We start from the raw sequence: 112,533 nt of genomic DNA on the forward strand, positions 1-112,533 counted from the left end.
TCTCGCGGACGCGCTCGGAATGCTCATCGAGAGCCGCACGGTCGACCTCGGCGTTCGTGCCGGCGATCGCCGCCACGTGGAGCCGCGTCTCGATCAGGTCGGCCCAGACCATCGCCTCGGCGGGCGCGTCGCTCTCGTAGCGGAGCCCGGAGCGGAAGTCGTCGATGCCGGGCGCCGGACCGGTCTGTGCCGGACCGTCGGGGCCGATCGTGACGTCGTCGAGCGTCGCGGCCGCGGCGCCGAGCGCCAGCGCGACGTATCTGACGTGGGAACGCACCGCACCGAGCGTCTCGAAGGACGGCGGGTGCGACTCCGCGAGGAACTCTCGGGCGTCGGCGACGCTGCCCTCGATACCGAAGAAGCGGTCGCCGTCGAGGTGGCCGGCGGCGCGGGCGCGGTCGACGATCGGCGCCGCGCGTTCGGTGAGGTCGCGGAGGTGGTCGATCGCCGAATCGCGGTGTTCGGGGCGGACGAGCGCGACGTCCTGGTGGCTGACGCCGTCGGGGTAGGGGACCGCCGCGGGACCGGCCGCGGCGACCGCGCCCGCGCCGAGGAGGCCGGTGACGCCGACGGCGCCGCCGAGTCGGAGGAGCGCGCGTCGGGAGATGGAGGGACCAGTCACAGGGACGGTCTTCGACGGTGAGCCCAATACGTCTTGCCCCGGCGGCCGCTCGGCGGGAACCTCGGTCTACGCGGTGGCGGCCTGGAGGTCCGAGAGGTACGACGCGAGATCGGTGGTCGTGACCATCCCGATGACGGCGCCGTCGTCGTCGACGACCGGAACGTGGTGGATCCCGTGGTCGATCATCGACTCGGCGATCTGGGCGATCGGCACCTGCGCCGTCGTCGTGACCGCGGTGTCGGACATATACGCGGAGACGGGCGTCTGGTCCTTCGGCTGTCGCTCGGCGACGATCTGCACGAAGTCCGTCCGCGTGAGGATGCCGACGAGCTGGCCGTCTTCGACCACGACGACGGAGCCGATCTCCTCGTCGAGCATCTTCTGTGCGGCGTCTTCGACCAGCGTATCGGGCGAGACGGTGTGGACCGGCGAGGACATCACGCGTGCGACGAAAATATCGTCCATACCTCGGATACGGCATCAACGACTATTAAGAATTCTGCAGGCGGCGACACCTTCGCCGAGCGGCCGGCGGTGACGCGAGCGTTTATCAGTGAGAGCGGGACCAGGCCCCGCGTGGTGTGAACGACGCCCCGCGCCGGGCAGCGGTTGTTCGGCACGTCGGCGCGGGAGGCGGTTCGGAGATCAGGTGCCGACTGTTCGCTCTTCCCGCTCATAGTGATTACTCTCGTCTCTTACCGCCGAACGCCGTCACCGGGGGGTGGCGTTCGGCGGTAAACAGTGAGAGCAATCACTATCAAAGCCGCTCGCGGATCGTCCGCGCGGTCTGCTCGCCGACGCCCGGGACGTCCGTCAGGTCCGCCGTCGACGCCGCGCGGACGTTCTCGACGCTCCCGAACCGACGGAGGAGCGCCCGTCTGGTCTGCTCGCCGACACCGGGGACGTCTTCGAGCACCGTGCGGACGTCGTCGCGGAGCGTCTGGTGGTACTGGACCGCGAAGCGGTGCGCCTCGTCGCGGACGCGCTGGAGCACGTGGAGCGCCGGGTGGTCGTCGTCCCAGTCGCGGACGCCGTCGGGGGTGACGACGAGCTCCCGCTCTTTCGCGAGCGCGACGGCCGGGACGTCCCAGCCGACCTCCGCGAGCGCGTCGGTCGCGGCGCCGAGTTGGCCCTCGCCGCCGTCGATCAGCAACAGGTCCGGATCGGGGCGATCGTCTCGGCCCTCGACCGCCCGCTCGGCGCGCCAGCGGACGAGCTCGCGCATCCGCGCGTAGTCGTCGTTGCCGTCGGCGAGTCGCTTTCGCCGATACGCCGACTTCTCGGCCGAGCCGTCGACGAAGCAGACGTTACTTCCGACGACGGCCTTCCCCTGGGCGTGGCTCACGTCGAAGCCCTCGATCCGCGAGACAGAACCGAGGCCGAGCGCGTCAGCGAGCGCGCCGAGTTCGTCGTCGTGATCCGGCCCGCGTCGGGCGTTCTTGAGCGCGAGGTCGACGAGCTTCGCCTCTCGGCCCGCACCCGGAACGCGGAGGTCGACGCCCTCGGCGCGGAGCCACGACGTCACGTCCGCGTCGTCGGGGCGCTCCGAGCAGAGGATTGCGTCGGGAAGCTCCCGCTCGGCGTAGTACTGGGTGAGGAACGCGGTGAGCACCGCGGCCGAGCGCTCGCCGCCCTCCAGCGCGTCGAGTCGGTGCCGCGAGCGGTCGACGAGCTGGCCGCGCTCGCTGTGGAGCCGCGCGACCGTCGCGGTGTCGCCCTCGACGGCGACGCCGAGGACGTCGACGGTCCGCTCGTCGGACTGCGCCGAGATGGCCTCCTCGCCGCCGGCGTGGAACGACTCGACCGCGTCGAGCCGATCGTGCAGATTCGCCGCCCGTTCGAACTGTTCGCCCTCGGCGGCGGATTCCATCTCCCGGCGGAGCGGATCCGCCAGCACGCCGGTCTCGCCCTCGAAGAACCGGATCACGGACTCGACATCCTCCCGATAGGCGTCGACGTCGATCTCGCCGGTGCAGGGCGCGCTACAGAGCCCCATCTCGTAGTCGAGACACGGTCGGTCGCGGTTGGCGTACTTGTGGTCCGAGCAGCCGCGGAGGCCGTAGGTCTCCCGGAGCGCCTTCACGACGGTCTCGACCCGGCCCTTGTCGGTGAACGGCCCGAAGACGGTCGCGCCGGGGTCGGGGTCGCGCGTCACCTCGATCCGCGGGATCCGGTGGTCGGTGAGCTGGACCAAGGGGTAGGACTTGTCGTCCTTCAGCCGGACGTTGTAGCGCGGCTGGTGGCGCTTGATCAGGTTCGCTTCGAGCAGCAGCGCCTGCGTCTCGGTGTCGGTGACGGCGACGTCGATCGATTCCGCGCGGTCGACCATCCGGCGGATCCGCTCGCCGCGCGGGTCGGCGTACGACCGGACCCGGTCGCGGAGGTCGACGGCCTTGCCGACGTAGAGGACGTCGTCGCCGTCGAGGAACTGGTAGACCCCGGGGTCGGTCGGCAGCTCCGCGGCGCGGGCGCGGAGGTCGCTGCGCTCCATCGGCCGGAAGTAGCGGATCGAGCGGCTTGAGCGTGACGCGACGGAGCGGAGCGGCTACGCTCGCGCCCGCCGTCGGGCCGCGAGGAGCGCGACGGAGCGGAGCGGCTACGCTCGCGCCCGCCGTCGGGCCGCGAGGAGCGCGACGCCGCCCAGATCGGTGAGGAGGAAGGCGACGGCGGCGCTCGGTGTCGGGCCGAGCCCGGCCGCCTCCGTCCCGACGAGGTAGCAGGCGACGAACGCCGTCGCCGCAACGGCGCAGGCGACGAGGATCCACGCGACCGCAGCGCCCGCCCGGTCGTAGGCGGGCCAGTACTCGTCGTAGGCGGTCGGGACGACGACGCCGAGCGTCACCAGGAGGAGGAAGCTCCCCGGACCGGAACCGAAGGCAGAGCGGAAAGCGTAGGCGGCCGGCAGCGCCGCGGCGACGCCCGCGAAGATGGTGAGCTGTCGTTGCGCGGTCGCCCATCGGTAGATCGCCGATCGGGAGTTCGTGGAGGGCATACGTCGAAGATCCGACGGCGGGAGAATAAAACCGAGGGCGCATAGCCGATGGAGACGGTAGCTACAAGCCGCGCCTCGACCACCGTGAGGTATGGACGAAGGCGAACGCGACGACGACGACGCCGAAACCGTCCGCTGCTGGCTCGTCGAACGGACCTACACGGACCGCGGACTCGTCGATATGGTGTACGCGACGCCCGACGGCGCCCGCGTCCGCCGGAAGCAGGTGTCGACGACGGTGATGCGACAGCGGGGGCAGGGAACGTCCGCGGCCGTCGAGGTCGACCGCGACGACCTCGAATCGGTGGACGACGACGAGACCCGCGAGCGCTACGCCGCGGAGGTCGAACGCGTGCGCGAGCAGTACGATCCCGACGACGAGATCTGACGCCGTGCGGCGCCGACGCCGCCGCCGGACCGATCTCAGAGCTGATTCTCTCACCAAACGCTTTATGAACGGACCAGACAACCCTCGGCTATGGCTGCTATCGAACTCGACGGGGTGACAAAGCGGTTCGAGGACGTCACCGCCGTCTCGGACCTCTCGTTGACCGTCGAGGAGGGGGAGGTCTTCGGCTTCCTCGGCCCGAACGGCGCCGGGAAGTCGACGACGATCAATCTCCTCCTCGATTTCGTTCGCCCGACGGCGGGGAAGGTGTCCGTCCTCGGACACGACGCCCGCGCCGAGAGCGTCGCCGTCCGGGAGCGGACCGGCGTCCTCCCGGAGGGCTTCGACGTGTACGACCGGCTGACCGGCCGCGCGCACGTCGAGTTCGCGATCGACTCCAAGGAGGCCGACGCCGACCCCGACGCCGTGCTGGAGCGCGTCGGCCTCGCCGACGCCGCCGACAGGCAGGCCGGCGGGTACTCGAAGGGGATGCGCCAGCGGCTCGCGCTCGCGATGGCGCTCGTCGGCGAGCCCGACCTCCTGATCCTCGACGAGCCCTCCTCGGGGCTCGACCCCGCGGGCGCCAAGGAGATGCGCGAGATCGTCCTCGAAGAGGCCGAGCGCGGCACGACCGTCTTCTTCTCCAGTCACATCCTCGAACAGGTCGAGGCGGTCTGCGACCGCGTCGGCATCCTCCGGGCGGGCGAACTCGTCGCGGTGGACTCGATCGACGGGCTGCGGGAGGCCTCCGACGCCGACGCGACGCTCCGGGTCGCCGTCGGCGAGCCCGTCGACGACGACGTCCTCGACGCGGTGCGGGCGCTCGACGGCGTCCGGCACGTCGAGCGCGACGGCGACGACGCCGTCCGCGTGGGCTGCGACAGCGACGCCAAGACCCGCGTCGTGAGCGAGATCGAAGACCACGGGGTGAGCGTGACCGACTTCACGACCGAGGAGGCGTCGCTCGAAGACCTGTTCCTCGCGTACACCGAGGGCGACAGGGAGGAGGCGGTCGAGGCGGACGTCGAGTCCGACGAAGCCTCCGATTCGACCGAAGCATCGTCGGCTGACGCCGAGGCCGACGATGCGGCCGCCGAAGGGGAAGCGGCCACCGGAGAGGAGGTCCAGCGATGAGCTGGCAGGCCGTCGCCCGCAAGGAGTTCCGCGACGCGATCCGCTCGCGGTGGCTCCACGGCTCGACGCTCTTCTTCGCGCTCTTCCTGGGCGGCGCCGCGGCGCTGTTCTTCGGCGTCCTGCTCGGTCCCGACAGCCGTCAGGTGTCGAACCTCTTCGGGTTCTTCGCCAGCCTCGGCGTCTTCAGCTTCTCGTTCCCCGGGCTGCTCGCGCTCGTGCTCGGGTTCATATCGCTGTCGACCTCGTACGGCTCGATCACCGAAGAGCGGGAGTCGGGCTCGGTGAAGCTGCTCCTCTCGCTGCCGAACTCCCGGCTCGACGTCGTCGTCGGGAAGTTCCTCGGCCGCTCGGCGGTGGTCGTCGCCGCGCTGCTCGTGGGCTTTTTCGCGGCGTTCGTCGTCCTGCTCGTGACCGGGACGCGCCTCGAACTCGGCTCGTTCGTGCCGCAGATCGCGCTCACCGCGCTCCTCGGCGCCGCGTTCGTCTCGGTCGGGCTGTGCCTCTCGGCTCTCGCGGACTCGAACCGCGAGGCGACGCTGGCGACGATGGGGCTGTACCTGGTGTTCGCGGTCCTCTGGGGCTCGATCTCGGAGGGGATCCCGAAGCTCCTGAACTACGCGGCCGAGCAGGTCGGGATGAACGTCGCCAACGTCACCCGGGCCCAGATCGGGGTCTTCCTGAAGTACCTGAATCCGCTGAAGACCTACGAGACGCTCGCGGCGCAGCTGTACTACGGTCCGGCGCAGGCGCGGCTCGTCAGTACGACCTTCGGCGAGCGCGCCGTGCTCGCGCCGATCCTTGAGGGGACGCTGCCCTTCTACTTCTCGGGGTGGTTCCTCTTTCTCGTCCTCGTCGCGTGGATCGTCCTGCCCGCGGCGGTCGGCTACTGGGCGTTCGAGCGCGCCGACCTCTGATTGCGGCTCACTCCTCTTCCGGCGGGTACTCGATCCCGCGTTCGGCCAGCAGCGTCGCGAACGCCTCCTCGTCGAGCGTCGGCACGTCGTTCGCCGCGGCGTCCTCGCGCTTCGTCTGCCCTGGGTTCTCGCCGACGACGAGGTAGTCCGTGTTGCCGGAGACGCTCCCGGTCGCGGTCGCGCCGTGGCGCTCCACGAGCGACTGGGCCGCGTCGCGCGTGACCGACAGCGACCCCGTGAAGACGAACGTCAGGCCGTCTAAGGCGTCGCTTCCTTCTTCCTCGACGGACTCGGGCTCGACGCCCAGTTCGCGGAGCTCCGCGACGGCCGCGCGGTTGCCCTCGTTCGCGAAGAACTCCGCGACGTGTTCGGCGACCGTCGGACCGACGTCGTCGACGGTCTCCAGTTCGTCCTCCGAGGCGTCCATCACCGCATCGAGGTCGCCGAACTGGCGGGCGAGGTTCCGGGCGGTGTGCTCGCCGACCTCGGGGATGCCGAGCGCGACGAGGAAGTCCGGGAGCGGCGGCGACGTCGTGGCCTCGATCGCGGAGACGAGGTTCCGGGCGCTCGTCTCGCCCCAGCCCGGCAGGTCGGCGACGTCGTCGGGATCGAGCCGGTAGAGGTCCGGAAGCGACGACAGCACGCCGGCGTCGACCAGCTGCTCGACGCGCTCCTCGCCGAGGCCGTCGATGTCGAGCGCCTGCCGACTCCCGTAGTGGACGATCGCCCGCACCAGCTGGGCGTCGCAGGTGAGCCCGCCGGTGCAGAACGCCAGCGGGCCGTCGCGCTCGACGGGGCTGTCGCAGACCGGGCAGGTCTCGGGGAAGTCGAAGGTGCCGTCGGCGCGCTTTTCGACGACCTCGGCGACTTCAGGGATGACGTCGCCCGCGCGGCGGACCCGGACCTCGTCGCCGACGTCGACGCCGAGCCGCTCGATCTCCTCGGGGTTGTGGAGCGAGGCGCGCGAGACGGTGACGCCGCCGACGTCGACCGGCTCCAGGAGGGCGACGGGCGTCAGCCGGCCGGTGCGGCCGACCTGGACGACGACGTCGGTGACGCGGGTGACCTCCGCGCGCGGCGGGAATTTGTAGGCGAAGGCCCAGCGCACCGACCGGCTCGTCGCGCCCAGTTCCTCGCGGGCGTCGCGGGCGTCGACCTTGATCACGGTGCCGTCGATCTCGTAGTCGAGGGCCTCGCGGGCGTCGAGCAGGTCGTCGCGGTAGTCGATCGCCCCCTCGATCGAGTCGACGACGTCGACGCGGTCGGTGACGTGGAGGCCCCACTCGCGGAGCCGGTCGAGCGTCTCTCGCTGGCTGTCGGGCACCCGGCTGGCGTCGAGGACGTCGTAAAAGAAGCAGTCCAGGGGCCGGTCGGCGACGACCGAGGGGTCGAGCTGGCGGAGCGTCCCCGCGGCGGCGTTCCGGGGGTTGGCGAAGGGATCCTCGCCGCGTTCGACGCGCTCGCGGTTGTGCTCGCGGAACGCCTCGCGCGGCATGAACACCTCGCCGCGCACCGCGAGCCGCTCGGGCGGGTCGCCGCCCAGTCGGAGCGGGACCGACCGGATCGTCCGGACCTGTTCGGTGACGTCGTCGCCGACTGCGCCGTCCCCGCGGGTCGCCGCGCGGACGTACTCGCCGTCCTCGTAGACGACCTCGACGGAGAGCCCGTCGAACTTCGGCTCGCAGACGTAGTCGACGTCGCCGACGTCCTCGCGGACGCGCCGGTCGAACTCACGAACCTCGTCGGCGTCGGTCGACTGCTCGATCGAGAGCATCGGCGCGACGTGTTCGACCGTGTCGAGTTCGTCGAGCGGTTCGCCGCCGACGCGCCGGGTGGGGCTCCCCTCGCGGTCGAGATCGAAGGCCTCCTCCAGGTCCTGAAGGCGCGCGAACAGGTCGTCGTAGGCGCGGTCCGAGATCAGCGGGTCGGCGCGGACGTAGTAGCGGTAGTCGTGCTCGCGGATCGCCTCGCGGAGCGTCTCGGCCTGCGCGGCGGCCTCGTCGCGGGAGAGATCCGCGACGGGCGCGAAGTCCGTGTCGGGGTCGCGGAGGTAGGGGTTGTCGGGGTCGGCGTACGCGAGGTCCGCGTCGTCTTCGGCTGTCGCTGCGGCGTCGGCCGACGCGTCGTCGCTCATTTGTCGGCCACTCGAACGGGGCGGAGTTAGGTGCTTCGTCGCGGGCCGCGGGCGAGCGCCGGCGGGCCGCCGCGGCCCGGAAACCAAACTCGGATTCGGGTGAACGAGGCGGTGAACGGCGACTGTGTCGGGGGAAACCCGTACCGCTTATCCCTGCGGACTGCAATCGCCGCGTATGGAAGAGGACTTCCTGCTCCTCAACCCCGGCCCGGTGCCCGTCACCGACGAGGTGGCGGCGGCGATGGACGAGCCGATGGTGTCCCACCGGTCCGCGGCGTTCGAGGCGGTCTACGAGCGAGCACAGGACGGTCTCGACTACATCTTCGAGGAGTCCACCCTGGAGGGAGTCTCCACCGCGACGACGGGCGGCGGGACGACGCTTCTCCTCAACGGGACGGCCACGATGGGAATGGAGGCCGCGGTCGCCAATCTGGTGGGCGACGGCGGCCACGTGGTCTCGCTCGTCAACGGGAAGTTCGGCCGCCGCTTCGCCCGCATCGCCGAGCGCTACGCCGACGTCACCCGCGTCGAGGTCCCGTGGGGCGAATCGATCCCCCTGGAGGACGTCCGCGCGGTCGTCACCGACGAGACCGACGTGGTGACGATGGTTCACAACGAGACCAGTACTGGCCTGCTGAATCCGGTCGAGGGCGTCGGCGAGATCGCCGAGGAGTACGACGCCCGCTTCGTCGTCGACGGCGTCACCTCGATCGGCGGCGACGTGTTCAAGATCGACGACTGGAACGTCGACATCGCCGTCACCGACGCGCAGAAGGCGCTCGCGGCCCCGCCGGGCATCAGCGCGATGTACGTGACAGAGGAGGTGAAAGACGATCTGGACGGCGAGGCCGCGCCGTTCTACGAGGACCTGGAGTGGCACCTTCGGAAATCCGAATCCCACCAGACGCCCTTCACGAGCGCGGTGCCGCTGTTCCGCGCGATGGCGGTCGCCGTCGAGGACATCGTCGAGGAGACGATGCCGACGCGGATCGCCCGACACCGCCGCCAGTCGGCCGCCTTCCGCGCCGGCTTCACCGCGATGGGGCTGGACCTCTTCGCGGACGCGACGGGCGCGACCGAGCTCTCGAACACCCTCACAGCGGTCTCGCTGCCCGAGGAGGTCTACGGCGACGACGCCGACGCCTTCTTCGACGGCGTCGACGCGCGAAACGTCAGCATCTCCGGCGGCCAGGCCCACCTCGGCGGGGCGATCTTCCGCGTGAGCAACATGGGCGGCCTCCCCGACGAGGCCATCCTCCGGGGCGTCCGGACCGTCGGCGAGGCGATGGCCGACGCGGGCGTGGACGTCGACGTCGACGCCGGTGTCGCGGCCGCGCGCGAGGAACTGGACCTGACCGAGGCCGCGTCCGCCGACGACTGAGCGCCGATCCGCCTCGACCCTCGACCTTCTCGTTCGACGTACTCCCGCCAGCCGTGCGACCGTCGGGTACCCCGTCGACTCGGCCGTAACCGACGGTTATAAGCCTCCGAACGAATATGCGTAATGTACATAGTATGGTCGATGGGTTCCACACCCGGAGTCTCCACGCCGGCCAAGAGCCGGACGAGACGACGGGCGCTCGCGCGCCGCCGATCTACCAGACGACCTCCTACGCCTTCGGGGACGCCGATCACGCGGCGGACCTCTACGCGCTGGAGGCCGACGGCGACGTCTACTCGCGGATCTCCAATCCCACGACTCGCATCCTCGAAGAGCGCCTCGCGGCGCTGGAGGGCGGCGTCGCCGCCGTCGCCACCGCCTCGGGGATGGCCGCGCTCGACTCCGCGACGAGCGTCCTCGCGAGCGCGGGCGACAACGTCGTCGCCTCCTCGGACATGTACGGCGGCACCGCGACCTACCTCACGAAGATGGCGACCCGCCGCGGCGTCGAGATCCGGGTCGTCGACACCCTCGACTACGACGCCTTTGCGGACCGGATCGACGAGGACACCGCCTTCGTCCACGTTGAGACGATCGCGAATCCATCGCTGAAGACGCCCGACTTCGAGCGCCTCGCCGACATCGCACACGCGAACGCGGCGCCCCTCGTCGTCGACAACACCTTCGCGACGCCGTACCTCTGTCGCCCGCTGGAACACGGCGCCGATATCGTCTGGGAGTCGACGACGAAGTGGATCCACGGGTCGGGAACCACAGTGGGGGGAATCCTCGTCGACGGCGGGACCTTCCCCTGGGAACACGCCGACTACGACGAACTCTCGGGCGAGAACCCCGCGTTCGGCATCGACTTCGTCGAGCGCTACGGCGAGGCCGCCTTCGCCAACGCGGTCCGCCAGCGTGCGCTCCGGACCCTCGGCAATCAGCAGTCGCCCTTCGACGCCTGGCAGACGATCCAGGGCCTGGAGACCCTGCCGCTCAGGATGCAGCGCCACTGCGAGAACGCCCGTGCGGTCGCGGAGTTCCTCCGGGACCACGAGGACGTCGCGTGGGTGTCGTATCCGGGCTTCGAGGAGCACCCGACCCACGCGAACGCGACGCGGTACCTCGGTTCGGACGAGGAGAGCAGAAGCGAGTACGGCGGGATGGTCACCTTCGGGCTCGCCGCGGGCTTCGAGGCGGCGAAGCGGACCTGCGAGGAGACCGACCTCGCCTCGTTCCTCGCGAACATCGGCGACGCGAAGACGCTCGTGATCCACCCCGCCTCGACGACCCACGCCCAGTTGAGCGAGGAGGAACAGCGCGCCGCAGGACTCAGCCCCGAGATGGTCCGCCTGTCGGTCGGCATCGAGGACGAGGCGGACGTCATCGCCGACCTGGACCGCGCGATCAGCGCGGCGACCCAAAGGGTTTCGGGCGGCGACGCGAAGGGGGGAGACAGCGAATGAAGACAGACAGCGGGACCGTCGACCTCGGGCGGTTCGACTTCGCCTCCGGCGACGAGATCGAGAACCTCGAAGTCGCCTACGAGACCTACGGGGAGTTCGACGGCGACAACGCGGTCCTGATCTGCCACGCCCTCACCGGCAGCCAGAACGTCGCGGGCTACGGCTCGGAGACGACCGGCCAGGCCCGCGCGTGGTGGAACGACATCGTCGGCCCCGGGAAGGCGATCGACACGAACGACTACTACGTCGTCTGCGCGAACGTCCCCGGGTCGTGTTACGGCACCACGGGGCCGGCATCCGAGGACCCCGAGGGCGAGGTCTACGGCACCGACTTCCCGCCCGTGACGGTCGCCGACTGGACGCGCTCCCAGCGCCTGCTGCTGGACGAACTCGGCGTCGGCCGCCTCCACGCGGTCGTCGGCGGCAGCGTCGGCGGGATGAACGCCCTCGACTGGGCGAAGCGCTACCCCGACGACGCCCGGTACGTCGTCTCGGTCGCGGCCGCGGCACGTCTCGACGCGCAGTGCCTCGCGCTCGACGCCATCGCGCGGCGGGCGATCACGACCGATCCGCACTGGAACGGCGGCGAGTACTACGACCGGGACGAGGCACCGACAGACGGCCTCGCGCTCGCCCGGCAGATCGGCCACGTGATGTACCTCTCGAAGGCGTCGATGGAGGGGAAGTTCGGCCGGCGCGCAGCGGGGCGAGACGCCCGCCGCGACTCCTTCCCCTCGGACCCCGCGGCGGCGTTCTTCCCGTACCGCGACGTGGAGTCGTACCTCGACTACCAGGCCGAGAAGTTCGTCGACCGCTTCGACGCCAACTCCTACCTCTATCTCACCCGCGCGATGGACGACTACGACCTCGCGGAGGGCTACGAGGACGACGCCCAGGCCGTCGCCGCCTTCGAGGGCGAGGCCCTGTTGCTCTCCTTTACGGGTGACTGGCACTTCACGACCGAGCAGTCGGAGACGCTCGCGGCGGCGTTCCGGGAGGCGGGCGCGCCGGTGGCTCACCACGTCATCGAGTCGGACCACGGCCACGACGCGTTCCTCGTCGAGCCCGAGAAGGTCGGGCCGCCGCTCCGGGACTTCCTCGATTCGGGCGTCGAGGGCCGCGCGGTCCACGACACCGACGCCGACGCCGATTCGGGGCCCGGCGGCGACTTCGCGCCCGTCCACGCGTCGCTGTTCAGTCAGTAGGCGCGGCGCAGTCGACGGGCTGTCGGAACCCGAACGCACTTTTCGGTCCGCGCCGTCCGGACGCCTGTGACTCCTGCCGAACTCCTCGCGCGGCTCGTCGGCCTCCTCGTCGCCGCCGCGGGCGCCGCCCTCGCGTACGGCGGCTTGCTCGTGCCGATCGCCGGCGCACCCGGCGTGGCCCCGCTCGCTCGCGGCGCGGTCGCGAACCTCGTCGTCGCCGGGGGACTCGCCGGCCTCGGCTTCCTCGCGGCGGGCCTCGCCGTCGTCGTCGACCGCGGGCGCCCGCTCGCGGTCTCCGTCGGCGGACTGGTCCTCGTCGCGGTCGTCGCGCTCCTCGCCGTCGGGACCGATTCGTCACAGACCGTCCTCGGCGTGGGCGTCGTCGCCGCGGCGACGCTCCTCGCGGGCGCCTCGATCGAGGGGAGCCCGGCGTGAGACCGTGACGCCGGATCCGCGGACGGCGTCGTAGATACCGGCGGAATTTGCTCACGTCACGTCGGTTAGGCCGCCGCTCCGAGAAGGGCAGCCTATGGCAGACGACGAAGAGCAGCCACTCGGGTTCGGGACGCGAAGCCTCCACGCGGGACAGGAGCCCGATCCGGCCACCGGCGCGCGGGCACAGCCGATCTACCAGACCACCTCGTACGTCTTCGACGACGCCGAGGACGCCGCGGGGCAGTTCGCCCTGGAGAAGGAGGGGTTCATCTACAGCCGGCTCATGAATCCGACGGTCGCGACGCTCCAGGAGCGCCTGGCGTCGCTCGAAGGGGGCATCGGCGCCGCGGCGACGGCCTCGGGGATGGCCTCGCTCGACCTGGCGACGTTCCTGCTCGCGAGCGCCGGCGACAACATCGTGACGGCGTCGTCGCTCTACGGGGGCACCTACACGTACTTCACCCACACCGTCGAGCGCCGCGGGATCACGACGCGCTTCGTCGACACCCTCGACTACGAGGCCTACGAGGAGGCGATAGACGAGGACACCGCCTACGTCCACCTGGAGACGATCGGCAACCCCGCGCTGGTCACGCCGGACATCGAGCGGATCGCCGACATCGCCCACGACAACGACGTCCCGCTGTTCGTCGACAACACCTTCGCGACGCCGTACCTCTGCCGGCCGATCGAGCACGGCGCCGACCTCGTGTGGAACTCCACGACGAAGTGGATCCACGGCGCCGGCACGACGATCGGCGGGGTCCTCGTCGACGGCGGGTCGTTCCCGTGGGCCGAACACGCCGAGAAGTACCCCGAGATCGGCGCCCCCAACCCCGCCTACCACGGCGTCAACTTCGCCGAGCGCTTCGGCGACGCGGCGTTCACCTACGCCGCCATCGCCCGCGGCCTGCGCGACCTCGGCAACGCCCAGTCGCCGTTCGACGCCTGGAACACCTTAGAGAAACTGGAGTCGCTGCCGATGCGGATGGAGCGCCACTGCGAGAACGCGATGGCCGTCGCGGAGTACCTGGAGGACCACGACGAGGTCTCCTGGATCAACTATCCCGGCCTGGAGAGCCACGAGACCCACGAGGAGGCCTCCGAATATCTGGAGGGCGGCTACGGCGGGATGATCACCTTCGGCCTGGAGGCCGGCTACGACGCCGCCCGCGACACCGTCGACAACGTCGAACTCGCCTCGCTCCTGGCGAACGTCGGCGACGCGAAGACGCTCGTGATCCACCCCGCCTCGACGACCCACCAGCAGCTCACAGAGGAGGAACAGCGCGCCGCGGGCGTGACGCCGGATATGGTCCGCCTGTCGGTCGGCATCGAGGACGTCGACGACATCATCGCCGACCTCGATCAGGCGATCGAGCGCGCGACGAACTGATCGGCGAGCCGGCTCGGGCGCGTGAGCGACGGGCGCGCCGGCCGTGCGATGGTGACGTTTTTCCTCCCCTGTCCTGAACGGGGAGTGTGGTCGAAGCACTCCTCATCGTCGGGCTCCTGGTCGCGATGTTCGTCGGGTTCAACATCGGCGGCTCATCGACGGGGGTCGCGTTCGGCCCCGCGGTCGGGAGCGGCCTCGTCTCGAAGCTCGGCGCGGCCGCGCTGATGACGGCGTTCGCGCTGCTCGGGGCGTGGACGGCGGGCCGCGAGGTCATCGAGACGATGGGCGGCCGGATCGTCCCCGAAAGCGAGTTCACGCTGGCCGCAAGCGTGGCCGTCCTCTTCTTCGTCGGCCTCGCGCTCTTGATCTCGAACACCTTCGGCGTCCCCGCCTCGACGTCGATGACGGCGGTCGGCGCCATCGCCGGACTCGGGGTCGCCTCGGGCACGCTCGACGAGGGCGTGATGCTCGAGATCATCTCCTGGTGGATCGTCGCGCCCGTGATCGCCTTCTGGATCTGCGCGGTGATCGGCCGGTACGTCTACCCCTACCTCGACGCCAAACTGAAGCTCGATCGCTCGCCGGGGGCGGTCCTCGAAGTCGACCGGAGCGGCGCGATCCCGCGGCCCCGGCTCGGGCCGAACACGACGCCACGCGAACTCGGCAGCGTCACTCTCGTGGTCGTGATCGCCTGCTACATGGCCTATTCGGCGGGCGCGTCGAACGCCGCCAACGCGGTCGCGCCGCTCGTCGGCAACGGCGCAGTGTCGATGAACAACGGGATCTTCCTGGCGGCGGGCGCGATCGGACTGGGCGCGTTCACCATCGCCCGGCGGACGCTCGACACCGTTGGCAACGACCTCACCGAACTGCCGATCCTCGCGGCGCTCGTCGTCGAGACGGTGTCGGCGTCGCTGATCGCGATGCTGTCGTACCTCGGCATCCCGGCGAGCCTCGCGGTGTCGGCGACGATGTGCATCGTCGGGCTCGGCTGGGGGCGGGCCACCCGCACGGTGACGCTCGGCGAGGCGCTCAGCGGCGACACGCCCGCGATGTCCGTCGACGCGCTGACGACCGAGACCGCCGACGAGGTGCCGCGGATGGGCGAGGAGTCGTCGGCGGACCTCGCCGGAACGGACCTGTTCGACCCGGGGACCACCGGCCGGGTCATCTTCTTTTGGCTCCTCACGCCGAGCCTCTCGGCCGCGGCGTCGTATGCGCTCTTTGCGACCGTGCCGCTGTAGCGTCCGGCGATCCGGTCGCTTCCCGGATCGGTTTCTCGATCGCCCAAAACCCCACGTTCGTTTCGCTGAAGCGGTAATACGGTCGAAGAGCAGTTCTGGATCGAACAGCAAAGTCTAATGGGGTGGCATACAAACCGGCTGGTGAGATGCCTACCGTAGAATACCTCAACTACGAAGTGCTGGACGATCAGGGCTGGGATATGGACGACGACGACCTCTTCGAGAAGGCGGCCGACGCCGACCTGGACGACGAGGACCACGGCACGCTCGAGGTCAATCAGGGCGAGTACATCCTGGAAGCCGCCGAGGCTCAGGGCTACGACTGGCCGTTCTCGTGCCGTGCAGGCGCCTGTGCGAACTGCGCGTCGATCCTCAAGGAGGGCGAGATCGATATGGACATGCAGCAGATCCTCTCCGACGAGGAGGTCTCCGAGAAGAACGTCCGCCTGACCTGCATCGGGTCGCCCGCGGCCGAGGAAGTCAAGATCGTCTACAACGCGAAGCACCTCGACTACCTCCAGAACCGCGTCATCTAAGCCGGATCCCGGGCGTCAGCCCGAGAGCGGACTCCGGAACCGACTCCGACCACCATTTTTCTGAGGCCGCCCCGACAGCCGCACGCCCGCGAACTGCCGGACGCCGTCGGCGGATCGAGCCCCGTGAGGGTATCGAACCAAAGGCCTAAGCCCGTCGGTGCCGAACGCGTAGGTATGAGTACGGACGCTACGGGCGGCGACGACGACCTGAAGGAGCGCGTCACGAACTTCCTGCGCCGGAACTTCCCGCAGATCCAGATGCACGGCGGTTCGGCCGCGATCCAGCACATCGACCGCGAGAAGGGCGAGGTCACGGTGATGCTCGGCGGCGCGTGTTCGGGCTGTGGCATCTCCCCGATGACGATCCAGGCGATCAAGAGCCGGATGGTCAAGGAGATCCCCGAGATCGAGACGGTCCACGCCGAGACCGGAATGGGCGGTGGCGGCCACGACGGCGGCGGGATGTCGCCGTCCTTCCCCGGCGAGACCGAGGGCGAAGAGCGCGACAGCGACGAAGGCCCGCAGGCCCCGTTCTAACGCTTCGCGTCGATTTGCGCCAGTCGGTGGTCAGCAATCAGCGATCAGATGCGGACTCGGACCGAATTCGATCGACTCCGACACCCCTGGCGACACCGGACCGGTGACTCTTTGACGCCGACGCTGTGAGAGGTGGGTATGAGTGCCGAATCGCCGGATAACGTCCTCTTCGTGGTGATGGACACGGTCCGGAAGGACCGCCTCACCCCCTACGGGTACGACCGGCCGACGACGCCGACGCTCGACGCCTTCGCCGAGGAGGCCACCGTCTTCGAGCAGGCCGTCGCGCCGGCGCCGTGGACGCTCCCGGTCCACGCGTCGCTCTTCACCGGAATGTACCCCTCCCAGCACGGCGCCGACCAGGAGAACCCCTACCTGGAGGGCGCGACCACGCTCGCGGAGACGCTCTCGGATGCGGGCTACGACACCGCCTGCTACTCCTCGAACGCCTGGATCACGCCGTACACCCACCTCACCGACGGCTTCGACGACCAGGACAACTTCTTCGAGGTGATGCCCGGCGACTTCCTCTCGGGCCCGCTCGCCCGCGCGTGGAAGACGATGAACGACAACGACGCGCTCCGGGCGATCGCGGACAAGCTCGTCAGCCTCGGCAACACCGCCCACGAGTACTTCGCCGGCGGCGAGGGCGCCGACTCGAAGACGCCCGCCCTCGTCGACCGGACGATGGAGTTCCTCGACGACAGCGACCGCGCGTTCGCGTTCATCAATCTGATGGACGCCCACCTGCCGTACCACCCGCCCGAGGAGTTCGCCCGGGAGTTCGCCCCCGGCGTCGACTCGACCGAGGTGTGTCAGAACTCCAAGGAGTACAACTCCGGCGCCCGCGACATCGGCGACGAGGAGTGGGAGGACATCCGGAGCCTCTACGACGCCGAGATCGCCCACATCGACGACCAACTGGGGCGGCTGTTCGACTGGCTGCGGTCGGAGGGCAAGTGGGACGAGACGATGGTCGTCGTCTGTGCCGACCACGGCGAACTTCACGGCGAACACGACCTCTACGGCCACGAGTTCTGCCTGTACGATCCGCTCGTGAACGTCCCGCTGCTTGTCAAACACCCCGAGCTGGAGGCGGAGCGCCGCGCCGACCAGGTCGAGCTCGTCGACCTGTACCACACCGTCCTCGACGCCCTCGACGTCGAGGGCGGAACGCCCGCCGCGGCGGGCGAGACGGCAGTCCCGCTCGACCGCACGCGTTCGCTCCTCTCCGAGTCGTATCGCGAGTTCGGCCGCGTCGACGACGACGCCCGCGACCCGGGACAGCGCGGCGACGGCGTGGACGCCTTCATCGAGTACTCTCGGCCCGTCGTCGAGCTCAAGCAGTTGGAGGAGAAGGCCGCCGACGCGGGGATCACGCTCCCCGAGGACTCCCGGTTCTACTCGCGGATGCGCGCCGCGCGCCGGACCGACGCGAAGTACGTCCGGATCGACCGGATCGACGACGAGGCCTACCGGCTCGATTCGGACCCCGGCGAGACGGACAACGTCGCGGGCGAGGGTGACCCGGAGGTCGAGGCGACCGAGGCGGCGCTCGCGGACTTCGAGTCGGCGGTCGGCGGCGCCTGGACCGACGCGCTCGACGACGACGTCACCGACGACACCGTCGAGGAGATGGACGACGAGGCCCAAGAGCGCCTGCGGGACCTCGGATACTTGGAGTGACGGTCACCGCGGCGCCGTGACGCTGTTGCGATCGCGACCGCGACCACCCCTCGGACTCAAGCGTCGGCGGTCTGGATCTCGAATCGGGCGCCGCCGCTGGCGCTCTCGCCGACGTCGAGGTCCCAGCCGTGGCCGGTGACGATCCGATCGACGATCGCGAGGCCGAACCCGCTTCCGTCCTTGCTCGTCGTGTACCCCCGATCGAAGACGTGTTCGCGGTGTTCCGGCGGGATGCCGGGACCGTCGTCTTCGATGAACACGCCGCCGCCGTCGAGCACGCCGGCGGTGATCGCCACGTCGCTGCCTCCGTGTTCGACCGCGTTCCGGACGAGGTTCTCGAACGCCTCGGTGAGGCGCGTCGGGTCGCATTCGAGCGAGACGCTGCCGGTGATTTCGAGCGAACTCCCGGTCGCCCGGACGTTGTCGTAGCTCTCTCGCATCAGCTCTTCGAACGCCGCCGGCTGTCGATCGCCGATCGTATCGCCCTCTTTCGCCAGCGCGAGGATCTCGTCGATGAGCGTGTCCATCCGAGTGATGGCGTCCAGCGCCGTGTCGAGCCGCTCGCTCTCCTGTTCCTTGGCCGCGAGTCGGATGTTCCCGTTCGCGATATTCAGGGGGTTTCGGAGGTCGTGGGCGACCGTCGACGCGAACTCTTCGAGCTGCTCGATCGTCTCCAGTAGGTCCTGTTGGTACACCTTTCGATCGGAGATATCGCGGGTCAGCCCGACGAGCGAGACGACGGTGCCGTCGTCGTCGAGGACGGGCTTACACCGGGATTCGACCCACAGCTGGACCGCCTCGGACTTGTCGACCCGGTACTCGACGAGCTGGGGCTCGCCCTCGGAGGCGCGACGCATCGCCTGTTCGACGCGCGCCCTGTCGCCGTCGTGGATGCGTTCGAGGAACGACGTGGGGTCGGCGCGGAGCTCCGAGGTCGGCTGGCCGAACAGCGGTTCGTGTCTGTCGTTGATAAACCGCAGCTCCGACCAGTCCGGCGCGAACACCCACAGCACCTGGTCTGTGACCGAGACGATCTCGCGCAGCCGATCGTTCGTCCGCTCGATCTCCTGTTGGCTCCGCCGGTGCTCGACGTACGTGACGATCTTCTGGACGAGCAGCGGCGCCTGATTCTCGACTGTCTCTTGGATCACGTAGTCGGTGACGCCCGCCTCGATGGCCCGACTCGCGACCGTCTCGTCGCCGGTGTTCGTAAACAGCAGGAAGGGGACGTCGGGGTCGACTTCTCGGACCCGCCTGAGGAACTCGACGCCGGTCTGCGCCGGCATATGATAATCGCAGAGAATGCAGTCGATGTCGGCGTCGGCGTCGCTCCGGCCGTCGGCGAAGATCTCCCACCCGCGGTCGGGGGTCGCGGCCGTCCGGACGTGCAGGCGATCGCTCTCGTCGGTCAGCTGCGTGCGCAGGAGCTCCAACTGCGGCTCGTCGTCGTTGACGTAGAGAACCTCGATATCCGGTTCGCTGGTCATTGCCGGAAACAACCCCCGATCCGGCATAATACTTCACGTCCGAGCTTCAATTCGGAGAATCACGCGTCGATCCCGTCGGATCGCAGCCTCGAATCACATAAAGTCCGCGATGCCGGACTGTTTGTTCTTGTCGTTCTCGAAGACGGACTCGAGGGACCGCTCCAGGACTTCGAGCCGCTGTTTCGTGTACTCGCGGCAGCCGAACTCCTCGGCGACGTGGATGGCGGTGTCTATGTACTTGTTGACGGACCCGCGGTGGACCGTCAGATTCACCCGGCCGCCGCACTCCCGGCACTCGCCGGTGAGCGGCATTCGCCGGTACTTCTCGCCGCAGTCGAGACACCGGGTCTCCTGGCGGGAGAAGGCGCGGAGGTTCCCGATCAGGTCCGGGAGGAAGTGGTACTCGATGACGCGCTCTGCGACGTCGGTCTCGTTGACGGCCCGCAGTTTGCGCGAGAGTTCGAGCTGGGCGTCCATCTTGTCCATCATCGACCCGAGCGTCTTGTACGCCGAGAGGTCCGGGCCGAGGGCGATGTCGGAGGTGTCGTGGGTGTGGTCGAAGCCGCGGTACTCGTCGTCGGTGCCGAGGGTGTCCTCGCCGAGTTTTATGGCGTCCTCGACGGCGCCGGGGTCGGCCATCTCGCGGGTGGCCTCGTAGAATTCGAGGGGGTACTGCCGGACGATGTCCATGTTGTGCGCCTCGTCGTCGATCTCGCTGGGGTCGATCCGCGAGGACATCACCAGGGGCGCGTCCATCTGACCGCCGCGCTTGTCGGGGAGGTAGGACTTCGAGAAGTTCAGGAGGCCGTCCATCAGCAGCATCACGCAATCTTCGTCTCCGTCGCATTGACCGGCATATAATCTATTTGTCAATAGTGTGTGCGTATCCTGGACGGTGAGACAATAGGTATGATCAATATCGCTTTCGACGTACTCAATCGTCACAATCGTATCCGAACTCCGTCCGCCGTCGGCGTGCGCTTGCTCCAGCGCGTCAGTGGCCGTGATGTCATCGATCGGTGGATCTCCCGGAACAGCGAGATTGTCACCAGCGTCCATCTCCGTCACCTCGACCTTCTCAATCCCTCTGTTCCACCGACAGAGCCGATGATCCGGAGTGACGGTGATCTCCCGCCCGCTCCGCGTCTCCACGCGTACGAGATGCTCCGGCGCGATGTGTTTCGAGACCGCTTCGACCGGTTTCAGGACCTCCTCGCCGTCTTCGGTTATCGACGGGACGTACACGTCGCCGTCGAGTTCCTGGACGAGCGTTCCGAAGTCGTCCTCGTCGGGGTCGTCGAGTCGCGGCTCTACGAGATCGCGAATCGGCTCGTGGTGCCACTCGTCGGCCTCGTCTCGGTACCACACCTTCGTCTCGGGGTGGAAACAGTTCCGACGCTTGGCGGCGTGAAAGTACGGATGCGCGTATCCGACGGCCGCGGAGGTGAAGCCGACGACGCGGCCGACAACGGCAGCAGAAGTGTGCGGCGCCATCCCGAAGACGAGTTCGCCGACGAGGTCCTCGCGCTCGTCGACCTCGTAGAACGGCGGCAGGTCGTAGAAGTTTTCCAGGAGGTCGTCGACGAAGTCGGCGGTCTTGAGCATATGCTCTGCCGCGCCGTCCGAGAGGACGATGTCCTGGACTTTGAGTTCGACCAGCTGGTCGTCGAACTCCAGAGGCTCGCCGTCGATGTCGGTCTCGTAACCGAGCTCGCGGAAGTCCTCGGCCGTGACGTCCAGTTCCGAGGGCCGGACCGCCGTGACCGGCAGGTCCGTCATATCGTAGCGGACCGTCCCGTCCTTGAACGAGGTGACGCCGTTCTTCGCCCGGAGGACGCCCTTGGCCATCGGCTCGGGCGTCTTGTCCGCCGAGGTGAGTCCCTGGACGCCCTTCAGGATGTCGTAGGCGGACTCGCGCTCGCCCACCTGTTCGAGCGCGTCGCGGTACTCCTCGCCGACGTCGACCGAGAACCACTCGGCGCTCGTGACCTCGCGCTCGCACCCGTCGCAGTAGACGCGGCCGGACTCGTCGGGCTCGACGACGCGGCCGCACTCCTCGCACTCGTAGTGGGGCTCGGTGTGGGCGTCGCACTCCGGACAGCGGGTCCGGAAGGTGTGGGCGTCGCACTCCGGGCAGAGCCGGTCGCCCACGCGGACGTCGACGACGCCGCGGCGCCCCTGGTCGTCCCTGAACCGCGCGGCCTCGCCGACATCGCGCTGGCTGCCGCCGGCGTCGCCGATCGGAAAGAGCGTGTGGACCGCCGGCGAGAGGTCGCGGGACTCGGACTTCTCGGGCCGGCCCATCCGGTTGCCGATGCGGGTCGGCGCGCGCTCCCGGACCTCGAACGGGGCGACCTCGTTGACGGCTTCGAGCGCGCTCTCGCCGTCGTCCCACTCGTGAGCGCGCGCGGAGAGGTCCTCGGGCGTCCAGTCGCGGTCGAGCGTTCCCCCCTCGACGTCGAAGCCGAGCGAGCGGACCAAGAGTCGCCACTCCGGCACCGCGATCGTCTCCTCGCGTCGGGTGTGTTCGACGAGCAGGTGCTCCAGGGCGCTCGCGACCCGCTCGGAGAGCGGGAGGACGAGCGCGTCGGCGTCGCGTCCCCGGTCGCCCTCTGCGCCGGCGCGGTCGGCCTCGGAGCCGTCACCGGGCGCGCGATCTACGACGCCGCCGTCGGCCTCGGCGGCGACGACCCGGCCGGCGTCGACTGCGTCCGCGAGCGCCGCGAAGTCGTCGACCGAGACGTCGTGCCAGAGGTAGGTGTAGTCCGGATGGAGCGGGCAGTCGTAGTCGGTCGCCCACGCGACCGCCTCCGCGGGCGTCGGGTGTTCTAAGTCGACGCCGGGGTCGTCCGCGAGCGCCTGGACCGGGGCGCCGGCGTCTTCGAACTCCTGGACCCACCACTCGTAGACGTAGGAGGCGGGCGCGAGCGGGTGATTGTTCTCGACGAACTCGCCGTAGTTGACCAGGTACTCGCCGAGGTCGATGATCTTCTCGACGCCGTTTCTGATTTCCAGCGCCTCCGCGGGGTCGTCGATCTGCCGGACGTCGCCGTTCGCCAGTCTGACGGTCGGCCCCTCGATGGAGTCGACGGGGATGACGCCCGCGGCCTTGCCCGGCCGCTCGGTCTTGATCTGCGTGCCGGTCGCGAGGAAATCGTCGACGAGGTGCATCGTCGCCGGGTGGACGCCCGCGGTCGCGAAGCCGTGGTTGCGGGCGCGGCCGTAGCGGAGGCGGAAGCCGCCCGCGGCGCTCGGGTGGCCGAAGACCGGCCGGCCGGCGATCAGGTCCCGGAGGTACTTCTCGGAGGGGTCGAGCCGCGGCGGGCCCGCGGGGCGGTCGTCCTCCGAGTCGGGGGCGTCGCCGTCGCGCTCGGATCCCTCCTCGGTCTCGTCGCCGTCGCCGTCGCTCTCTGCCGAGTCGTCGGCCTCCTCATCTCCGCCTCCGTCTTTCGCATCGGCGTCGGCGCCGCCGTCATCCTTTCCGATCGTTCCGTCGATGAGGTCCTGAAGCCACGGCCAGTCGACCTCGTCGAGGCCGCGGGTGTACCGCTGGATCTTCGGGGCCTTCAGCGCGATCCCCTCCGCGAGGACGAGACACATCCCCCCGCGCGGGGAGTTGGTGTCGACGCGTTCGAGGTCCCGGAAGCCCGAGACCTCCTCGTCGCCGGTGGCCTCGCCGTCCAGCATAATCGGCATGTGCTCGGCGATGAACTTCGTCTCCTTGTCCTTCGGCGAGTACTGGAGCCCCGTCTCCTTGTCGTAGAGGCCCACCTCCTCGGCGTAGCGCTCGATCTCCGCCGAGCGGGCCTTGTACTCGTCGATGTCGAGCAGCGAGCGGGCGTAGTCGGCGACGAGGACGGAGAGCGCCTGGGCGGTCCCGCCCGCAGAGCGGATCGGCCCGGCGTAGTAGACGTTGACGAACTCCGTGCCGTCGTCGTTCTCCAAGATCTCGACGCGGTCGATCCCCTCGATGGGCGCGGCGACGACGCCCTCGGTGAGGAGCGCCACGGCGGTCCGGACCGCGCCCTCGACCTTGCCGGCCCGGCCCTCGTAGTCGCCGACGGTGCCCTCGACGAAGTCGGTGACCAGTTCGAGGGCGGCCTCCTCGCGGGACATCTGGCCTTCGAGCTCGCGGACGCGCTCGGCGACGCCGTCGATCCCGAGGATGTTCTCCACGCGGTCGGCCATGTCCTTCGCGACCGGGATCTCGACCTCGGGCTCGGGGTCGCGGCCCTGCGCCTTCGCGCGCTCGGCGCGGTCGAACGCCTCGTCGAGGCGGGATTCGATCCGCTCGAAGTACCGCTCGTCCTCGGGCCGCATTACAGCCAGAGGTCCAGATCGGTCGGTTCGTGGTGCTCGCGGACGAGCGGTTCGTCGAACGCGCGGAGGTGGACCTCGCCGGCGAACACCGTCGCGGCGTTGAGGTGGCCCGCGAGCGCCTGGCCGCTCTCGCGGGAGAGCACGGCGTGGGTGTGCGCGAAGGTCTCGCCGTCGAGGTCGGCGACGTTGCCGACGCAGGCCGCGACTTCCAGGGGCTCGTCGAAGGTCACAGACCGGTACTCCTTGTCGTCCTGGTCGTAGAACCACACCTCGGCGTCCTGGACGGCGCCCATCGCCTGGAACCACGCGGCGTCGATGTCTTCGAGGTCGGCGAACTCCTCGATCTCCGTCCGCCAGTCGGCCCCCGTTTCGAGTCGCAGGAGGAACTCCCGAGTCGACTCGACTTCGCGATACTGCATACCCGTTCCGTGGAGAGACGCGGACAAAAATCTACGTGTCTGCGCGTCGCGGGGGGGTCCGCGACCGCGGCGCGGACCCGAAAGCGTACGTCGGTGCCGGTCCGAACGCGAACGATGAGCGACGCCGGAGAGGGTGACGATGACGACGCCGGTCTCGTCGATCGGGCGAAATCGGCCGGGATCGAAGTCGCCGGCGTCGTCGTCGACGCGGTGCTCGATGCGCTGTGAGCGGCGCTACCGTGACTCGCTCGCCTTCGCGGCCAACAGCAGGAAGGCCAGCACGCCCATAAACCAGACCACGAGGGCGAACGCGGCCGACCGGCCGCCGTAGTACGATGCGAAGGCGAGCGGGCTCACGCTCAGGCCGAACAGGCCCACGGCGCGGCCGAGGCGGTCGGCCCGGTCGTCGAACCGGAGCCACTCGCCGAGCAGGGAGGCGTCGGTGGCGAGGGCGAAGTACGCGGCCCCGGCGTAGACGGCCGCCGTCCCGACCGCGACGAACCAATCGGGCACGAGCAGGACGTAGAGCGCCGCGCCGACCGCGACGCCGACCGCGAGCCCGAGGGCGAGATGTCTGTCCACGGGGAGAGCGTGCCCGTCGGCGGTGTTCAACGTTGTGGACGGTCCCGAGCGCGGTCGCTACGCGGCGGGACGCGACCGAAGAATGCGGATCCGGATGAGCAGGACCGTCCGATCAGGCCCACTCGTCGAGCGACGGCGCCTCCGATACTCGCATCGAGAGCCACGCATCGTCGCGGGAGATGTCCGCGATAATGAACTCCGACTGAGCGGGGGTGGAGTCCACCGAGGCCATCACCTCGGCGCGCGACGCGTCGGACACGGCCGTCGCATTCGGCGTCATGTTTGTGAATGTGTCTCAGCCATACATAAACCCGTCGAATCGATGGCGCGAGTATCACACGAATATGTATATTTCGTCGCGAGTAACGACACAGATGAGCGGTAATCCATCGTACTTACCCACGAATGATTTGCTTTGCGCGGATAAATTCGTCGTTCTGATATGGAATAGTCCGTGAGATGCTATGTCGTGGCAATCGCTCCCAGACGCGGGACGGGTCGCGGGTCGGGCGGCCGGCGGCGAGGGCGACGCGACACGAGACCGCTTCGGGGCGGGCGGACGCGCCGCGAAACGGGGGCGACGGGCCGACACGCGGAGCGAACGGGGCTTCAAAGAGTACAAGAGGTGTGGCGCAGTAAGGCGCCGTATGAACGTTGCCGACGCGATGACTCCCCGCGAGGACGTGGTGGTCGTAGAACTCCCGGGGACTCGCGACGACGTGCTGGAGTATCTCCAGGAGCGCGGCTTCTCTTCGGTCCCGGTCGTCAAGCGGACCGACGAGGGCGAGGAGTACAGAGGGCTCGTCTCCCGCGAGGAACTGATCGAACGCCCCGACGAGGACCAGCTCGCGGTCCTGATGCGGGACGTCCCGACCGTCACGGCCGACGCGAGCGTCGTCGAGGCGGCGCGCCTGATGTTCGACAGCGGGACGCGGCGCGTCCCCGTCGTCGACGGCGTGCTTGAGGGCATCATCACCGTCACCGACGTCGTCCACGCGATCGCGCGCGGAGAGGTCGACCTGGACGTCACCGCCGGCGAGATCGCCACCCGCGACGTCAACACGACCTACACGGAGACGCCGCTGCCGGTCGCCGAGCGCGAGCTCTACTACGCGAACGTCCCCTACGCGGTCTGTCTCGACGACGAGGGATCGATGGCCGGCATCCTCACCGAGGTCGACATCATCGAGGTCGCCCGCGTCGTCGAGGGCGAAGACGACACCGGCGACTCCGTGGCCGGCCAGGACGACGAGTGGATGTGGGAGGGGATCAAGGCCGTCGGCAACCGCTACATCCCGACCCGGAACGTCGAGATCCCGGCCGAGCCCGTCTCGACGTTCATGTCCGGCGACCTCGTGACCGTCCCGAAGAGCAAGCCCGCCGTCGAGGTGGCCCAGGCGATGATCACAGAAGACATCGAGCAGATCCCGCTCGTGACGGGCGACCAGCTCGTCGGCATCGTCCGCGACATCGACCTGCTGGAGGCGCTGGAATGAGTCAGGAGGAAACCGAGGGCGAACGGCTCGCGGAACTGGCCAAGCGCCGCGGCTACTTCTTCGGCGCGAGCGGCGCCTACGGCGGCGCGGCGGGCTTCTACACGTTCGGGCCGCAGGGCGCGTCGCTGAAGTCGAACGTCGAGGACGCCTGGCGCGAGCGCTTCACCGTCCAGGAGGGCAACTTCGAGGTCGAGGCGCCGACGATCATGCCCGAGCCCGTCTTCGAGGCCTCGGGCCACCTCGACGGCTTCGACGACATGCTCGTGGAATGTCCCCAGTGCGGCGAGTCCCACCGCGCGGACCACCTCATCGAGGACGAGACGGGCATCGAGGAGGCCGAGACGCTGCCCATCCCCGAGGTCGAAGACCTGATCGAAGAACACGAGATCCAGTGTCCCGCCTGCGGCGCGCACCTCGCGGGCGAGCCGGTCGACGACTTCAATCTGATGTTCGAGACGAACATCGGTCCCGGGTCGTCGACGCCGGGGTACCTCCGGCCCGAGACCGCTCAGGGCATCTTCGTGGAGTTCCCGCGGATCAAGGAGTACGCGCGCAACAGCCTCCCGTTCGGCGTGACCCAGATCGGGCGGGCCTACCGGAACGAGATCTCGCCGCGGAAGAGCATCGTCCGCACCCGGGAGTTCACCCAGGCGGAGCTGGAGCAGTTCGTCGACCCCGAGCGCGACGAGCCCGATCTGGAGTCGGTGAAAGACGTCGAGGTGACGCTCTACCCCGCGACCGAGCAGGAGCAAGACGACGGCGGCTACGTCGAGACGACGGTCGGCGCGGCGGTCGAGGAGGGCATCGTCGGCGACGCGTGGGTCGGCTACTTCCTCGGCGTCGCCCAGGAGTGGTACGAGCGGATCGGCGTGGATATGGACCGCTTCCGCTTCCGCCAGCACCTCCCCGGCGAGCGCGCCCACTACGCCGCGGACTGCTGGGACGCCGAGAGCGAGGTCGACGGCGACTGGATCGAGATCGCCGGCTTCGCCTACCGGGGCGATTACGACCTCTCGAAGCACGACGAGTACGGCGACGACGAGTTCACGATCTTCCGGCAGTTCGACGAGCCGAAGGAGGTCGAAGAGGCCGTCGTCGAGCCCGACATGAGCGTCCTCGGCCCCGAGTTCGGCGGCGCCGCCGGCGACGTGAAGGCGGCGCTCGAAGACCTCGCCGAGCGCGATCCCTCGGCGTTCGAGGGCGACGTCGTCGAGGTCGAGGTCGACGGCGAGACCCACGAGGTCGACGCCGACGTGGCGAACTTCCGCATCGAAGAACGGACCGTCTCCGGCGAGCACATCACGCCGCACGTGATCGAGCCGTCGTTCGGCGTCGACCGGACGGTGTACACCCTGCTCGCGCACGCCTACGAGCGCGACGAGGTCGACGGCGAGGCGCGGAGCTTCCTGTCGCTCTCGCCGGAGGTCGCGCCGACCGACGTCGGCGTCTTCCCGCTCGTCTCGAACGTCGAGCGGCTCGTCGAGCGCGCCGAGGGGATCGTCGACGACCTTCGAACCGCGGGCTTCAGCGTCGTCTACGACGACTCCGGCAGCATCGGCCGCCGCTACCGCCGCCAGGACGAGGTCGGCACGCCGTTCTGCGTCACCGTCGACCGCGACGGGCTCGAAGGCGACGGCCCCGACACCGTCACGATCCGCGAGCGCGACACCGCGCGGCAGGTCCGCGTCCCCGTTTCGGACCTCGTCGACGAACTGCGGGCGGTCGAGAGCGGCGACCGGCCGTTCGACGACCTGGTCGACGCCTACGAGCTCGTCGCGCCGGGCGCCGACGGGTAACGATGGCGCTCGCCCGCGTCTCGACAGCCGAACTGCAGCGGCGACTCGTCCACGCGAGCGGGACGGGACTGGTGCTGCTGTACGTCTTCAGCGTCGTGACGTGGGCGCAGTTCGGCCGGCTGATGCTCTTTGCCGCCGCGGTCGCGGCCGTCCTGGAGACGCTTCGCCTCTTCGTCGGCCTCGACTGGGCGATCTACGACCGGCTCACCCGCCCGTACGAGGAGACGAACGTCGCGGGCTACGCGCTGTATATGTTCAGCATCACCGCCGTCGCGCTCGTCTTCGCGCCGCACCTGGCCGTGCCGGCGGCGCTGATGCTGACGATCGGCGACCCGATCTCGGGGCTGCTCGGCACGACGCGCGAGGCCGACGAGGCAAAGCGCGTCGAGACGCTCGGCGCGATGTTCCTGGTCTGTCTCCTCGTGTCGGCGCCGTTCCTCGTCCCCGTCGCGGGCGCCGTCGCCGGCGGCGCGGCGTCGGTCGCGGCCGCGCTCGCTGCCACTCTCGCGGACGGCTTCAAGCCCGTCATCGCGGGCTACGTCGTCGACGACAATCTCTCGATCCCGCCGGTCGCGGCCGTCGCGGGCGGGGTCGTGCTGGCGGTCGCTGGCGCGGCGCCCGTCGTCGGATGAGGGTCTCGGGCCCGGCGCCGCTCACAGGGCGATTTTTGTACCGCAGGGCCGAACCGGGGAGCGTGACCGTCTACGAGAGCGACCTCCCTGGCGTCGGAAAGAAGCACGAGATCGACCTGCCGGACGGCTCACAGCTCGTCGTCGTGACCCACAACGAGGGGCGGCGCGAGGTGTTCCAGCGGCCGACCCCCGACGCCGACTCCGAGAAGCTCTTCGAGCTCCCCGACGACCTGGCGCGCCAGGTGGGCACGATCCTCGAAGGCGCGTACTTCCAGCCCGTCGAGTCGAAGAGCGTCGAGACGCTGCTCGGCGGCGACACGCTCTTGGAGTGGGTCGAAATCGACGCCGACTCGCCGGTCGCGGGCCAGACCCTCGGCGAGGCCGACCTCCGACAGGAGACGGGCGCGTCGGTCGTCGCCATCGAGCGCGGCGACGCGGTGATGCCGTCTCCCGGCAGCGACACCACGATCGAGGCGGGCGACACGCTCGTCGTCGTCGGGAGCCGCGAGGCCTACAAGGCGTTCGAGTCGCAAGTGATAGACGGCGCCGAGAGCGACGACGGCCCGGACGGCGGATAATGGCCGCCGGACTCCTCGAACTCGGCGAACTGTTCGTCGTCCTCGCGGTCGCCGGCGCCGTCGCGCTCCGGATCGGCCTCTCTGTCATCCCGCTCTACGTCGTCGGCGGGATGGCCGCCGGGCCGTTCGTCGCCGGTCGGCTCGGGGTTCCGTACGTCCCGAACGGCGAACTGCTCACGGTCCTGGCCGAGGTCGGGATCGTCCTGCTCCTCTTCTTTCTGGGGCTGGAGTTCAGCCTCGATCGGCTGTTGGCGTCGCGCTCTGCGATCACCCGCGCGGGCGTGATCGACGTCGCGATCAATCTCCCGCTGGGGATCGCGCTGGGGCTCGCGCTCGGGTGGTCGGTCGTGGAGGCGCTGCTCCTCGGCGGCATCGTCTACATCTCCTCGTCGGCGATCGTCACGAAGACGCTCATCGACCTCGGGTGGATCGCCAACGAGGAGGCCGAGCCGATCCTCGGCACGCTGGTCTTCGAGGACCTCTTCATCGCGGTCTACCTCGCGGTCGTCACCTCGCTCGTCCTCGGTGGTGGCGGGGGCGCCGGCGGCCTGGGCGGCGTCGCCCGCTCGCTGGCGATCGCCTTCGGCTTCCTGGGGCTGCTGCTCGTCGCCGTCCAGTACGGGACGGCGTTCTTCGCCCGCGTGCTCGACGTCCCCGAGACGGAGGCGTTCGTGCTCCGGACGCTCGCGGTCGTCGTCCCCGTCGCCGGCGTCGCGCTGGCGCTGGGCGTGAGCGAGGCCGTCGCGGCCTTCTTCGTCGGGATGGGCTTCTCGACGAGCGGCCACCGCGAGCGGATCGAACAGCTCCTCACGCCGGTCCGCGACGTCTTCGCGGCGGTCTTCTTCTTCTGGATCGGCGTCGGCACCGACCCGCTGACGCTCGCGACCGTCGCCGTCCCGCTCGTCGCGGCGGTCGTCCTGACGACGCCCGCGAAGGTCCTCTCGGGCTACTTCGGGGGCCAGGCGTACGGGCTCTCCGAGCGGCGCTCGCTCCGGGTCGGCGTCGGGCTGGTCCCCCGCGGGGAGTTCTCGCTCGTCATCGCCGCCCTGGCCGCGAGCGGGTCGACGCCGGTCCTACAGGAGACGATCCCCGCGCTCGCGGTGGGCTACGTGCTCGTGATGAGCGGGCTCGGGACGGTCCTGATGCAGCGCTCGGACGTCGTCGAGACGATCGTCGGCCGGATCCGGCCGGTCGACGGGGCCTCGCGATGAGCGATGGACCCGCCGTCGGCGTCGACGCCTGCCCCGCCGGCTGGGTCGCGAGCGTCCGCGACGCCGACGGCCTCCGCGTCGAGACGCACGAGTCGTTCGCGTCGGTCGCCGAGGCCTACCCCGAGGGGCGGATCCTCGTCGACATCCCGATCGGACTGCCGGCGGGGAGTCGACGCCGCTGCGACGAGGTCGCAAGCGACCTGCTGGGGTGTCGCGGCATCTCCGTCTTCTACCCGCCGAGCGAGCGCGCGGTCGAGCGCGACGACTACGACGCCGCCAGCGACGCCCACCGCGCGGACGTGGGCTACGGACTCTCCCGGCAGGCGTTTCACATCCGGGAGGAGATCCGGGAGATCGCCGAGGTCGCGGGCGACGGCTACGACGGCCGGATCCGGGAGGCCCACCCGGAGCTCTGTTTCGCCGGGCTGAACGGGCAGCCGATCGCCTACGCGAAGTCCGGCGAGCGCGGGCGTCGGCTCCGGCGCGCGCTCCTGAGCGACGCGGTCGAGGGCGCGGAAGCGGCGTACGCGGACGCGCTGGAGCGATACCCGCGGAGCGCGGTCGGCCGCGACGACGTCCTCGACGCGATGGTGCTCGCGGTCGCCGCCGCGGCGCCGTCGCTCTCGACCGCGCCGCCGGACCCCGACGGCGACGAGCCGCGGATCTACTACCTCGGGTTCGCGGTCCGAGGCCCGTGAACGCCCGCGTCGGCGCCGACGCGTCCCGAAAACGTTTAGTGCGACGGCTGAACTGTATACCGACGATGACAGGGCGCTCTCGGACGCTCGCTCGCGTTCTCCCGAGAGCCGCCGCTACGGCCGTCTCGGCGCCCCACGCGCCGATCGCCGCCGACGTCGACGCCGGCGCGCGACGCCGACGACGACGGGCCGCCTAGGCCCACCACTCCTCTCCTTTCCACGTCCCGTCGATCCGACCCGGAAGCGACAAGCGTCTTTTCGGTCCGGTTACAGGCATTGCTGTGGTTTAATTTCTGAACTCTAAACCGTGTAATTTATACACGAGAGCGACTGATTCGGAGGTATAATGACAAGCGTGGCACTCGCGTTCTCCGGCGGGCTCGACACCACGGTGTGCGTGTCGCTCCTGCAGGAGGAGTACGGCTACGACGAGGTCGTCGGCGTCACGGTCGACGTCGGCCAGCCCGAATCGGAGTTCGAGGAGGCACAGGAGACGGCGGACGCCCACGGCCTGGACCTGCACGTCGTCGACGCGAAAGAGGAGTTCGCCGAGCTCTGCTTCGACTCGGTGCGCGCGAACGCGACCTACCAGGGCTACCCCCTCGGGACCGCGCTGGCGCGGCCAGTCATCGCGAACGCCATCCTCGAAGTCGCCGAGGAGGAGGGCTGTGACGCGCTCGCGCACGGCTGCACCGGCAAGGGCAACGACCAGCTCCGCTTCGAGGTCGTCTGGCGCGCCTCCGACCTCGACGTCGTCGCGCCCGTCCGCGAGATGGAACTCACCCGCGAGTGGGAACAGGAGTACGCCGAAGAGCACGATCTCCCCGTCCAGTCCGGCAACTCCGGTGTCTGGTCGATCGACACCAACCTCTGGAGCCGCTCGGTCGAGGGCGGCCAGCTGGAAGACCCCAGCTACGTGCCGCCGGAGGACATCTACGAGTGGACCCAGGACCCCGCGACGAACACCGAGACCGAACTAGTGGAGATCGAGTTCGAGGACGGCTACCCCGTCGCGCTCGACGGCGAGGAGCTCTCACCCGTCGAACTCATCGAGCAGCTGAACGCCCAAGCGGGCAAGCACGGCGTCGGCCGCACGGATATGATGGAAGACCGGATGCTCGGGCTGAAGGTCCGCGAGAACTACGAGCACCCGGCGGCGACGACGCTTCTCACCGCCCACGAGGCCCTAGAGCAACTGGTGCTCACGAAGGACGAGCGCGACTTCAAGCGCTCCATCGACGACGAGTGGGCCCAGAAGGGCTACGAGGGCCTCGTCGAGCACCCGCTCGTCGGCGCGCTGGAGGGCTTCATCGACGAGACCCAGTCGCGCGTGACCGGCACCGTGACCGTGAAGTTCGAGGGCGGCCAGGCCCGCGCGGTCGGCCGCGAGTCCGGCTACGCGGTCTACTCCGAGGACGCCGCCTCGTTCAACACCTCCGGCGTCGGCGACATCACCCAGCAGGACGCCACGGGCGTCGCGAAGTACCACGGCTTCCAGTCGCGCCTCGCCAACGCCGCGACCGAGGCCGCGGAAGGCGACGACGAAGGCGACTGGGAGTAAGCGACGATGACCGAGGGCGAGGGACCGGACGACGCGAGCGTGGTCCGGCGGGACCGCTTCAGCGGCGGCCCCGCCCGCGGATTTCTGTCCAGCCTCGCGGCCGACGAGCGCATCTTCCAAGCCGACCTCGCGGTCGACCGCGCGCACGTGGTGATGCTCGCCGAGCAGGGCATAATCGAATTCGACGTCGCGGGCGAGATCCTCGCCGCGTTGGAGGAAGTCGAGGCTGCGGGCCACGGCGCGCTCCCCGACGGCGAGGACGTCCACGAGGCGATCGAGACGGCCGTCGTCGACCACATCGGCCCGGACGGCGGAAAGATGCACACCGCCCGGAGCCGCAACGACGAGGTCGCCGCCTGCATCCGCCACCGCCTGCGCGAGGACCTGCTCGACGCGGCCGAGGGCACCGTCGCGCTGCGCGAGGCGCTCGTCGAGGTCGCCGAGGAGCACGTCGACACCGTGATGCCGGGCTACACACACCTCCAGCCGGCCCAGCCCACGACCCTCGCGCACTTCCTCCTCTCCTACGAGTCCGCGGTCGCCCGCGACACGGCGCGGCTGCTCGACGCCTACGACCGGACGAACCGCTCGCCGCTCGGCGCGGCGGCGTTCGCGGGGACGCCGTTCGATATCGACAGGGAGCGGACCGCGGCGCTGCTCGGCTTCGACGGGATCGTCGAGAACTCGATGGACGCCTCGGCGGGGAGGGACTTCCTCGCAGAGGCGACCAGCGCGCTCGCGACGCACGCGGTAACGCTGTCGGGGCTCGCCGAGGACCTGGTGATCTTCGCGAACAAGGGCTTCGTCGACCTCGCGGACGACTACTCCTCGACGTCGTCGATCATGCCGCAGAAGGTCAACCCCGACACGCTCGAACTCGTCCGCGCGGTCGCGGGCGACGCCGTCGGCGACCTGACCGGCCTGCTGACGACGCTGAAGGGGCTGCCGCGGGCGTACAACCGCGATCTCCAGCGCGCGACGCCGCACGCCTGGGAGACCGTCGACGCCGTCTCGGAGGCGACGGCAGTCGCCGCGGGCGCGGTCGCGACCGCCGACTGGCCCGTCGAGACGCTCGCCGCGGAGGCGGGCGCGGGCTTCTCGACGGCGACCGGCGTCGCCGACGCGCTCGCGATGGCGGGCGTGCCGTTCCGCACCGCCCACGAGGTGCTCGCCGAGGCGGCCGAGCGCGCCGGCGGCGAGACACCCGACGTCGCAACACTTGACGAGGTCGCAGCCGACGTACTCGGCGACTCCCTCTTCGAGTACGTGGACCGGGCGGATGTCGAGGCCGTGCTCGATCCCGGAGAGAGCGTGACGAGCCGGGACTCCGTCGGCGGCCCCGCCCCCGAGGCGGTGGCCCGCCAGCTCGACGCCGCCGAGGAGCGCCGCGCCGCGGACTCGGCCGCGATCGCCGAGCGCCGCGACGCGCTCGACAAAGCGGCGTCGACGCTGGAGGCGGAGGTGGCCGGCTATGTCTGACGCGCGACCCGAGCCGCGCGCCGACGGCCGCGCGTCGCGGGGGCCGCCGGACCCGCCGCGCGGGCGTCGATCGCGACGGTCCCCCTCCCGGGGACGATAACATATGAAATCAGACATAGATTTCACACGGGCGGACTGATCGACTGTTTCACGCCGTTAGTAGTATCGCCGTTCAGGTAATTTATCCGATAACTTCGATGGGTTTAAGTCGCTTCCACGCCGACCGACGGGTATGGCAGAAACCGTCACCGCAGAAGACCCGCTTACCGGAGAGGAGATCGAGATCCCCGCCGACGTCGAGGTCGGCGAGATCGTCGACAGCCCGGCGACCGGCGCCGAACTGGAAGTCGTCTCCGTCGACCCGATCACGCTCGAAGAAGCCCCGGAACTCGAAGAGGACTGGGGCGAGTGAGATGAAGGTTGGGCTGCTCTACTCCCGGATCCGGAAAGACGAGAAGCTCCTCCTGGGGGAGCTCCGCGACCGCGACCACGAGATCGAGAAGATCGACGTCCGGAAGGAGCAGTTCAACGTCTCGGAAGCGCCCGACGTCTTCGCGGACGTGGACGTCGTCGTCGACCGCTGTCTGGCGACGAGCCGGAGCGTCTACATCACGCAGTTCCTCGACGCCTACGACGTGCCCGTCATCAACTCGGCCGAGACCGCCGACGTCTGTGCCGACAAGGTGAAAAACAGCTTAGCGCTGGAGGACGCCGGCGTCCCGACGCCGAACACGGAGGTCGCGTTCACGACCGACAGCGCCCTGGAGACGATCGAGAAGTTCGGCTACCCCTGCGTGATCAAGCCCGTCGTGGGCTCGTGGGGGCGGCTGATGGCGAAGGTCGAGTCCCGCTCGGCCGCCGAGGCCATCCTCGAACACAAGGCGACGCTGGGCCACTACCAGCACAAGGTGTTCTACGTCCAGGAGTTCGTCGAGAAGCCCGGCCGTGATATCCGCGTCGTGGCCGTCGACGGCGAGCCCGTCGCCGCGATGACGCGCTCGTCGGATCACTGGCTCACCAACGCCGCCAAGGGCGGCGAGGTCGCGGCCTTCGAGGTCGACGACCGCGTCCGCGAACTCGTCGCCGACGCGTCCGACGCCGTCGGCGGCGGTCTGCTCGGCGTCGACCTGATGGAGACAGGCGAGGATTACACCGTCCACGAGGTCAATCACACAGTGGAATTCAAGGCGCTCAACGACGCCGTCGACGTCGACGTCCCCGCCGAAGTGGTCGACTGGATCGAAAACAAGGTGGCGACGGAGACCGAGGCGAGCGTATGAGCGAGCACTACACCGCCGCCGTCGTCGGCGGCTCGGGCTTCACCGGCGGCGAGCTCCTGCGGCTCCTCTATCAGCACCCCGACTTCGACGTCGTCCAGGCGACGAGCAGATCGAAGGAGCGCAAGACCGTGGGCCACGTCCACCCGAACCTCCGGGAGATGGACCTCCGCTTTACCTCTCCCGAGGACCTCGAATCCGTGGACGTGCTGTTCGCGGCGACGCCCCACGGCGTCTCGATGGAGCACATCGACCGGTTTCAGGAGGCCGCGGACACCGTCGTCGACCTCTCGGCGGACTTCCGCCTGAGTACCGAAGAACAGTACGACGAGTGGTACGACGGCCACGTCTGTCCCGAGTACTTAGAGGAGGCCGAGTACGCGCTGCCCGAGATCAATAGAGAAAATCTCCCCGGCGCGAGCCTGATCGCCTCCGGCGGCTGCAACGCCACCGCGACGATCCTGGGGCTGAAGCCATTGTTCGATGCCGGGATCCTCGAAGGCGACGAGCAGGCCGTCGTCGACGTGAAGGTCGGCTCCTCGGAGGGCGGCGCCGGCGGCGGCGACGCCTCCAGCCACCCCGAGCGCTCGGGCATCGTCCGCCCCTACGCGCCGACGGGCCACCGCCACGAGGCCGAGATCGAGGAGTTTCTTGGATTATCGGTCTCGTTCACCGTCCACGCGGTCGATATGACCCGCGGCGCGAGCGCGACCTGCCACCTCTTTCCCGATCGGCCGGTCTCGAAGGGCGACCTCTGGAGCGCCTACCGCGACGCCTACGCCGACGAGCCGTTTATGCGGACCGTCGCCGGCGGGGGCGGCGTCTACCGCTACCCCGAGCCGAAGGCCGTCGCCGGGACCAATTTTGGAGAGGTCGGCTTCGAGGTCGATCCCGGCAATCGGAGACTGGTCGTCTTCTCGGCGATCGACAACATGATGAAGGGCTCGGCCGGACAGGCCGTCCACGCCGCGAACGTCGCGCTCGGCCTCGACGAGACCGCGGGACTGGAGTTCGCCGGCCTCCACCCCGTCGGCGCGCCCTGACCGCACGCGACTCCACCTCACGATGACGTACGATACCACACCACACGACGCACGCGCCGCGCGCCAGATGCCCGAGGACGACGCGGATCCGCGAGTCCGAGCCGACGGGGGCGAGCGCGGCGACGGGAAGCCGCCGGTCGTCGTGAAGGTGGGCGGCGCCCGCGCGGTCGATCCCGCGGGCGCGGTCGAGGACGTCGCGGACCTCGTCGCCGAGGGACGGGAGGTCGTCGTCGTCCACGGCGGCTCGACCGCCGTCGACGACACGCTCGAAGAACTCGGCGAGGAGCCCACCTACGTCGAGACGCCCGGCGGCGTCGTCGGGCGCTTCACCGACGAGCGCACGATGGAGGTGTTCACGATGGTGATGCCCGGTAAACTGAACACCGACCTCACCGTCACCCTGCGGAACGCGGGCGTCGACGCCGTCGGTCTCTCGGGCGTCGACGGCGGCCTGCTTTCGGGCCCGCGGAAGTCCGCGGTGCGCGTGATCGAGGACGGCAAGAAGAAGATCAAGCGCGGCGACCACTCGGGGAAGATCACCGACGTGAACGCCGACCTGCTCGAACTCTTGTTGAAAGAGGGCCACACGCCGGTCGTCACCGTGCCGATGCTGGCAGACGACGGCGTCGCGGTCAACGCCGACGCCGACCGGGCCGCCGCGGCCGTCGCGGGCGCGCTCGGGGCCGAACTGGTCGTCCTCACCGACGTCGCCGGCGTCTACCGCGACCCCGACGACGAATCGACGCTGATCGGGTCGGTCGCGACCCCGGCGGAATTCGACGCGCTAAAGGACGCTGCGGAAGGGTTTATGACCAAGAAAGTGATGGCAGCCAAAGAGGCGCTCGACGGCGGGGCGACGACCGTGATCGTCGCGGACGCGAACGCCGACGATCCGATCCTGGCCGCACTCGGCGGGACCGGCACCCACATCGAGGCGAGCGCGGTCGCAGACGGCGAGGAGGTGGACGGATGAGCGGCGGCTTCGTCTTCTCCGAGAAGCCGATCCAGATCGAGTCCGGCGAGGGCGCGTACCTCTACAGCCCCGACGGCACCGAGTACCTCGACTTCGGCGCCTCCTACGCCGTCGCCGCGCTCGGCCACGCCCACCCCGCGGTGACAGAGGCCGTCCAGGCGCAGGCCGAGAAACTGACCTACGTGCAGGCCTCCTACCCGGTCGAAGCGCGGACCGACCTCTACGAGAAACTGGCCGCGCTGGGGCCGGGCGACGCCGACAACGTCTGGCTCTGTAACTCCGGGACCGAGGCCAACGAGGCGGCGATGAAGTTCGCCCGCTCGGCGACGGGGCGCTCGAAGATCGTCGCGACGAAGCGCGGCTTCCACGGCCGGACGCTGGGGTCGCTCGCTTTGACCTGGAAGGACAAGTACAAGGCGCCGTTCGAGCCGCTTGCCGGCGGCGTGGAGTTCGTCCCCTACGGCGACAGCGAGGCCCTCGCCGAGGCGGTCGACGAGGAGACGGCGGCGCTCTTCTTGGAGCCGATCCAGGGCGAGGGCGGGATCCATCCCGCCTCCGCGGAATATCTCGAACGCGCCCGCGAGGTGACCGAGGACGCGGGCGCGGCGCTCGTCTTCGACGAGATCCAGACGGGCGTCGGCCGGACCGGCGACCTCTGGGCCTGCGAGGGCGTCGGCGTCGGCGTCGAGCCCGACATCCTCACCTCCGCGAAGGGGATCGCCAACGGGCTCCCGCTCGGCGCGACCCTCGTGCAGGACTGGATCGCCGAGGAGCCCGGCGACCACGGCTCGACGTTCTCCGGCGGGCCGGTCGTCGCCGCCGCGGCCAACGCGACCCTGGAGACGATCGTCGACGAAGACGTGCCCGGCAACGCCGCGCGCGTCGGCGAGTACCTCCGGAGCGAGATCGAGGCTGCGGTCGACGAACACGACCTCCCCGTCAGGGAGGTCCGCGGCGTCGGCCTGATGATCGGGATCCAGGTGAAGCGGGGGGCAAACCGCGTGCTGAAGAACCTCGCGCTCTCCGAGCAGGTGCTCGCGCTGCCGGCGGGCCGGACGGTCGTCCGGCTGCTCCCGCCGCTCACGATCGACGAGAGCCACGCCGACCAGTTCGTCGACTCGCTCGTGGAGGTGCTCGGATGAGCCTCGAACTCGATCCCGACGACCTCGACGAGATGGAGTCGAAGGCCGAACCGGCCGCGGCCGAATCCGATCCGACGGACGCCGACCCGACCGAGCTCGTCGAGTTCGACCCCGACAGCGTCGACGTCGCGGGCGACGGCGGCACGGCGTTCACCGCGACCGACCACGACGTCTTCGACGTCGAGCCGGGGCTCACCGAGGGGCTGAACGAGGCCCAGACCCTGCTCGCGGATCTGGTCTCGATCCCCTCGCCGTCCGGCCAGGAGGCCGCCGCGGCCGAGCGGCTGAAGGCGTTCTTCGAGGCCCACGACCGCGAGGTGTGGATCGACGAGGTCGGCAACGTGCGCGCGCCCGCCGACGACTCGGTCCTCCTGACCTCGCACATCGACACCGTGCCGGGCGACGTGCCCGTGCGGATCGAAAACGGCGTGCTCTGGGGTCGCGGGACCGTCGACGCGACCGGGCCGCTGGCGGCGATGGCCGTCGCGGCCGTCGAGACAGGCGTCTCCTTCGTCGGCGTCGTCCAGGAGGAGACCAGTTCCACCGGCGCGTGGCACCTCGTCGAGGACCGCGAGGCGCCCGAGGCGGTGATCAACGGCGAGCCCTCGGGCTGGGACGGCATCACCCTCGGGTACCGCGGCTTCCTCGCGGGCACGTACGTCTCGACGAGCGAACTCGGCCACTCCTCGCGCCCCGAGGACAACGCCATCCAGTCGGCGGTGAACTGGTGGTCCAGCGTCGCGGACTTCTTCGACGAGGACGAGTCCGACGGCGTCTTCGACACGGTGACGACAAAGCCCGTGAGCTTCGACGGCGGCCCGACGGAGGACGGCCTCGCGGTCGAGGCGACCGTCGACGTCCAGTTCCGCGTGCCCCCGAAGTTCACCATCGACGACATCCGGGAGGTCGCGGAGGGCGAACTCACCAGGGGAAGCGTCCACTGGGAAAAGCCCATCCCGCCCGTGATGACGAGCCCGCGCACCGAGGTCGGCCGCGCGTTCCGCGTCGCGATCCGCGGGGCCGGCGGCGAGCCGAGACTGCTCAGGAAGACCGGCACCAGCGACATGAACATCTACGCCGGCGCGTGGGACTGCCCGATGGCGACCTACGGCCCGGGTGACTCCGATCTGGATCACGCCCCGAACGAACACCTCGACCTCGCGGAGTACGACAGCTCGATCGACGTCCTCGTGGACGTCTGCGAGCGCCTGCAGGAGTGAGAGAGATGCTCGAAACCGACCACTTCCTCGACATCGACGACCTCGCGACGGACGAACTGCACGCGGTGCTGGACCGCGCCGCGGCGATCAAGGCCGGCGAGGACGACACCGAACTCCCGGACCACACCCTGGGGATGCTCTTCGAGAAGCCCAGTACCCGAACCAGAATCTCCTTCGAGACCGGGATGACGCAGTTGGGCGGCCACGCCATCTTCCTCGGCCCCGACGACATCCAACTGGGCCACGGCGAGCCGCTGTCGGACACCTCGCGGGTGCTCTCGCGGTACGTCGACGCCGTGATGGCGCGGCTGTTCGACCACGAGGACCTCCTGGAGATCGCCGAGTACTCGGACGTCCCCGTCGTCAACGGCCTCACCGACGACGCCCACCCGTGCCAGACGCTCGCGGACCTCCTGACGATCCAGGAGGCCTTCGGCGGCTTCGAGGACGTCCAGGCCGCCTGGGTCGGCGACGGCAACAACGTCGGCCAGTCGTTCGTGATCGGCGCGGCGATGGTCGGCCTGGACCTGACGGTCGCGACGCCCGACGGCTACGGGATGAGCGAGGACGTGCTCGACCAGGCCGAGGCGATCGGTCATCCGCCGACGGTCGTCGACGACCCCGCCGAGGCCGTCGCCGACGCCGACGTGGTCTACACCGACGTGTGGATCTCGATGGGCCAGGAGGACCAACGCGAGGAGAAGCTCGCGGCGTTCGAGGGCTATCAGGTGAACGAGGAACTGCTCTCGGACTCCGACGCGCAGGTGATGCACTGCCTGCCCGCCCACCGCGGTGAGGAGATCACTCACGACGTCCTCGAATCCGACCGCGCGCTCGTCTGGGACCAGGCCGAGAACCGCCTGCACGCCCAGAAGGGCCTGCTCGTCGAACTGCTGGACGCCTGAGGCCCGAGAGCGACCCGCGGAATCGCCCTCAGAGGTCGACCGAGCCTTTTAATCCGAGGAGGGCGGAGGAGTCACCGTGTCCACGACCGGCGAGTACGAGCGGTTCTTCCCCTACGAGGAACCGTACCCGAATCAGCGCTCGGCGATGGAAGAGATCGCCGCGGCGCTGGACGACGAGCGCGACGTCCTCCTTGAGGGCGCCCCCGGGACGGGAAAGACCCTCTCGGCGCTCGTGCCCGCGCTCGACTACGCGCGGCGGACCGACAAGACGGTCGTGATCACGACGAACGTCCACCAGCAGATGCGGCAGTTCGTCGAGGACGCCCGCGCGATCACCCGCGAGGAGCCCCTCCGCGCCGTGGTGTTCAAGGGCAAGTCCTCGATGTGCCACATCGACGTCGAGTACCAGGAGTGTCAGACCCTCCGCGACACCACCCGGACGCTCGTCGAGAAGGAAGAAGAGCGGGCGGAGCTCTCAGAGCAGGCGGAGGCGCTCTTGGACCGCATCCGCGAGGGGGCCGACGGCGCCGGCGAGGCCAGAAGCGCCGTCACCGACGAACTCGACGAGATCGAGTCCGAGCTCGAAGACCTCCGGGACGGGAACGTCTGCGAGCACTACTACAACAACCTCACCGGGTCGAACGACGAGTTCTTCGAGTGGCTCTTCGACGACGTCCGAACGCCCGAAGAGATCTACGAGTACGCCCACGAGCGGAAGCTCTGCGGGTACGAACTCCTCAAGGAGGGGATGGAGGCGGTCGATCTGGTCGTCTGCAACTACCACCACCTCTTGGATCCGAACATCCGCGAGCAGTTCTTCCGCTGGCTCGGCCGCGAGCCCGAGGAGGTCGTGACCGTCTTCGACGAGGCCCACAACATCGAGTCGGCCGCCAGAGACCACGCGAGTCGGACGCTGACCGAGAACACCTTGGAAGAAGCGCTCGCGGAACTGGAAGACGCCGACGACTCCCGCGCGGCGCCCGCCGAGAACGTCCTCTCGGCGTTCCTGGGCGCGCTGCGGGAGACCTACGACGACGCGTTCGGCTTCGGCGAGCGCGAGCAGGTCTGCGACGACTGGTACGACCTCTCGATCGCCAACGCAGATCGGCGGGACGACCTGACGCTTTCCTTCCTGGACCGCTACGAAGGTCGCGGCATCGACGCGGAGGTCGACCTGGCGCTCCAGCTCGGCCGCGCGCTCGACCGGGAGTACGAGGAGGCCTACCGCGAGGGGGAGGCGACGACGCGCTCGGAGTGCCAGACCCTCCAGGCCGCGGAGTTCATTGCCGCGTGGATGGCCGACGGCGCGAAGCTCGGACAGCACCCGATGTGCTCGGTGCGCCGCGACGCCGGCACCGACGAGATCTACGGCCGCGCGGAGCTGTACACCTGCATCCCCCGCGAGGTGACCGAAGCGCTGTTCGAGGAGGTCCACGCGAGCATCCTGATGTCGGCGACGCTCCGACCGTTCGACGTCGCCGAGGACGTCCTGGGCCTGTCGGATCCGGCGACGATGGCCTACGGGCTCGAATACCCCGAGGAGCGCCGCCGGACGCTCGCGGTCGAGGCACCGGCGCTCTTCAGCTCCGAGCGGAACGACCCCGAGACCCAGTCGGCCGTCGCCGACGTCCTGGCGGATGCGACGCGCTTTACGCCCGGGAACGCGCTCTTCTTCTTTCCCTCCTACGCCGAGGCCGAGCGCTACCACGACCGCCTGCGGTCGCGCGAAGACGTGACGACGCGAGTCCTGCTCGACGGCTCCGACGTCGACACGGAATCGCTCCGCCGGGAGTTCGTCGGGAGCGACGACGCCGCGCTGTTCACCTCGCTGTGGGGCACCCTCGCCGAGGGCGTGAGCTTCGACGGCGACGACGCCCGGACCGTCGCGGTCGTCGGCGTGCCGTATCCACACTTATCCGAGCGGATGGAAGCGATCCAACACGCCTATAACCGCGCCTACGACGACCGCGAGTCGGCGGGCTGGCGCTACGCGGTCGAGATCCCGACGATCCGGAAGACCCGACAGGCGCTCGGGCGCGTGATCCGCTCGCCCGAGGACTTCGGCGTCCGACTGCTCGTAGACAAGCGCTACACCCAGCGGAGCGCGGACATGGGGAAGTACGGCGTCCGCGACAGCTTCCCGCCCGGAGAGCGGGCCGAACTGCTCGACGTGGCCCCCGAGAAACTGAAGTTCGCGATGCTGAACTTCTACGCCGACCTCGACGCCTACGACGGGGAGCCGCCGGCGCCCTGAGGCGAGATGGGCGTTTGCGAGGAGGAAACAGGAACGAAACCCGAGACGGTGCCCGGAAACGGCCGAACGGCTCATACCGCTGCAAGCCAACTAGGTCTCGATGCCTCCGATGCGAACCCAGCCGCCGGGACCCGCCGGCGTGCCCGTGTTCGGCAACAGCCGGCAGTACGCCCGCGACCCCTTCGCCTTCCTCACGAGCGTCACCGAGGCCTACGGCGACGTCGTCCGGTTCGACCTCGGCCCGCTTGAGACGTACCTCCTCACCAACCCCGCGGACATCGAGCGAGTGCTCGTCTCCGAGGCGTCGAAGTTCGGCAAGACCGACGTCGAGAACGACGCCATCGGCACGCTGCTCGGCGACGGCCTCCTCCTGAGCGAGGGCGAGACCTGGCAGAGACAGCGGCAGTTGGCCCAGCCGGCATTCAGCCCGCAGCGGGTCGCCAGCCTGGGCGAGGTGATCGTCCGCAACGCCCGCGAGATGCTCGACGACTGGGAGGCCGGCGAGGTCCGCGACATTCAGTTGGAAATGGCGCGGGTGACCGTCAGGGTCATCGTCGAGGCGATGTTCGGCGCCCAACTCTCCGAGGACCAGACCGAGACGATTCAGGAGCACCTCGAACCGCTCGGCCGGCGCTTCGAGCCCGATCCGATCCGCGCCGTCGTCCCCGAGTGGGCGCCGACGCGAGAGAACCGGGAGTACCACCGCTCGGTTCGGGCCCTTGAGGCGATCATCGACGACCTCGTCGCCGAGCGCCGCGGGACCGAACGCGACGCGTCAGTCGACCCAGCGGCCGAGGCGGTCGGCGACGAGGGGCAGCCGATGGACCTGCTGTCGATCCTGCTCAGGGCGCGCGATCGCGGCGAGCAGAGTGACGAACAGCTCCGCGACGAGCTGATGACGATGCTGCTCGCCGGCCACGACACCACGGCGCTGGCGCTGACCTACGCGTGGTACCTCCTGTCGGAACACCCCGAGGCGGCGGCGCGAGTCCACGACGAACTGGAGGCGGTCTGCGGCGGCGACCCGCCGACGGCGGCCGACGCGCGGGAGCTCGACTACCTCGAACGCGTGCTCCAGGAGTCGATGCGGCTGTATCCGCCCGTCTACGCGCTGTTCCGCGAACCGAAGGTCGACGTCCGGCTGGGCGGCTACCGGATCCCGAAGGGGTCGGCGCTGATGCTGTCCCAGTGGGCCGTCCACCGCTCGGGGCGGTGGTATCGGAACCCCGAGGCGTTCGACCCCGACCGCTGGCTCCCCGAGCGCCGGAACGAACGCCCGCGGTTCGCGTACTTCCCGTTCGGGGGCGGTCCGCGCCACTGCATCGGCAAGCACCTCTCGCTGTTGGAGGCGAAGCTGATCCTCGGGACCGTCGCCCAGGAGTACGAACTGGACTACGTCCGCGACGAGCCCTTCGAGCTCCGCGGGTCGCTGACGATGCACCCCGACGAGCCGATGGGGATGCGGATCCGGCCCCGGACGGAGTGAGGCGGGCCACCGAACCGCTTACGGGAAGTCACCGCAGCGGGAGCCGCGCCGCGTCCTCGCGATGCCGCGAGTCCCAGATCCGGAGTTCGTCGGCGGTCCAGGCGATCGGATCGATCTCGCGACGTCGAACGAGGTCGCGGGCGTCCTCGACGCTCCCGCCGCGCGCGAGGGTGACGTGCGGGACGTAGTCGTCGCCCTCGATTTCCTCGACGGTTCCGAAAGCCTCGCAGAGCCGACGGTGCAGCGCGTGGAGTCCGGGGCTCTCGACGGCGAGATAGACCACCGGCCCGGTGCCGCGCGGCGGGTCCGCGAAGCAGTCCAGCCCGGATATGCGGAGATCGATCGGCCCGGAGGCGGCATCCCGGAGTAGCGGGCGCAGTCGCTCGCGGAGCCGCGGGAGCGAGTGGGCGTCGGGGTCGAGGCCGGTGTCGAAGCGCTTGACGACGAGCGTGTGGCGGTCGCGGATCCGCTCGAAGCGCGTCAGCTCCGGATGGAGGTCGCCGGCGACGCGGGCGATCCGTCCGGGAACCGGGACGTTCAGACTGAACACGGATGGTATGGATCGCGGACGCGCAAGAAGCCGTCGGGTCGGTCGATCAGATCCGATCGAGGAGCCACAGGACGATCAGGACAATAACGAGTAGTCCCAGAAGGGGTTGTAGTGGTCCTAGGAGTAATCCAACGAAACTCTCGATTAGCTCCACGACGAGCAATAGGACAACAAGGACCAGCACGATCTTGAGGAGCGATTCGACCTCCAGTTCGGCGCGGTCGGCGTCGGGCAACGGAACACGCATAGGCGTCACATCGGCGGGGATAATCAAGTGTCTTCGGATGGTTGCGGTCGAATTTAGCGGAATTTAGCCGCTGCGGTCGAGCGTAACGATAGTAATCCAGATATTTTCAAAATAGGTAATTTATCGTACTATTCTTTAGTCGTTACTACGGCCGCTATTAGGCATTTTCAGCGACTAAATCGTATATGACGAGATTAGAAAACAGGCAGCTATGATATCTGTTTAGATTACTATTTTGAGCATAGAATTGGAATCGGTACCCCGACCGAGCGCGGCCACGGGGTCCGGATCGGCGTTATTCGTCCGCTTCGTCGACAGCCTGGAACCGACGGCCGTCGGGGTCGCGGAAGTTGCAGATCGTCCGGCCGGTCTTCTCGACGTAGTAGGGATCGACGACGCGCTCGACGCCCGCGTCGCGGAGTTCGTCGGCGAGCTGTTCGACGTCGTCGTGAGCGAAGGCGATGTGGTTGATGCCGGGGACCTCCTCGCCCTCGACGGTGTGGATCTCGAAGATCGGCCCGTCGCCGTCGGCGGGTTCGAGCTCGTAGGAGGTACCGTGGTGCTCCGTCTGACGCAGTTCCTCGTAGCCGAGCTTCTTCAGGAACTCCGCCATCTCGTCTGCGTCACTCGCCTCTATCTCGATGTGGTCGATTTTTCCAAGCACGCTCTTCTATTGAGGATAGTAGTATAAATAAATTCTTCAATTAGCGAATTTTTTATATACTATTTTGGAGTCGCATCGGAAACCAATCCGTCGAACGGACAGCGTGCGCGCGCCAACGGCTCACGACGTGTCCGCGTGGGCGATGTTGAGTTCGAGTTCGTTGACGAAGCTCAGGAGCGTCGCTCGGACCTCCTCGTCCAGCGGATCGCCCTTCATCCGGTGGTAGGGACCGGTGACCGAGCACGCGCCGATGACCTCGTCGTCGGGGACGAGCGGCGCCGCGATCGCCACGAGCCCCTCCACGCTCTCGCCGATGTTGTACGCGTAGCCGCGCTCTCGGACCGCCGCGAGTTCGTCGAGCAGGTCGTCGACGTCGGTGATGGTGTTGTCGGTGACGCTGGGGAGCGGCCCGCCGTCGAACAGCCGCTCGATCTCCTCGCGGGAGTGCCGCGAGAGGAGGCACTTGCCCGCGGCGGTTTCGTGGGGGTAAAGCCGTTTGCCGACTCTGGTGCGGGTCGGAACCCCCCGGCTCCCCGCCTCCCGAAAGAGCGTGATCGTGCGGTCGTTTTCGAGGACGGTGTAGATGCTCGTCTCGTTGGTCTCCAACGCGAGCTCCCGCATCTTCTGTTTGATGATCCGCGAGCCGGGGTGGTCGTATCGGATTCGCCCGCCGATGTCGAGAAAGCGCAGCCCGAGCCGATACTGCCCGTCTTCCCGTACGACGAAGCCGTTCTGCTGGAGCGTCTTCAGGTGCTTGTACGCGCCGCCCTTCGAGAGACCGGCGTGCGCCGCGATCTCGGTCACGCTCGCGAGGCCGAGGTCCTCCATCGCGGCGATGACTTCGTGGGAGGTCTCCACCGACTTGATCGTCGGCGTCCCCTTCGGCGGACCCGCATTCGGTTCCGACTGGTCCATATCCCCCGTTGTCGAGCGCATCGCTTAACTCTTTGTGAGAAACGGATTAGAAAAATCGTTTCTGAAGAAGAAACCTAATTTATTCGAGGGGAGGTCCAAGATCGGCTGGATACAGTCAGTATAGACATCGGATCGGGTTCGAGTACAGCCCTCAAACGCTAATATACACTTGGCTTTGCTGAATTGCTCTCATCGGCGGTCGCGTCTCGTCACAGAAGCACCGTAGAAATCTGCGAATATTGGTTTGCGAGAGGGAAACACGAGAAAATGAATCGATAACGCCCGAATCGGGCCACCCAAACCGGAAGGCACAGTTTCGGAGATCGTCCGACAGACGGTCGATTGACCCGATATTTGCCCGTCCGAAGGGTAACATATGTACGGATGTTATATTTTGGTGCCTTCTATCCCTATATATCAAGCGCACGCCTCCACCACCAAGAGCCGGATATACCGATTATCTGCTTCGATATGCCTAAATATAAATTTTCGTAGTTATATTTTATTCTTATAATATATTCGCTAATTAGATTCGATTCTTTCTCTTATTGCGCTTAAAGTGGGTTTATTAGGGCATTTTACTTAATATATGCTACCTATATTAGTACTGTATTTTTGTTCTTTTTCGTTTTTAGTATTTATTATGTTATTAACTGCATTCTTGTCATTCAGACGATGCGAAGCGCGGCCGCGACAACCGAAGTATCGAGACGACCGCGCGGAACACCCTTAATGTGACACGTTCCCAATGGCCGATATGGCGAGCCTCTTCCGCGAACTGGGCCGGCTGTCCGCCCGTGGTCTCCCCGACTGGATCGCGCCCGCGACCGGCGTCGCCCTCATCGCCCTCGTCGTCTTCGCCCTCTTCGGGAGCGATCCGGCCACCGTCCTCGGTCTGGTCGTCCTCGCGCTCGCGGCCGCGACGGTGTACAGCGCGGTCGAGATCGTCGACGCCTACGACAAGGAGGCGCTGACGGTCTTCGGCGAGTACCGAAAGCTGCTCGAACCGGGCCTGAACGTGATCCCGCCGTTCGTCTCGCGGACGTATCCCTTCGATATGCGGACCCAGACGATCGACGTCCCGAAGCAGGAGGCGATCACCCGCGACAACTCCCCCGTGACCGCCGACGCCGTCGTCTACATCCGCGTGATGGACGCCAAGCGGGCCTTCCTGGAGGTCGACGACTACCAGCGCGCGGTCTCGAACCTCGCACAGACCACGCTCCGGGCGGTGCTCGGCGATATGGAACTCGACGAGACCCTATCTGAAAGAGAGAAGATCAACCGCCGCATCAACGAGGAGCTCGACGAGCCCACAGACGAGTGGGGCATCCGCGTCGAGAGCGTCGAGGTCCGGGCGGTCAAGCCCAGCCGGGACGTCGAGGACGCGATGGAAGAACAAACCTCCGCCGAGCGCCGCCGCCGGGCGATGATCCTCGAAGCCCAGGGCGAGCGGCGCTCGGCGATCGAGACCGCCCAGGGCGAACAGCAGGCGAACGTCATCAGCGCCCAGGGCGAAAAGCAGGCCTCGGTCCTCCGCGCGCAGGGGGACGCGGTCGCGACCGTGTTGCGGGCGCGGGCCGCCGAGTCGATGGGCGAGCGGGCGATCGTCGACCGGGGGTTGGAGACGCTGACGTCGATCGGGACGTCGCCGTCGACGACCTACGTCCTGCCGCAGGAGCTCACCAGCCTCCTGGGTCGCTACGGCCGCCGGCTGACCGACTCCGACCTCCAGGAGTCGGCCGGCCTAGAGAGTCTCGACTTCGACGCGGAGACCCGCGAACTGCTCGGCCTCGACGAGGTGGAGGCGATCGTCGACTCCGTCGACGAGATCGAGGCCGCCGAGGGCGTCGACGACCTCCCCGAACGGGGTGCGGAGGCGTCCGACACCGACGTCGACCTGAACGTCGACGGCGCGTACGAGACGCAGTGAGAGTACTCACGATGAGACGCATGGCCGCCGCGACCGTCCGCCGTGCGTCCGAGAGACCGCCCGAATAATCGTTAACATTATCCCACGCCCGGCGCATAATTGAGATATGAGCCACGAACGCGGACCGGCCGCCCCACGCGGCGAGGCGACGCCACCGACGCCGGAGCACCGGATTCTGAACCGGGTGAAACGACACTTCCTCGAGTGGGCCGATCGGTACGTCGAGATGCGCGTCCGCGCGATCGAGAAGTAGGCTCGCTCTCACCGTCGGGACCGGCCCGACAGCGTAGCGGATTCTCTCGTCGGAGACCCTGATCCGACGACGGATTTTCTGTGCTTCCAGTCGAAGGTACGGCTACCCGTTCGGGGTCGGCGAGGCGACGTTACTCCAGTTCGCCGTCGCCGCGGACCGTGAGCACCGGCACGGGCGAGTGGCGCACGACGCGCTCCGTGACGCTGCCGACGAGGTAGCGGTCGAGACCGGAGCGCCCGTGGGTCCCCATCACGACGACGTCGGCGCCCAGTTCGTCGACTAAGTCGAGGATCTCGTCCTGCGGGATGCCGGTCGCGACCGTCCGTTCGACCGCGACGGCGTCGGGGAGCCGCGCGACCGTCTCCGCGATCGAGGCCTCGGCGCGGTCGTGTTCTGCGTCCTCCCAGACCTCGGGGGCGAGCCCGCTGCTCGGGCTCTCGAAGCGGTTCCGGCTGTCGGCGATCGAGACGACGTGGACGGTCGCCTCGGACGTCTCCGCGAGCGTTCCGGCGTGCGTCGCCGCCGCGAGCGACGCCTCGCTTCCGTCGGTCGGAAGCAGGATCGTCTCGTAGGGGCCGGCCATCTCAGGCGACCCCCGCGGCCATCAGGAAGAGCGCGACCGAGATGATCGCAAAGAGCACGCCGACGAAGCCCTTGATCGTCGACGTCTCGAGCGCGTTCGAGACGTAGGGGGCGATCTGGCCGCCGGTGACCGTCGCCGGGACCGTGAAGACGACCATATTCCACGGCGTCGACGCCAGGCTGAGCGAGTGGCCACCGACGAGCCCGCCGCCGAAGACGTGGACGAGCGACGCGAGGATCGCCGTCAGCGCGACCACGATGTGGTTCGTGCCGATGGCGACGCGGACCGGCACCTTGGTGCCGAGCATCGAGATGATGCCGAGTTCGCCGGCGCCGAACCCGGCCAGCCCCTGGAACGTCCCGCCGATGCTGTAGTTGGCGAACCGCCGGAGGTAGCCGCCGCGGGTGTAGCGGTAGTCGTCGCCCTCGCGGTCGACGCGGGTGACGTTGCCCTCCTCGTCGGTGTCGACGCCGGCGGGGCCGAGCTTGTCCGCGTCGTTCGGCAGGTCGGCCTGGCCGCCGTCGACCGCCGCGTCGGGGTCGACCTCGCCGTCGACGTCCGCGGCCGCGTCGGCGTCGTCGGACTCGCCGGCGTCGTGGTCCAGGTCGGTCTTGAACAGGAGGTACGACGCCGTGAGCAACGCGATCCCCAGCAGCGCGTGGAATACCGGCTCGGGGACGATGAACGACAGCAGCGCCCCGCCGACGACGAAGGGGACCGCGCCGCCGACGATGGTGAGCGCCAGCCGGCGGTCGACGAGGCCGTACTGGATGAACGCGATCGACGAACTCGACAGGCCGAACGCCTCGCTGATCAGCCCGACCTTGACGATCGTCTCGGGCTCCAGCGGCGCGGCGACCAGCGGGTACAGGAAGATCAGGAACGGCACGAACAGCGCCGAGCCGCTGATCCCGACGGTGTTGACGATCGTCGCGCCGGTCAGGAACACCGGGAACAGCCACCAGAACTGGAGCCAGTAGTCGGTCCCGGCGTCCGCCGGCGTCGGCGCGGCGAAGAACACGCCGACGACGAAGACGAGCGGCGCGAGGAACACGAACACGTGCTGGTACCGGAGGAACGATCGCTGGACGCGGTCGTATGAGACAGAACTCATTGGTATTTGAACTTAGTTGGCGGTCGGGCGCTCGATCGTCCGGCCGGAAGAACGAGCGCGGGGCGACCGGGCGATCGAGACGGCGGCATACTCACGAACTGTGGCGACGGCGAGGGGCGCGTCCGGTGCGGGCGACGACCGACAGGTGCGGCGGGACATCTACGTGATCCCCCCGCGGGTATCGCGACGGAAGTGCTGGCCGACACCGCGGCGCGCCGAATCCTGACTCATCGTAGCCGCCCGGTAGCAACGACCGAGGAATAAATCTTGAGGTTCGGGGACGTCCGTGCGAGTGCGTACCGCGGCGGCGTCGGGGGAATCGGCCCGGGAGGCCACGTAGTCGCGGGCGCGCTCAGTCCTCATCGGCGTCTTCACGCCCCGGCGTGACATCGACTGGCTCGTCGCCCGCGGGCACGCCGTCGACGGGGTCCTCCGCGGGGACTGGGTCCAGCGGGTCGTCGCCGGGGTCGACGCCCTCGTCCGGTTCGTCGTCGACGATTCCGAACTCCTGGCGGAGGTCGCGGATGCGGTCGCGGATGTCCGCGGCCAACTCGAATTCGAGGTTGTCGGCCGCCTCCTGCATCCGCTCTTCGAGGTAGGCGATCCGCTCGCGGGCTTCCTCTTCGTCTCCGGGATCCTCGTCCGGCGAGGCCGACCCGCTGCCGCCGCTGCCGGGGAGGTTCGCCTCGCCGATTTCCTTTTCGATCGTCTGCGGCTCGAATCCGTGTTCCTCGTTGTACTCCCGCTGGATCCGCCGGCGGCGACGCGTCTCCTCGATCGCCGACTCCATCGCGTCGGTCGTGTCGTCGGCATAGAGGACGACCTGGCCCTCGACGTTCCGCGCCGCCCGGCCCATCGTCTGGACGAGCGTCGTCTCCGAGCGGAGGAAGCCCTCCTGGTCGGCGTCGAGGATGGCGACAAGCGAGACCTCGGGGATGTCCAGCCCCTCCCGCAGGAGATTGATGCCGACGAGCACGTCGATGTTTCCGAGCCGCAGGTCCCGCACCAGCTCGTGGCGCTCCAGCGTGTCGGTCTCGTCGTGCATGTACGCGACGTCGACGCCCGACTCTTCGAGGAACTCCGTGAGGTCCTCGGCCATCCGCTTCGTGAGCGTCGTGACGAGCACGCGCTCGTCGCGCTCGATCCGTTCGTCGATGCGGTCCATCAGGTCGTCGACCTGACCGGTGGCGTCTTCGACCTCGATCTCGGGGTCGACCAAGTGGGTCGGCCGGACGATCTGCTCGACGATCTGCTCGGAGTGCTCGCGCTCGTAGTCGCCGGGCGTCGCCGAGACGTACAGCGTCCGGTCGGTCTTCTCCTCGAACTCCTCGAAGGTGAGCGGGCGGTTGTCGTAGGCGGTGGGGAGCCGGAAGCCGTTCTCGACCAGGGAGTCCTTCCGGGACTTGTCGCCCGCGAACTGCCCGCGGATCTGGGGGAGCGTCTGGTGGGACTCGTCGACGACGGTGAGGAAGTCGTCGGGGAAGTAATCGAGGAGGGTGTAGGGCGGCTCGCCGGACTCCCGGTCGGAGAGGTGGACCGAGTAGTTCTCGATGCCCGAGCAGTGGCCCGTCTCCCGGAGCATCTCGATGTCGAAGGTCGTGCGCTCCTCGATGCGCTGGGCGGCGACGAGGTCGCCCTGGCGCTCGAAGTAGCTCACGCGCTCGTGCATCAGCTCCTCGATCTCGTCGATCGCGTCCTCCAGTCGCTCGTCGGGGATCGAGTAGTGCTCGGCCGGGTGGACCAGGACGGCGGGCTCCTCGGAGACGACCTCGCCGTTCAGGGGATCGAGCTTCGTGAGGCGGTCGATCTCGTCGCCCCAGAACTCGATGCGGACGGCGTAGCGGCCGTACATCGGGTACACCTCGACGGTGTCGCCCCGGACGCGGAAGGTGCCCTGCTGGAAGTCGACGTCGTTGCGCTCGTAGTTCAGGTCCACCAGTTTGGAGAGGAGGTCGTCGCGGTCGAGCCGGTCGCCGCGCTCGATCCGGAGCGCCATCTCCGTGTAGTTCGCCGGGTCGCCGAGGCCGTAGATCGCCGAGACCGAGGCGACGACGATGACGTCGTCGCGGGTGAGGAGCGACCGCGTCGCCGAGTGGCGGAGCCGGTCGATCTCCTCGTTGATCGACATATCCTTGTCGATGTAGGTGTCGGTCTGCTCGACGTAGGCCTCCGGCTGGTAGTAGTCGTAGTAGGAGACGAAGTACTCGACCGCGTTGTCGGGGAACAGATTTCGGAACTCCTCGTACAGCTGCGCGGCGAGGGTCTTGTTGTGGGCGATCACCAGCGTGGGCTGTTGGAGCTCCTCGACGGCCCACGAGACGGTGTTGGTCTTCCCCGATCCCGTGACGCCGAGCAGGGTCTGCTTTGTCATCCCGGACTCGAAGCCCTCGACCAGCTGCTCGATGGCGTCGGGCTGGTCGCCCGCGGGATCGAACGGCGCGTCGACGCGGAACGCCCGCTCGGCTGCCGGCCTGTCGGGCGCGAGCGGACTCGATCCGGAGGTGTCGCTCATCGGGATTCGATAGGAGACACACGCACTTGAGGGGGTCGGTCCGGGCGGTTCCGACGAGCTAACTCAGGAAGAGCCGCCGGTCGGCGCGCTCGTGTTCGGCCGACAGCACGTCGACGAGCGGCGCGAACGGCGCCATCTCCGCGAGCGAGCGGCCGGCGCTGTCGTCGATGGCGGCCTCTATCGCCGGCGCGAGGTCGTCGAGGACGCCCTGGAGGTCCGTGTGGCTGATGCCGATCAGCCGCTGGGCCGCCTGGAGCAGGCCGGTGACGAACTCGTGGCAGGCGAGCAGGCACGCCTCGCGGACGGGGACGCCCTCGCGCGCCGCGACCGCGCCCAGGGCGACCGCGTAATTCCCGGGCGCGTCCGCGTCGTCCTCGCCGACGCGCGACGCGTAGGCGTCAAGCAGGTCGTCGTCGCCGACCTCGGTCTGGAGGGCGAGGAGCCGCTCGCCGGTCCGCTCGCTCGACTCGCGGAACTCCGCGGGCGTCGTCGTCGCCGTCAGCCGGCGGTCGGCCGCGACGACGCCCGCGAGGTCCCCGTCGGCGGCGGCCGCGTGGGCGTGCCGGAGCGCGACCAGGTCGCCGGGACCGATCTGTCGCCGGAGGTACGATGCGAGGAGCGCTCGGAGGTCGTCGGCGTCGTCGATCCGGTCGGCGGCCGCGAACTGCTCGACCGCGTAGGAGACGCTGTCGGTGCCGACCGGGAGCGCCGAGTCCGCGAGGCGGAACGCCGCGAGCGCAGGCTCACTCATCGGCGGCCTCCTCGATTTCGGCGTCGGTCGGCGAGTCGCGAGCGTGCGCGTGATCGTGGTCGCCGTGGCTGTGATCGTGCCCGTGAGCCCGATCGCCGTGACCGTGTTCGTGGTCGTGGCCGCGGCTCCCACCGTGACTGTGCCCGTGTCCGGCCTCGGCCCCCGAATGCGAGTGGTCCGGCGTCGCGATCGTGCCGGGCGCGTCGCCGTCGAACAGCGCGGGCGAGACGTCCTCGTAGCCGATTGAGGCCCCCGCGGGGAGGAGCGGTCGGATCTCGCCCTCCATCCGCTCGTGGTCCTCGGTGACGGGGAAGTACGCGCGCGGGCCGTCGACCGCGAGGTCCCAGTGGCGGTTGCCGGCCGCGTGGCCGAGCGCCAGCGCGTCGGTCAGGTCGGCGTCGACGGCGTCGGCGAGATCGACGACGAGCGCGGTCGTCGACGCCAGGGAGACGAGCACCGGCCGGCCCTCGTCGGTCGCGAGCACGTCGCCGTCCGCGAGCGTCTCGCCGACGACGATGCCGATGTCTTCCCCCGAATCGGTCTCGGTCCGGACGCGCGACCGGCGGCGCTCCTCGTCCGAGAGCGTCACCGAGAGCGCGGCGTCGGGGTCGGGCCGCACCTCGTCGCGGTGGCCGAGGTAGGTGTCGGCGAGCCGCATCAGTTCTTCCTCCGCGGCGGGACGTCCGCGCCGACGAGTTCGGTCCGGGCTTCGCTCCAGGCCGCCCGCAGCGACGCGACGACGGCGTCCGTGCGGTGGCCGAGCGCGCGGATCGCGACGCCGGCGTCGTTCGGGAGCGCGGTCGCGCCGGCCGCGACGTCGGTATCGGTCTCCGCGTCCGCGTCGGAATCGGCGACGGTACCGGAGGTCGAATCCGTCCCATCCGCGTCGACGGCCGCGGCGTGGAGCGCGTCGGCGAACGACGCCAGCGACGGCATCGCGTCGTCGGCAGCGAGATCCGGCGCGAGGACGAAGAGCGTGCCGTACACCGCGTACTCCCCGAGGACGCCCGGTTCGGTGGGGTCGCCCTCGGCGGGACAGAGGTGCGCGTCGTCGGCGACGAGGAGGCGACCCTCGCGGCGGGCCCGGAGCCGCGAGGCGAACCGATCGAAGGCGAAGCGCTCGCCGCGGGCGAGGCGGCCGGGGACGACGACCTCGCCGACGACGGCGCTGGCGCCGGGCGCGAGGTCGACCGAGAGCCGCTGGCAGTAGCGCGCGTCGGCGTGGAGGATCAGCGGCTCGGGGACGTACTCCAGGTGGCCGCCTTTGTCGACCTGGAGGTCGACCGCGACGCCGCCGTAGTTCGCGTCCATCGAGAGCACCTTCGTCGAGCTCCCGGTGGAGACGTGCGCGACGGCGCCCTCGCCCGCGCGGATCGACACGTCGTGGCGGTCGCCCTGGGCGATGCCGCCGGAGGGCGACTGGACGTAGACCGCCTCGCCGCGCGGATGGGGATCGTGTCCGAGGGTGCCCGAGACGTGGAACGGGACCCGCGCGTAGTCGCGGACGAGCCGCGTCGTCCCGTCGGTGACGGCGAAGGAGAGGTCCAGTTTCCCCGTTTTGCCCGGCGCGCCGACGCCGACCGAGGGGACCGTCTCGTCCGCGTAGGCCTCAAACGCCGGGTGGAGCGCCGCGTCGTCGCGGTCGGAGTCGGCGCCGGCCGGAGCGTCGCCCGTCGCGTCTTCGCGCCCCGCCGCCTCGCGGTCGTCGGCCTCGGCTGTCGTCTCGGCGGCCATCTACGCGAACAGCACTCCCTCGCGGACGTGGTCGAGGACGGCCTCGACCCCCTCGCCCGTCTTGCAGTTCGTCGTGACGAACGGCCCGTCGCGGACCGCCTCCGCGTCCGCCTTCATCGCGTCGAGGTCGGCGCCGACGTGGGGCGCGAGGTCCGTCTTGTTGATCACGAGCAGGTCGCACTCGACGACGCCGGGGCCGCGCTTGCGCGGGATGTCCTCGCCCTCGGCGACGCTGATGACGTATAGGGAGTAGTCCGCGAGTTCGGGGTTGAACGTCGCCGCGAGGTTGTCGCCGCCGCTCTCGACGAGGACGAGGTCGAGGTCCAGGTGGTCGGCGAGGAAGTCGTCGACCTGCGCGAGGTTCATCGAGGGATCCTCGCGGATGCCCGTGTGCGGGCAGGCGCCGGTCTCGACGCCCGCGACGAGGTCCTCGGGGACGATGCCCGCAAAGCGCTCGCGGAGCGCGTCGGCGTCCTCCTGGGTGAGGATGTCGTTGGCGATGACGCCGACGTCGAGGCCGCGCTCGCGGAGTTTCGGCACCAGTTCGCTCACGAGCGACGTCTTCCCCGAGCCGACGGGGCCGCCGATGCCGACGGTGGCGACGTCGCGGTGGGTGAGGCTCACGCGGCGTCACCTCCCGGGTCGGCGTCGGTAGCGTCGGTGGAGGAGTCAGTGGGGGAGTCGGCGTCGACGTCGCCGCCGCCCGCGGGTCGACCGCCGTCGGTGCTCGGATTGCGGACGGTGTCGCTCCGGATGGGGTCGTGGACCGTCACCAGCTTGGTCCCGTCGGGGAAGACCGGCTCGACCTGGATCCGGTCGATCATCGACGGCACGCCGTCCATCACGTCCTCCTGGCCCAGCAGTTGGGTCGCCTCCGCGCGGATCTCCGCGACGGTCCAGCCCTCGCGGGCGCGCTCGAACATCCAATCGGAGATGTACGCGATCGTCTCGGGGTGATTCAGCACGACGCCGCGCTCCTTGCGGCGGCGCGCGAGCTCTGCGACCATAAAGACCGTCAGCCGCTCTTCGTCCTTGGGTGTGAGATTCATTCTGTTCGACGCTCAGAGCATATACCGCTGGGTGAGTGGCAGTTCCTCGGCCGGCTCGCAGGTGACGACCTCGCCGTCGACCCGGACCTCGAAGGTCTCGGGGTCGATCTCGATCTCGTCGGGGCAGTAGTCGTTGTAGTGCATCGACGACTTCTCGACCGTCCGGGTTCCGGAGACGGGGACGACGTCGGTGGCGAGGTCGTACGCCTCGCCGACGCCCGCCTCGGCCGCGGCCGGGCTGACGAACGCCAGCGTGTTCTCCTGGACCGCCGAGCCCATCGCGCCGGCGCGGGGGCGCTGCTTGATCGGCTCGCAGGTCATCAGCGAGCCGTTCGCCTCGCCCATCTCGGAGTAGGCGGGGAAGCCGCCCTTGAACGTGATCTCGGGCTTGATGCCGAAGGAGGCGGGGTCCCAGACGACGAGATCCGCGAGCTTCCCGGGTTCGAGACTCCCGACGTAGTCGTCGATCCCCGCCGATATCGCGGGGTTGATCGTGTACTTCGCGAGGTAGCGCTTGATGCGGTGGTTGTCCGCGTCGCTGCCCTCGTCCTCGGGGAGCGGGCCGCGCTGGGACTTCATCTTCGAGGCCATCTGCCAGGTCCGACAGATCAGCTCCGCCATCCGCCCCATCGCCTGGGAGTCGGTGGTCATCATCGAGATGGCGCCCTCGTCGTGGAGGACGTCCTCGGCGGCGATGGTCTCCGCGCGGATCCGCGACTCCGCGAACGCGACGTCCTCGGGGACGTCGGGGCTCAGGTGGTGACACACCATCACCATGTCCAGGTGCTCGTCGAAGGTGTTGACCGTGTACGGGATCGAGGGGTTCGTCGAGGATGGGAGGACGTTCGAGTCGCCGATCGCGGCCATAATGTCGGGCGCGTGGCCGCCGCCGGCGCCCTCGATGTGGAAGAGGTGGATCGTCCGCCCGTCGATCGCGCCCTGGGTGTTCTCCAGGAAGCCCGCCTCGTTGAGAGTGTCTGTGTGCATACACACCTGGACGTCCTCCTCGTCGGCGACCGAGAGCGCGGTATCGATCGCCTTCGGGGTCGAGCCCCAGTCCTCGTGGAGCTTGAGCCCGCAGGCGCCGGCTTCGAGCTGCTCGCGGAGCGGCCCCGGTCGGGAGGCGTTGCCCTTCGCGTAGAAGCCGACGTTCACCGGCCACTCCTCGGCGGCGCGCAGGAATTGTTCCACGTTTCGCGGCCCGGGCGTGCAGGTGGTCGCGCCGCCGCCGTAGCCGCCGCCGAGCATCGTCGTGATCCCCGAGGCGAGCGCGTGTTCGACCAGCTGTCCGGAGTTGAAGTGGACGTGGATGTCGAGGCCGCCAGGGGTGACGATCTTCCCCTCCGCGGGGTAGGCGTCGGTGCCGGGGCCGACCACCATATCGACGCCGTCCATCGTTTCTGGGTTTCCTGCTTTCCCGATCCCGGCGATCTCGCCGTCGCGGATCCCGACGTCGGCGACGACGACGCCCTGGACCGGATCGAGGACGATCGCGTTCGTCAGCACCCAGTCGAGGGCGCCCTCCTCGTTCGTGACGCCCGGCGCCTGGCCCTGGCCGTCGCGGAGCGTCTTTCCGCCGCCGAAGACGGCCTCGTCGCCGGGCGTCCGGAGGTCGCGTTCGATCTCCAGGAACAGTTCGGTGTCGCCGAGGCGGACCTGCCCGCCCGTGGTCGGGCCGTAGAGATCGGCGTAGTCGCCGCGGTCGATCTCGCGCGTCACGACTCGTCGCCTCCCGTGTCGCCGAAGCCGGTCTCGCGAGCGCGGGCGACGGCCTCGTCTTCGCCCTCGGTCACGGTGCCGTCGACGAGGTCGTTCATCCCGACCGCGCGGCGCTTGCCGCCGATCTCGACCAACTCGACGGTCGTCCTGTCGCCCGGCTCGAAGCGCTTCGCCGTGCCCGCGGGGACGTTCAGGCGCTTGCCGAACGCCGCCCGGCGATCGAACTCCAGGGCCGCGTTGGCCTCGAAGAAGTGGAAGTGCGAGCCGACCTGGACGGGCCGGTCGCCCGTGTTCGCGACGTCGACGGTCGTCGTCTCGCGTCCCTCGTTGATCTCGACGGTGCCGTCGCCCGGCCGGACCTCGCCCGGCGTGACGCCGTCCTCAGCCACGGCGCATCACCCGCCGGGAGCGGGGCCGACGGCGCGGTTCCGTTCGTGTGTATCGCATCCAGTGGGCGTTGACCGCTATTTAATAAATACACGCGCTTAGATGAAAAATTCGCAGTTAGATAGCCCATCAGAAAATAAAATAAGCTTATTTGGTACAGAATATGGTATGTCTCATCCTTAATTCCCTATCCACGAGATAATTATGACAATCGTGTTATTTCCCGGATTGTCAGCCGCGTTTCGGTGAATATTGCGGCCCCGAAAACATATTTTGTAGTGATTCGCCGACGTGGGAGTGATGTTTTCGAACGGCGGACCTGCGGCGGAATCGACCACGCGGGAAGTGACGGACGGATGAGCGGGGCGGTCTACGGAGCGATGGCGACCGCCGCCGTCCTCGGGGCGACCCACGCGGTCGAGCCGGATCACGTGGCCGGCATCTCCTCGCTCACGAGCCGCTACGGCGACTCCCGGCTCTCGGCGCTGGCGGGCGCGTGCTTCAGCCTCGGGCACGTCGCGCTCGTCGTCTGCTGGCTCGGCGTCGGCTATCTCCTCCTGGGACGGACCTCCTTCCCCGCCGTCCTCGACGCCGTCGGCACGGTCGGCGTGGTGGCCCTGCTCGGCGCGCTCGGGATCGGGACGGCCTGGAGCGGGCTCCGCTCGCTGCGTCGCGGCCGCGACCACGACCACGGCGAGGGGGCACACGACCACGACGGCGCCCACAGCCACTTCCACGTCCACGGGCGCTGGGGACACACCCACGCCCACGCCCGGACCGACCACGACCACGGCGTCCGAACGTACCTCCGGACGGGCCTGGTCGGCGCGCTCTTTACGCTCTCGCCGCCGATGTCGATGATACTCTTCGCGTCGACCCTGTTTCCCGCGCACGGCGCCGACGTCGTCGCGCTCTCGGTCGGCGCCTACGCCGTCGCGATCGTCGGCACGATGAGCCTCGTCGGCGCCGGCGTCGGGACGCTCTTCGGACTCGTGAGCGTCGACGCCCGGACCGCAGGGATCGCGCGGACGCTCGCCGGCGTGCTGATCACCGCCGTCGCGGCGTGGGTGGGGCTCGGGCTGTTCTAAGCCCGGAGGGGCCGTGCCGACGCCCTCCGTCGATTCTCGTCGACGCCACACGGGATCGAGGCGGCGTGTGAAACACTCTTGTGAGTCGGTGCAGAATCCCCGCGTATGGCCCGAGAACTGCTCCAGGAGGCGAGCGATCGACTCCGCGAGGCCGCCGAGGCCGCGAGCGGCGACGCACAGCAGCGCATCTACGACCAGTCGGACGCGATCGCGACGCTGGCGACGCGCGACCGCGGTCCCGACCACGGGCGGCTGGCCCGCCACATGAACGCGCTCGGCGAACTGGCCGACGACACCGAGGGCGAGGTCCGCGAGGCCGTCGTCGAGGCGCGCGAGAAGCTCTCGACGTTCCGCGAGGGCGTCGAGGGCGTCTGAGTCGGATCGGCGCGGAGCGACGACTGCCGATACCCCTCTATTTCTGGTGGAGATGGCGCCTGAGACGACGAGTGACGACCGCGGCGTGAGAAATCGGCCCGGCGAGATCAGCAGACGTTCTTCGGCTTGATGCCCATCGACTGGAGCGTCTCGACGTAGTCGTCGTAGGCGGCCTCGATCACGGCGTCGGCCGCGTCCCCGGCCAGGTCCCAGTCGTCGCCGTCGCAGGCCGCATCGAGCGCCTCGGCGACGCGGTCGCGTTCGGATTCGAGGTCCGAGCGGAGCCCGCGGAAGTCGTTCGCGGCCATCGGATCGGCGTCGCCGACGAAGAAGCCGACCATCTGACCGACGTACTCCAGGGACACCAGGTAGCGACCGAGGAGGCCGCCCAGGCGCTCCGGCGTCGACTCGAAGCCGTCGAGGGCGTCGTACAGCGGCGCGGACTCGTCGAGCGAGGGGTCGTCGGCGACGGATTCGGCGTGCTCGCGGGCGGCCGCGGCGAGGTCCGCGTAGAGCGATCGGACGTCGGCGTCGCCGTCGTCGGCCCAGTCGTCGAGGACCGACGCGAGCGCGAGGGCGTCCGCGGCCGCGGCCGCGCGGACGCTGTCGCCGTCCATCTCGCCCGCGGTGAGCGCGTACATCGCCTTCGAGGAACCCAGCCGCGAGAAGGCCGTCTCGTGGTCGTCTCGGAGCGCCGCTTCGAGGTCGGAAGCGTTCATATCCGCCAGATGCGCGCCGACGCGCTTGTAGCCATCGACACCGCCCGAACACCTATGCCGCCGCGTCGAGACGTGCCGGGCGTGAAGCCCTCCACCGCCCTCCGGACCGGCTGGCGGGCGCTCGCCGAGCGCTCGGCGTCGGTCCTCCCGCTCTATCTGCTCGCGAGCGGGCTGTACGGTATCGCGCGCGTCCCGCTGCTCGTGGCCGGCTTGGTCGCCCTCTGGATCGCCGGCGCGAGCGGTCGTCTGGATCCGTTCGTCGAGGTGCTGCGCCGGAGTCAACGCGAGGCGAGCGGCGATGCGGCCGGCTCCGACCCGTTCGCCTCGGGGACCGTGAATCCCGACCAGCTCGGACCGGGGTTCGGCGACGCGGTCGGGAACCTCCTCACGCCCGAGATCGTCGCGCTCCTGGCGCTCGGCGCGCTCGGCGCAGTCGTCCTCGGCATCGTCGCCTCCGCGGTCGGGAGCGCGGTCGCGGTCGGCGGCATCGCCGGCCTCCTCCGTGGCGACGACGGCGTCCGCGCGGGGGTCGACGGCGCCGCGGCGTACTGGCGCTCGATCCTCGGCGTTCGCGTCCTCCTCCTTCTCGCCCTCGCGGTCGTGGTCGTCCCGCTGGGGAGCGTCGTCGCCGGCGTCGCGAGCGCGGTCCTCGGCGCGGCCGCGTCGGCGAGCGGGGCCGGGGCCGCGCCGTCCGTCGGGGGGTCGGTCGCCGCTGCCGGGATCGCCGTCCTGGGCGCGCTCGTCGGCGCGGTGCTCGTCCTCGTGGTCGTGCTGCTCTTCGCCTTCGCGGAGCAGGCGGTCGTCGTCGACGACGCGGGCGCCCTGGCGGCGGTCCGCCGGAGCGTCCGGTTCCCCCTCGACCGGCCGACGGCGTTCCTCGGCTACGTCGCCGTCGCGTTCGGCGCGCTCGTCGTCAGCGTGACGGTCGCGGTCGCGGGGTCGCTGACCGGCACGGCGCGACTGACGGGGCTCGTGGGCGCGATCGCGCTCCCGCCGATCGTCGACGGGTACAAGACCTCGGTGTACGCCGAGACCGCGCTCCCGGACGATCCGAATCCGACGCCGCTGGACGAGCGGGCGCGGGCGGCGTTCCTCGGCGGCCTCCGTGAGGTCGGAGCGTTCGTCCGCGACCACCCCGTCGCGAACCTCGCGGCGCTCGCCTGCATCCTCGCCGGCGGCGCGATCGGCTGGGTCGCGACCTCCTCGTTCGGCGTGACGCTGCCCGTCGGCAGCGACGTCGGCGACGTCTTCGCCGGCGGGCCGCTGGGGCCCGTCGGGACGGCCGTGAACCTCGCGGTCAACAACTGGCTCGTCGCGGCCGACCTCGCGTATAGCGGGCTGGCCGCGGGCGTGCCCGCGGTCGTGAGCCTCGGCTTCAACGGCCTGCTCGTCGGCGCCGTCGGCGGCGTGTTCGATCCGACGGCGTTCGCGGCGCTGGTGGCGCCCCACGGCGTCGTCGAAGTCCCCGCACTCGTCGTCGGCGGGGGGCTCGGCCTCCACCTCGGCGCCGTCGTCCTCGGCGCGTTCCGGGGTCGGCGCGGCGCCGACGACGTCGTCGACGCGGTGCGCTTGGCCTACCGCGTGCTCCTCGGACTGGCGCCGCTGTTCGTCGTTGCCGGACTCATCGAGGCGTTCCTCACGCCGGCGATCGCGGCGCTGGTGCTCGGCGGGTGAAAGAAACGGAAAATCGGAGTCGGCCGCGTTACTCGGCGTCGCCGGTCTCGATCGGGGCGCCGACGAGGTTGCCCCACTCGGTCCAGGAACCGTCGTAGTTGATGGTGTCCTCGTAGCCGAGCAGTTCGTGGAGCGCGAACCAGGCGACCGAGGAGCGCTCGCCGATGCGGCAGTAGGCGACGGTCGTCCCCTCGCCGTCGATGCCGTGTTCGGCGTAGAGCTCTTGGAGCTCCTCTCGGGTCTTGAACGTGCCGTCGTCGTTCGTGACGGCGGCCCACGAGATGTTCTGTGCGCCGGGGATGTGGCCGCCGCGCTGGGCCGTCTCCTGCAGTCCCGGCGGGGCGAGGATGTCGCCGCGGAACTCCTCGGGCGAGCGCACGTCGACGAGCGGAATGCCGCGCTCGACGGCGTTCTCGACGTCCTCGCGGTACGCGCGGATGGACTCGCGCGGGCCGGAGGCCGTGTACTCGACGGCGGGGAAGTCAGGGACCTCGTCCGTCGTCGGATAGTCGTTGTCGATCCAGTAGTCGCGGCCGCCGTCGAGGAGCTTGACGTCTTCGTGGCCGTAGTACTTGAACTGCCAGTAGGTGTAGGCGGCGAACCAGTTGGAGTTGTCGCCGTACAGCACAACCGTGGAGTCCTCGGAGATGCCATGGCTGCCCAGCAGCTCCTCGAAGTCGTCCTTGTCGAGGATGTCGCGGTTGGTCTGGTCCTGAAGCTGGCTCTCCCAGTTGAAGCCGATCGCGCCGGGCGCGTGACCCTCGTCGTACGCCTCGGTGTCGACGTCGACTTCCACCAGTCGATAGTCGGAGTCGTCGCTCTGGAACTCGTCGAGGTGCTCTTCTACCCACTCCGGGGAGACGAGCACGTCTTTCGCGTAGCCGTCGTCTGTCATTGCGTTTCCCCAATAGACCCCATCCCGTATAATCCTCACATCTACGGCGCGTACTGCCCATCCTCCCACTATCCAGAAAATGTTGCCGGTTCAATCGCACGTGTGGGAGACTGCGGGCGCGACGACGAGACGGGGGCCGCGTTCCGAGCACATTCCCGGCAATATAATCTTGTTTCTCTGACACCGACGTCTCGCGGCCGGATCGGCCACGTTGAAGGCCCGGCTTCCCGAACCCACGGATATGTACGAGAACGTCGTCGTGTCGGCCGCGTGGCTGGCCGAGCGGCTCGGAGACGAGGACACGAGCGTGATCGACGTCCGCGACGGCTGGGAGTTCGACGGCATCGGCCACGTTCCGGGTGCAGTGAACGTCCCGTTCGAGGAGTTCCGCAGCGAGGCCGGCGACGAGGGGATGCTCCCCGGCGCGGAGCCCTGGGAGCGACTCCTCTCGGCGGCGGGCGTCGGGCCCGAGGACCACCTCGTCGCCTACGACGACACCCACGGCGTCTTCGCGGCGCGCTTCCTCGTGACCGCCGAGCTGTACGGCCATCCGATCGAGAAACTGCACCTGCTCGACGGCGACTACAGCGCGTGGAACCGGGAGCGCGAGACCACCTCGGAGTCGCCGTCGTCCGAGCCGACGGAGTACGCCGTCCGGGAGCCCGAGCGCTCGCCGCTCGTCGACTACGAGACCGTCCGGGACGCCCTGGACGACGAGGGAATCGTGATCGTCGACACCCGCGATCCGCGGGAGTTCGCGGAGGGCCACCTCCCCGGCGCGGTCAACGTCGACTGGCGCGAGCTCGTCGACGACGAGACGCGCGGGCTGAAGCCCGAGGCCGACCTCCGGGAGATCCTCGAAGCCGCCGGGATTGTCCCCGACGCTCACATTCTTCTGTACTGCAACACCGCGCGCCGGATCAGCCACACCTACGTCGTCCTGCGGTCGCTCGGCTACGAGGACGTCGGCTTCTACGAGGGGAGCCTCACGGAGTGGACAGAGCGCGGCGGCCCCGTCGAGACGGGGAGCGAAACGGAATCGGAGTAGCGGAGGCGAGGTGCCCCGCGCCGGTCGCTCTCGGCTGTCGCGGGGCGACGGGTTTTATTCGCGCCCCGGCAGAGACTGAGGTATGCCGATGCGCCAGCTGCGATCCTGTGACTTCTGCGACGAGGAGGCGACGGGCGTCTACGAGGTCGTCCCTCCGGAGCTGTCGCCGACGGAGGGCGAACAGCGACGACTCGTGCTCTGCGGGGACTGCCGAGAGACTCTCGAAGGCGTGCTCGCGCCCCTGCTCGCGCGGCTCGGCGTCGAGGGCGAGGCCGAAGGCGACGAGAACAGAGCAACTCCGGCCGACGAGGACGTCGCGCCGACGGACTCCTTCGCCGACGACGACCCCGGTGGCACGTCGCTGTCCGAGTCCGGACAGGGCGGGATTCCGGACCTGCGGGCGGGCGGGAACGAACCGAGTGCGGGCGGAAGCGGCGGAAGCGACGAGAGCGGCGGAAGTGCCGGAAGCGTCGGAAGCGACGAAGGTGGCGGCGACGGCGAACGCGACGACGGCGACAGCAACAAAAGCGACGACGCCACCGACGGGCACGCGGACGTCGGCCTCGAGATCGACGCCGCCGACTCGGACGCCGGGCCGGATCGGGTGGTCGACGAGGAAGCGCTCCCGCCGCTCGACGGGAGCGACGCGGCGGCGCCGACAGACGAGGACTCGGAGTCGAAAGCGGAGTCGGGGCTCGGAGAAGCGGACGAAGCCTCGGCGTCAGAAACGGCGGACGACGGGCCGACCTCGACGGCCGCGCCCGGCGAGGAGCCGCCGAAGTTCCGGACCGTGATGCGCCTCCTCGGCAACCGGGAGTTCCCCGTCGCCCGCGGCGAGATCGTCGAGCTCGCGACGAGCGCGTACGACCTCGGGGAGGGAGAGGTCGACGAGATCCTGGCGTACGCCGTCGACCGCGACCTGCTCGAAGACGACGGCGAGACGCTGCGGAAGGCCTGATAGTGGTTACTATGAATTACAGCGCGCCCTTCGTGCTCGGCGTGTCGCTCCGCCGGGAGTCGATCCGCGTGGCGTCGTCGAGCGCGCGCGCGATCGCCTTGAACAGCGCCTCGACCTCGTGGTGGGCGTTCTCGCCGTCGACCCCGACGTGCAGCGTCAGCCCGGCGTTCATCGCCAGCGAGTAGGCGAAGTGGCGGGCCATATCGCTCGTGAAGTCGCCGATCCGGGACTGGGAGAAGGACCCCTCGAACTCGAAGTGCGGCCGCCCGCTGACGTCGACGACGACGTCCGCGACCGCCTCGTCGAGCGGGACCCGCCGGTCGGCGTAGCGGACGATGCCGCGCTTGTCGCCGAGCGCCTCAGCCAGGGCCTCCCCGAGGACGATCGCGACGTCCTCGACGGTGTGGTGGTCGTCGATCTCCAGGTCGCCGTCGCAGCGGACCGTGAGGTCGAAGAGGCCGTGCTTGGCGAACGACTCCAGCATATGGTCGAAGAAGCCGATCCCCGTCTCGACCGCGCTGTCGCCGTCGCCGTCGACCGCCAGCGTGAGGTCGATCGTCGTCTCGGCCGTCTCGCGGGTGACGGCGGCCTCGCGGGCCGCGGCGTCGCCCTCGTCGGCGTCGGTGTCGGTCATACCGGCGAATCGACGCGCGCGCCTATGATCGTTGTGCCTCTCCCCCGGGGCTGCACGGTGCGCCCGCCGTCCGAAAGTGGTACGTCGCGGGCGGGCGAGGCTCAGGTATGCGCATCGCCGTCCCCAACAAGGGCCGCCTGCACGACCCGAGCGTCGACCTGCTGGAACGGGCGGGGCTCCACATCGAGAGCGCCGCGGACCGGAAGCTCTACGCCGACACCGTCGACCCCGAGGTGACGGTGCTCTTCGCCCGCGCCGCCGACATCCCGGAGTACGTCGCCGACGGCGCCGCCGCGGTGGGGATCACCGGCCGCGATCAGGTCGTCGAGTCGGGCTGTGACCTCGTCGAGCTGGTCGACCTGGAGTTCGGTCGGTGTCGCCTGGTCCTCGCCGCGCCCGAGGAGGGCGACATCACGTCCCCCGAGGGCCTCGCAGGCGGGAGCGTCGCGACGGAGTTCCCGCGGATCACCCGCGAGTACCTGGAGCGGGAGGGCATCGACGCCGACGTCGTGGAGGTGACGGGCGCGACCGAACTGACGCCGCACGTCGAGATGGCCGACGCCATCGTCGACATCACCTCGACGGGGACGACCCTCCGGATGAACCGCCTGGCCGTGATCGACGAGGTGCTCGACTCCTCGGTCCGGCTGTACGCCCACCCGGACTACGCCGACGACCCCAAGGTCGAACAGCTGGTGACGGCCTTCGAGTCGGTGCTGGCGGCCGAGGACAAGCGCTACGTGATGATGAACGTCCCCCGCGAGCGCCTCGACGACGTCCGCGAGGTCATTCCGGGACTGGACGGCCCGACGGTGATGGACGTCGCCGGCGACGACACCGTCGCGGTCCACGTAGTCGTCGACGAGCGCGACGTCTTCGAGGTCATCAACGACCTCAAGGCGGTCGGCGCCTCGGGGATCCTCGTCACCGAGATCGAGCGGCTCGTGGAGTAAATCGCGGCGCGCCAGAGCGCCCCGCGTGCCAGATCAGCCGGGCGCGCTCTGGATGATCGCCAGCACGCCGAAGAGGATCGTCCCGAGGATGACGCTGACGACGAAGTGGATCAGCGTGATGTACGCCGACAGGCGGCGCGACTCGCCGTAGAGGAGGTAGATCGCGACCCCGTCGAGGGCGATCGCGATGGCGAGCGCCGCAAAGAGGGCCGGCGGGCTGTTCCGCGCGAACGCGGCCGCGAGGACGCTCACCACCGCCGGGATCGGGCCGACGACGAACGCGTTGCGGACGGGGACGTCGCCGAGGACGTTGCGGGCGGCGATGTGTGCCGTCACCGAGAGGAAGATCGCGAAGGACGCGAACGTGCCGGCGATCGCGATCGGGGTCGCGGAGGACGACTGAAGCGGGATCGAGAGCGGAGCGGGAGCTACCATCGGGCGTGAGACGAAACCGGGGCCTCAGTCGTCGAGCAGGCCGAGTTCACTGAGACGGGAGGTGATGACGTCGACGGCCTCGCGGGCGTCGTCGGGCTCCTTGCCGCCGGTGATGACGAGCTTCCCGGAGCCGAAGAGCAGCGCCACGACAGAGGGCTCGTCGAGGCGGTAGACGAGGCCGGGGAACTGCTCGGGCTCGTACTCGATGTTTTCGAGGCCGAGGCCGATGGCGATGGCGTTGAGGTTCAGATTGCGGCCCAGATCCGCAGAAGTGACGATGTTCTGGACCGTGATCTCGGGGTCGTCGTCGACGGGGATCTGGAGGTCTCGCAGCTTCTCGAAGACGATGTGGAGGCTCTCGTGGACGTCGTCTGTGGACTTCGCACCGGTGCAGACGATCTTGCCGGAGCGGAAGATGAGGGCGGCGGACTTGGGCTCTTGGGTCCGGTAGACGAGGCCGGGGAACTGCTCGGGGTCGTAGTCGGCCCCTTCGAGGTCCATCGCGACGCTCTGGAGGTCGAGCTCCTGGCCGATCCCCGTGGAGGCGACGACGTTTTCGATGTTGATGGTGTCCTTGGGATCGCTCATAGACGACTTAAATCTCGTATTTAAGGTTTAAAAAGATTGGTGCGCGGATCGACGCGCCGACGAGGGGCGTCAGCGACCGGTCGGAACCGGCAGTCGACACGCTGATTGGCGACCGGAGCGAGGTGGGAGCGTGTACTACCTGGAGCTCGCGGGCGAGGCGGGAGACGAGGCCTTCGCCGCGCTGGAAGCCGAGCGCGCCGCGGCCTCGGCCGTCGAACGGGTCGCGCCCGGCCTCGCGACCGCCCGCGGGATCCGCGCCGATCGCGTCCCGACGCTGGCGTACACCCGCCGCGTCTCCGAACTGGTCGGCCGGACCGACGCCGACGTCGCGAGCGCGGTCGCGGTGCTCGAAGCGGCGTCGTTCGACCGCTCGGGGACGGTCGCCGTCCGCGCCCGGAACGTCCGCGCGACCGCCGAGGTGAGCACGTCGGCGGCCGAGCGGGAGCTCGGCGGCGTCCTCGTCGACCGGGGGTTCGACGTCGACCTCGACGATCCCGACCACGAGCTTCGCGTCTGTTTCGCCGACGACGTCTGTCTCGTGGGCTGGGCCGTCGCCGAGCGCGACGCCGCCTTCGGGTCGCGGGCGCCGACAGATCGGCCCTTCTTCCAGCCCGGGAGCATGGCGCCGATGGACGCCCGCGCGTACGTCAACCTCGCCGCCGGCCCCGCGCTCCCGGACGCGACCGTCGTCGACCCGATGTGCGGGACCGGCGGGCTGCTCGTCGAGGCCGGGCTCGTCGGCGCGCGGGCCGTCGGCTCCGACGCGCAGGCGAAGATGGCGTCGGGGGCGGCGGAGAACCTCGCGCACTACCTCGACGACGACGCGGCGGCCGCGAGCGCGAACCCGGACTGGGCCGCCGTCCGCGGCGACGCCACGGAACTCCCGTTCGCCGACGACGCCGCCGACGGCGTCGTCTTCGACGCGCCGTACGGCCGCCAGTCGAAGATCGCCGGCCACGAACTCGAAGACCTGGTCGCGGGCGCGCTCGCGGAGGCCGCGCGGATCGCGCCGTCGTGCGTGCTCGTCGCCGACCGCTCGTGGACGGACGCGGCCGAGGCCGCCGGCTGGCGGGTCGACGAGCGGTTCGAGCGCCGCGTCCACCGGTCGCTCGACCGGCACGTCCACGTCCTGAAGCGGTCGTAGACGGGACCTGAGCGGGCGCTTTCAGGACCGCAGCAGCCACCCGAAGACGAGCGGCGCGAACAGCAGCGTCAGCGGGATCAGGATCCACACCTGGCCCGCGAGCACGTCGTACTGCGCGACAGTTTCGCTCGCGGGTGTCCCCTCTAGATGGCCGACGAGGAACTCGAAGCCGACCGTGAGGACCGTCCAGCCGGCCCCGATCGCGAGCAGTTCCGCCGGCGAGTAGTCGACGGTCGCCGTCGCGAAGAACGCCCCCGAGACGGCGAGGATCGCCGCCGCGAGGAGCGCGGTGCTGAGGACGTGACCGGAGTATTCGCCGATCCGAGGGACCAAAACGAGCTCTCGGAAGACGCCGTTCGCGACCGCGACGATCGCCATCAGGATCCAGACGGCGAGCGGGTAGACGAACGCGGGCGCAGGGACGGAGAGAGCGAGTGTGGTCATCGTCGATCACCCGTCGATAGGGCGCCCGCGAGGAAAGCCGAGTCGGTGGTCGTCACCGGGTGAGAACCGTCAGTCAGAGGTCGAACCGCCCCATCTGACCCGCTTATCGCTCCCGCGCGGCGACGATCGACTCGCCCGCGCGGACGCGGTCGCCCTCGGTGACGAGGAGATCCGCGCGGTCGTAGGCGGGCGGCAGCAACACGTCGGCCCGGGAGCCGAAGTCGATGTGGCCGATCCGCTCCGCGCGGGCGAGGTCGTCGCCCTCGGCGACGTAGGGGTGGATCCGCCGGGCGAACGCGCCCGCGATGAGGGAGATCTCGGCCGGCCCCTCGTCGGTCGCGACCGCGACGTCGACGCGCTCGTTGCGCTCGGAGTCCTTCGAGAACGCCGGGCGGTGAGCGCCCGATCGGTGGGTGACGCGCTCGATTCGGCCATCGAGGGGGGCGCGGTTCACGTGGACGTCAGTGACGTTCATAAACACGCCCACGCGGAGCTGGTCGCCCTCCTCGCGGACGACCGAGACGCGCCCGTCGGCGGGCGAGACGACGCCCGGGCCCGACGGCCGGCGTTCGGGGTCGCGGAAGAACCACGCGACGAAGCCACCGATCGCGATCGCGGCGAGCGCGAGGGGGAACGCGAGCGGGGCCAACACCGCGGCCGCCGCGAACGCCGGGACGGCGAACCGCCGGACGCCGGGGGCAAAGCGCATCGGTCAGGCGAGCGCCTCCCCGTCGAGTTCGCGCTGGCCGCCGGCCCACGCCGCGAGCAGGTGGGTGAGGTGGAGCCGCGCGTCGTTGCCCTCCGCGAGGTCGAGGTCGACCGCGCCCGCGAGGCGGTGCAGCCGGACGAGGTTCGACTCGCCGAACGCCTCGGGATAGGTGTCGGCAACGCGGAGCAGTTCCGAGAGCAGCTCCTGGCCGCCGAAGCCGCGGTCGTCGAGGAGCTCGGTGAGTTTGTCGCGGGCGTCGCCGACGTCTCCCCGAGCGGCCGAATCCAGCACGGCCTTCAGTTCGTCGTCGTGGCCGGCCTCCGAGAGCGCCGTCTGGGCCGACTCGACCGTGATCTCGCCGTCGCCCTCGACGGCGGCGTGCTGGGCCGCCAGAACGGCGTACCGGAGGTCGCCGTCGGCCTTCGAGGCGACGAGATTCAGCGCCATCGGGTCGGCGTCGACGTCCTCGCGGTCCGTAATCTCCGACAGAACGCCCTCGATCTCGTCGGTCGTCGGCGCGCGGACCGGGACCGGGAAACAGCGCGAGCGGATCGGCGGGATCAGCTTCGAGGGCTGGCGCGTCGTGATCACGAACTGGGTGTTCCGGTGGTACTGCTCCATCACGCGGCGGAGCGCCTGCTGGAAGTCCTCGCGGATGGTCTCGGCGTTGTCGAGCAGCACCGTCTTGTACGTCCCCGAGGCGGGCCGGTACGACGCGAGCTCCTGCATCACGTGGGAGATCATATCCCGCTTGGACCACTCGCGTTTGTACTTGTTCCCCTTGCCGCCGCGGCGGTACTGCTTGGAGAACTCCGTCTGCCCCTGGAGGAAGCGCGAGAAGCGCGGGTCCTCGCGGATCTCCTTTTTCGTCCGGTCGAAGAAGTCAGCGACGTTGATCTCGACGAGGTCCGCGTCGGGATCCTCGTGGGCCTCGCGAGCGAGCGCGCGAACGGCCGCGGTCTTGCCGACGCCGGGCGGGCCCTGGACCACGAGGTTCATCGGTTCGTCGACCGTGCGGGCGAGCCGCTCGCGGACCTCCGACTGCGGGAGGTCGGAGACCGAGGGCGCGTGCGTGTCCGTCCACAGGGGCGCGTCCATCGACGGCAGGTAGTCGGCGGGGGGGTAAGAAACTCTCCCTCCGCGCTCGGCACGGCCGCAGATTGGGTGTCGACGCCGGTCGCTCAGGAGCGGCGCTCGGACTCGGGTTCGCGCTCGCGGCCGAGTTCAGCGGATCCGGACTCGGGATGGGTCCCTGCTCCGCTCGCCGCTTCGGATCCGTCCCGGCCGCGGGTGACGCGTTCGCGGGCGTTCTCGGGCGTATCGGTCTCCAGGAGCACTTCCAGCTTCCGCTCGAACTGCGCTTCGGAGAGGTCGCCGCGGGCGTAGCGGTCGCGGAGGCGGTCGAGCGCGTCATCGACGCCCTCGGACTCGTCCGCGCGATCCGTCCGCTCGTCGACTCGGCGCCGGCGCTCGGCCGACTCCGAGCGGTCGTCAGCCTCGTCGCGGGCGCGGTGTCCGCGGAGGAGCGACACCAGCGGGACGACGACGGCGTACCCGATGACGAAGATGATCCAGAAGTCGACCGCCTCGAGGACCGGCACGCCGAACAGCGAGCCGAGGCCCGCCCCCAGGACCAAGAGCGCGGTGGCGCCGACGACCGGGTCGTCCGAGTCCGCCGGGTCCGGGTCGCTCCACCACCGCTCGCTCCGCGAGGCGTCGCGCCGCTCGCTCATAGTCGAGGTGTCGGGAGAGCGAGGGAAAGGTGTATCGCCGCCGCGGGCGTCGCTCGGAGGGCGTCGAGGCGGCCGATCCGACACGCGTTTACCACGCCGACGCCGAGGACGGGTATGTCGATGCGCGTGACGTTCCTCGGGACGGGCGGGGCCGTGCCGACGACGGAGCGAGCGCCGAGCGCGTTCCTCGTCGAGCGCGAGGGCGAGCGGCTGCTGTTCGACTGCGGCGAGGGCACCCAGCGGCAGATGATGCGGTTCGGCACCGGCTTTTCGGTCTCGCACGTGTTCGTCACGCACCTCCACGGCGACCACGTCCTCGGGATTCCGGGGCTGATCCAGACGCTCGACTTCAACGACCGCGAGGAGCCGATCGCGATCCACGGCCCCCCCGGGTCGAAGGGCCACCTCAAGGACCTCGTCGAAGCCGGGGGCTACCGGCCCGGGTTCCCGGTCACCGTCCACGAGGTCCGGCCGGACGGCGTCGCGCTCGACGGCGACGACTACGAGGTCCGGACCTTCCCGACCGAGCACCGGAGCAGCAGCTCGATGGGCTACGCGCTCGTCGAGGACGACCGCCGCGGTCGGTTCGACCGGGAGAAGGCCGAGGAACTCGGCGTGCCCGTCGGCCCAAAGTTCGGCAGGCTCCACGACGGCGAGGCCGTCGAACTCGACGACGGGACCGTCGTCCGGCCCGAGCAGGTCGTGGGCGAGCCCCGGCCCGGGCGCAAGTTCGTCTACACCGGCGACACGCGCCCCGTCGATGCGACTGTCGAAGTGACGGACGCGCCGGACCTGCTGATCCACGACGCCACGTTCGCCGCGGAGTGGGCCGACCGCGCGAGACAGACCGGCCACTCGACGGCCCGTGAGGCGGCCGAGATCGCCACCCGCGCGGGGGCGAAGCGACTCGCGCTCACGCACGTCTCCTCGCGGTACGCCGGGGACGCGAGTCCGGTCGAACGGGAAGCAAAGGAGGCGTTCGCGGGGGAGTCGGCCTTCGTCCCCGACGACGGACAGAAGGTCGAGGTGCCGTATCCCGACGCCGACGCGGAGTGAGCGGCGGCTCCGTGGGGAAGTAGCGAACAGCCGGCAGCGGCGGTCCCGCGCGGGCGTGCCGGACAACCGCTGACCGGCGCGGGGCGAGCGTTACGTCACGGCCGCGTTGGTCCCGTGCTCAGTCATAAACGCTCGGAGTCAGAGCCCGGTGATCTCGGCGTGGCATATATATCTACACGCGACTAATCCGGTGACGTGAACGACCGGACGAGCGCACTCGACTCCCTCGTTTTCGGTGTGGACATCCAGAGCGGCGACGTCCGCGGCGACGCGCCCTCCTACGCGCTCGTCGCCTTCGACGGCGAGAACGTCGACCGCGACGTCGTCTCCCACCGGAAGCTCCGCCGCCTGCTCGACCGCGAGGAGCCCGCGATGCTCGCGACCGACAACATGTACGAGCTGGCGGCCGACAAGGACGAACTCGTCCACTTTCTCAGGACTATCCCCGAGGCGACGAAGCTGGTCCAGGTGACCGGCGCCGAGCGGCCCGAGCCGCTCTCGCGGGTCGCCTCCCGTCACGGCGTCCCCTACGGCAAGAAGCCGATGAAGGAGGCCGAGGCGGCGGCGCGGCTCGCGGCCGCCAACGTCGGCTACGAGGTGTCGGCCTTCGGCGACACCACGACCGTGAAGGTCGCGCGCGGGCGCTCGACCGGGAAGGGCGGCTGGAGCCAGGACCGCTACACCCGACGGATCCACGGGTCGGTGAAGCGCCGCGCACGCGAGGTCACAGAGCGGCTCAAGCAGGCCGACCTCGACTTCGAGAAGGACGTGACCGAGAAGTACGGCGGCTACGCCAACGCCGTCTTCACCGTGGAGGCGCCGCCCGCTGACATCCCGCTCTCGGCGGGGCGCTCCGGCGACACCCGGATCGAGATCGAGCGCGAGCGCCGGGACGGCATCGAGTTCGAGCCGCTCGTGAAGCGCCGCGATCACGTCTTCGTCGGGATCGACCCCGGGACCACGACCGCGGCGGCGGTCGTCGGCCTCGACGGGGGCGTCCTCGACGTCTACTCGACGCGGACGGCCGACACCGCCGACGTGATCGAGTGGCTGATCGAGCGCGGCCGGCCGGTCGTCGTCGCGGCCGACGTGACGCCGATGCCCGAAACCGTCGAGAAGTTCCGCCGAAGCTTCGACGCCGCGGCGTGGACGCCCAGTTCCGACCTCCCGGTCGACGAGAAGCTCCACCGGACCCGGGAGGCGTCCTACGAGAACGACCACCAGCGGGACGCGCTCGCGGCGGCGCTCTTCGCGTTCGACGACCACGAGGACCAGCTCGATCGGATCTCCCAGAAAGTCCCCCCGGACATCGAGCGCGGCGAGGTCGTCGCCCGCGTCGTCGCCGGCGAGGAGTCCGTCGAGGCCGTCCTGCGTGACCTCCGGGACGACGAGGACGAATCGGAAGACGACTCCGAGCACCACGAGCGCGAACTCACAGAGGAAGAAGAGGAGATCCGTCGGCTCCGGACCCGCGTCGAGCGCCTGGAGTCCCACGTCGAGGACCTCAACGACACGATCGACGAGCGCGAGGCCGAGATCGACGAGTACGAGGAGAAGCTCTCGGAGGCCAAGCGCGAGGAGCGCCGCGAGGCCAGGGAGCGCCGCGAGGTGAAGCGCCTCGAACGCGAGAACGACCGCCTCGAACGGCGCGTCGACGAGCTCGAAGCGAAGAACGAAGAGCTCGACGAGAAGCTCGAACGGCTCAAGCGCCTCTGGAAGCTCGATCACTCGAACTTTTCAGATGTCGACACCGACGGCGACCTCGTCTCGGTGAAGGTGATCGAGCAGTTCACCCGCGACGCCATCCAGGCGGCAGACGAGCAGTACGGCCTCGCGGCCGGCGACGTGGTCTACCTCCGGGACGCCTCGGGCGCCGGGCGCTCGACCGCAGAGCTCTTGGCGGAGATCGATCCGCGCGTCGTCCTGCGATCCGGCGGGGGGCTCTCGGACGTCGCCGACCGGATCCTCTTCGAACACGAGATCCCGGTCGCGCCCGCCGACGACGTCGCGATCCAGGAGGTCGACGAGCTCGCGGTCGCCAGCGAGGCCGACGTCGAGGCGGCGATCGACGACTGGGAGCGCCGCGCCGAAGCGCGCCGCAAGGAGCGGAAGGCCTCGATGGTCGACCAGATCATCTCCGAGCACCGCGCCGAGACCAGAAGCGAGTCGCGGTGAGCGGGCGGCGGGCGCGCGAACGCCTACGCTCGCGGGTCGGCCTCGACTTCGTGCGGGGCGTCGGGCTGGCCGACGAAGTAGTAGATCACGAACCCGAGGAACGGCAGGAGGAACGCGAGCGCGGTCCAGCCCAGCGGGGAACCGCTCTCGCGGCCGTTGGCGTCGAGGTAGACCCAGCCGGGCAGCGCGATGTGCGCCACCAGAAAGTAGACCGCGAATCCGAAGAAGTACGCGAGCGTCCCCAGGTCGGCGATCACGAGCCACATCACGAACAGCGGGACGAACGCCACGGCGACCAACCCTCCGAGGACGACGAGCGGCGAGCGAGTCGTAGCCATCGTCCCGCCTTGGATCCGCGCGGGTATGACGCTTTCCGGTCGGTCGCGGGCGGCGCCGCGAGGACGGCGTCGGCGCCAACCCAGAAGTCATATGCCGCCGTCGCGACTCCCCTCCCGTATGGACGCCTACGACCTGATCACCCGGAACGTCTCCGAGGTGGTCACAGACGAGGAAGTGCGCGCGCTAGCCGACTCCCCGGACGGAAAGCGGGCGTACGTGGGCTACGAGCCCTCCGGCGTCCTCCACATCGGCCACATGCTGACCGCGAACAAGCTCATCGAGCTCCAGGAGGCGGGCTTCGAGGTCGTCGTCCTCCTGGCCGACGTCCACGCCTACCTCAACGACAAGGGGACCTTCGAGGAGATCCGCGAGACGGCGACGCGGATGCAAGAGCAGTTCGTCGCCTACGGGCTCGAAGAGTCACAGACGGAGTTCGTGCTCGGCTCGGAGTTCCAGCTCGACGAGGAGTACATCCTCGACCTCCACGCGCTCGAACTGGAGACGTCGCTCTCGCGGGCCGAGCGCGCGATGGCCGAGATCGCCAGCGGCGACGGCGCGACGGTCGCCCAGGCCGTCTACCCGCTGATGCAGGCGCTGGACATCGTCTACCTCGACGTCGACCTCGCGATCGGCGGGATGGAACAGCGGAAGGTCCACATGCTCGCTCGCGACGCCCTCCCGAGCATCGACGCCGACGCGCCGACCTGTCTGCACACGCCGCTGATCGCCGATCTGACCACCGGCGTCGGGAAGATGTCGAGCTCCGAGGGGCTCTCGCTCTCGATGGAGGATTCCGAATCGGACATCGAAGAGAAGGTCAACAAGGCCTACTGCCCGCCGACGGCCGATCCCGATCCGACCGACGACGGCGAGGAGCGGGAGAATCCCGTCCTCCAGATCTTCGAGTACCACGTCTTCCCGCGCTTCGGCGAGGTCGTCGTCGAGCGGCCCGAGAAGTACGGCGGCGACCTGATCTACGACGCCTACGCGGACCTCGAAGCCGACCTCGAATCCGGCGAGCTCCACCCGGCGGACGCCAAGGGCGCGCTTGCGACCTACCTGAACGATCTGATCGCGCCCGGCCGCGAGAAGATCCGGGAGCAGCGGAACTGAGACCGGTCCCCGATCAGGCGTCCATCGCGGCTTCGAGCGTGAACGTGCCCTCGTAGAGCGCGGTCCCGACGACCACGGCGGCCGCGCCGGCCTCTCGGAGCGCACGGACGTCGTCGAGCGAGGCGACGCCGCCGGAGGCGACGACGGGGATGTCGACCGCCTCGACGACGCGCCGGGTCACGCCGGCCTGGACGCCCTCGTGTCGGCCCTCGACGTCGACGTCGGTGAAGAGGATCGCGCCGGCCCCGAGGTCCTCGTAGCGGGCGGCGGCCTCGGCGGGGTCGAGGCCCGTGCTCTCGGTCCAGCCCGAGACGACGACCTCGCCGTCCTTGGCGTCGAGGCTCACCATCACGCGGCCCGGGTGGGAGTCCGAAATCGCTTCGACCAGGTCGGGCTCCTCGACGGCCGCAGTGCCGAGGATCACGCGCTCGACGCCGCGGTCGAGCAGGTCCGTCGCGTCCTCGCGGGTCCGGATGCCGCCGCCGAGCTGGACCGGGACGTCGACGGCCTCGACGACGGCCTCGACGGCGTCTGCGTTCTGCCGCTCGCCCTCGAAGGCGCCGTCGAGGTCGACGAGGTGGAGCGTCTCCGCGCCCGCCTCGACCCACCGGCGGGCCGCCGCGACGGGGTCGCCGTAGCGCTTCTCGGTGCCGCGTTCGCCCTGGACGAGCTGGACGACCTCGCCGTCCTGCATATCGACGGCGGGGACGACCTCGAAGGCGGGGAAGGGGTCGGTGTCGGACATAGCCGCCCCTCGGCGGGGCAGCGGCCTAAAGTCTCCGTCTCGGTCTCCGGAACGTCGCAGTCGCTGGAGCGAGCGGCCGCGTGGTCGCTCACTCCGTGAGCGGGAGGAGGATCCCGAACACGAACGGCGAGAGGAGCGCGAGCGCCACGCCGAGCCACTCCGCGTCGACGAGCAGGGCGTGCTCCCAGGCGGGGACCGCCATACCGGTGCTCGCGAGGGCGAACTCGCCGAGCGCGCCGAAGGCGAACAGGCCGAGACCGAAGAGGGTGCTGCGTTTCGTGAGCGTCGGGTAGTCGATGTCGCCGTAGCGTCCTGCCATAGTCGACTGATTCGGCAAGTCCGTCTTATCGGTTCCGTTCGGGCGGCGAGCGCCGTGCAACGAACCGAGCCGAACCGAAAGGCCCACAATGGCATACGGCGAGCGGCCGGTATGTCGAGTACACTCGCCGAACTCGCGCCCGAACTGCTCGAAGTCCTCGTGTTCGGACTGGGATCGGCCGGGCTGTCCGTCGTCGGCGTCGCTGTCGAGCGCTTCGCCGTGGCGACCGCACAGGGCGGCGAGGTCGGCCTCGGAGTGTGGGCCGCCGTGATGGGCGCCGTCGCGCTGTACTTCGCGTACTACGTGGCGGCGGACAAGGTCGTCCCCGCGTGGAGCGAACTCAAGCGCGCGGCGGGCGGCGCGTCCGCCCGCACCGAGTGATCACGGCGGGCGAGGCGGGTCCCCGTTCGCAATCGCTTTCACGACGGCCCGAAGATGGTCCCACGATGAAACTGTTCGGTTCGAGCGGCACCCGGGGCGTCGTCGGCGACGGCCTGACGCCCGAGTTCGTCCTCCGGGTCGCCCGGGCGGCCGGGACCGTCTGGGAGGTCGACCGCGCCGTCGTCGCGCGCGACACCCGGACGACCGGCGAGATGCTTTCGAACGCCGCCACGAGCGGGCTCCAGAGCGTCGGCGTCGACGTGGATCGGCTCGGCCCGACGCCGACGCCCGCGGCGGTCCGCTACGCCGGCACGCACGAACGGCCGGGCATCCTGATCACCGCCTCGCACAATCCGCCCGAGTACAACGGCGTGAAGCTCGTCGGCGCCGACGGCGTCGAGCTCTCAGTCGCAGAGCTCGAACGGATCGAAGAGCACGTCCTCGGCGAGGACTTCTCGACCGCGGCCTGGGACGCCGTCGGCGACGTGCGCGAGGTCGAGACGGCGAACCGCGAGTACGTCGCAGACCTGCTTTCCGCCGTCGACCGCGAGGCGATCGCCGCCGCCGACCTCACCGTCGCGCTCGATCCGGGCCACGGCGCGGGCGCACTGACGAGCCCCGAGTTCTTCCGGGAGCTGGGCTGTGAGGTCGTCACGGTCAACGCGAACCCCGACGGCCACTTCCCCGGTCGGGACTCCGAGCCGGTCGGGTCGAACCTCACGGACCTCAAGTCGCTCGTCGCGGCCGCCGACGCGGACGTGGGGATCGCCCACGACGGCGACGCCGACCGCGCGGTCTTCGTCGACGAGACGGGGGCGTTCGTCCCCGGGGAGTCCTCGCTGGCCGCGCTCGCGGCCGAGGCGCTGGAGCCGGGCGACACCGCGGTCGCCGCCGTCAACGTCTCCCAGCGCCTCGTCGACGTCTGTCAGGCGGCCGGCGCCGACCTCGAACTGACGCCGATCGGCTCGACGAACATCATCACGCGGATCCGCGAGCTCCGCGCCGCCGGCGAGCACGTCCCCATCGCCGGCGAGGGCAACGGCGGGATCTTCTTCCCGCCGTACTGGATCGTCCGCGACGGGGCCTACGTCGGCGCGAAGTTCCTCGAACTCGTCGCCGAGCGCCCCGCGAGCGAGGTCGTCGCCCCCTACACCGACTACGAGAACGTCCGCGTGAACCTCGGCTACGAGAGCGAGGCCGAACTGGAGGCGATGCTGGCGGCGGCCCGCGAGTACGCCGAGGCGGCCGACGCCGAGCCGAACACGAAGGACGGCTACCGCCTCGACTACGGCGACGCGTGGGTGCTCGTCCGCCCCTCGGGGACCGAACCGAAAGTGCGGGTCTACGCCGAGTCGACGTCGCGAGCGGAGGCACAGGAGCTCGCCGACGAGGCCGCCGACGCGCTCCGCGAGGCGCGCGAGCGGGCGTAGCGGCTCGATCGGCTCATAGTGATTACTCTCGTCTCTTACCGCCGAACGCCACCCCCGGTAACGGCGTTCGGCGGTAAACAGTGAGAGCAATCACTATCACAGCGCGAGCACGCCCAGCAGCGCACAGACCGCGCCCAGCGCGAGCAGGACGAACCCGCGCTCTATGGAGACGTCGTCGCGGCGCCGTTCGGCGGCGTCGGACTCGGGAATCCGGTCCGGATCGTCCGCCGGCCCGAGCCGGGCGAGCGCGTCCGAGCGCCCTCGGCCCGCGCGCCGGGTGAGGTGCTCGATCGCCCGACGCGTCCGGAGCGCCCGGGCGCCGAAGTAAAAAGACAGGAGCGCGGCCGCGAAGGCGACCGCCGAGACGACCACCATCAGCCCGAGCCCGTCTGTGCGGCCGCGGACTCGCTTTCGTCCAGCGCGGTCGCGAGCCGCTCGCGGGCGTCGCGGAGGCGGTCCAGCTCCGCCGCGACGGCGCCCGTCTGGACGCGCTCGCGGGTCGCGGCGTCGAGTTCCTCGTGGGCCCGGAGCGCGAATCGGAGGTCCGCGTAGTCCTCGCGGCGGGTCAGGTCCCGGACCTCTCGGAGCCGCGCGACCGTCTCCTCGCTCGCGAACCGGCCGAGGAGCGAGATCGCCTCGACCGCCCACGCCCGGAGTGTCCCCGCGGACGGCGGCGGCAGGGCGATCGAGAGCGGGTCGGCAGAGAGCCGTTCGAGGAACGTCCGGTGGACCGCGACGTTGGTCTGGAGCGCCGCCGGATCCTCGGCGTAGTGATCCAGTTTCGAGCCGGTGTACTCCGCGTACTCCAGGAGCGTCGGGACCGGCTCGTCGGCGTCGGGGCTCTCGCGGGCGAACTGCCGGAGGTCCCGCGGCGGCGAGCGGAAGTCCACCAGGGGGAACGACTCGGCGCGCTCCAGGAGGCCGATCACGGCCGCGATCGACGCCGACTCGTAGAACGTCACGAACTCCTCGCGGACGGCCTCGTTGTACGCCGCGATCGGCTCGCGGAGCTCCTCGACGGGGGCGTCGAGGTCGGCGTCGGCGAAGGCCAGCACCTCCTCGCGGGACTCGATCGCGTCGTCGAGGTCCGAGAGCCGGAGCTTCGCGTCCCGACGCGCCTTCGAGAGTGCCTCTTCCGTCTCCTCTCGCCGGTCGAGGAGGTCGACGTACTCGCCCGCCGGTTCGAGGTCCGCGCGGGCGCCGGCGAAGTCGTCGTCGCTGAGTCGGCGGCGGTCCATCCGCTCGGCGGCCGCCTCGAAGGCCTCGCTCGCGGGGACCGACTCGGGCAGGTCCTCGACAAGCCCGAGGAAGCGGTCCTGGAACTCCACGTAGGCCTGGAAGTCGCCCGTGCCCGTCGCGGAGTCCTCGTAGCGGTCGAGCAGTCGGACGGCCTTCCGGTAGGCGTCGGCGGCCTCGACGACCGAGTCCTCGCCGACGTCAGCGATGCGCTCTTCGACCGCGTCGCGCCGCTCCCGCGCCTCGCCGAGCGCGTCGAGGCAGTCCTCGACGTCGGCCAGGAGCGCTTCCATCCGCGCTTCGGGGTCGGCCTCGGCGTCGGCGTCGACCGATTCGGATCCGGACATCGGGACTCACTCGTAGACCGCGTCGGGGTCGAAGACGCGCTCGCCGACGGTCTCGCCGTCGACCGTGCGGTAGAAGCACGAGCGGTGGCCCGTGTGGCAGGCGCCGCCGGTCTGGTCGACGAGGTAGAGGAGCGTGTCGGCGTCGCAGTCGACGCGGATCTCCCGCACGTCCTGGGTGTGGCCGCTGGTGGCGCCCTTCTCCCAGAGCTCCTCGCGGCTGCGTGAGTAGTAGTGCGCCCGGCCGGTCTCGCGGGTGCGTTCGAGCGCCTCGGGCGAGACGTACGCCAGCATCAGCACCTCGCCGGAGTCGGCGTCCTGTGCGACGGCGGGGACGAGGCCGTCCTCGCCGAAGTCGACCGCGACGTCATCTGTCATTGCTCCGATGTCGGCGAGGGCGGCCGATAGGTCTTTTGCCCCCGTCGGCGGGGGCGTCCCCTACACGATGCCCAGCGCGCCGAGCACGCCGAAGACGACGTCGCCGTAGGTGAACGCGACGACCGTGCCGACGAACATCGGGACGATGAACGGGATGCCCGGCGAGATCCACACCCGGTCGCGCTCGGCGACGATCGCGAGGCCGCCGCGGAGCTTCTCGGGCGTCGTGCCGTACGCCGAGCCCTCGATGTCGTCGAGGAACGCCTCGGCGCCCCACTCGTCGTCCGGGTCGACCGCGACTGGCTCGGCGTCGCCGTCGGTCGCTTCTGGCTCCGGTGTCGCGTCGGCTTCGTCGCCTCCGTCGCCTCCGTCGCCGACGGCGCCGTCGGTGGCCGGATACGTCGCGTCGATGCTCGCCGGATCGCGGAACGCCTCGGGATCCTCGCGGAGGTCCGAGAGCGACGCGCCGCGCCAGCGGAGGTACATCCGCAGGGCGTCGAGGTCGAGGCCGGACCTCGAAAAGCCGTCGGGCGTCTCGAAGAGCCGGCCGTGCGCCGTCGAGAGGTCCGCGACGTCGACCCGGCGGCCGAGGAAGCCCACCGGGAACCGGAAGTCGCCGTCCAGCAGATTCCGCCCCGCGATGCCGAGCGGGTAGGCGATCGCGAGGACGACCGTGTTCGTGAGGACGGTCATCGAGAAGACCCCGAGCGTGGTCACGACCACCGGGAGCGTGAAGCCCGAGAAGTAGTACGTTGGGAACGTCGGGAGCAGGATGGCGATGGTGATGAGCGCCTTCGCGTCGGCGCCGCCGAAGCCGCCGACCAGCCAGAACAGGTAGGCGATCGGCGCGACGATGAAGAGGCTGATCGCGACGCGGACGAAGAACAGCAGGTCGCCCGGCGCCGCGAGCGAGAGGTGCGAGAGCGCGTCCCACGCGAGGAGCGCGACGCCCAACGCGACGAGGGGGTACCAGGTCCGGCTGGGCACCCGCCGCGTCTCGACGTCGCGCCACGCCGCCCACCCCAGGACGGGCACGACGACCAGGCGGAGGATGTCGGGTACGCTGGCGAACATACAGGGGAAGCGAACCCGGGGGAGTTGTAGTTTGCGTCTGACGGCCCCCGCGCTCGGCTATCGACCGAGGAGCCCCGAGAGCCGTTCGTACCCGCCGTGGTACGCGAAGAGATACCCCAGCGGGACGGCGACGGCGGCCGCGACGCCGACGAAGTACAGCTGCGAGAACGGGTCCGGCGGGAACAGCAGCGCCGCGGCGAGGTCGGCGGCGATGACCGCCGCGAAGAAGAAGATCCCAAAGCGCACGAGCCGTTCGTCCATCCGAACCCTCTCCTCCTCGCCTACTCGGAGTCGTCCAGCCCGAAGACGTTGCGGTGCTCCGCGCGGAGCTCCGAGAGGTACTCTTCTAAGACCGCCGAGAGCTTCTCGTCGTCGACGATGACCGCCGTCAGGCGCTCTGTGGGGTTCTCGGGGAGCTCGATCCGGAAGTCGCCGTCCTCGTAGAAGGGCTCGGACTCGTTGAGGATCTGCTGGTCGATGGCGTGGATCAGCTCGGAGTCGTACTGCTCGTTCATCGTCTCGAAGGCGTTCTTGTACGCGCGCTGGAGCTCGGCGAAGTAGTTCGCGTACTTGTCTTCGAACTTCTCGGGGTCGAAGTCGGCCATACGCACTCTTGGCTGCGGCCGGTACAAACCGGTTTTGTGTCCCCCGCGTCGGCCGCGGCGACGTCGGCACGCCCGGCCGCGAGTCCCCCACGTATTTGACGCGTCACCGACTGGTCGCGGGTATGAGCGTCGCCGGAAGTATGAACGGCCTCGAGATCACCCTCCGACTGCTCGCTGGCGTCGCGCTGATCCTCGCGAACGGCTTCTTCGTCGCCATCGAGTTCGCGCTCACGCGCGTCCGGCAGTACCCCGAATCCGAGTTCGACGAGCCGGGGCTGCGCCGGGCGTGGGAGATGACAGACGACCTCGAAATCTACCTCACGAGCTGTCAGGTCGGGATCACCGCCTCCAGCATCGCGGTCGGGATCGTCGCCGAGCCGGCGCTGGCGACGCTCTTCGATCCGTACTTCGAGTCGACGGTGCTCGCGTCGGTCGGCGCGGGCGGGATCATCGCGTTCCTGATCATCAATCTCCTGCACCTCACCCACGGCGAGCAGACGCCGACGTACCTGGGCGTCGAGCGCTCGAAGTTCGTCGCGCGCCACGGCGCGACCCCGCTGTACTGGTTCGCGAAGCTCATCGCGCCGATCATCGCCGTCGGCGACGGCGTCGCCAAGTGGACGCTCAAGCTGTTCGGCGTCGAGATGACGGGCGCGTGGCTGGAGGCCGAGACCGACGCGATCGAGTCGCGGGCGGACCTCCGACACGAACTCGGGTCGGTCCTCGAACGCGGAGACCTGCCCGAGGAGCGCCGCGAGGAGGTTCTCAACGCCCTCGACGTCGGCGAGCGGGCGATCGCGGACGCGATGACCCCGGTCGAGGAGATCGTCTTCCTCTCGACGGAGGTCCCGATCGAGGAGAACCTCGACCGGATCGGCTCGAACCCCCACACGCGCCTGCCGCTCGTCGGCGCGGACCCGAGCGACTTCCGCGGGATCGTCTACGTGCCGGCGGTCGTCGGGAACGTGGACGCACTCCGGGACGGGACGACGAGCCTAGCTGAGATCGCGGCGCCGCCGATGACGCTGGCGGCAGACACACACATCAGCGACGCGGTCGATCAGTTCCAGGTCGAGCGCCAGGAGCTCGCCCTGGTCGTCGAGGACGGCGACGTGGTCGGGCTCTTGACCGCGACCGACGCCTTCGAGGCCGTGATGGGCGACTTAGAAGACCCGCTCGACGTCGAGGCCGACCGCAGCGACGACCACCCGGTCTCGCCCGACGAGAGCGGGTGAGTGAGCGCGGGAGCGCGCCGCCGCCCGCGGTCGAGGTCGGCGCCGAAGATGCCACCGTATTTGTGGGTCGGCGTTGATGGGTCCGTATGTTCGACGACGTCCTCTTCCCGACCGACGGGAGCGGCGGTGCCGCCAGAGTCCTCGATCACGTCCTCGACCTGGCCGAGGCGCACGACGCCACGCTGCACATCCTCTCGGCCGCACAGACCGACAGCGACGCCCTCACCCGGGGGCGCGAGGACATCGCCGCGGAGATCGAATCGCGAGCGCGGGCGGCCGTGGACACGGCCGCCGACCGCGCCGCCGACCGCGGGGTCGAGACCGTCAGAGCCGTCGAGACCGCCGCGCCCGCCGACGCCATCGTCGCCTACGCCGCCTCGGGGGGCGACGACGGTGACGGCGGCGTCGACCTGATCGCGATGCCGACCCACGGCCGCACGGGTATCGAGCGACTCCTCCTGGGGAGCACGACCGAGCGCGTCGTCAGGCGCTCGCCCGCGCCGGTCCTCGCAGTCGGCCCCGACGAGGAGCGGGAGCTCGCGTACCCGTACGAGCGCGTGCTCGCGCCGACCGACGGGAGCGCCTGCGCGGACGTCGCCGTCGGCCTCGGCGCCGACCTCGCGGCCGCGACGGACGCCCGCCTCGACGTCCTCTCGGTCGTCGACGTGGCGCACCTCGGCCTCGACGCCCGCGTCGACCTCCAGATCGACCAGCTGGAAGCGAACGCCGAGCAGTTCGTCGAGAGCGGCGTCGACCTCGCAAGCGACGCGGGCGTCGCCGAAGAGGCCATCACCAGCGAGGTCGTGACGGGCACCTCGGCGCACCGCGAGATCAACAAGTACGTCTCCGAACACGACGTGGATCTGATCGTGGTCGGCACTCACGGCCGCACCGGCGTCGATCGCTACCTCCTCGGGAGCGTGACCGAGAAGCTCCTCCGGACCGCGTCGGTGCCAGTGCTGACCGTCCGGCGGCCCGCGGACGAGACCGAAGGAAACTGACGGACCGATTAGGCGTCTTCGTCTCCGCTCGCCCCGTCTCGCTCTTCGATCTCGGCCTCGACGCGCTCTTCGACCCGGCGGTCGACGCGCTCCTGGACTTCCTCGTCGATCTGTTCCTGCACCTCTTCGTCCACGCGCTCTTGGACTTCCTCGTCGATCTGTTCTTGGACCTGCTCGTCCACGCGCTCTTGGACCTCTTGGTCCAGCCGCTCGTCGACCCGCTCCTGAACTTCTTCGCCGACGGTCGCTTCGACCCGCTCTTCGACTTCCTCGCCGACCTGTTCGTCGACGGTCGCTTCCACCTGCTCTTCGACTTCCCTGCCGACCTGTTCTTCGACCTCGGCTTCGACCTGAGTCTCGGCCTCCCGGGAGACGGCCTCTTCGAGGATGCGCTCGTAGATCGACATCTTCTCCCAGATCCGGAGGAGGTACCCGACGACGAGGCCGCCCTCGAAGGCCGCCACGCGCGGATCGACGCGGAAGACGAGATAGGCGAACCCGGCGATGAAGAGCGCGCCGTAGAGCAGTTCGATGTGGAACTGCGTCTCCCGGCCGCGGAACCGTCCGGACAGCGTGCTCGGTGCCATCGTTCGAGCGATACTACACCGCTCGGCGACTAAAGCGAACCGACGGACTGCGAGGACCCCGAAGGGACCGCCGCTAGGTCAGGAGGTGGAGCCGCTCTGCGGCCTCGAACGCCGCGAAGGCGACCGCGCCGGCGACAGTCGGGGTCGCAATCCACGTGGAGACGATCCGCTTCGTGACGCGCGGATCGAACAGCTTCAGCCGGTCGGCCGCCTGCGTCTCGCGTTCGGCCGCGGTGAGGCCCTCGGGCCGCGCGATCGCTCGCAACGGGATCTGGCGGCTGGCGCGTCCCCACCCCAGGCCGATGATGCAAGCGGTGAGGACGACCGCCAGGCTCGCCGGGATCCCAGCCCAACTGAGCCCGGTGAGGATCGACGCGGCGATCGACTCCGCGATCAGCGAGGCCTCCAGCGAGAGGTCGGTGATGTCCTCGCCGACCGTCTCCATCGTCCGGTGACCGAGCGCGAACGCGCCGACGCCGATGGCGAGGCCCCCGACCGCGACGCCCGGGAGCATCCCGAGCTGGCCGGAGCCGACCAGCGGCGCGACCGCGTTGGCGACGTTCGACGCGCCGGCGGAGAAGGCCATATAACAGCCGATGCCGACGACGACGAACTCGGCCAGTCGGCTGTTCCGCGACTCCAGGTCGAGCGCGTCCACCACGGCGTCGTAGAGGTAGCGGCCGACGAACGCACAGAGCCAGAAGGCGAGGATCGTCGAGAGGAGCCACCAGAGGACGACGACGCCGACGGTCTCCCAGTTGAGCACGCCGAGCGCCGCGCCCATCCCGACGACCGCGGCCACGGCCGTCTGGCTGGTGCTCGTCGAGACCTTCAGCACGTTCCCCAGGAGGATCGCGAGCCCGATGAAAAGCAGGACGCCGATCGACGCGCCGAGGGTGAAGTACTCCGCGGGGACGAAGCCGCTACCCAGCGTCCGAACGACGTTGGTGCCGACGGTGAAGCCGCCGAGCAGCACGAACAGCGCCATCAGCGCAGAGGCCGTGCGCATCGAGACGACGCCGCTCCCGGTCGCCGGGCCGAACGCGACCCCCGTCGAGGAACCGCCGATGTTGATCCCGACGAACGCCGCCACGGCGACGCCGACGACGAACAGCGCCGAGGACATCGTTCGGAGGTGAGATGGTCGGCTCAAAGAGTCTGTCCGTTCGCGTCGATTCGGCGGACGTCGCCCGAAAAAACGCGTCCTGTCGGACGGAGAAGTCAGGGGACCCGACTCGACGTCGGGCGACCGACTACGCCGCGGTCGCGGTTCTCACCCCTCGATGGGGATGGTCTGGCCGTGGGTGTCGCCCTCCGCTTCGAGCGGGAGCGTCACTTCGAGGACGCCGTTGGTGTAGGTCGCCGTGATGGCGTCCTCGTCGACGTCCTTGGGGAAGCGGAGGCGTCGGTGGTACGTCCGCTTGCGGCCGCGCTCCTCGTTGACGTGTTCGGCCGCGATGTTCAGGACGCCGTCGTCCCACGCGAGGTCGATGTCCTCGCGCGTGAACCCCGGCATCTCGACCGCGAGGACGAACTCGTCGTCTTCCTCGTACAGTTCGTAGTCGGTACTCCCGGCGTCACCGAAGATACGGGACGGGAATTCGAGGCCCTGCATCCAGGAACTGGCGGGATCAGTCGGCAGCGCCATTGCTGATCACCTCAGTTCCACGTGGTACTTGTGCGCGGTTCGTAATAAAAATTATTGATATTTGATAGTTTGTCAAAAACTGGCGAATGCAGGGGCAGCAGTTCAGTCGATTCGATCTATTTTGTATAGCATTATATGATTTGTACGCTGTCGCGTCGGTCGGTGCACCGATCACCCGGATCAGCGACAGAGCGCCCGGAGAGGGTCGAGAGAACGCGTTCCGTAGACGAGCGGCAGACCGTTGGGCGCCGTGAGGGATCCGGTCGTCGTTGACGGGGCAGTCGGCGAGTCGTCGCCTGATCGAGACGAAATCTCTCCGGCCCCGCCGATCAAGTGCGACTCGCCGTCGCGCATCTGCGACCCCGCCTGAATCGACAGCGAGGAGCCGGATCCGAAGCGCGAGAAAAAGCTCGTGAAGAGCGATGGAGACGCGATCAGTACAGAACAGGGCTATCGGTCCTCTAGCGCTAAAATAAATCTCATAATGCTATATCGAATCCAAATACGTGGCGTCCCCCATCCCTAACTGAAACCCCTGGAGAGAGTTCGTCCCGTCAGGACAACTGCTCGCCGACGATGCGGTCGGCCTCGGCGACGAACTCGGCCTGCGTCCCGGCGGGGATCGTCGCTCCGGCCGCGACGTCGTGACCGCCGCCGTCGCCGCCGACCGCGCGGGATGCCTCGCGCATCACCCGCGAGAGATCCAGGCCCTTCCGGACGAGCACGTGCGACCCGCGCGCGCTCACCTTGATCTCCTCGGCGGACTTCTCGGCGAAGGCGATGATCGGAATGTCGCCGCGGATCCCCGAGGCGCCGACGGCCATCCCCGCGACGATCCCGACGATGGTTTCGCGGATGCGCGTGCCCGCGTCGAACCACTGGAGGTGCTCTTCGACGGTCGTCCCCTCGTTTTTGACCCACTGGAGCCCCTCCGAGAGGTTCCGGCGGTGGTTCCTGAGCAGCGTGCGCGCGCGGTCGAGCGCCGCCTCGCGGTCGCCCAGACAGACCGCGAGGCCGACGTCGGCGCGCTCGTACCGCGCGGTCGCGTTCAGGAGCGTCGAGAACTCGCTGACGTCTCTGAGCTCCGTTCCGGGGGCCTCGTCGGTGAGGGTGTAGGTCGTGCCGACCAACGCGTCGATCCGGTCGGCGGGGACACCCGAGGCGATGGCTCGCTTGAGGAGCGCGCTCACGACGGTCTGGCGTTCGGCCATCGTCAGATCGACCCAGCGGCGCCACTCGCCGTCCGCCTTCAGGTCGAGATCGAGCCCCGAGAGGAACTCGATCGCGCCGTTCTCGTCGTTCGTGATCCCGGGGATGCGGACGTCGGTAGCGTACTCCAGGAACTTCGGGAGCGGGCGGGTCTGGCGGCCGTACACCAGGAGATCGGTCGCCTCTTCGACGACGCCGGCCGCGACGCCCTCCTCGACGATGCCCTGATTCGCGCCCGAGAGGCCGCCGTCGCTCGCCTGCATATCCCCCACTGCGCCGACGACCGCCAGCGCGGCGAGGTCGCGGTTGTCGCCGCCGCTCGGTTCGAGTGCGCGCGCGAGGACGTAGCTCGCGCCCGCGCCGGAGAGTTCGGACGCGCCGTCGATCCCGACGAGCAGGGGATTGAGGTGGTGGTCGGGCTCGGGCGCGTCCGCCACCTCGGCGGGCTGGTGGTGATCGGCGATGACGGGCGTGAACGTGCCGTCGGCCGCGTAGGGAGCGATGACGTCCAACTGACCGCTCCCGAAGTCGGTGAACAGCACGGTGTCGTAGTCGGTGGCCGCGATCCGCGCGACCTCCGTCTCGTCCAGCTGCTTTGCGAACACGGTCTCGAAGGGGAGCCCGGCGCGTTCGAGCGCCGTCGCGGCGACCGCCGCGCTGGTCAGGCCGTCGGCGTCGATGTGGGAGGCGAGCAGCACGCGGTCGGCGTCGCGGAGCCGGTCCGCGCAAGCGGCCGCGCGCTCGCGGAGCTCCGGGACCGGCCCGCCGCGTTCCTCGGTCGTGTTCGCGCTCATACCCGTCGGTGGGGCGCTCTCGGATTTAAACCCACGTTCCACGCAGTTCCAGTCCAGCCTCGCTTCGGCCCCGCTTAGATCCGCCGGACGACGAGGAGGAGAAGCGCGGCGCCGACCCCGGCGAGGGCGGCGAGCAGGACCCAGGCGGCGTCGTAGCCGCCGGTCTCGACGAGATAGCCGAAGAGGGGCGGCGTCACCACGCCGCCGACGTTGATCGCGGTCTGGCCGCCGGCAGTGGCCGCGCCCACCTCGTCGCCGTCGACGAGGTCGGTGAGACACGAGTAGAACACGCCGGTCGAGCCGTGGATCGACACGCCCAGGCCGGCGAAGAGGACGAACGCGACCGCGATCGACCCCGGCGCGACCGCGACCGCGCCGAACAGCGTCGCGCCGAGACCGAGCTGGCCGAGCGCGACGAGCGCAGAGCCCCGCGCGCCGCCGAGGCGGTCGGCGAGCCCGCCGGCGCCGATTCGCGCGGCGCTGCCGGTGAGTTGCGTGAGCGCGAGCGCGGCGCCCCCGGCCGCGGCGCTGGCGCCCACGGCGTCCTGGACGTAGAGGACGATGTACCCGAGCATCGTGAAGATCGACGCGCCGACGAAGAAGCCCGCGGCGACGAGGACGACGTACGTGCGCCGCCCCAGCAGGCCGCGCACGTCGGGCACCGAGAGGTCGCCGGTGCCCGGCCGGCCGCGGTACCGGAGCGCGAAGATCCCGGCGTAGCCGAGGGCCAGGACGGAGATCGCCCAGAAGCCGACCTCCCAGGCGGCGACGGCCGCGACGCCCGTGACCACGAGCGAGGCCGCCGCGCTCCCGGTCGTGACGCCGACCTGCTTGAGCCCCATCGCGAGGCTCGTCCGACCGGGAGGCGCGGCGGCGACGATGCCGCGGTTCGAGGCGGGCATCGCCGTCGAGTACGCCGCGCCGAGGAGGGCGCCGGCCGCGAGCACCGCGGCGTAGGTGGGCGCGAGCGAGACCGCGACCGCCGCGACCGCCAGCCCCGCGAGTCCGGCGATCATCACGGGGCGCTCGCCGTAGCCGTCGACGGCCGCGCCGCTGGGAAACAGCGCGACCGTGTAGCCGACGAGCGCGGCCGTGAGGAAGAAGCCGACCAGCGACTCCGAGAGGGAAAAGGCCTCGCGGACGAAGCCCGTCGCGGCGAAGATGCTGTAGTAACAGAGGCTCGCCGCCGTCTGCCAGCCGGCGACGAGCCCGACCGGCCGCCACTCGTCCAGCGACTTCAGCACGTCCGGGCCTCGTCGAGTGGGCGACTTCACCCTGTCGAGTCAGTCGTGGTACGTCGGCGCGGCCTCTTCGACGACGGCCGTGGCGAGCGACTCGAAGGTGGCCTCCTCGGGCACGACGTCGACGCGGACGCCGTAGCCCTCGGCGGTCTCCTCGGTCGGGGCGCCGATGGCGCCGACGACGGCGGCGTTGAGGCCGCGGATCGCCTCCGCCTCGACGTCGCGCTCGGCGGCGGCGTCGAGGAAGTTCTCGACGATGAGCGACGACGTGAAGCAGACCGCGTCGAGTTCGCCGCCGGCGGCCATCACCGCGGACTGGCCCGAGCCCTCGGAGCGGACTAGGCGGTAGAGCACCGTCTCGTGGACCTCCGCGCCCGCCTCGCGCAGGCCGTCGAGGAGGACGTCGCTACCGTGGTCGCTGCGCGCGACCTCGATCCGGCGGCCCGCGACGTCGCCTTCGAGCGCCGCGACGAGCCCCGCGGAGGTGTACTCCTCGGGGACGACGTCGACCGTCCAGCCCGCCTCGCGGGCCTTCGCGGCGGTCTTCGGGCCGATGCAGGCGAGCGTCGCGCCGCCGGGGGACCACCCCGCCTCGGCGAGGAGTTCGACGCCGGTCTTGCTCGTGAGGACGACGACGTCCGGGTCGGAAGGGGCGTCGCCCGCGGGACCGCCCCCGTCGGCGCCGGGCGTGTTCCCGGTCGGCTCGACCGCGAGCATCGGATCCGGGACCGGGATCGCGCCGAGCGATTCGAGCAGTTCGACGGCGTCGACCATCCGCTCGTCGTCCGGGCGGAAGACGGCGACGCGGACCTCGCGGGTCATTCCTCGCTCACCGCCGCGGAGCGGTTCCGAAGGAACTCCGTCACGCGCTCGCGCGTGGCCGCGACCTCCCCGATCACGGTGATCGCGGGCGGTTCGATCCCCGCCGAATCTCGCACGTCGACGATCGTCTCCAGGGTCCCGCTCGCGACGCGCATCCCCGGCCGAGTCGCCTTCTCGACGAGCGCGACCGGCGTCTCGGGGTCCATCCCGGCCTCGCGGAGCGCGGCGGTGTAGTCCGGGAGCTTGCCGACGCCCATCAGGACGACGATCGTGCCGCCCGTCGCCGCGAGCGCGTCCCAGTTCACGGCCGACTCCTCCTTCGTCGGGTCCTCGTGGCCCGTCACGAACGAGACCGAGGAGGCGTGGTCGCGGTGGGTGACCGGGATGCCTGCGGTTCCGGGGCCGGCGACCGCGCTCGTGATGCCGGGGACGACCTCGAAGGGGACGCCCTCGTTCGCGAGGTGTTCCATCTCCTCGCCGCCGCGGCCGAAGACGAACGGGTCGCCGCCCTTCAGCCGGACGACGTGCTTGCCCTCGCGGGCGAGCTCGACGAGCCGGCGGTTGGTGTACTCCTGGGGCGTCCACTCGCCGCCGGCGCGCTTGCCGACGTCCTCCCGCTTGTCCTCGGGGATCGACTCGATGATCTCCGGGCCGGGGAGCTTGTCGTGGAGGACGACGTCGGCGTCTTCGAGCAGGCGCTTCGCCTTCACCGTCAGGAGTTCGGGATCGCCGGGGCCGCTGCCGACGAGGGAGACGAGGCCGGTCGAGTCCGCCGCATCTCCGTCTGCGCGTTCGTCCGCTCGCTCGCTGCCGCCGTCGGTGAGAAGCTCGTCGCGCATCGTCACTCCTCCGCCGTTTCGCGTGCGGCCGCAATCAGGTCGTCGGCGCCGCGGTCCGCGAGGTCGGCCGCGAACTCCGCCGCGGCGTTGGCGTGGTCGCGGACGGGCAGGTCGCGGCTCGCTTGAATCTCCTCGTCGCCGTCGGCCGAGAGGACGCGGGCCGTCGCGTGGACGTGCTCGCCCTGGAGCTTCGCGTGGACGCCGATCGGCGCGATACAGCCCCCGCCGAGTTCGGCGAGCACCGTGCGCTCGACAGTCGTCTCGACGCGCGTCCGCGGGTGGTCGAGCGTCGAGCGGATCCGCTCTGTCGCGTCGGCGTCGCCGCGGGCGGTGACCGCGATGGCGCCCTGGCCGGGCGCGGGCACGAACGACGCGGGATCGAGGCGGTCGTACTCGACGTGGTGCAGCAGGCCCGCGCGGCGCAGGCCGGCCTCCGCGAGGACGATGGCGTCGTACTCGACGTCGATCTCGCGTTCGAGCGCGCGGCGCTCGATCTCGGCCAGCCCGTCGAACCACTCCTCGATCGACCGCTCGAACTCGGGGGCGTCGTCGTCTCCGTCCTCGTCACCGTTCTCGTCGGCGGCGACGGGGTCTTCGCCCTTCTCGTCGCGGTCGGCCTCGACGCGCCGTTCGTGTTCGGCCTGGAGGCCGGGCGCGAGCAGTTTCTCGATCCGCGTGTCGACGTTGCCGCGGAGAGGCTCGACCGCCAGATCGGGACGTTCGGCCAGGAGCTGGGCCTTCCGCCGGAGCGAGGAGGTGCCGACGACGGCGCCGTGCGGGAGGTCTTCGAGCGCGGTCCCGTCGGGCGAGAGGAGCAGGTCCGCTGCGGACTCGCGCTCGGGGACGCCGGCGACGACGAGGTCGGCCGAGCCCTCGGTCGGCATATCTTTCATCGAGTGGACAGCGGCGTCGACCGCGCCGTCGAGGACCTTCTCGTCGAGCGCGCGGACGAACGCACCGGTCTTGCCGAGCCGGTGGATCAGCTCGTCCCGGATCTGGTCGCCGCGCGTCTCCACCTCGACGAGTTCGACGTCCAGCCGCCGGTCCGCGAGCGCGTCCCGGACGCTCGCCGCCTGCCGGAGCGCCAGATCGGAACTCCGGGTGGCCAATCGGAGTGTGCCGCGTGTGGTCATTAGCGACTCCTCGGCGGCCACGGGTGAAAAGGTCACCACTTCCGTCGCGTCGGCGGCGCTCGGCATCGAAACGGATGGCGGCGTCTGCGAGTCTTCGCGCACCCGACCGCACGCCGTCGTGCGATCGGATGCGAATCGGTCGCAAGCGCTACTTTTTCCGCCTGACGGGTCGCAGTCGCGTCCGTGTCCCTCGCGAACCGCGCCGTCGACGAGACCGCCGAGTTCCTCCACGTGGCGCTCCTGTGGCTCTTTCTCAACCCCGCGTTCGGCCCGGTGGCCGTCGCCGTCTCGGCGCTCCCGCTCTCGCCGTCGCCTCTCGCGGGACAGGAAGGGCTGATCGCCGCGTTCCTCACGGTCTGCGGCGTCGCCGTGATCCGGTTCTACGATCCCTCGTGGGACCTGGTCCGGGCGTTCGTCGCGGGCGGGGCGACGGCCAGTGGCTTTCTGGCCCTGTACGTCCTCTCGGGCGCCGACGACGCCGTCCCCGCAGGCGGTTCCTGGGCCGCCTTCGGCCGCGTCGTCGCGTACTGGCTCGTCGCGCTCGGCGTCGGCGTGGCGCTGGCGCATCCGCGGACCTGGCGGCGCCTGCGGCGCGCCGTCGCCGTCGAGGAGCGGACCTCGGACTGAGGGAGAGGGACGGCGGTCAGGGCGTCCCGACCGCGACGTGGCGCTTGTAGAGGTAGTACAGCGCCACGACGAGGCTCAGCGTGAACGCGCTGGCGACGACCGTGACGAGCGCCACGAGCCCCCACAGCAGCGGGTCGGGCGACCACGACGCCTCCGACTCGGCGATGGCCCGCGCGTCGACGTAGGTCGCGATCGGGAACATCACGGTGAGCAGGAGGCCCGCGAGCCCCACGATCGGGAAGACGACGAAGGCCCCCAGGAGCGAGACGATCCCGCCGGTGAGGAACAGATCGAAGAGGAACGCCCCGAGGAAGAAGACGGCGAGGACGCCTCCGAGAACGACGTAGAGCGGGACGGCCGCGATCCAGTACCACCAGCGGGAGTCGACCTCGGCCCGCGGCAGGTAGTCGCTCACGGGGTCGTCGATCCGGTCGGCCGATCCGGCCGTCTCGTCGCGCGAAGCGGCGTCCATACCGCCGAGTACACCGGTGGCCTACAAAAAATCGCGGGGCGAGCGACCTACCGCATACTGAAACTCGGGTGCCAGCGATTTGTTCCGTCGGCCGAAAATAATTTAGTCAATATTTCTACGAATATGATAATTTTATTATTGTTCATTTTGTTTCTAGTGTGGACTCAAACTCCGTCAGGAACATATTCTCAAACTAGAATCCAAATTTTGTATCCTATATTATATAGTAATATTTCGTATTTTTACCGGATACATCCTCCTGGGCCAAGATACTCTAACAGATGTACTTGTGTGATAGAAATTCGGAGAAGGCGCTGGGACAGACATCAGCCGACAGTTGCATCCCGATATACGGAATTATACTACTTTTGTGAGGAGATGAATCAGCCCGAGTCGTCGTGAAAACCACGATTAGAATTTGAATTCCGACATTCGGAATTCGATGCGTGTAGATCCACCATCGTCTAGAATGTCCGGCGTTGAGGACGCTGGCGAACGCACTTTCTGTCTACCTTCCCGATATCCGGGAAATATAAGTTCGATGCGCGGGAACGTATGGTATGGAAAACCAGAACGCATCCCGGGTCAAGACGACCGAAACGTCGTTCGAGATCCTGGAAATCCTCTTCGAGGAGGGCGAGGCGACGCGGGAGGAGCTCGAAGAGCGGCTGGGGCTGGCGACGAGCACCGTCCATCGGCACCTGGCGACGCTCCAGGAGTACGGGTACGTCGTCCCCGGGACCGAGGGGTACCGGCTGAGCTTCAAGTTCCTCACCTTCGGGGGGTTCCTCCGCCGGGAGGTGCCCGGCTACCCGATGATCAAGCAGAAGGTCGACGACCTCGCGGCCCAGACCGACGAGCGGGCGCAGTTCATCATCCGGGAAGGGACCGATCGCGTGTACCTCTACACCGAGATCGGCGACAACCCCGTTCAGACCGGCGCCCACACGGGCCGACGCGGGCCGATCTACTCCAGCGCCGCCGGGAAGTCGATCGTCGCCTACCTCCCCGAAGCGAAGCGCGAGGAACTCATCGACTCGTTTTCCCTGGAGCGGACGGGGCCGAACACGATCACGGATCCCGACGAACTCCGCGCGGACCTGGCGGAGATCCGCGAGCGGGGGTACGCGCTCAACCGCGAGGAGTCGACCGCGGGCGTCCACGCCATCGGCGCGCCGGTCCGGGTGAACGACGACGAGATCATCGGCGCGATCAGCGTCTCCGGGCCCGCGACGCGGCTCAAGAGCGACCGGCTGGAGGACGAACTGCCCGACCTGGTGTTGGCGGCGACGAACGAGCTCCAGCTACACATCGAACACAGCTGAATCGGAGGAAACGCGCCTGAGAGGCACTCACAGGGCAGATTCCAAAAGAGATTAAGCCGCGAGCCTGCTACCACCGATACCGTGACGACACCCCAGCCGACGAAGCGGCCGACCGACGCCGCGTACCTCGACGGCGACCCCGATGTCCCGTCGGAACTGCTCAGCCTCCCGTGGATCGACCCGCACAACCACGCTCACACCCTCTCGTGGAACGACCGGGAGCGCTACGCGCTCGCGGGCTGCCGCGCGATGCTGATGATCGCCTCCGGCGCCCACTGGACCCCCTACCGCCCCGTCGCCGCCGACGACGTGCGGTACCTCTGGGACGACGCGATCAACCGCCGCGCGGCCATCGAGCGGAACCACTTCTACGAGGCGAAACTCGGCATCGGCGCGCCGACGCGCATCCGCATCGAGGACCCCGACGCGCTGTTCGACGCGATGGAGGCCTACGTCCAGTTGGACGAGGTGGCCGCGGTCGGCGAGACCGGGATCACCCCTTCCCAACACGTCAGCGCCTGGCCGCTCGACGAGCAGCGCGCGGCCGTCGGGCGCCAGTTCGAGATCGCCGCCGACGCCGACCTGCCGGTCGTCCTCCACACGCCGAACAAGTCGATCGGTCCGGATCGCCAGTACCGCGACGGGATGGCCGTGCCGGGCTACGAGAAGAACGTCGCCCTCGGCGCGGACCCCGTGATCGATGCCGACACCCCCGCGCTGGAGGCGGTCCGGATCGACGTCGAAATCGCCCGCGAGGTCGGCCTCGACGAAGAGCGGATCGTCGCCTCCCACGCCGACGGCAACAACCTCGAATTCCTCTTGGAGGAGACCGGCTGCTACGCGAGCTTCACGCTGGGGCACTCGTGGATGACCGGCGTGACGCCCGCCGACATCGCGGACGCGATCGAGACCTACGGCCCCGAGCGGATCATGGTCGACACCGACTGCGCCAACATCCTCCGCTCGGACCCGTTCTCGCTGAAGCGAGCGATCCTCGAACTCTACCGGCTGGGCGTCGACGTCGAGGACATCCGGCGGGTCGTCTGGAAGAATCCGCGGTCGGTGCTCGGCCTCGGCGACGCGTGAGCAGGCCGGGGCGTCGCTTCAGTCGTCTTCTTCCTGGAGGTTCGCGCGGCGGCGGTCCTTCTTGTACGGCGTCTCCGCGACGGTCGCTTGGACCTCCTTTTGGACGTGCCGCTCGACGGTCGGACTGCGGCGGTTCTCGCCTTCGCCCCACAGGACCGTCACCTCGGTCCCGGGTTCGGCGTACTCGGTGTCGACGACGGCGAGCGAGAGCATCTTGCGGAAGTAGTACGTGTAGCCCCGCATCGTGGCGACGCCGACGTCCTCGCCGTCCTTCACGACCCGGTCGGCGACCATCGCCCGCTTCTGCTGGTGAGGCATATCCATATACTTGTAGGTGTCGTCGGTCTCGAAGAGCGAATCGTAGACCGTCTTGACGTCCTCGTCGGCCCACTCCAGGGTGACGAGCGTGCGCTCGGGGTTCGCCTGTTTCTCCTTGAGCGCCTCGCTGCCGATGAAGTCGTCGTCCTCGTCGACGTACCAGTCCCAGCCGAGTTCGACGGGGTCGCGGTACCAGTCGGTGATGTCGTCGGAGTCGAAGCTCCCCTCCAGCGGGTGGGTGATCAGATCGCGGTGCATGTGCTCGCGGAGCCAGTCGCGGTACTCGGCCATATCGTCGTGGAGGATCGCCGAGACGTAGTCGCGGATCCGCGTCGGGATGCCGGATTCGAGCTGATTGATCGCGGAGGTCTTGACGCTGAGCCGGCGGATGCCGTACTCCTGGCCCGCCTCCAAGATCGCGTTCCAGACGTCCTCGCCGGCCTCGCCGGGGCCCTGGAGCTCGAAGCCGATCTCGCCGGACATCCCGAAGCGCACGGCGCGGACGTCGTGACCGGCGATCTCGATGTAGCCGAAGTGCATGAAGTCGACGTCGCGGGGCGCCTCGCCCGCGACCTCGTCGAGCACCTTCAGGGAGTTCGGGCCCTGGATCTGGAAGTTGAAGGTGTCGCGCCACTCCGTGTCGGCGTCGTAGTCGCCCTTCTCCAGGTGATAGGCCGTCCAGTACGACGGCACGCCGTGGATGACGAACTCCTCTTCGCCCTCGCGGACGAGGACGCCGTCGGCGACGACATCGCCGTCCTCGTTGACCTGCACGAGGTGCTTGCCCGCGCCGACGGCGTAGTCGTCGAAGGAGTTGATGCTGACGTCCGAGAGGAGTTCGAGCGCGTCCGGCCCGGTCAGTCGGAGGTTCGCGAGGAACGTCCAGTCGCCGAGGTAGCACGTCTCCTTCCAGGAGAGCTGTTCTTCGATCCAGTGGGTGTACTCGCCGGGACGGCGGCCGCCGAAGTCCTCGCGGCGGTTGGCCGTCTGCATCGCGCTCACTGGACTCTCGTCTACTTCGTCGGGATCTGCCTCGCCCATAGGTCCGGATCTCTCACGATCAATTTAACTGTTTGGGCGCCGGCACTCCGAGGATCCGATCCGGATCTGCCACCAACGTTTATTATGGACGAACCAGAGCGTAGCCGTATGGCGTTGTTACTCGGTACCGATGCCGGACTGTATCGCGTGGGCGACGTCCCGTTCGACCGGGACGAAGCCGAGCAGGTGGTCGACTGCGGGATGGTGACCGCCGTCGAGACGTTCGACTCACACGACGGCGTGTTCGTCGCCTCGACGGAGGGCGCCTACCGATCGACCGACGGCGGCCACACCTGGGAGGACCTGGAGGTGCCCCTCGGCGACCGCTTCTGGCACGCGGGCCAGAGCGAGGTGTGGTCGATCCTGGGGACCGAAGACGCGCTCTACGCGGGGACGAACGATCCCTACATCTTCCGCTCGACCGACGGCGGCGACACGTGGGCCGAGTGCAAGGGCTTCCGCGACCTGCCCTCGCGCGGCCACTGGGAGTCGCCGATCGACCCCCACTACGCCCGGCTTCGCGTGCTGGAGCAGGTCCCGGGCCGCCCCGACCAGCTCATCGCGGGCGTCGAGGCCGGTGGGATCCACGTGAGCTACGACGGCGGGCAGACCTGGGAGGACCGCCGCGACACCATCGTCGACGACATCCACCACGTCCTGCCGATCACCGAGGACGTCTGGCTCGCCGCGACGGGCTACCTCGACCACAACCTCGAAAATCTGGGCCTGGGCCACGCGGTCGCGGCGGGTGGGCTCCACCGGACGACCGACGGCGGCGAGTCCTGGACGCGGATCGACCAGGGCAACGACTTCTCCTACATCCGCCGGGTGTTCATCCACGACGGGGCCGTCATCTTCTGCGGCGGCGAGGAGGCCCCGCCCGCCTGGCGCGAGGACGACCACGAGGTGGCGCTCTTCGAGTCGACGAACTTCGGCCGCGACTGGGAGCGCGTCGACTTCCCCGGCGAGCCCCACGAGGTGATCGAGACGTGGGCGATCCACGACGGCGACGTCGTCTGCGGCTCGGGCCTCTTCGACGTGCCCGAACCGCGCGACGACGTCGAGGGGCGACTGATGCGCAGAAACGACGACGGCACCTACGAGACGGTCGGACGGATCGAGGCGAACGTCAGCCGGATCGAACCGGTCTGAAACCGCGGGCGGCGAGTCGAAATCAGTCCGCGCGGCCGCGGAGCGCCTCGACGAGGAAGGTGACGGTCGCGCCGATCAGCGCGATGTTCTTCAGGAAGTGGATCTTCTGGTTCGCCTTTTCGCCGCCCTCGAACCGCCAGAAGCTATGGATCACCGGCGTGGTCGAGAGGAAGAACAGGAGCACCATCGCCGCCGCCACGAGCGGCCACACCCACAGCGTCAGCAGGAGGGTCGCGACGAGGAGCATCCCGGTCGCCAGCGGGACCAGGAGTTCGGCGGCGGGGAGACCGCGGTCCTTGGCGATCTCGACGCGCTTGTCGTTGTTCCGGAAGCCGTCGACGCTCATATAGAAGAGCGTCCCGCCGAACAGCAGGCGGCCCAGGAAGGACGGCGGGCGTCTGGAGTCGGCGTCGTCGTCGCCGTCAGTCATCGGACTCACCCCGCAAGGAATCGATACGGAATACGTCGCTGTTGAGTCGCATATCGGGAGAATAATTCCGCCTACCGATACATAATCCTTGCCACCAGAGATGACGATTGTCCCGAGTAGCTGATTGGAACAGAAGGCGAGGGTTCTAACAGACTTTTTTTCTCGAAATCACGTACTCAGGTCTATTATTGCAATATTTATTCGGGTTTGGACAACGGCAAGAGGGAGTAACGTCCGTTAATAGACAAGCCGGTACTTCGATAAACGCTGTCCTAAAGACAAACTAAGGATCACTACTATGTGAGAAAATCCGGAGATATAGATGAGTTAATTCCAGACACTGGACCGGCAGGTATATTTATTCTCAAATAAAGATGAATAATATGGCACGAAGTAGCCAGGCCTCCGATAGACTTGTCATCGATTTCGGCGCGCACTTACACCCGACCGATCCCGAAGAGTTCCAGGCGTTCAGAGAATTTATTGAAGAATCAGATGGAAGTGCCATACACTCCGAGATGAATGCACTCGCCGCTCGGTACGAGGAATCCGGAATCGACGGTGCTGTTCTTTCTTCTCCCTTCTTTATGGGTAATGGTGATTTGGACCGCGTCGAAACCGGCAACGATGAACTGCTGAAAACCGTCAACGGTTGGGACAATTATTATGCCCTCGCTGGGATTCCGACGGCAGCAGGGGGCGAAGAGGCAGCGGCAGAGTTTGAGCGTTGTTTGAACGCGGGCTTCAATGGCGGAGCGCTCGAAACCAAAACTGACGGAATCGAACTACACGACCCGGAAGTCGAACCGATTCTTGAGGTGGCTGATCAAACTGGCGCACCTATCCTCGTTCACCCGAAACTCAACGAATCTCTCCATCCCGATGCTCTTGACGATACGTGGCGGCTGAATGCAATTTTCGGTCGTGAGGTCGCGTTGGCAGAGAGCATCTGCAAAGTCGTCCATACGGGTGTTCTGGATCGCTACCCGAATCTCAACCTCGTCTATCACCACACTGCGGGCAACATCGCCAGTATGATGGGGAGAATCGCGCTACAATTAGACGAGGGCCGATGGCCCGGTATGGAGGACGTAGTTGGGTTCGATGAGTTCAAGAGCCAAGTTGAGGAACGGATCTACCTCGACAGTTCGGGTTATTACGGGCGTAGCTCCCCGTTCCGTACTACGTTAGAGGAGTTCCCGTCCTCACAGCTGCTGTTTGGCTCGGACTTCCCCTACGAAACCCGAGTCCCGGAGGTGTTCGATAAGATCGTGTCGAGCATCGACGAAGTCTCCTCCGATGCCGATACTCGTCGGATTTTGAGTGACAACGCGCTCGACCTGCTTGTTAACGTCTAAATCCACTATTCAAGGGAACGAAATTTCAGCGAAAGGCTATTGTCCCATATTACCAAGTGGGCTGTTGTGAGTGAAACCGTGACCGAGCACGAGATTATCGATTTCGCGGCGCACATACACCCAGACGATCCGCCAGAGAACGAATTCGCCCATAGGTTCGTAGAACGCGATATCGGTGACGTCTATCGAAATATAGAGCGTTATTCCGAGTGTTACGACCAAGCCGGAATAGACAGCGCGGTGCTTTCACAGCCATACTATCTGGGGCATCATAGTGCGGAACGTGCAAGGAGCGCAAACGACGCCCTGTTCGAGATTATCCGAGACCGACCGAAGTACTACGGGCTAGCATCGATCCCGACGGCGGCAGGGGGCGAAGAGGCGGCAGCGGAGTTCGAGCGTTGTTTGAACGCGGGCTTCAACGGCGGGGCTCTCGAAACCAAGACGGATGGAATCGAACTGCACGACGCCGAAGTCGAACCCATCCTCGAAGTCGCCGACCAAACTGGCGCACCTATCCTCGTTCACCCGAAACTCAACGAATCCCTTCACCCCGACGCCCTCGACGATACGTGGATGCTCAACGCCGTTTTCGGTCGTGAGGTCGCGTTGGCAGAGAGCATCTGCAAAGTCGTCCATACGGGTGTTCTGGATCGCTACCCGAATCTCAACCTCGTCTATCACCACACTGCGGGCAACATCGCCAGTATGATGGGAAGGATTCACAATCAAATGGAGAAGTTTCCCCCTGAAGTTTGGGCGGGATCGGCTGATGATCAGATAAAATCCTACCGCGAGTTCAAACGGCAACTCGAATCACGCATCTACCTGGATATTTCGGGGCACTACGGTCAAAACAGCACACTCAGGACTGCGTTGTCGGAATTTCCGACGTCACAGCTCCTTTTCGGGACGGACTTTCCATTCGAGACGCGTACCACCGAGGATTTCGATCAGTTCGTCAACAGCGTTGGGGCAGAGTGCTCGGAGACAGATGCACATCGGATCTTCAGCGAAAACGCGCTGAACCTCCTTGTGGCCGCGTAGCGCTTCACTCGTTCCGCGCTTCGTACCTACGATGGCTATGCTGCAGTGAATCATAATGGTTGTTAGTGGGAAAAGTATAAATATCGCTATGAAGATGTAGCACTTGTTGTTCCTATGGTATCAAGAAGGTCCGTGCTTAAGACCGGTGCATTGTCAGTAGTTAGCGCTTCACTAGCAGGCTGTTCTGGAAATGGCGGAAGCGATGGGGGAGATGGAGGCAGTGGCGATAGCGGCGGAAGCGATGGAAGTGACGGAAGTGGTGGAGAAGTCACATCCAGCAGTGGCGACCTCCAGACAGTTCGGATCACACTGGGTCCGGCTGGATTCGCTGGGATGGTCAGGCAGCATCTGACTGAAGATACCGATATACTCGAATCCCGAATGAATGAAGCGGGCTATACCGCCGAAGTTCGCGAGACATGGCAGGGAGCGACCCAGTTCGCTGCTGGTGGTCCGGACTTTTCCAATATTGGCACCATCGAAGCCGCACGTCTCGCTGCCGAACGGGAGCTAAATATTGCAGTTGTCGCTCGTGTGGCAGCGAATTGGGCCGGAATGTTTGTCAGGCCTGGATCAGACTACGATCCAGAGGTTGCGGGTGGAAAAGAAGAAGCATTCCGAGCATTAGCGGAGGATGACGCACTGATTGGGATCGGGTCGTGGGGCGGCGGTGACTATCCCGGACACCAGATTCTCGCATCGGATATGGGGCTTCGCTTCGCCCGAGAGGACAGCGATTTCAACATTCAGACAGCCAATTACGGGGCCTTGGGTCAACTCGTTGCCGACGGCGATCTCGCGGCAGGGTCCACTGGACCAGTTCTCGGTGCGGTCGATCTAGTACGAAACGAGGAGATCGTTCCGATATATTACCCCGCAGACTATCTCAGCGAACTTGGTTTCGGCGAGATGAATATCAACACATGGGTTACCACGCAGGAGTTCGTCGACAATAACCGCGGTGCTGCTGAGGCGTTGGTTCAATCCTGGTACGAGGGGACCTCCTGGCTCCACGAGAACGCACTTAGCGTCGTCGAGGACGATCAGTGGTGGGGTGGGATCGGAGCAGAAAGCGAAGAGGGAGCAAAGTGGATGGTCAGATATGGCCTGTTCAACGAGTACACGCTCGATAGTCCATATATTTACGAGGAGCCCGAACTCTCCGATGAATACGTCGAGGGTGATCAAGCTCTACTGGAAGAAGCTGCCGCACTCGGAACCATCCCGGAGAGCTGGGCGGACTATCTCACGTATGCGCAAATTCCGCAGGAATAATCGATGAGTGTCCCGACCAGCGAGCGGATCAGCCTGAGAGCTCGTATACCTGAGCAGTTGATATCGAACGAGAAGGTAGTGTTCGTAGAGGCGTTTGTCGTCTTAGTCCTCGTCTGGTCAGGCCTCGCTCACGGATTGGAGATGACGGATACCATCTCCTCCCCGATGTTGGTCGGAGCGAGTCTGTACGAACTTCTCATCAGTATGGAATGGCTCATCCACGTTCAAACCACACTCCAACGGAGCCTGTATGGCTTCGTCGTGACAATGGTGGTTGGAACGTTTTTGGGGATACTAATGGGTATGAGTGATTTCTGGCGAGATGCACTGAAAGATTTCGTTACTATCGGCCTCGCGCTACCGTCATTGTTTGCAGTGGTTTTCGTAGCAATGTGGTACGCGCCGACCGGGCTCGTGACCGAGCTTACTCCGACTGTCGCAGCAATGACTATCGGATTTCCGTTTGTGACACAAAACGTGTATCAGGGTATCCGCGGTGTCGATATGGATCTGGTCGATATGTCCAACTCGTTCGAGGTCTCACGTAGAGAAATGATCCGACACGTCCTTCTCCCGTCGGTCTTGCCGGAGTGGTTCTCGGGCGTTCGGTACGCGTTCGCAATCGCCTGGAAGATCACAACTCTCGCCGAGTTAATCGTCGCCGAGATCGGTGTCGGCTTTATGATCAACGAAGGGATGCGCACGCTGTCTTTAACGTCAGTACTCACGTGGACCGTTCTGTTCCTCATCGTCATTCTCTTCGTCGAGTACGGTATTCTCCAACAGATCGAGAAACGGCTCTTCGCGTGGCGGCAATCGGAGGGAATCGCGTGGGCATAATGCGCTATAGTGAGTCGGAACTGGCCACACAGAACTATCGACAATCATCGCAACAAAAAGGGCGCTAAAAATGAGTTCACACCAATCATCAACAGAAGATCGGTCGAGTCCAGCAGTGACATCCGCGGATGCTGGGGCGATCAAAGTACAGAACCTCGCGAAAGAGTATGAGACCGAGGGTGGAATGGAACTCGTCTTCGAGGACGTGTCGTTTGAAATCGAGCCCTCGAGCTTCGTGACGCTCATCGGGAAATCCGGTAGTGGGAAGTCAACACTGCTCGACATCGTTAGCGGCATTACGAAAGCGACGGCTGGATCAGTGACGTTCGATCCCCCAGACGTAGAACTCGGTCACGTATTCCAGTCACCACGGTTGCTTCCGTGGCGGACCTGCCTAAAGAACATCGAGTACGTTCACAAGGACAATCCCGACTACACCGACGACCTAGCTAAGCAATATCTCGATATGGTCGGGCTGAGTGATCACTACAACAAATACCCAACCCAACTCTCTGGTGGACAACAACAGCGAGTCGGGATCGCTCGAGCGCTGAGTATCGATCCAGAAATATTGCTAATGGACGAACCGTTCAGTAATCTCGACGAGATCACAGCTGAAAGTCTGCGGCAGGAGCTACTACAAATCTGGGGGGAACTAAACAAGACAATATTCTTCGTGACGCACGATATAACCGAAGCGATCGAATTGTCCGATCGAATCCTTATGATCGGTAACGGTGAGATCTATGGAGACGTTTCAGTCGATCTCGACCGACCACGGGATCTCGAATCGAACGAGTTCCTTCAATTCCGCCAGCAGGCGATAGACAAGTTCCACAGTATCGAGTGAATATGGCAACGAAAAATAAATTCTCTGGGATTGGCGGAATAAATCTTCTCGGAGGAGGCTGGCCAGCAAGGGTATTCGGTGTGGGGCTTCTGTTCGCCGGATGGTTCGCATTAGCTTGGTACTTCCCGAACGAACTGATGCCGTTCCCCATAGAAACGCTGGTATTAGCCACGGAGTTCGTTCGTAGTGGTGTTATTTGGGGCCATCTTTTCGCTACTCTGTGGCGTATTCTGTGGGGCTTTACTGGATCAATGGCGATTGGGATCGCTCTCGGAGTGGCGATGGGATCGTCACGATTCGGTCGGCTGTTTTTTGTTCCATACACCGTTTTTGGTCTCTCTATCCCGGCAGTCGCGTGGGCGGCAATTGCTCTCCTCATTTTCGGTTTCTCCGATCTAACGATCGTGTTCGCAACTGTAGCTGTTACTTATCCGTATATTGCGATCAATATTTGGAAAGGTGTAGAAAATATTGACGCAGATCTCATCAAAATGAGCAAATCATTCGATGTCTCGAATATCCAGATGCTTCGGCATATGATTCTGCCGAGTATCGGATCTGCACTCTTCGCATCCGTCCGATTCGGTCTCGCGATTTCGTGGAAGATCGTCACTATCGGCGAGGTATTCGCAGCGAACAACGGTATTGGAGCGATATTGTTCGAGGCTTACGAATTGTACCGGTTCGAAGAAGCGTGGGCGTGGGCAGTTATTTTCATTATTTTCTTGCTGCTTATTGAGTATGCTATCTTCAAACCGCTCGAGCGGCGTGTTCAGAATTACCGACAAGATGTTGATTTCTCGGGAGGTGCAGTCACGTAACTATCCCCTATCTTCCCCTCCGTAATTCCAGCCCTATTCAAGTGAAGCCAAGAAATCAGACCGCGGATACAACCACCCCGGGCGGCAGGGCTTCCCAGAGAGTTCAGCCGTTCCGACGATGGACTCGAATTCGAAACACAATAATGATAACTGCACTAGTACCGAGATGTTCGGAGAAGAAAAGATCGACTCAGTGCCGATGCGCCCGGCCGGAGCAGCCGGACTCACGGTCGTCGCTCCGGGCCCGAAAGGCGCGGTCGATCGCGACACGAACACCAACGACAAGAGAATATGACTGACGAAAGCAAGATACTCGACGGCATCACGGTGGTAGATCTCTCGACGTTCGTCACGGGCGGCTTCTGCTCTGCGATGCTCGCGAACCAGGGCGCAGACGTGATCAAAGTCGAACAGCCCGGCTACGGCGACGCGATCCGCCACTCGGGCCCACCGTTCATCCAGGAGGAATCGCCGTACTACTGGACGGTGAACTACGGGAAGGAGAGCATCGAACTGGACCTGAAGAACCCCCGGGCGGTGGAGGCGCTCTACGAACTGGCCGAGGAGGCGGACGTCTTCATCCAGAACTACCGCCCCGGGGTCGCAGAGCGCCTCGGCGTCGACTACGAGTCGATCAAGGAACACAACGACGACGTCGTCTACCTCGCCGTGTCGGCGTTCGGCCAGACCGGGCCGTGGCGCGAGCGGACCGGATACGACCTCCTCATCCAGGGGATGAGCGGCATCATGAGCGTCACCGGTGAGGAGGACAGACAGCCGGTGAAGGTCGGGCTCCCGATGACGGACCTGATCACGGCGATGTGGGCCGCCTTCGGCGTCACCTCGGCGCTCTACAAGCGCGCGCGGACCGGCGAGGGCGAGTACATCGACCTCGGGATGCTGGAGTCGACGCTCCCGTGGCTCACCAAGCAGGCCGGCCAGGTCTTCGCCGGCGAGGAGCCCGAGCGGATGGGAACGAAAGACCCCGTGCTCGCGCCCTACCAGACGTTCGAGACGAAGGACGGCTACATCAACATCTGCATCCTCAACGAGAAGCTCTGGGGCGAACTGTGCGAGGCCCTCGACCGGCCGGAACTGGAGGACGACGACCGGTTCGCGACGAACGCCGACCGGGTCGGCAACGTCGACGCGCTGGAAGCAGAGATCGAAGACACCCTCGCCGACGGGACCACCGAAGAGTGGATCGAGACCATCGCCGAGGAGGGCGGCGTCCCGGCGGGGCCCGTCTACGACGTCGAGGAGGCGCTGAACAACCCCCAGATCGACGCCCGCGGGACGATCACGGAGATCGACCACCCCGAACTCGGGACGATCCCCGTGATCGAGCATCCCCTGAAGTTCGAGAACGCCGACAACGGCTTCGAGCTCCCGCCGCCGCTGCTCGGCGAGCACAACCGCAAGGTGTTCAGGCGGCTGGGCTACGCCGAAGAGGAGATCGACGAGATGGAGGCCGCCGGCGTCTTCGGTGATCGAGATGGCTCAGCGGAGTGAACGCGAGCGGCCGCGACGGCGCGGAGCCGACGCCGGGCGGCGGAGCGCGAGGCGATGACCGGGGTCGGGATCGACGGCGTCGGGATGACCGAGTTCGCCTCCGAGACCGACGACTCCGTGCTCGAACTCGGGAGCCGCGCCGCCGAGCGGGCGCTCGCGGACGCGGGCCGTCCCGGAGAGATCACCTCCGTCCACGTCGGGAACGCGCTCGCGGGCCAACTGACGACGCAGGCGGGCGTCGCGAACGCGCTGACGTCGTATCTCGGTATCGAGGGCGCCCGCGCCGACCGGGTGGAGAACACGAGCGCCAGCGGCGCGAGCGCGCTCCACCGCGGCATCGACGCGGTCCGCGAGGGCGACTCCGAGGTGGCGCTCGTCGTCGGCGTCGAGAAGATGTCCGGCGGCGCGACGGCCGAGGTGACGGAGGCGATCAGCCGGCTGGTCCACGCCCGGGAGTACGCCCAGGGGCTGACGCTGCCCTCCTTCGCGGGACTTGCGGCCGGCGCGTACCTCGATCGCTACGACGCACCCAGGGAGTCGCTGGCGGCGGTCGCGGTGAAGAACCACGCGAACGCCGTCCACAACCGATTCGCGCAGTTTCAGAAGGCCGTCACGGTCGAGTCGGCGCTGGAGTCGCCGGTGATCGCCGAACCGCTCCGGCTCTACGACTGCTGTTCGATGACCGACGGGGCGGCCGCGGTCGTCCTCTGCCGCGACGGCGACGTCGACGTCTCGGGCGTCGCCAGCGCCACGGGGACCCACGCGGTCGCGTCGCGTTCGGACCTGCTCGACTTCGAGAGCGTGCGGCGGGCCGGAAAGCGGGCGTTCGACCGCGCGGGACTCGGTCCCGACGACGTCGACGTCGCGTGCATCCACGACGCGTTCACGATCCTGGAACTGCTCGAACTGGAGGAGCTCGGCTTCTACGAGGCCGGGACGGCGTGGCGGGCGGTCCGGGACGGCGAGACCGACCTCGACGGGTCGCTCCCCGTGAACCCCGGGGGCGGCCTCAAGGCGCGCGGACACCCGCTCGGCGCGACCGGCGTGGCGCAGATCGTCGAACTGGTCTGGCAGCTGCGCGGCGACGCGCCCGCGGAGCGGCGGGTCGACGGTCCAGAGACCGGCCTGGCGATCAACGTCGCCGGCTTCGGTAACAACAGCGTGTGTACCCTCCTGAGCGGATGACCGGAACGCGAGACGGATCCCCCGACCGAAACGGACTGCGAGCGGACGAGGCCTTCGAGTGTCCGGACTGCGGGGCGCGGTGGTACTACACCCGGCACCGCTGTCCCGACTGCGGCGAACGCGAGGCGGCGACCGTCGAACTCGGCGTCGGCGAGCTCGTGGCGGCGACCCGCGTCGAGGTGACGCCGGCGGACGTCCGCAGTCCGAACCGCCTCGGGGTCGCGGCGTTCGGCGACGTCCGCCTCGTCGCCCAGATCGACGGGAGCGACGTCGACGTCGGCGACCGCGTCGCGTTCGACGGCGCCTACGCGCTGCGCGAGGGCGACGAGCGCCGGGAACCGCGGCTGACGGCCGCCGACGAGTCGGACGCGTAGCCCGCGGGGTTTACTGGGCGGTAAATTTTTACCCTCCGGGTCAGACGTCACATCAGGGATGACACAAACAATCATCCAGAATGGGACCGTAGTGTCTCTCGATCCGGACGTCGGCGACTTCGACGAGGCGGACGTCCTGATCGAGGACGGCGAGATCGTGGAGATCGGACCGGGGCTGTCGGCCGCGAACGCGGAGGTGATCGACGCCTCCGACCACATCGTACTGCCGGGCTTCGTCGACTCGCACATCCACCTGGCACAGACGCAGGTCAGAGGCATCGCGGGGGACTGGTCGCTGATGGGCGAGTACTTCGATCACATGCTCGGCAACATCACCGGGCTCTATCAGCCGGAGGATATGTACCTCGGGGGCCTCTTCGGCGCGCTGGAGAAGCTCCACACGGGGACGACGACGGCGTTGGACTGGTCGTATCCGAACTCGCTCGAACACGGCGAGCGAGCCATCGACGCGCTGAAGGACGCCGGCCTGCGCGCGGTGTACACCTACGGCCCGCCGGGCGACGACGCGGCGAAGTGGTGGTTCGAGAGCGACGTCGGACTGCCCGAGGACAACATCCGCGAGCTCCACGAGGAGATGATCCGCGACGACGACCTCCTCAGCCTGGCACTCGGCCTGCGCGGGCCGGACTTCTGCGTCGACGAGACCGCCCTCAGGGACCTGGAGCTGGCGCGCGAACTGGACGCGCTCGCGACGATCCACATGGGTGCAGCCCTCTGGCCCTCGTCGGTCTACGGCGAGGACTACCAGGGCTTCGGCTGCCTCGAAGACGAGCTCGGCCCTGACGTCAACGTCGCCCACGCGAACCACTTCGCCCAGGAAGACATCGACCTCGCGGTCGAGGCGGGCGTCTCCTTCTCGGCGTCGCCCGAGGTCGAGATGCAGATGGGCCACGGCATCCCCGTGACCGGGAAGGTCCTCGACGCCGGGGGGCGGCCGACCTGGGGCGTCGACGTCTGTTCGAGCATCAGCGGCGACATGGGCAGCCAGATGCGGATCGGCCTGCAGGTCCAGCGGATGTTCGACAACCAGAAGATCCTCGAAAGCGACGAGGAGGTCACCGAAGTCGGACTGTCCTGCCGCGACACCCTGGAGATGGCCACGATCGAGGGCGCGAAGGCGCTGGGACTGGAAGACGAGATCGGGACACTCACGCCGGGCAAGCGGGCGGACGTTATCCTGCTCGACACGAGCGACTTCATGACGGCGCCGGCGCACTCGCCGGTCCAGACGGCCGTCTTCCAGGCCGACCCCTCGCACATCGACACGGTGCTCGTCGACGGCGAGGTCGTAAAGCGCGACGGCCGCCTGGAGAACCCCCTCGTCGACGAGGAGTTCGACCGGTTCGTCGAGTCCGGACACCGCCTCCTCGACGAGGCCGGCATCGAGGTCTGAGGTCCCGAATGCCATCCGAAGCACAAAAGACGCCGGTCCGTGAAACGGGATCCGTATGAGACTCGGACAATACAGCGCGGGCGACGAAGAGCCGTGGTGCGGCGCGCCGACCGACGACGGGCGCGTCGTCAGTCTCCCCGAGGCCGGCGCGGCCGCGGGGCTCGACCTGCCGCGGCGGACCGACCAGTTCCTCGCGGAGTGGGAGTGGCAGCGCAAGGCCGAACTGGCCGTCGAGTACGCCGATTCGACGGGCGCGGGCGTCTACGACGCCGACGACGTGGCGCCGACGGCGCCGGTGAGCGACCCGGAGAAGATCGTCTGCGTCGGCCTCAACTACGTCGACCACGCCGAGGAGGGCGACAACCCCATCCCGGACACGCCGGTCCTGTTCTCGAAGTTCCCGACGTCGGTCAACGGGCCCGGCGGGACGATCGAGTGGGACCCCGATCTGACCGAGAAGGTCGACTACGAGGCGGAGCTCGTGGTCGTCATCGGCGAGGAGGCGCATCGCGTCGACGAGGACGAGGCGCTCGACCACGTCGCGGGCTACCTCGTCGGCAACGACGTCTCCGCGCGGGACCTCCAGCACGGCGACGGCCAGTGGGTCCGCGGCAAGAGCCTGGACACCTTCGCGCCGATCGGCCCCGAGCTCGTCACCAAAGACGAGGTCGCGGACCCGGAGGACCTCGACATCTGGACCGAGGTGAACGGCGAGCGCCTCCAGGAGTCGACGACGGCGAACCTCATCTTCGGTATCGACGAGCTGGTGTCGTTCTGCAGCCAGGCGTTCACGCTGGAGCCGGGCGACCTGCTCTTCACGGGCACGCCGCCGGGGGTCGGCGTCTACCGCGAGCCGCCGGTCCTGTTGGAGGAAGGCGACGAGGTCACGGTCGGAATCGAAAATATCGGCAGATTAGTAAATAGCTGCTCGTATCTGTAATTCGGTATTTCGTTTTCTTTTATTTCGGGCTTTTCATATCTTACTCTCCCTTTCTCCGAACTATATCTATTTTGTTATAATATTCCGTATATATCTTATTATTAATAGTATGTCCCGCTGTCGGGGGAGAGAGAAACGAAACAGAACGAGAGCGAAACCGCGAGGCCCTTACAGCGCTTCCTTGTACGCTTCGAGCGTCCGCTCTATGTCCTCGTCGGTGTGGGCGTAGGAGACGAACTGCGACTCGAACTGATTGGCGGTGAGGAAGATGCCCCGCTCTTTCATCTCCTGCCAGAAGATCCGCTCCCAGCGCTCGGTCTCGGCG

Annotated in this window: 116 protein-coding genes (2 of these 116 cut by a window edge); 61 read left to right on the forward strand and 55 right to left on the reverse strand. The window is 68.4% G+C overall.

Annotated elements, in window-relative coordinates; translation table 11 throughout:
* The 5 genes from OS889_RS01370 to OS889_RS01390 form a co-directional block, all read right to left on the reverse strand.
* Nucleotides 1-622 carry the start of a hypothetical protein gene (locus OS889_RS01370; RefSeq protein WP_372386688.1) on the reverse strand. Its footprint begins 647 nt before the window's first position, so the window shows 622 of its 1,269 coding nt (coding positions 1-622); the start codon lies at nt 620-622; its stop codon lies beyond the left edge, outside the window.
* A gap of 66 nt (nt 623-688) precedes the next feature.
* Complete coding sequence (locus tag OS889_RS01375) at nt 689-1,087, reverse strand: CBS domain-containing protein (RefSeq protein WP_372386689.1); 399 nt, start codon at nt 1,085-1,087, stop codon at nt 689-691.
* Entirely contained in the window at nt 1,060-1,299 is a 240-nt protein-coding gene (locus tag OS889_RS01380; protein WP_372386690.1) for a hypothetical protein, read from the reverse strand. Before OS889_RS01380 ends, OS889_RS01375 begins: the two co-directional genes overlap by 28 nt.
* 80 nt (nt 1,300-1,379) lie before the next feature.
* Nucleotides 1,380-3,113 carry an excinuclease ABC subunit C gene (locus tag OS889_RS01385; protein ID WP_372386691.1) on the reverse strand — a complete coding sequence of 578 codons (1,734 nt, stop codon included), beginning with the start codon at nt 3,111-3,113 and terminating at the stop codon, nt 1,380-1,382.
* Between the two features lie 105 nt (nt 3,114-3,218).
* Nucleotides 3,219-3,614 carry a DUF7987 family protein gene (locus OS889_RS01390; protein WP_372386692.1) on the reverse strand — a complete coding sequence of 132 codons (396 nt, stop codon included), beginning with the start codon at nt 3,612-3,614 and terminating at the stop codon, nt 3,219-3,221.
* Nucleotides 3,615-3,705: 91 nt separating this feature from the next.
* On the opposite strand from OS889_RS01390, the gene OS889_RS01395 reads away from it, so the two are divergent.
* From OS889_RS01395 to OS889_RS01405, 3 genes are all read left to right on the forward strand, one after another.
* Complete coding sequence (locus OS889_RS01395; RefSeq protein WP_372386693.1) at nt 3,706-4,002, forward strand: DUF7967 family protein; 297 nt, start codon at nt 3,706-3,708, stop codon at nt 4,000-4,002.
* A gap of 90 nt (nt 4,003-4,092) precedes the next feature.
* Nucleotides 4,093-5,136 (forward strand): ABC transporter ATP-binding protein, encoded by a 1,044-nt coding sequence (locus OS889_RS01400; protein WP_372386694.1) that lies wholly within the window; start codon nt 4,093-4,095, stop codon nt 5,134-5,136.
* Entirely contained in the window at nt 5,133-6,050 is a 918-nt protein-coding gene (locus OS889_RS01405) for an ABC transporter permease (RefSeq protein WP_372386695.1), read from the forward strand. The genes OS889_RS01400 and OS889_RS01405 overlap by 4 nt, the downstream gene beginning before the upstream one ends.
* A 7-nt stretch (nt 6,051-6,057) precedes the next feature.
* On the opposite strand, the gene ligA is transcribed toward OS889_RS01405, so the two are convergent.
* Nucleotides 6,058-8,184, reverse strand: a complete 2,127-nt coding sequence (gene ligA, locus OS889_RS01410) for an NAD-dependent DNA ligase LigA (RefSeq protein ID WP_372386696.1) — start codon at nt 8,182-8,184, stop codon at nt 6,058-6,060.
* Between the two features lie 175 nt (nt 8,185-8,359).
* Between ligA and OS889_RS01415 the strand changes: the two genes are divergently transcribed.
* The 9 genes from OS889_RS01415 to OS889_RS01455 all read left to right on the forward strand — a co-directional run bounded on the left by OS889_RS01415 (nt 8,360) and on the right by OS889_RS01455 (nt 18,070).
* On the forward strand, nt 8,360-9,565 hold the full coding sequence (locus tag OS889_RS01415; RefSeq protein ID WP_372386697.1) for a pyridoxal-phosphate-dependent aminotransferase family protein: 1,206 nt from the start codon (nt 8,360-8,362) through the stop codon (nt 9,563-9,565).
* A gap of 134 nt (nt 9,566-9,699) precedes the next feature.
* Complete coding sequence (locus OS889_RS01420) at nt 9,700-11,031, forward strand: O-acetylhomoserine aminocarboxypropyltransferase/cysteine synthase family protein (protein ID WP_372386698.1); 1,332 nt, start codon at nt 9,700-9,702, stop codon at nt 11,029-11,031.
* Nucleotides 11,028-12,236, forward strand: a complete 1,209-nt coding sequence (gene metX / locus OS889_RS01425) for a homoserine O-acetyltransferase MetX (RefSeq protein WP_372386699.1) — start codon at nt 11,028-11,030, stop codon at nt 12,234-12,236. The genes OS889_RS01420 and metX overlap by 4 nt, the downstream gene beginning before the upstream one ends.
* A 66-nt stretch (nt 12,237-12,302) precedes the next feature.
* Nucleotides 12,303-12,671, forward strand: coding sequence for a hypothetical protein (locus OS889_RS01430; RefSeq protein WP_372386700.1), 369 nt, complete (start codon nt 12,303-12,305; stop codon nt 12,669-12,671).
* 94 nt (nt 12,672-12,765) lie between these two features.
* Nucleotides 12,766-14,067, forward strand: a complete 1,302-nt coding sequence (locus tag OS889_RS01435) for an O-acetylhomoserine aminocarboxypropyltransferase/cysteine synthase family protein (protein WP_372386701.1) — start codon at nt 12,766-12,768, stop codon at nt 14,065-14,067.
* A gap of 86 nt (nt 14,068-14,153) precedes the next feature.
* Nucleotides 14,154-15,311, forward strand: coding sequence for an inorganic phosphate transporter (locus OS889_RS01440; protein WP_372386702.1), 1,158 nt, complete (start codon nt 14,154-14,156; stop codon nt 15,309-15,311).
* Between the two features lie 146 nt (nt 15,312-15,457).
* Entirely contained in the window at nt 15,458-15,847 is a 390-nt protein-coding gene (gene fer, locus OS889_RS01445) for a ferredoxin Fer (RefSeq protein WP_372386703.1), read from the forward strand.
* 174 nt (nt 15,848-16,021) lie between these two features.
* A complete protein-coding gene (locus tag OS889_RS01450) occupies nt 16,022-16,384 on the forward strand; it encodes a NifU family protein (RefSeq protein WP_372386704.1) in 363 nt (120 codons plus the stop codon).
* Between the two features lie 138 nt (nt 16,385-16,522).
* The gene (locus tag OS889_RS01455) at nt 16,523-18,070 is read left to right on the forward strand and encodes a sulfatase (RefSeq protein WP_372386705.1); all 1,548 of its coding nucleotides are present in this window, start codon (nt 16,523-16,525) and stop codon (nt 18,068-18,070) included.
* A gap of 56 nt (nt 18,071-18,126) precedes the next feature.
* Here OS889_RS01455 and OS889_RS01460 read toward each other — a convergent pair whose 3' ends face one another.
* From OS889_RS01460 to OS889_RS01480, 5 genes are all read right to left on the reverse strand, one after another.
* Nucleotides 18,127-19,557, reverse strand: coding sequence for an ATP-binding protein (locus tag OS889_RS01460; RefSeq protein ID WP_372386706.1), 1,431 nt, complete (start codon nt 19,555-19,557; stop codon nt 18,127-18,129).
* A gap of 93 nt (nt 19,558-19,650) precedes the next feature.
* Nucleotides 19,651-23,877: a DNA-directed DNA polymerase II large subunit gene (locus OS889_RS01465; protein WP_372386707.1), complete on the reverse strand. Its 4,227-nt coding sequence runs from the start codon at nt 23,875-23,877 to the stop codon at nt 19,651-19,653.
* Entirely contained in the window at nt 23,877-24,296 is a 420-nt protein-coding gene (locus OS889_RS01470; RefSeq protein WP_372386708.1) for a PPC domain-containing DNA-binding protein, read from the reverse strand. Before OS889_RS01470 ends, OS889_RS01465 begins: the two co-directional genes overlap by 1 nt.
* A 234-nt stretch (nt 24,297-24,530) precedes the next feature.
* Entirely contained in the window at nt 24,531-24,878 is a 348-nt protein-coding gene (locus tag OS889_RS01475) for a hypothetical protein (protein WP_372386709.1), read from the reverse strand.
* A 112-nt stretch (nt 24,879-24,990) separates the two neighbouring features.
* Entirely contained in the window at nt 24,991-25,158 is a 168-nt protein-coding gene (locus tag OS889_RS01480; protein ID WP_372386710.1) for a DUF7556 family protein, read from the reverse strand.
* Nucleotides 25,159-25,525: 367 nt separating this feature from the next.
* Between OS889_RS01480 and OS889_RS01485 the strand changes: the two genes are divergently transcribed.
* From OS889_RS01485 to OS889_RS01570, 18 genes are all read left to right on the forward strand, one after another.
* Entirely contained in the window at nt 25,526-26,374 is an 849-nt protein-coding gene (locus OS889_RS01485; RefSeq protein ID WP_372386711.1) for a CBS domain-containing protein, read from the forward strand.
* Nucleotides 26,371-28,170 (forward strand): glycine--tRNA ligase, encoded by a 1,800-nt coding sequence (gene glyS / locus OS889_RS01490; protein ID WP_372386712.1) that lies wholly within the window; start codon nt 26,371-26,373, stop codon nt 28,168-28,170. Before OS889_RS01485 ends, glyS begins: the two co-directional genes overlap by 4 nt.
* A gap of 2 nt (nt 28,171-28,172) precedes the next feature.
* Entirely contained in the window at nt 28,173-28,802 is a 630-nt protein-coding gene (locus OS889_RS01495) for a dolichol kinase (protein ID WP_372386713.1), read from the forward strand.
* Between the two features lie 62 nt (nt 28,803-28,864).
* A complete protein-coding gene (locus OS889_RS01500; protein ID WP_372386714.1) occupies nt 28,865-29,380 on the forward strand; it encodes a cation:proton antiporter regulatory subunit in 516 nt (171 codons plus the stop codon).
* Nucleotides 29,380-30,591 (forward strand): cation:proton antiporter, encoded by a 1,212-nt coding sequence (locus OS889_RS01505; protein WP_372386715.1) that lies wholly within the window; start codon nt 29,380-29,382, stop codon nt 30,589-30,591. Before OS889_RS01500 ends, OS889_RS01505 begins: the two co-directional genes overlap by 1 nt.
* On the forward strand, nt 30,588-31,289 hold the full coding sequence (locus OS889_RS01510) for a DUF429 domain-containing protein (RefSeq protein ID WP_372386716.1): 702 nt from the start codon (nt 30,588-30,590) through the stop codon (nt 31,287-31,289). The genes OS889_RS01505 and OS889_RS01510 overlap by 4 nt, the downstream gene beginning before the upstream one ends.
* Before the next feature lie 65 nt (nt 31,290-31,354).
* Nucleotides 31,355-31,486: a hypothetical protein gene (locus OS889_RS01515; protein ID WP_372386717.1), complete on the forward strand. Its 132-nt coding sequence runs from the start codon at nt 31,355-31,357 to the stop codon at nt 31,484-31,486.
* 149 nt (nt 31,487-31,635) lie between these two features.
* Entirely contained in the window at nt 31,636-32,850 is a 1,215-nt protein-coding gene (locus OS889_RS01520) for an argininosuccinate synthase (protein ID WP_372386718.1), read from the forward strand.
* Between the two features lie 6 nt (nt 32,851-32,856).
* Complete coding sequence (gene argH / locus OS889_RS01525) at nt 32,857-34,329, forward strand: argininosuccinate lyase (RefSeq protein WP_372386719.1); 1,473 nt, start codon at nt 32,857-32,859, stop codon at nt 34,327-34,329.
* Between the two features lie 232 nt (nt 34,330-34,561).
* Entirely contained in the window at nt 34,562-34,741 is a 180-nt protein-coding gene (lysW, locus tag OS889_RS01530) for a lysine biosynthesis protein LysW (protein ID WP_372386720.1), read from the forward strand.
* 1 nt (nt 34,742) lies between these two features.
* A complete protein-coding gene (gene lysX, locus OS889_RS01535) occupies nt 34,743-35,609 on the forward strand; it encodes a lysine biosynthesis protein LysX (RefSeq protein ID WP_372386721.1) in 867 nt (288 codons plus the stop codon).
* Complete coding sequence (gene argC, locus OS889_RS01540; protein WP_372386722.1) at nt 35,606-36,649, forward strand: N-acetyl-gamma-glutamyl-phosphate reductase; 1,044 nt, start codon at nt 35,606-35,608, stop codon at nt 36,647-36,649. The genes lysX and argC overlap by 4 nt, the downstream gene beginning before the upstream one ends.
* Before the next feature lie 22 nt (nt 36,650-36,671).
* Nucleotides 36,672-37,622, forward strand: coding sequence for an acetylglutamate/acetylaminoadipate kinase (locus OS889_RS01545; RefSeq protein ID WP_372386723.1), 951 nt, complete (start codon nt 36,672-36,674; stop codon nt 37,620-37,622).
* Complete coding sequence (locus OS889_RS01550) at nt 37,619-38,764, forward strand: aspartate aminotransferase family protein (RefSeq protein ID WP_372386724.1); 1,146 nt, start codon at nt 37,619-37,621, stop codon at nt 38,762-38,764. Before OS889_RS01545 ends, OS889_RS01550 begins: the two co-directional genes overlap by 4 nt.
* Nucleotides 38,761-39,984: a [LysW]-lysine hydrolase gene (locus OS889_RS01555; protein WP_372386725.1), complete on the forward strand. Its 1,224-nt coding sequence runs from the start codon at nt 38,761-38,763 to the stop codon at nt 39,982-39,984. The genes OS889_RS01550 and OS889_RS01555 overlap by 4 nt, the downstream gene beginning before the upstream one ends.
* A 5-nt stretch (nt 39,985-39,989) precedes the next feature.
* Nucleotides 39,990-40,889: an ornithine carbamoyltransferase gene (gene argF, locus OS889_RS01560; protein WP_372386726.1), complete on the forward strand. Its 900-nt coding sequence runs from the start codon at nt 39,990-39,992 to the stop codon at nt 40,887-40,889.
* A gap of 76 nt (nt 40,890-40,965) precedes the next feature.
* A complete protein-coding gene (locus OS889_RS01565) occupies nt 40,966-43,143 on the forward strand; it encodes an ATP-dependent DNA helicase (RefSeq protein ID WP_372386727.1) in 2,178 nt (725 codons plus the stop codon).
* Nucleotides 43,144-43,252: 109 nt separating this feature from the next.
* The gene (locus OS889_RS01570) at nt 43,253-44,629 is read left to right on the forward strand and encodes a cytochrome P450 (RefSeq protein ID WP_372391505.1); all 1,377 of its coding nucleotides are present in this window, start codon (nt 43,253-43,255) and stop codon (nt 44,627-44,629) included.
* Nucleotides 44,630-44,657: 28 nt separating this feature from the next.
* Here OS889_RS01570 and OS889_RS01575 read toward each other — a convergent pair whose 3' ends face one another.
* From OS889_RS01575 to OS889_RS01590, 4 genes are all read right to left on the reverse strand, one after another.
* Complete coding sequence (locus OS889_RS01575) at nt 44,658-45,179, reverse strand: 2'-5' RNA ligase family protein (RefSeq protein ID WP_372386728.1); 522 nt, start codon at nt 45,177-45,179, stop codon at nt 44,658-44,660.
* Nucleotides 45,180-45,225: 46 nt separating this feature from the next.
* A complete protein-coding gene (locus tag OS889_RS01580; RefSeq protein WP_372386729.1) occupies nt 45,226-45,426 on the reverse strand; it encodes a DUF7554 family protein in 201 nt (66 codons plus the stop codon).
* A 295-nt stretch (nt 45,427-45,721) separates the two neighbouring features.
* On the reverse strand, nt 45,722-46,090 hold the full coding sequence (locus OS889_RS01585) for a VOC family protein (RefSeq protein ID WP_372386731.1): 369 nt from the start codon (nt 46,088-46,090) through the stop codon (nt 45,722-45,724).
* 120 nt (nt 46,091-46,210) lie between these two features.
* Nucleotides 46,211-47,005 (reverse strand): IclR family transcriptional regulator, encoded by a 795-nt coding sequence (locus OS889_RS01590; protein WP_372386732.1) that lies wholly within the window; start codon nt 47,003-47,005, stop codon nt 46,211-46,213.
* A 757-nt stretch (nt 47,006-47,762) separates the two neighbouring features.
* Between OS889_RS01590 and OS889_RS01595 the strand changes: the two genes are divergently transcribed.
* Both OS889_RS01595 and OS889_RS01600 read left to right on the forward strand, forming a co-directional pair.
* Nucleotides 47,763-48,938 carry an SPFH domain-containing protein gene (locus OS889_RS01595; protein WP_372386733.1) on the forward strand — a complete coding sequence of 392 codons (1,176 nt, stop codon included), beginning with the start codon at nt 47,763-47,765 and terminating at the stop codon, nt 48,936-48,938.
* Between the two features lie 106 nt (nt 48,939-49,044).
* On the forward strand, nt 49,045-49,191 hold the full coding sequence (locus OS889_RS01600; protein ID WP_372386734.1) for a hypothetical protein: 147 nt from the start codon (nt 49,045-49,047) through the stop codon (nt 49,189-49,191).
* A gap of 130 nt (nt 49,192-49,321) precedes the next feature.
* Here OS889_RS01600 and OS889_RS01605 read toward each other — a convergent pair whose 3' ends face one another.
* From OS889_RS01605 to OS889_RS01650, 10 genes are all read right to left on the reverse strand, one after another.
* On the reverse strand, nt 49,322-49,774 hold the full coding sequence (locus OS889_RS01605; protein ID WP_372386735.1) for a universal stress protein: 453 nt from the start codon (nt 49,772-49,774) through the stop codon (nt 49,322-49,324).
* Nucleotide 49,775: 1 nt separating this feature from the next.
* Nucleotides 49,776-50,888 carry a sulfite exporter TauE/SafE family protein gene (locus OS889_RS01610; RefSeq protein WP_372386736.1) on the reverse strand — a complete coding sequence of 371 codons (1,113 nt, stop codon included), beginning with the start codon at nt 50,886-50,888 and terminating at the stop codon, nt 49,776-49,778.
* A gap of 352 nt (nt 50,889-51,240) precedes the next feature.
* On the reverse strand, nt 51,241-53,400 hold the full coding sequence (uvrB, locus tag OS889_RS01615) for an excinuclease ABC subunit UvrB (protein WP_372386737.1): 2,160 nt from the start codon (nt 53,398-53,400) through the stop codon (nt 51,241-51,243).
* Nucleotides 53,401-53,458: 58 nt separating this feature from the next.
* Entirely contained in the window at nt 53,459-54,151 is a 693-nt protein-coding gene (locus OS889_RS01620) for an urease accessory protein UreF (protein WP_372386738.1), read from the reverse strand.
* The gene (locus tag OS889_RS01625) at nt 54,144-54,809 is read right to left on the reverse strand and encodes an urease accessory protein UreE (RefSeq protein WP_372386739.1); all 666 of its coding nucleotides are present in this window, start codon (nt 54,807-54,809) and stop codon (nt 54,144-54,146) included. Before OS889_RS01625 ends, OS889_RS01620 begins: the two co-directional genes overlap by 8 nt.
* Nucleotides 54,809-55,885: an urease accessory protein UreD gene (locus OS889_RS01630; RefSeq protein ID WP_372386740.1), complete on the reverse strand. Its 1,077-nt coding sequence runs from the start codon at nt 55,883-55,885 to the stop codon at nt 54,809-54,811. Before OS889_RS01630 ends, OS889_RS01625 begins: the two co-directional genes overlap by 1 nt.
* Nucleotides 55,886-56,509 (reverse strand): urease accessory protein UreG, encoded by a 624-nt coding sequence (ureG, locus tag OS889_RS01635; RefSeq protein WP_372386741.1) that lies wholly within the window; start codon nt 56,507-56,509, stop codon nt 55,886-55,888.
* A complete protein-coding gene (locus tag OS889_RS01640; protein ID WP_372386742.1) occupies nt 56,506-56,934 on the reverse strand; it encodes an urease subunit gamma in 429 nt (142 codons plus the stop codon). The genes ureG and OS889_RS01640 overlap by 4 nt, the downstream gene beginning before the upstream one ends.
* Before the next feature lie 12 nt (nt 56,935-56,946).
* Nucleotides 56,947-58,653 carry an urease subunit alpha gene (gene ureC / locus OS889_RS01645; RefSeq protein ID WP_372386743.1) on the reverse strand — a complete coding sequence of 569 codons (1,707 nt, stop codon included), beginning with the start codon at nt 58,651-58,653 and terminating at the stop codon, nt 56,947-56,949.
* Nucleotides 58,650-59,042: an urease subunit beta gene (locus OS889_RS01650; RefSeq protein ID WP_372386744.1), complete on the reverse strand. Its 393-nt coding sequence runs from the start codon at nt 59,040-59,042 to the stop codon at nt 58,650-58,652. Before OS889_RS01650 ends, ureC begins: the two co-directional genes overlap by 4 nt.
* Nucleotides 59,043-59,396: 354 nt before the next feature.
* Between OS889_RS01650 and OS889_RS01655 the strand changes: the two genes are divergently transcribed.
* Nucleotides 59,397-60,128, forward strand: coding sequence for a HoxN/HupN/NixA family nickel/cobalt transporter (locus OS889_RS01655; RefSeq protein WP_372386745.1), 732 nt, complete (start codon nt 59,397-59,399; stop codon nt 60,126-60,128).
* A 105-nt stretch (nt 60,129-60,233) separates the two neighbouring features.
* A complete protein-coding gene (locus OS889_RS01660; RefSeq protein WP_372386746.1) occupies nt 60,234-60,503 on the forward strand; it encodes a DUF7553 family protein in 270 nt (89 codons plus the stop codon).
* 107 nt (nt 60,504-60,610) lie between these two features.
* Here OS889_RS01660 and OS889_RS01665 read toward each other — a convergent pair whose 3' ends face one another.
* Nucleotides 60,611-61,222, reverse strand: a complete 612-nt coding sequence (locus OS889_RS01665) for a transcription antitermination protein (protein WP_372386747.1) — start codon at nt 61,220-61,222, stop codon at nt 60,611-60,613.
* A 54-nt stretch (nt 61,223-61,276) separates the two neighbouring features.
* Here OS889_RS01665 and OS889_RS01670 point away from each other — a divergent pair, with 54 nt between their 5' ends.
* Complete coding sequence (locus tag OS889_RS01670) at nt 61,277-62,896, forward strand: stage II sporulation protein M (RefSeq protein ID WP_372386748.1); 1,620 nt, start codon at nt 61,277-61,279, stop codon at nt 62,894-62,896.
* A 28-nt stretch (nt 62,897-62,924) separates the two neighbouring features.
* Here OS889_RS01670 and OS889_RS01675 read toward each other — a convergent pair whose 3' ends face one another.
* Nucleotides 62,925-63,791 (reverse strand): sulfurtransferase, encoded by an 867-nt coding sequence (locus tag OS889_RS01675; protein WP_372386749.1) that lies wholly within the window; start codon nt 63,789-63,791, stop codon nt 62,925-62,927.
* 241 nt (nt 63,792-64,032) lie between these two features.
* Between OS889_RS01675 and OS889_RS01680 the strand changes: the two genes are divergently transcribed.
* Entirely contained in the window at nt 64,033-64,839 is an 807-nt protein-coding gene (locus OS889_RS01680; RefSeq protein WP_372386750.1) for a sulfurtransferase, read from the forward strand.
* Between the two features lie 82 nt (nt 64,840-64,921).
* Nucleotides 64,922-65,797 (forward strand): DUF8528 domain-containing protein, encoded by an 876-nt coding sequence (locus OS889_RS01685; RefSeq protein ID WP_372386751.1) that lies wholly within the window; start codon nt 64,922-64,924, stop codon nt 65,795-65,797.
* A 16-nt stretch (nt 65,798-65,813) separates the two neighbouring features.
* Here OS889_RS01685 and hisB read toward each other — a convergent pair whose 3' ends face one another.
* Nucleotides 65,814-66,431: an imidazoleglycerol-phosphate dehydratase HisB gene (hisB, locus tag OS889_RS01690; protein WP_372386752.1), complete on the reverse strand. Its 618-nt coding sequence runs from the start codon at nt 66,429-66,431 to the stop codon at nt 65,814-65,816.
* Nucleotides 66,432-66,538: 107 nt separating this feature from the next.
* On the opposite strand from hisB, the gene hisG reads away from it, so the two are divergent.
* Nucleotides 66,539-67,384 (forward strand): ATP phosphoribosyltransferase, encoded by an 846-nt coding sequence (gene hisG / locus OS889_RS01695; protein WP_372386753.1) that lies wholly within the window; start codon nt 66,539-66,541, stop codon nt 67,382-67,384.
* A gap of 33 nt (nt 67,385-67,417) precedes the next feature.
* Here hisG and OS889_RS01700 read toward each other — a convergent pair whose 3' ends face one another.
* Together OS889_RS01700 and OS889_RS01705 are read right to left on the reverse strand one after the other, a co-directional pair.
* Nucleotides 67,418-67,819 carry a DUF7473 family protein gene (locus OS889_RS01700; RefSeq protein WP_372386754.1) on the reverse strand — a complete coding sequence of 134 codons (402 nt, stop codon included), beginning with the start codon at nt 67,817-67,819 and terminating at the stop codon, nt 67,418-67,420.
* A gap of 24 nt (nt 67,820-67,843) precedes the next feature.
* Nucleotides 67,844-68,407, reverse strand: a complete 564-nt coding sequence (locus OS889_RS01705) for a TATA-box-binding protein (protein WP_372386755.1) — start codon at nt 68,405-68,407, stop codon at nt 67,844-67,846.
* Between the two features lie 130 nt (nt 68,408-68,537).
* Between OS889_RS01705 and OS889_RS01710 the strand changes: the two genes are divergently transcribed.
* A complete protein-coding gene (locus tag OS889_RS01710) occupies nt 68,538-69,551 on the forward strand; it encodes a THUMP domain-containing protein (RefSeq protein WP_372386756.1) in 1,014 nt (337 codons plus the stop codon).
* 21 nt (nt 69,552-69,572) lie between these two features.
* On the opposite strand, the gene OS889_RS01715 is transcribed toward OS889_RS01710, so the two are convergent.
* From OS889_RS01715 to OS889_RS01730, 4 genes are all read right to left on the reverse strand, one after another.
* On the reverse strand, nt 69,573-69,995 hold the full coding sequence (locus OS889_RS01715) for a hypothetical protein (protein ID WP_372386757.1): 423 nt from the start codon (nt 69,993-69,995) through the stop codon (nt 69,573-69,575).
* Between the two features lie 103 nt (nt 69,996-70,098).
* Nucleotides 70,099-70,704 (reverse strand): protein sorting system archaetidylserine decarboxylase, encoded by a 606-nt coding sequence (locus OS889_RS01720; RefSeq protein ID WP_372386758.1) that lies wholly within the window; start codon nt 70,702-70,704, stop codon nt 70,099-70,101.
* Between the two features lie 3 nt (nt 70,705-70,707).
* On the reverse strand, nt 70,708-71,802 hold the full coding sequence (locus tag OS889_RS01725; RefSeq protein WP_372386759.1) for an AAA family ATPase: 1,095 nt from the start codon (nt 71,800-71,802) through the stop codon (nt 70,708-70,710).
* Between the two features lie 83 nt (nt 71,803-71,885).
* On the reverse strand, nt 71,886-72,437 hold the full coding sequence (locus OS889_RS01730; protein ID WP_372386760.1) for an SHOCT domain-containing protein: 552 nt from the start codon (nt 72,435-72,437) through the stop codon (nt 71,886-71,888).
* Between the two features lie 120 nt (nt 72,438-72,557).
* Here OS889_RS01730 and rnz point away from each other — a divergent pair, with 120 nt between their 5' ends.
* Nucleotides 72,558-73,493, forward strand: a complete 936-nt coding sequence (gene rnz, locus OS889_RS01735; protein WP_372391507.1) for a ribonuclease Z — start codon at nt 72,558-72,560, stop codon at nt 73,491-73,493.
* 195 nt (nt 73,494-73,688) lie between these two features.
* Nucleotides 73,689-75,668, forward strand: a complete 1,980-nt coding sequence (locus tag OS889_RS01740) for a DUF460 domain-containing protein (RefSeq protein ID WP_372386761.1) — start codon at nt 73,689-73,691, stop codon at nt 75,666-75,668.
* Nucleotides 75,669-75,691: 23 nt separating this feature from the next.
* Here the strand turns inward: OS889_RS01740 and OS889_RS01745 are convergent, their stop codons facing one another.
* A complete protein-coding gene (locus tag OS889_RS01745) occupies nt 75,692-76,006 on the reverse strand; it encodes a PLDc N-terminal domain-containing protein (protein WP_372386762.1) in 315 nt (104 codons plus the stop codon).
* Between the two features lie 118 nt (nt 76,007-76,124).
* Between OS889_RS01745 and OS889_RS01750 the strand changes: the two genes are divergently transcribed.
* Nucleotides 76,125-77,120: a tyrosine--tRNA ligase gene (locus tag OS889_RS01750; protein WP_372386763.1), complete on the forward strand. Its 996-nt coding sequence runs from the start codon at nt 76,125-76,127 to the stop codon at nt 77,118-77,120.
* A 13-nt stretch (nt 77,121-77,133) separates the two neighbouring features.
* Here OS889_RS01750 and hisA read toward each other — a convergent pair whose 3' ends face one another.
* Nucleotides 77,134-77,865: a 1-(5-phosphoribosyl)-5-[(5-phosphoribosylamino)methylideneamino]imidazole-4-carboxamide isomerase gene (gene hisA / locus OS889_RS01755; protein WP_372386764.1), complete on the reverse strand. Its 732-nt coding sequence runs from the start codon at nt 77,863-77,865 to the stop codon at nt 77,134-77,136.
* 88 nt (nt 77,866-77,953) lie between these two features.
* Nucleotides 77,954-78,184, reverse strand: coding sequence for a DUF7860 family protein (locus tag OS889_RS01760; protein WP_372386765.1), 231 nt, complete (start codon nt 78,182-78,184; stop codon nt 77,954-77,956).
* A gap of 111 nt (nt 78,185-78,295) precedes the next feature.
* On the opposite strand from OS889_RS01760, the gene OS889_RS01765 reads away from it, so the two are divergent.
* Nucleotides 78,296-78,565, forward strand: coding sequence for a DUF8151 family protein (locus tag OS889_RS01765; RefSeq protein ID WP_372386766.1), 270 nt, complete (start codon nt 78,296-78,298; stop codon nt 78,563-78,565).
* A gap of 65 nt (nt 78,566-78,630) precedes the next feature.
* The gene (glmM, locus tag OS889_RS01770; RefSeq protein WP_372386767.1) at nt 78,631-79,995 is read left to right on the forward strand and encodes a phosphoglucosamine mutase; all 1,365 of its coding nucleotides are present in this window, start codon (nt 78,631-78,633) and stop codon (nt 79,993-79,995) included.
* Nucleotides 79,996-80,091: 96 nt separating this feature from the next.
* On the opposite strand, the gene OS889_RS01775 is transcribed toward glmM, so the two are convergent.
* The 6 genes from OS889_RS01775 to OS889_RS01800 are packed head-to-tail and all read right to left on the reverse strand — an operon-like array spanning nt 80,092 to nt 83,632.
* Complete coding sequence (locus OS889_RS01775) at nt 80,092-80,370, reverse strand: hypothetical protein (RefSeq protein ID WP_372386768.1); 279 nt, start codon at nt 80,368-80,370, stop codon at nt 80,092-80,094.
* Nucleotides 80,370-81,578, reverse strand: a complete 1,209-nt coding sequence (locus tag OS889_RS01780; protein WP_372386769.1) for a DUF7118 family protein — start codon at nt 81,576-81,578, stop codon at nt 80,370-80,372. The genes OS889_RS01775 and OS889_RS01780 overlap by 1 nt, the downstream gene beginning before the upstream one ends.
* A 6-nt stretch (nt 81,579-81,584) precedes the next feature.
* Nucleotides 81,585-81,953 (reverse strand): phosphoribosyl-AMP cyclohydrolase, encoded by a 369-nt coding sequence (gene hisI, locus OS889_RS01785; RefSeq protein ID WP_372386770.1) that lies wholly within the window; start codon nt 81,951-81,953, stop codon nt 81,585-81,587.
* A gap of 60 nt (nt 81,954-82,013) precedes the next feature.
* Entirely contained in the window at nt 82,014-83,027 is a 1,014-nt protein-coding gene (locus OS889_RS01790) for an A24 family peptidase (RefSeq protein WP_372386771.1), read from the reverse strand.
* 57 nt (nt 83,028-83,084) lie between these two features.
* Nucleotides 83,085-83,288 carry a hypothetical protein gene (locus OS889_RS01795; RefSeq protein ID WP_372386772.1) on the reverse strand — a complete coding sequence of 68 codons (204 nt, stop codon included), beginning with the start codon at nt 83,286-83,288 and terminating at the stop codon, nt 83,085-83,087.
* Nucleotides 83,289-83,308: 20 nt separating this feature from the next.
* Complete coding sequence (locus OS889_RS01800; protein WP_372386773.1) at nt 83,309-83,632, reverse strand: DUF5783 family protein; 324 nt, start codon at nt 83,630-83,632, stop codon at nt 83,309-83,311.
* A 140-nt stretch (nt 83,633-83,772) separates the two neighbouring features.
* Between OS889_RS01800 and OS889_RS01805 the strand changes: the two genes are divergently transcribed.
* Nucleotides 83,773-84,867 carry a CNNM domain-containing protein gene (locus OS889_RS01805; RefSeq protein ID WP_372391509.1) on the forward strand — a complete coding sequence of 365 codons (1,095 nt, stop codon included), beginning with the start codon at nt 83,773-83,775 and terminating at the stop codon, nt 84,865-84,867.
* An 86-nt stretch (nt 84,868-84,953) separates the two neighbouring features.
* A complete protein-coding gene (locus OS889_RS01810) occupies nt 84,954-85,868 on the forward strand; it encodes a universal stress protein (protein WP_372386774.1) in 915 nt (304 codons plus the stop codon).
* 8 nt (nt 85,869-85,876) lie between these two features.
* Here the strand turns inward: OS889_RS01810 and OS889_RS01815 are convergent, their stop codons facing one another.
* From OS889_RS01815 to hemC, 8 genes are all read right to left on the reverse strand, one after another.
* Entirely contained in the window at nt 85,877-86,455 is a 579-nt protein-coding gene (locus OS889_RS01815) for a hypothetical protein (RefSeq protein ID WP_372386775.1), read from the reverse strand.
* 73 nt (nt 86,456-86,528) lie between these two features.
* Nucleotides 86,529-87,581 carry an inorganic phosphate transporter gene (locus OS889_RS01820; RefSeq protein ID WP_372386776.1) on the reverse strand — a complete coding sequence of 351 codons (1,053 nt, stop codon included), beginning with the start codon at nt 87,579-87,581 and terminating at the stop codon, nt 86,529-86,531.
* A 147-nt stretch (nt 87,582-87,728) separates the two neighbouring features.
* Complete coding sequence (locus tag OS889_RS01825; protein ID WP_372386777.1) at nt 87,729-88,103, reverse strand: Hsp20/alpha crystallin family protein; 375 nt, start codon at nt 88,101-88,103, stop codon at nt 87,729-87,731.
* A gap of 554 nt (nt 88,104-88,657) precedes the next feature.
* The gene (gene recJ, locus OS889_RS01830) at nt 88,658-90,106 is read right to left on the reverse strand and encodes a RecJ family nuclease (RefSeq protein WP_372386778.1); all 1,449 of its coding nucleotides are present in this window, start codon (nt 90,104-90,106) and stop codon (nt 88,658-88,660) included.
* Nucleotides 90,107-90,180: 74 nt separating this feature from the next.
* Nucleotides 90,181-91,350 carry an MFS transporter gene (locus OS889_RS01835; protein WP_372386779.1) on the reverse strand — a complete coding sequence of 390 codons (1,170 nt, stop codon included), beginning with the start codon at nt 91,348-91,350 and terminating at the stop codon, nt 90,181-90,183.
* 39 nt (nt 91,351-91,389) lie between these two features.
* Entirely contained in the window at nt 91,390-92,169 is a 780-nt protein-coding gene (locus OS889_RS01840) for a uroporphyrinogen-III synthase (protein ID WP_372386780.1), read from the reverse strand.
* Nucleotides 92,166-93,008 (reverse strand): uroporphyrinogen-III C-methyltransferase, encoded by an 843-nt coding sequence (gene cobA / locus OS889_RS01845; protein WP_372386781.1) that lies wholly within the window; start codon nt 93,006-93,008, stop codon nt 92,166-92,168. The genes OS889_RS01840 and cobA overlap by 4 nt, the downstream gene beginning before the upstream one ends.
* Nucleotides 93,009-93,010: 2 nt before the next feature.
* On the reverse strand, nt 93,011-94,141 hold the full coding sequence (hemC, locus tag OS889_RS01850; RefSeq protein WP_372386782.1) for a hydroxymethylbilane synthase: 1,131 nt from the start codon (nt 94,139-94,141) through the stop codon (nt 93,011-93,013).
* 183 nt (nt 94,142-94,324) lie between these two features.
* Here hemC and OS889_RS01855 point away from each other — a divergent pair, with 183 nt between their 5' ends.
* Nucleotides 94,325-94,768 carry a hypothetical protein gene (locus OS889_RS01855; RefSeq protein WP_372386783.1) on the forward strand — a complete coding sequence of 148 codons (444 nt, stop codon included), beginning with the start codon at nt 94,325-94,327 and terminating at the stop codon, nt 94,766-94,768.
* Between the two features lie 16 nt (nt 94,769-94,784).
* Here the strand turns inward: OS889_RS01855 and OS889_RS01860 are convergent, their stop codons facing one another.
* Nucleotides 94,785-95,240, reverse strand: coding sequence for a hypothetical protein (locus tag OS889_RS01860; RefSeq protein ID WP_372386784.1), 456 nt, complete (start codon nt 95,238-95,240; stop codon nt 94,785-94,787).
* 560 nt (nt 95,241-95,800) lie between these two features.
* On the opposite strand from OS889_RS01860, the gene OS889_RS01865 reads away from it, so the two are divergent.
* Together OS889_RS01865 and OS889_RS01870 are read left to right on the forward strand one after the other, a co-directional pair.
* Complete coding sequence (locus OS889_RS01865) at nt 95,801-96,565, forward strand: IclR family transcriptional regulator (RefSeq protein ID WP_372386785.1); 765 nt, start codon at nt 95,801-95,803, stop codon at nt 96,563-96,565.
* Between the two features lie 81 nt (nt 96,566-96,646).
* On the forward strand, nt 96,647-97,651 hold the full coding sequence (locus OS889_RS01870) for a TatD family hydrolase (RefSeq protein WP_372386786.1): 1,005 nt from the start codon (nt 96,647-96,649) through the stop codon (nt 97,649-97,651).
* 18 nt (nt 97,652-97,669) lie between these two features.
* Here OS889_RS01870 and OS889_RS01875 read toward each other — a convergent pair whose 3' ends face one another.
* Nucleotides 97,670-99,010 (reverse strand): glycine cleavage T C-terminal barrel domain-containing protein, encoded by a 1,341-nt coding sequence (locus OS889_RS01875; protein WP_372386787.1) that lies wholly within the window; start codon nt 99,008-99,010, stop codon nt 97,670-97,672.
* A 108-nt stretch (nt 99,011-99,118) separates the two neighbouring features.
* Between OS889_RS01875 and OS889_RS01880 the strand changes: the two genes are divergently transcribed.
* On the forward strand, nt 99,119-100,162 hold the full coding sequence (locus OS889_RS01880; RefSeq protein WP_372386788.1) for a WD40/YVTN/BNR-like repeat-containing protein: 1,044 nt from the start codon (nt 99,119-99,121) through the stop codon (nt 100,160-100,162).
* 22 nt (nt 100,163-100,184) lie between these two features.
* On the opposite strand, the gene OS889_RS01885 is transcribed toward OS889_RS01880, so the two are convergent.
* Entirely contained in the window at nt 100,185-100,592 is a 408-nt protein-coding gene (locus OS889_RS01885; RefSeq protein ID WP_372386789.1) for a DoxX family protein, read from the reverse strand.
* Between the two features lie 383 nt (nt 100,593-100,975).
* Here OS889_RS01885 and OS889_RS01890 point away from each other — a divergent pair, with 383 nt between their 5' ends.
* From OS889_RS01890 to OS889_RS01940, 11 genes are all read left to right on the forward strand, one after another.
* Nucleotides 100,976-101,950, forward strand: coding sequence for an amidohydrolase family protein (locus OS889_RS01890; protein ID WP_372386790.1), 975 nt, complete (start codon nt 100,976-100,978; stop codon nt 101,948-101,950).
* 66 nt (nt 101,951-102,016) lie between these two features.
* On the forward strand, nt 102,017-102,997 hold the full coding sequence (locus OS889_RS01895) for an amidohydrolase family protein (RefSeq protein ID WP_372386791.1): 981 nt from the start codon (nt 102,017-102,019) through the stop codon (nt 102,995-102,997).
* A 381-nt stretch (nt 102,998-103,378) separates the two neighbouring features.
* A complete protein-coding gene (locus OS889_RS01900) occupies nt 103,379-104,272 on the forward strand; it encodes a substrate-binding domain-containing protein (protein ID WP_372386792.1) in 894 nt (297 codons plus the stop codon).
* A gap of 3 nt (nt 104,273-104,275) precedes the next feature.
* Complete coding sequence (locus OS889_RS01905) at nt 104,276-105,112, forward strand: ABC transporter permease (protein WP_372386793.1); 837 nt, start codon at nt 104,276-104,278, stop codon at nt 105,110-105,112.
* Between the two features lie 115 nt (nt 105,113-105,227).
* Nucleotides 105,228-105,962, forward strand: a complete 735-nt coding sequence (locus OS889_RS01910; RefSeq protein WP_372386794.1) for an ABC transporter ATP-binding protein — start codon at nt 105,228-105,230, stop codon at nt 105,960-105,962.
* Nucleotides 105,963-105,964: 2 nt separating this feature from the next.
* On the forward strand, nt 105,965-106,783 hold the full coding sequence (locus OS889_RS01915) for an ABC transporter permease (RefSeq protein ID WP_372386795.1): 819 nt from the start codon (nt 105,965-105,967) through the stop codon (nt 106,781-106,783).
* A gap of 291 nt (nt 106,784-107,074) precedes the next feature.
* Nucleotides 107,075-108,295, forward strand: coding sequence for a CaiB/BaiF CoA transferase family protein (locus tag OS889_RS01920; protein ID WP_372386796.1), 1,221 nt, complete (start codon nt 107,075-107,077; stop codon nt 108,293-108,295).
* A 54-nt stretch (nt 108,296-108,349) separates the two neighbouring features.
* The gene (locus OS889_RS01925; protein WP_372386797.1) at nt 108,350-109,480 is read left to right on the forward strand and encodes a thiolase C-terminal domain-containing protein; all 1,131 of its coding nucleotides are present in this window, start codon (nt 108,350-108,352) and stop codon (nt 109,478-109,480) included.
* Nucleotides 109,477-109,854, forward strand: coding sequence for a Zn-ribbon domain-containing OB-fold protein (locus OS889_RS01930; RefSeq protein ID WP_372386798.1), 378 nt, complete (start codon nt 109,477-109,479; stop codon nt 109,852-109,854). The genes OS889_RS01925 and OS889_RS01930 overlap by 4 nt, the downstream gene beginning before the upstream one ends.
* Nucleotides 109,855-109,912: 58 nt before the next feature.
* A complete protein-coding gene (locus OS889_RS01935) occupies nt 109,913-111,268 on the forward strand; it encodes an amidohydrolase family protein (RefSeq protein ID WP_372386799.1) in 1,356 nt (451 codons plus the stop codon).
* A gap of 55 nt (nt 111,269-111,323) precedes the next feature.
* Nucleotides 111,324-112,208, forward strand: coding sequence for a fumarylacetoacetate hydrolase family protein (locus OS889_RS01940; protein ID WP_372386800.1), 885 nt, complete (start codon nt 111,324-111,326; stop codon nt 112,206-112,208).
* Nucleotides 112,209-112,376: 168 nt separating this feature from the next.
* Here OS889_RS01940 and hemL read toward each other — a convergent pair whose 3' ends face one another.
* Nucleotides 112,377-112,533: the end of a glutamate-1-semialdehyde 2,1-aminomutase gene (gene hemL, locus OS889_RS01945; RefSeq protein ID WP_372386801.1), read on the reverse strand. It continues 1,187 nt past the right edge of the window; the window shows 157 of its 1,344 coding nt (coding positions 1,188-1,344); its start codon lies beyond the right edge, outside the window; the stop codon is at nt 112,377-112,379.

Source organism: Halobellus sp. MBLA0158 (assembly GCF_041477585.1).
In the GTDB taxonomy this organism is placed as follows: Archaea; Halobacteriota; Halobacteria; order Halobacteriales; family Haloferacaceae; genus Haloquadratum; species Haloquadratum rubicundus.

Coding starts and splice junctions, on each gene's coding strand:
- OS889_RS01375 (WP_372386689.1), bottom strand. CDS start 1,087: ATGGACGATATTTTCGTCGCACGCGTGATGTCCTCGCCGGTCCACACC.
- OS889_RS01380 (WP_372386690.1), bottom strand. CDS start 1,299: ATGAGCGGGAAGAGCGAACAGTCGGCACCTGATCTCCGAACCGCCTCC.
- OS889_RS01385 (WP_372386691.1), bottom strand. CDS start 3,113: ATGGAGCGCAGCGACCTCCGCGCCCGCGCCGCGGAGCTGCCGACCGAC.
- OS889_RS01390 (WP_372386692.1), bottom strand. CDS start 3,614: ATGCCCTCCACGAACTCCCGATCGGCGATCTACCGATGGGCGACCGCG.
- OS889_RS01395 (WP_372386693.1), top strand. CDS start 3,706: ATGGACGAAGGCGAACGCGACGACGACGACGCCGAAACCGTCCGCTGC.
- OS889_RS01400 (WP_372386694.1), top strand. CDS start 4,093: ATGGCTGCTATCGAACTCGACGGGGTGACAAAGCGGTTCGAGGACGTC.
- OS889_RS01405 (WP_372386695.1), top strand. CDS start 5,133: ATGAGCTGGCAGGCCGTCGCCCGCAAGGAGTTCCGCGACGCGATCCGC.
- ligA (WP_372386696.1), bottom strand. CDS start 8,184: ATGAGCGACGACGCGTCGGCCGACGCCGCAGCGACAGCCGAAGACGAC.
- OS889_RS01415 (WP_372386697.1), top strand. CDS start 8,360: ATGGAAGAGGACTTCCTGCTCCTCAACCCCGGCCCGGTGCCCGTCACC.
- OS889_RS01420 (WP_372386698.1), top strand. CDS start 9,700: ATGGTCGATGGGTTCCACACCCGGAGTCTCCACGCCGGCCAAGAGCCG.
- metX (WP_372386699.1), top strand. CDS start 11,028: ATGAAGACAGACAGCGGGACCGTCGACCTCGGGCGGTTCGACTTCGCC.
- OS889_RS01435 (WP_372386701.1), top strand. CDS start 12,766: ATGGCAGACGACGAAGAGCAGCCACTCGGGTTCGGGACGCGAAGCCTC.
- fer (WP_372386703.1), top strand. CDS start 15,458: ATGCCTACCGTAGAATACCTCAACTACGAAGTGCTGGACGATCAGGGC.
- OS889_RS01450 (WP_372386704.1), top strand. CDS start 16,022: ATGAGTACGGACGCTACGGGCGGCGACGACGACCTGAAGGAGCGCGTC.
- OS889_RS01455 (WP_372386705.1), top strand. CDS start 16,523: ATGAGTGCCGAATCGCCGGATAACGTCCTCTTCGTGGTGATGGACACG.
- OS889_RS01460 (WP_372386706.1), bottom strand. CDS start 19,557: ATGACCAGCGAACCGGATATCGAGGTTCTCTACGTCAACGACGACGAG.
- OS889_RS01465 (WP_372386707.1), bottom strand. CDS start 23,877: ATGCGGCCCGAGGACGAGCGGTACTTCGAGCGGATCGAATCCCGCCTC.
- OS889_RS01470 (WP_372386708.1), bottom strand. CDS start 24,296: ATGCAGTATCGCGAAGTCGAGTCGACTCGGGAGTTCCTCCTGCGACTC.
- OS889_RS01480 (WP_372386710.1), bottom strand. CDS start 25,158: ATGACGCCGAATGCGACGGCCGTGTCCGACGCGTCGCGCGCCGAGGTG.
- OS889_RS01485 (WP_372386711.1), top strand. CDS start 25,526: ATGAACGTTGCCGACGCGATGACTCCCCGCGAGGACGTGGTGGTCGTA.
- glyS (WP_372386712.1), top strand. CDS start 26,371: ATGAGTCAGGAGGAAACCGAGGGCGAACGGCTCGCGGAACTGGCCAAG.
- OS889_RS01495 (WP_372386713.1), top strand. CDS start 28,173: ATGGCGCTCGCCCGCGTCTCGACAGCCGAACTGCAGCGGCGACTCGTC.
- OS889_RS01505 (WP_372386715.1), top strand. CDS start 29,380: ATGGCCGCCGGACTCCTCGAACTCGGCGAACTGTTCGTCGTCCTCGCG.
- OS889_RS01510 (WP_372386716.1), top strand. CDS start 30,588: ATGAGCGATGGACCCGCCGTCGGCGTCGACGCCTGCCCCGCCGGCTGG.
- OS889_RS01515 (WP_372386717.1), top strand. CDS start 31,355: ATGACAGGGCGCTCTCGGACGCTCGCTCGCGTTCTCCCGAGAGCCGCC.
- OS889_RS01520 (WP_372386718.1), top strand. CDS start 31,636: ATGACAAGCGTGGCACTCGCGTTCTCCGGCGGGCTCGACACCACGGTG.
- argH (WP_372386719.1), top strand. CDS start 32,857: ATGACCGAGGGCGAGGGACCGGACGACGCGAGCGTGGTCCGGCGGGAC.
- lysW (WP_372386720.1), top strand. CDS start 34,562: ATGGCAGAAACCGTCACCGCAGAAGACCCGCTTACCGGAGAGGAGATC.
- lysX (WP_372386721.1), top strand. CDS start 34,743: ATGAAGGTTGGGCTGCTCTACTCCCGGATCCGGAAAGACGAGAAGCTC.
- argC (WP_372386722.1), top strand. CDS start 35,606: ATGAGCGAGCACTACACCGCCGCCGTCGTCGGCGGCTCGGGCTTCACC.
- OS889_RS01545 (WP_372386723.1), top strand. CDS start 36,672: ATGACGTACGATACCACACCACACGACGCACGCGCCGCGCGCCAGATG.
- OS889_RS01550 (WP_372386724.1), top strand. CDS start 37,619: ATGAGCGGCGGCTTCGTCTTCTCCGAGAAGCCGATCCAGATCGAGTCC.
- OS889_RS01555 (WP_372386725.1), top strand. CDS start 38,761: ATGAGCCTCGAACTCGATCCCGACGACCTCGACGAGATGGAGTCGAAG.
- argF (WP_372386726.1), top strand. CDS start 39,990: ATGCTCGAAACCGACCACTTCCTCGACATCGACGACCTCGCGACGGAC.
- OS889_RS01570 (WP_372391505.1), top strand. CDS start 43,253: ATGCGAACCCAGCCGCCGGGACCCGCCGGCGTGCCCGTGTTCGGCAAC.
- OS889_RS01580 (WP_372386729.1), bottom strand. CDS start 45,426: ATGCGTGTTCCGTTGCCCGACGCCGACCGCGCCGAACTGGAGGTCGAA.
- OS889_RS01590 (WP_372386732.1), bottom strand. CDS start 47,005: ATGGACCAGTCGGAACCGAATGCGGGTCCGCCGAAGGGGACGCCGACG.
- OS889_RS01595 (WP_372386733.1), top strand. CDS start 47,763: ATGGCGAGCCTCTTCCGCGAACTGGGCCGGCTGTCCGCCCGTGGTCTC.
- OS889_RS01600 (WP_372386734.1), top strand. CDS start 49,045: ATGAGCCACGAACGCGGACCGGCCGCCCCACGCGGCGAGGCGACGCCA.
- OS889_RS01605 (WP_372386735.1), bottom strand. CDS start 49,774: ATGGCCGGCCCCTACGAGACGATCCTGCTTCCGACCGACGGAAGCGAG.
- OS889_RS01610 (WP_372386736.1), bottom strand. CDS start 50,888: ATGAGTTCTGTCTCATACGACCGCGTCCAGCGATCGTTCCTCCGGTAC.
- uvrB (WP_372386737.1), bottom strand. CDS start 53,400: ATGAGCGACACCTCCGGATCGAGTCCGCTCGCGCCCGACAGGCCGGCA.
- OS889_RS01620 (WP_372386738.1), bottom strand. CDS start 54,151: ATGAGTGAGCCTGCGCTCGCGGCGTTCCGCCTCGCGGACTCGGCGCTC.
- OS889_RS01625 (WP_372386739.1), bottom strand. CDS start 54,809: ATGCGGCTCGCCGACACCTACCTCGGCCACCGCGACGAGGTGCGGCCC.
- OS889_RS01630 (WP_372386740.1), bottom strand. CDS start 55,885: ATGGCCGCCGAGACGACAGCCGAGGCCGACGACCGCGAGGCGGCGGGG.
- OS889_RS01640 (WP_372386742.1), bottom strand. CDS start 56,934: ATGAATCTCACACCCAAGGACGAAGAGCGGCTGACGGTCTTTATGGTC.
- OS889_RS01655 (WP_372386745.1), top strand. CDS start 59,397: ATGAGCGGGGCGGTCTACGGAGCGATGGCGACCGCCGCCGTCCTCGGG.
- OS889_RS01660 (WP_372386746.1), top strand. CDS start 60,234: ATGGCCCGAGAACTGCTCCAGGAGGCGAGCGATCGACTCCGCGAGGCC.
- OS889_RS01665 (WP_372386747.1), bottom strand. CDS start 61,222: ATGAACGCTTCCGACCTCGAAGCGGCGCTCCGAGACGACCACGAGACG.
- OS889_RS01670 (WP_372386748.1), top strand. CDS start 61,277: ATGCCGCCGCGTCGAGACGTGCCGGGCGTGAAGCCCTCCACCGCCCTC.
- OS889_RS01675 (WP_372386749.1), bottom strand. CDS start 63,791: ATGACAGACGACGGCTACGCGAAAGACGTGCTCGTCTCCCCGGAGTGG.
- OS889_RS01680 (WP_372386750.1), top strand. CDS start 64,033: ATGTACGAGAACGTCGTCGTGTCGGCCGCGTGGCTGGCCGAGCGGCTC.
- OS889_RS01685 (WP_372386751.1), top strand. CDS start 64,922: ATGCCGATGCGCCAGCTGCGATCCTGTGACTTCTGCGACGAGGAGGCG.
- hisB (WP_372386752.1), bottom strand. CDS start 66,431: ATGACCGACACCGACGCCGACGAGGGCGACGCCGCGGCCCGCGAGGCC.
- hisG (WP_372386753.1), top strand. CDS start 66,539: ATGCGCATCGCCGTCCCCAACAAGGGCCGCCTGCACGACCCGAGCGTC.
- OS889_RS01700 (WP_372386754.1), bottom strand. CDS start 67,819: ATGGTAGCTCCCGCTCCGCTCTCGATCCCGCTTCAGTCGTCCTCCGCG.
- OS889_RS01705 (WP_372386755.1), bottom strand. CDS start 68,407: ATGAGCGATCCCAAGGACACCATCAACATCGAAAACGTCGTCGCCTCC.
- OS889_RS01715 (WP_372386757.1), bottom strand. CDS start 69,995: ATGACCACACTCGCTCTCTCCGTCCCTGCGCCCGCGTTCGTCTACCCG.
- OS889_RS01720 (WP_372386758.1), bottom strand. CDS start 70,704: ATGCGCTTTGCCCCCGGCGTCCGGCGGTTCGCCGTCCCGGCGTTCGCG.
- OS889_RS01725 (WP_372386759.1), bottom strand. CDS start 71,802: ATGGACGCGCCCCTGTGGACGGACACGCACGCGCCCTCGGTCTCCGAC.
- OS889_RS01730 (WP_372386760.1), bottom strand. CDS start 72,437: ATGAGCGAGCGGCGCGACGCCTCGCGGAGCGAGCGGTGGTGGAGCGAC.
- rnz (WP_372391507.1), top strand. CDS start 72,558: ATGCGCGTGACGTTCCTCGGGACGGGCGGGGCCGTGCCGACGACGGAG.
- OS889_RS01745 (WP_372386762.1), bottom strand. CDS start 76,006: ATGGCTACGACTCGCTCGCCGCTCGTCGTCCTCGGAGGGTTGGTCGCC.
- OS889_RS01750 (WP_372386763.1), top strand. CDS start 76,125: ATGGACGCCTACGACCTGATCACCCGGAACGTCTCCGAGGTGGTCACA.
- hisA (WP_372386764.1), bottom strand. CDS start 77,865: ATGTCCGACACCGACCCCTTCCCCGCCTTCGAGGTCGTCCCCGCCGTC.
- OS889_RS01760 (WP_372386765.1), bottom strand. CDS start 78,184: ATGGCAGGACGCTACGGCGACATCGACTACCCGACGCTCACGAAACGC.
- OS889_RS01765 (WP_372386766.1), top strand. CDS start 78,296: ATGTCGAGTACACTCGCCGAACTCGCGCCCGAACTGCTCGAAGTCCTC.
- glmM (WP_372386767.1), top strand. CDS start 78,631: ATGAAACTGTTCGGTTCGAGCGGCACCCGGGGCGTCGTCGGCGACGGC.
- OS889_RS01775 (WP_372386768.1), bottom strand. CDS start 80,370: ATGGTGGTCGTCTCGGCGGTCGCCTTCGCGGCCGCGCTCCTGTCTTTT.
- OS889_RS01780 (WP_372386769.1), bottom strand. CDS start 81,578: ATGTCCGGATCCGAATCGGTCGACGCCGACGCCGAGGCCGACCCCGAA.
- hisI (WP_372386770.1), bottom strand. CDS start 81,953: ATGACAGATGACGTCGCGGTCGACTTCGGCGAGGACGGCCTCGTCCCC.
- OS889_RS01790 (WP_372386771.1), bottom strand. CDS start 83,027: ATGTTCGCCAGCGTACCCGACATCCTCCGCCTGGTCGTCGTGCCCGTC.
- OS889_RS01795 (WP_372386772.1), bottom strand. CDS start 83,288: ATGGACGAACGGCTCGTGCGCTTTGGGATCTTCTTCTTCGCGGCGGTC.
- OS889_RS01800 (WP_372386773.1), bottom strand. CDS start 83,632: ATGGCCGACTTCGACCCCGAGAAGTTCGAAGACAAGTACGCGAACTAC.
- OS889_RS01805 (WP_372391509.1), top strand. CDS start 83,773: ATGAACGGCCTCGAGATCACCCTCCGACTGCTCGCTGGCGTCGCGCTG.
- OS889_RS01810 (WP_372386774.1), top strand. CDS start 84,954: ATGTTCGACGACGTCCTCTTCCCGACCGACGGGAGCGGCGGTGCCGCC.
- OS889_RS01815 (WP_372386775.1), bottom strand. CDS start 86,455: ATGGCACCGAGCACGCTGTCCGGACGGTTCCGCGGCCGGGAGACGCAG.
- OS889_RS01820 (WP_372386776.1), bottom strand. CDS start 87,581: ATGTCCTCGGCGCTGTTCGTCGTCGGCGTCGCCGTGGCGGCGTTCGTC.
- OS889_RS01825 (WP_372386777.1), bottom strand. CDS start 88,103: ATGGCGCTGCCGACTGATCCCGCCAGTTCCTGGATGCAGGGCCTCGAA.
- recJ (WP_372386778.1), bottom strand. CDS start 90,106: ATGAGCGCGAACACGACCGAGGAACGCGGCGGGCCGGTCCCGGAGCTC.
- OS889_RS01840 (WP_372386780.1), bottom strand. CDS start 92,169: ATGACCCGCGAGGTCCGCGTCGCCGTCTTCCGCCCGGACGACGAGCGG.
- cobA (WP_372386781.1), bottom strand. CDS start 93,008: ATGCGCGACGAGCTTCTCACCGACGGCGGCAGCGAGCGAGCGGACGAA.
- hemC (WP_372386782.1), bottom strand. CDS start 94,141: ATGACCACACGCGGCACACTCCGATTGGCCACCCGGAGTTCCGATCTG.
- OS889_RS01860 (WP_372386784.1), bottom strand. CDS start 95,240: ATGGACGCCGCTTCGCGCGACGAGACGGCCGGATCGGCCGACCGGATC.
- OS889_RS01865 (WP_372386785.1), top strand. CDS start 95,801: ATGGAAAACCAGAACGCATCCCGGGTCAAGACGACCGAAACGTCGTTC.
- OS889_RS01875 (WP_372386787.1), bottom strand. CDS start 99,010: ATGGGCGAGGCAGATCCCGACGAAGTAGACGAGAGTCCAGTGAGCGCG.
- OS889_RS01880 (WP_372386788.1), top strand. CDS start 99,119: ATGGCGTTGTTACTCGGTACCGATGCCGGACTGTATCGCGTGGGCGAC.
- OS889_RS01885 (WP_372386789.1), bottom strand. CDS start 100,592: ATGACTGACGGCGACGACGACGCCGACTCCAGACGCCCGCCGTCCTTC.
- OS889_RS01890 (WP_372386790.1), top strand. CDS start 100,976: ATGGCACGAAGTAGCCAGGCCTCCGATAGACTTGTCATCGATTTCGGC.
- OS889_RS01900 (WP_372386792.1), top strand. CDS start 103,379: ATGAATGAAGCGGGCTATACCGCCGAAGTTCGCGAGACATGGCAGGGA.
- OS889_RS01905 (WP_372386793.1), top strand. CDS start 104,276: ATGAGTGTCCCGACCAGCGAGCGGATCAGCCTGAGAGCTCGTATACCT.
- OS889_RS01915 (WP_372386795.1), top strand. CDS start 105,965: ATGGCAACGAAAAATAAATTCTCTGGGATTGGCGGAATAAATCTTCTC.
- OS889_RS01920 (WP_372386796.1), top strand. CDS start 107,075: ATGACTGACGAAAGCAAGATACTCGACGGCATCACGGTGGTAGATCTC.
- OS889_RS01925 (WP_372386797.1), top strand. CDS start 108,350: ATGACCGGGGTCGGGATCGACGGCGTCGGGATGACCGAGTTCGCCTCC.
- OS889_RS01930 (WP_372386798.1), top strand. CDS start 109,477: ATGACCGGAACGCGAGACGGATCCCCCGACCGAAACGGACTGCGAGCG.
- OS889_RS01935 (WP_372386799.1), top strand. CDS start 109,913: ATGACACAAACAATCATCCAGAATGGGACCGTAGTGTCTCTCGATCCG.
- OS889_RS01940 (WP_372386800.1), top strand. CDS start 111,324: ATGAGACTCGGACAATACAGCGCGGGCGACGAAGAGCCGTGGTGCGGC.